A 113,274-nucleotide genomic window follows, 5' to 3' on the forward strand; every position below is an offset into this window, starting at 1 on the left:
TGATAACGATCGATCGTTCTCTCATGGATGCCTCGCAATCGGAAAGGAAACCGACACGAAGCTCCAGGCAAACAATCCGCCGCCCACGCTTCTCTTTCTTCTCAATCTTCAGTTTTCAAAGAGCACGACACCGAACAAACGATGGCGGCGGGCCGGTCGGGACTTCCATCCCCTGGACCCTGTCGAAGACCAGCCGTTTCCGGCGAACTCTTCTGGATGTCTGCGGCGGGGCCAAAACCAGAGCGAACCGAAGGGCTCGCCGGCGGCGCCCTCGCCGTCGATGAGTGGCTTATAGGCCCTCCCCGCTTTCGAAGTCAACACGGCTTTCTGGAAAAAACGACGGAAGCGAACTTTTTCCGAAACAGGCCGGATCGCCTGCCCCACAGGCTTCCCCGGCGTCATCGCGGATTCACAAAGCGTCCCGGCGCGTGGAAGCCCACAGCGCACCGGGATCGCCCTATGGGGCCCTGCAGGAGCCATCCCCTTGGTGCCGTCGTCAGCTTCGACGCAGGAGGGAGGCGACACCCGGCGCGGCCGCACGGCTGTCGGCTTCTGCCTGACCCTGGCCCGGCGTGCGAGATTTTCCTTTCGCGCCGTTTGGTATTAGGCCGGAACGACAGGCCTGCAGAGGCGCGACGGGGATGGCACGGGGACAGGCAGATGGGCGACAGGACCGAGGCGAACCCGCCGGGCCGTTACGAACGCATCCTGCGTGACGCCGGTGTCCGCATCACCCGGCCGCGGCGGATCATCCTGACGATTCTCGCCGATGGCGGCGACCATCCCGACGCGCTGGAGATCTTCCGGCGCACCGCGGCAATCGATCCCTCGATCTCGCTCTCCACCGTCTACCGCACCATGAAGCTCCTGGAGGAGAAGGGCGCGATCCAGCGCCATGTCTTCGAGGGCGGCCCGTCGCGATTCGAGCGCGCCGACGGCGATCACCACGACCATCTCATCGATATCGAATCGGGCGAGGTCGTCGAGTTCCGCTCCGATCGCATCGAGAAGCTGCAGGAAGAGATCGCCCGCGAGCTCGGCTACGAGATCGTCTCGCACCGGCTCGAACTCTACGGCCGCAAGCGCCGGCCGGACTGACCGCCCCTCACGCGGGGAGACGCCCGACGCGAATCGGCCCGCGTCCTCTCGAGCACGGGCCGATTCGTTCCAGTGTTCGTCGCGACGCGGGCCGGCTCAGACCAGCCTGGCGTCGAGCGTCACGCTGATCGCGCCGAGGGCCTTGGACACCGGGCAGCCTTCCTTGGCGGTGTTGGCGAGTTCGTCGAACTTGCCCTGCTCGATCCCCAGGACCGTCGCTTCCAGGACGATGGCGCTGGACTTGATCTCGAAGCCGGCCTCGACCTGCTCGACATTCACCGTGGCGGTGGCCTTCAGCTCCTGCGCCGGCGTGCCGTTTTCGGCGAGGAAATGCGACAGCTGCATCGCGAAGCAGCCGGCATGGGCTGCGGCCAGCAACTCCTCCGGATTGGTGCCCGACTTGCCGCTCTCGTCCTCGAAGCGCGCCTTGAAGGAATAGCCATGTTCGGACAGCGCGCCCGACTGCGTGGTGATCGCGCCGGTTCCGTCCCCGAGTGCGCCCTTCCAGATTGCCGTTGCATGCCGTTTCATGAGAATCTCCTTGATCTGGCGCCGACCGGGCCGCTGCGTTTGTGGCAGCGGCCGAATGGGAGGTCGGCCCGCCTTGCCGCAACAACCGTCGGCGCCCGCAACAGTTCCGGCGAACACGATGCGTTCACCAAGGCGGCGATAGGCTGGCCGGGCCCGCGCGCACGCCGCGGGACCGGCGGCAGCAGGAGACACCGCGTTGACGCAGACGACGCTCATCCACGCGACCCGGCCGCTTCTCGACGAGAAGGCGGCCTGGCTGACGATCCTTGCCGACGAGCGGCGCAGCAGCCCCCACACGATCGAGGCCTATGAGCGCGATCTGCGCCAGTTCCTGGTCTTCCTCACCGACTATCATGCCCGCCCGGCGCAGCTTGCCGATCTCGCCGATCTGAAGACGGCCGATCTGCGCGGCTTCCTCGCCGCGCGGCGCCGTGACGGGGCGGGCGCCAAGACCATGGGCCGGGGGCTTGCCGGCGTCAGGTCCTTCATCCGCCATCTGGAGCGCAAGGGCCTTGCCTCCTCGGCCGGGGCCAAGGCGATGCGGGCGCCCAAACAGCCGAAATCGCTGCCGCGCCCCCTGACCGTCGGCGACGCGATGGCGGTGACGGAAGAGGCCGGCGCCTTTGCCGCCGAGGCCTGGATCGCGGCCCGCGACGTCGCTATCCTCACCCTGCTCTATGGCTGCGGCCTGCGCATTTCCGAAGCCCTGTCGCTGCCCGGCGATGCGCTATGCGACGCAACGGCCCGTTCGATGCCGGTCGCCGGCAAGGGCGGCAAGACCCGGCTGGTGCCGCTGCTCCCGGCCGTGCTGCAGGCGGTCGCCGAATATCGCCGTCTCTGCCCCTATCCGCTCAACGCCCACAACGCGCTGTTTCGCGGCGCGCGCGGCGGACCGTTGCAGCCGCAGATCGTTCAGCGCGCCATGGCGCGGCTGCGCGGCGTTCTCGGCCTGCCCGAGAGCGCGACGCCCCATGCTCTGCGCCATTCCTTCGCGACGCATCTCCTGGCCGGTGGCGGCGACCTGCGCACCATCCAGGATCTCCTCGGCCATGCCAGCCTGTCGACCACCCAGAACTATACGGCGGTGGATCAGGCCCGGCTGATGTCGATTTACGAGGACGCCCATCCCCGCGCCCGGCGCCGGCGCGCCGGCTGATTCGCCCCCCGGTGCTTAGGTCTTTGGTCGCAATTGCCGCCTAGGCTCGCGCCATGCTGCACCTGATTTCCGCCGTCGCCGCCCCCGATCGCCTGCCCCCGTCCCACACGGCCCTGCGCCGTCTCGAACGCCTGTGCCTCATGGTGCCGCTTGCGCTTCTCGCCCTGCTGTTTGCCGGCATCGCCGCGGCGCAGGCGGCCGACGCCGGGACCTGCAAGGCGACCGATCTCCTGGCGACGCTCGAAGCCGATGGCAGGCTTGCCGCGGTCGAGGCGGAAGCGGCCCGGACCGTCAATGGCGAGGGCAAGCTGTTCCGCATCGAGAAGCCGGGTGTGCCGCCCTCCTTTCTTCTCGGCACCATGCATCTCGCCGATGCGCGTGTGCTGGCGCTCGGGGAGACGGCCGAGGCCGCGCTGACCGATGCCCGGCGCCTGGTGATCGAGACCACCGACGTCCTCGAGCCGGCAAAGGCCGCCGCCGCGTTTCTCGCTCATCCCGATCTGATCAATCTGCCCAAGGGCCAGACCCTCGCCGATCTTCTCTCCGACGAGGAGGAGGCGCGAATCAGGGCCGCCCTCGACGCCCGCGGCATGCCGTTCCATGCCGTGCGCACCCTGCAGCCCTGGTTCCTGTCGATCAGCCTGATGCTGCCGGCCTGCGAGATGGCGCATCGCGCCAAAGGCGCGGCGGTGCTCGACGCGGCCCTTGCGCAGCGCGCCATGGCTGCGGGCAAGCCGGTGGAGGGCCTCGAGACGTCGGCCGAGCAGCTGGCGGCCCTCGCCTCCCTGCCGATCGAGCTGCAGCTCGAAGGTCTCGTCGCCACGGTCGATCTGGCAGAGCACCTGCCCGACGTCATGGAGACCATGGTCTCGCTCTATGTCGACGGGCGAATCGCCATGATCATGCCGACGATCGAGGCGGCGATCCCCAATGGCGGTGTGCTGGTCGGCGCCGGCGACGGCTATGCCGAGTTCGAAGAGCGCATCGTGACCGATCGCAACCGCCGCATGGCGGAACGCATGCAGCCGATGCTGACGGCGGGCGCCGCCTTCGTCGCCGTGGGCGCCCTGCATCTGCCGGGCGAAGAGGGCATCGTCGCCCTGCTGCGCGAGGCCGGCTGGACCGTGACCCGGGCCGACTGAGCCTGTGCAGAGAACCGGGGGCAGCCCGGCATTCCCGGACCCGACTGCACCGAAACGTGAAGACGCCCGGCATTTCGCCGCTGGCCGGAGCGGGCGTGGCGACCTTAAGCTTTGCGGATCGCAACAGCCAAGGAGACATGCCGCATGAAATCCTTTCTCGCTGTCACGCTGGGCGCCGGCCTGCTGGCCGCCGCCTCCACCGGAGCGGTCGCCGCCTGCGCGTCGCATGTCACGGCCGACGCGCCGATGACCCCGATCGTCACCGCCGACACGAGCGGCACCGACACCGCACCGGTCGCGACGCCCGACAAGAAGAGCTGATCGCGCGCTCCCAAACGAGAAAAGGCCCGGCTGCTTCTGGCAGCCGGGCCTTTTTCATGGCGCGCAATGATTCACGTGAAACGCCGGCGGGCGATCCCGCCCGGCGCTCCGGTCAGATATGGATCGGCTTGGCGAAGGCCGCGAGGGCCGCCTCGCGCATGGCTTCCGACAGGGTCGGATGGGCATGCGAGGTCCGTGCGAGATCCTCGGACGATCCGCCGAACTCCATCAGCAGCCCCGCCTCGGCAATGAGGTCGCCGGCATCGGCGCCGAGGATGTGGCAGCCCAGCACCCGATCGGTCTCGGCATCCACCAGGAACTTCACGAAGCCGTCGGTCTGCAGCATGGCGCGGGCGCGGCCATTCGCCATGAAAGGGAACTTGCCGACCCGGTAGGCGACGCCCGCCTGCTTCAGCTCTTCCTCGGTCTTGCCGACCGAGGCGACTTCCGGCGAGGTGTAGACCACCGACGGGATCGCGTCGTAATTCACGTGGCCGGCCTGGCCGGCGAGGATCTCGGCCAGCGCGACGCCCTCGTCCTCGGCCTTGTGGGCGAGCATCGCCCCCTTCACCACGTCGCCGATGGCATAGATCCCGTCGACATTTGTCTTGAAATGCGCGTCGATCTCGACCCGGCCGCGATCGTCCAGCGCAACGCCGGCCTCTTCGAGACCGAGACCTGCCGTGAACGGCTTGCGCCCCGTGGCCACGAGCACGACGTCGGCGTCCAGCGTCTCCGCCTCGCCGCCCTTGGCCGGCTCGAAGCTCACGGAGGCGCCCTTGTCCGATTTCGTCACCGCGGTGACCTTGGCGCCGAGCTTGAAGGTGAGGCCCTGCTTGACCATCAGCTTCTGGAAGGCGGTGGAGACCTCGCTGTCCATCGGGCCGAGCACCTTGTCGAGATACTCGACCACGGTGACCTTGGCGCCGAGGCGGGCCCAGACCGAGCCGAGCTCCAGCCCGATCACGCCGCCGCCGACGACGACCATCGTCTCCGGGACCTTCTGCAGGGCGATGGCATCGTCCGAGGACACGATCGTGTCCGTATCGAAGGCGACCTCGACGCCGGGAATGCCGGCGACGTCCGAACCGGTGGCGATGCAGATGTTCTTCGCCGACAGGGTCTCGGTGGTGCCGTCTTCCTTCGCCACCTCCACCTCGGAGGCCGACTTGATGCGGCCCGTGCCGATGACGCCGGTGATCTTGTTCTTCTTGAACAGGAAGGCGATGCCGTCGACATTCGACTTCACCGTCTTGTCCTTGTGGGCCAGCATCTTCGACAGTTCGAGCTTCGGCTCGACGGCGATGCCGAGCTCGCCGAAGCTGTGATTGGCCTCGGCGAACATCTCCGACGCGTAGAGCAGCGCCTTGGACGGAATGCAGCCGACATTCAGGCAGGTGCCGCCATAGGTCTTGCGCTTTTCGACGACGGCGACCTTGAGGCCGAGCTGCGCCGCCTTGATGGCGCAGACATATCCGCCGGGTCCCGATCCGATGACGACGAGGTCGAAGGGTTCAGCCATGTCCAGTCCTGTTCGTGCGGTGCGGGCCGTGGCCCGGTGTCTTGAAGATAAGGTCGGCGGAAGCCAACGTCAGGCGAGGAGATCATAGACCATCAGGATCAGCCCGAAGATCGAGATCACGAAAGCGAGGGTGCGGATGACGGGGATGCCCGCATAATAGATCGGCGCATAGGCGACGCGGGCCCAGAACCAGAGCTGGGCGCCGGTCAGCCCGAGCCCGCCGGTCTGGCCGGACACGATCAGGCCGAGGATCGCCGCGGCGAAGAACGGGTAGGTTTCCATGTAATTGGTGAAGGCGCGCCGGGCGCGGCCGGCCAGTCCGCCGGTCGGCCGCGGGTCACCCTCGCGCGACGAGGCGGCGGTCTTCGGGCCGATGGCGGGGATCGCCGTCACGATGTGGACGGCCAGCATGACAAGCCCCAGGATCACCGACCAGACGAGGAGCGTCAGCTCCATCGGCGTTGCGGCGAACGTCGCGGCGATCTCGGTTTCCATGCTGCGCGTCCTTCTGCCGGCCCGTCCTCTGCGATCGTGGCCATGCGTTGATGGAAGCCGCTACGCTGCGATTACGCGCAGCGCGGATCGTTGGATCACGGCCAGATCGAGCGTGCGCCGGACACGTCGAGGATCGCGCCGGTCGAATAGCTGGCCGCGTCGGAGGCGAGCCACAGGATGGCGCCGGCGACTTCCTGCGCCGTGCCCGCGCGCTTCATCGGCAGGCCGGGCCCGAGCTGGGCCACCCGGTCCGGCTGGCCCCCCGAGGCGTGGATGTCGGTGTCGATGATGCCCGGACGCACCGCGCAGACGCGGATGCCGTCGTCGATCAGCTCCTTGGCGAGACCGACGGTCAACGTGTCGATGGCGCCCTTGGAGGCGGCATAGTCGAGATACTGGCCCGGTCCGCCGAGCTTGGCCGCGACCGACGACAGATTGACGATCGCGCCGCCCTTGCCGCCATGGCTCTTGCCCATGCGCTTTGCCGCTTCGCGGGCGCACAGGATGCTGCCGGTGATGTTGATGCGGAACATGCGCTCCAGCCGCTCGACCGTCATCTCGGCCAGCGTCCCGGCCTCGTCGACAATGCCGGCATTGTTGATCAGCGCGGTCAGCGGGCCGAGCCGGTCGGCCGCCTCGAAGATCGCCAGGATGTCGGCCTCGACACCGACATCGCCCTTGACCGCGACGGCCTTGCCACCGGCGGCCTCGATGTCGGCGACGACGGCGTTGGCGGCGGCTTCGTTGGACGCGTAATTGACCACGACCGCATAGCCGGCCTTGGCACCGGCCTTTGCGGTCGCCGCGCCGATCCCGCGCGAGCCGCCGGTCACGATCATCACTCCGTCAGCCATCAGGCCGTACTCCCTTACTCAAACTCGGGACCGGCCGGGTCCATCCCGGCCAGACGCATGTGTTCTTCGCCAAACGCCTAGAGGTCGAGGACCAGACGCTCGGGATCTTCCAGGCTCTCCTTGACCCGCACGAGGAAGGTTACGGCCTCCTTGCCGTCGACGATCCGGTGGTCGTAGCTGAGCGCCAGATACATCATCGGCCGGATCACCACCTGGCCGCCAATGGCCATCGGCCGCTCCTGGATCTTGTGCATGCCGAGAATGCCCGACTGCGGTGCATTCAGGATCGGCGTCGACATCAGCGAACCGTAGACGCCCCCATTGGAGATGGTGAAGGTGCCGCCCTGCATGTCGGACACGCCGAGCTTGCCGTCGCGGGCCATCAGGCCGAGCCGGCCGATCTCCTTCTCGACCTCGGCAATCGACATCTGGTCGGCATCGCGCACCACCGGCACGACGAGGCCCTTGGCTGTGCCGACGGCGACGCCGATATGGGCGTAGTTCTTGTAGATCAGGTCGGTGCCGTCGATCTCGGCATTGACCGCCGGGACTTCCTTCAGCGCGTGGCAGACCGCCTTGGTGAAGAAGCCCATGAAGCCGAGCTTCACGCCGTGCTTCTTCTCGAACAGGTCCTTGTACTTCTTGCGCATCTCCATGACCGCGGTCATGTCCACCTCGTTGAAGGTGGTCAGCATGGCGGCCGTGTCCTGCGCGTCCTTCAGGCGCCGGGCGATGGTCTGGCGCAGGCGGGTCATCCTGACCCGCTCCTCGCGGCTCTCGTCGTCACCGGCGGACGGCGCACGGGCAGCGGGAACCTGCGGCTTTTCCTGCGGGCTAGACGGCGCGCCGCGGGCGATGGTCTCGAGGACGTCGCCCTTGAGGACCTGGCCGCGCTTGCCGGAGCCGGCGACGTCGCCGTCGGACAGGCCCTTCTCTTCCATCATCTTGCGGGCCGACGGCGCCGCCGGCATCTCGCCGGAACCCTTGCCGGCCTCCTGCGCGGGCGATGCGGCATCACCCTTCGCGCCGCCGCCGTAATCGGCCTTGGTCTCGCCGCCGGCATCCGCCCTGGCTTCCTGGCTCTTCGGCTTCTCCGTCGGCGCCGTGGTGCCGGCATCCGAACCCGAGCCCTCGCCGATCGATCCGATGACCGTGCCGACCGCGACGGTCTCGCCTTCCGGTACGGCGATGTCCTGGAGCACGCCGGCGGCGGGAGCCGGCACCTCGACCGTCACCTTGTCGGTTTCCAGCTCGGCCAGCGTCTCGTCCATCTCGACCCGGTCGCCGGGCTTCTTGAACCACTGGCCGATGGTGGCCTCGGTAACGGATTCACCCAGCGTCGGGACTTTGATTTCGGTGCTCATCGCTCTTCAGATCTCTTCTGGTCGGGTTCGGTCGGGACGACCTTGTTTCAGCGCGGCGTCTGGGTGGCTCAGCCGAGGGCGTCTTCGAGGAAGGCCGCCAGCTGCGCCTGATGCGTCGACATGGTGCCGGCCGCCGGCGAGGCGGCGGGGTTGCGACCGGTATAGCGGACGCGACGCTTCTCGGCACCGATATGTTCCAGCACCCATTCCAGATAGGGGTCAACGAAGGACCAGGCACCCATGTTCTTGGGCTCTTCCTGGCACCAGACCATCTCGGCCTGCTTGAAGCGGGCGAGCTCGTGGATCAGCGCCTTGGCCGGGAACGGGTAGAGCTGCTCGAGACGCAGCAGGTACACGTCGTTGGTGCCGCGCTTCTCGCGCTCTTCCAGAAGGTCGTAATAGACCTTGCCGGTGCACATCACGACGCGCCGGATCTTGTCGTCCTTGACCAGCTTGATCGGCGAATTCTTGCGCATCTCGGCATCGTCCCAGAGCAGGCGATGGAACGAGGTGTCGCCGGACATTTCCGACAGGTCGGACACCGCCCGCTTGTGGCGCAGCAGCGACTTCGGCGTCATCAGGATCAGCGGCTTGCGGAAGTCGCGCTTCAGCTGCCGGCGCAGGATGTGGAAATAGTTTGCCGGCGTCGTGACGTTGGCGACCTGCATGTTGTCCTCGGCGCACATCTGCAGGAAGCGCTCCAGCCGGGCCGAGGAATGCTCCGGCCCCTGCCCCTCGTAGCCATGCGGCAGCAGGCAGACGAGGCCCGACATGCGCAGCCATTTGCGCTCGCCCGACGAGATGAACTGGTCGAAGACCACCTGCGCGCCATTGGCGAAGTCGCCGAACTGGGCCTCCCAGAGGGTCAGGGCATTCGGTTCGGAGAGCGAATAGCCGTATTCGTAGCCCAGCACCGCCTCTTCCGAGAGCATCGAGTTGATGACCTCGTAGATCGCCTGCCCCTTGGCCAGATGGGCGAGCGGCACGTAGCGGGTCTCGTCCTCCTGGTCGTAGAGCACCGAATGGCGCTGCGAGAAGGTGCCGCGCTCCGAATCCTGGCCCGACAGGCGGACCGGATGGCCTTCCGTCACCAGCGTGCCGAAGGCCAGGGCCTCGCCGGTCGCCCAGTCGATGCCCTCGCCGCTCTCGATCATCTTGGAGCGGTTGTCGAGGAAGCGCTTGACGGTGCGGTGGACGTTGAAGCCCTTCGGCACGGCCGACAGCTTGGCGCCGATCTCCTTCAGCGTCTTCAGCGGCACGCCGGTCACGCCGCGGCGCGGCTCGTCGACTTCCTCGGCCTTGCGCAGGCCGGCCCAGGCGCCGTCCAGCCAGTCGGCCTTGTTGGGCAGATAGGACTGGCCGGCCTCGAACTCGGCCTCCAGCGTCTTGCGCCACTCGGCCTTGCGCTCCTCAACATCCGCCTCGGAGACGACACCCTCGGCGATCAGCTTCTTGGTGTAGATCTCCAGCGTCGTGGGATGCTGGCGGATCGCCTTGTACATGATCGGCTGGGTGAACGCCGGCTCGTCGCCCTCGTTGTGGCCGTAGCGGCGGTAGCAGAACATGTCGATGACGACCGGCTTGTGGAACTTCATCCGGTATTCGGTCGCCACCTTCACCGCGTAGACCACGGCTTCCGGATCATCGCCATTGACGTGGAAGATCGGCGCTTCGACCATCTTCGCCACGTCGGACGGATAGGGCGAGGAGCGCGACAGCCGCGGATTGGTGGTGAAGCCGATCTGGTTGTTGATGATGAAGTGCAGCGAGCCGGCGACCCGGTGGCCGCGCAGGCTGGACAGGCCGAAGCACTCGGCGACGACGCCTTGGCCGGCGAAGGCCGCGTCGCCGTGAATCAGCAGCGGCATGATCTTGGAGCGGGTGTCGAGCGGCACGAGCTCGGTGCGCGTGCGCCCGGCAATGGCGTCCTGCTTGGCGCGCGCCTTGCCCATCACGACGGGATCGACGATCTCCAGATGCGACGGGTTGGCGGTCAGCGACAGATGCACCTTGTTCTGGTCGAACTCGCGATCCGACGAGGCACCCAGATGGTACTTCACGTCGCCCGAGCCCTCCACGTCCTCGGGCTTGTAGGAGCCGCCCTTGAACTCGTGGAAGATCGCCCGGTGCGGCTTGGCCATGACCTGGCTGAGAACGTTCAGGCGGCCGCGATGGGCCATGCCGAAGACGATCTCCTTGAGGCCGAGCTGGCCGCCGCGCTTGATGATCTGCTCGAGCGCCGGGATCAGCGATTCGCCGCCGTCGAGGCCGAAGCGCTTGGTGCCCTTGTACTTGACGTCGAGGAACTTCTCGAAGCCCTCGGCCTCGATCAGCTTGTTGAGAATCGCCTTCTTGCCCTGCTCGGTGAAGGCGATGCCCTTGTCCGGGCCCTCGATCCGCTCCTGCAGCCAGCCCTTCTCCTCCGGATTGGAGATGTGGGTGAACTCGACGCCGAGCGTCGTGCAATAGGTCCGCTCGAGGATGTCGACCATCTCGCGGATCGACGCGAACTCGAGGCCGAGCACCTTGTCGATGAAGATCTTGCGGTCGAAATCGGCCTCGGTGAAGCCGTAGGCCTGGGGCGACAATTCGTTGTAGTCGTCGTCCGCCGGCTTGGCGATGCCGAGCGGGTCGAGCTTGGCGTGCAGATGGCCGCGCACGCGGTAGGCCCGGATCAGCATGATCGCGCGGACCGAATCCTGCGCAGCCTGCTGGACGGCCGCGCTGGACAGGTCGACGCCCGATTCCTGCGCCTTCTGCTTGACCTTGGCCTCGATCTTCTGGGCCGTCGGGCCCCAGTCGCCGTCGAGCGCCGAGACCAGATCGCCATTGGCGGCGATCGGCCAGTTGGCCCGCTCCCAGGAGGGACCTTCCGCGCTCTTGATGACGTCGTCGCGATCGTCCTTCAGCTCCTTGAAGAAGTCGCTCCATTCGGCCGGGACCGAGGATGGATCGGTCTCGTAGCGAGCGTGAAGATCCTCGATATAGTCGGCGTTGCCGCCGTACAGGAACGAGGTGAGCGCGAAGGTTTCGTTCGCCTGATTGCGTGCCATCGTATCGTTGCGACCACCGTTCGGGGGCCGTCTCCTATCAGCGATTCATCGATGATGCCGGACGCGCGAATCGCGGCCGGCACCCGTGTTTCGATCCTTCTTCCCCGCGTTTCGGGCATTGCCGTGACGCGGGAACCCGTTCCTGTCGCGGGGCATCGCCTGGACGCCCCGCCTGTCCGACATGAGCCGGACGATCAGCCCTTGAGCAGCTCGACCAGCGTCTTGCCGAGCTGTGCCGGCGACGGCGACACGCGGATGCCGGCCGATTCCATCGCCGCGATCTTGTCCTCGGCACCGCCCTTGCCGCCGGAGACGACCGCGCCGGCATGGCCCATGGTGCGGCCCTTGGGCGCCGTGCGGCCGGCGATGAAGCCGACGGTCGGCTTGGAGCGGCCCTTCTTGGCCTCGTCCTTGAGGAACTGCGCGGCTTCCTCTTCGGCCGAACCGCCGATCTCGCCGATCATGATCATCGACTTGGTTTCGTCGTCGGCTAGGAACATCTCCAGCATGTCGATGAACTCGGTGCCCTTGACCGGGTCGCCGCCGATGCCGACAGCCGTGGTCTGGCCGAGCCCTTCATTGGTGGTCTGGAAGACCGCCTCGTAGGTCAACGTGCCCGAGCGCGAGACGATCCCGACATTGCCGGTCTTGAAGATGTTGCCCGGCATGATGCCGATCTTGCACTGCTCCGGCGTCAGCACGCCCGGGCAGTTGGGGCCGAGCAGGCGCGACTTCGACTTGTCGAGCTTGGCCTTCACCCGGACCATGTCGGACACCGGAATGCCCTCGGTGATGCAGACGATCAGGCCGATCTCGGCGTCGATCGCCTCCTCGATGGCGGCGGCTGCGCCGGCCGGCGGCACGTAGATGACCGAAGCGGTGGCGCCGGTCTTGTCGCGGGCTTCGACGACGGACGAGAAGATCGGCAGCTGGACGGTGCGTCCGTCGGACTGCCCCTCCCACATCTCGCCGCCCTTCTTGGGATGGGTGCCGCCGACCATCTGCGTGCCGTAATAGGCCAGCGCCTGCTCGGTGTGGAAGGAACCGGTCTTGCCGGTCAGGCCCTGGACGATGACCTTGGTGTTCTTGTCGACGAGAATGGACATGGGTTCTGGGGAACTCCGTAGAGGGTCAGTCAGCAGTCGGGATGGCGGCCGCGCCGATCGGGCGGCCGGATCGCATCAGCCGACCGCCGCAACGATTTTCTTGGCTGCGTCGTCGAGATCGTCGGCCGCGGTGATGGCGAGGCCGCTGTCGTTGAGGATCGCCTTGCCCTTGTCGACATTGGTGCCTTCCAGGCGCACGACCAGCGGCACCTTCAGCCCGACTTCCTTGACGGCTGCGACCACGCCCTCGGCGATGACGTCGCATTTCATGATGCCGCCGAAGATGTTGACGAGGATGCCCTTCACGGCCGGATCGGCGGTGATGATCTTGAACGCCGCCGTCACCTTCGCCTTGTCGGCGCCGCCGCCCACGTCGAGAAAGTTCGCCGGCTCCTTGCCGTAGAGCTTGATGATGTCCATCGTCGCCATGGCGAGGCCGGCGCCGTTGACCATGCAGCCGATGTCGCCGTCGAGGGCGACATAGGCGAGGTCGTATTTCGACGCCTCGATTTCCTTGGCGTCTTCCTCGCTCTCGTCGCGCAGCGCCTTGATGTCGTCGTGGCGGAACAGCGCGTTGCCGTCGAAGGAGACCTTGGCGTCGAGGACGCGCAGCCGGCCGTCGGTCATGACGATCAGCGGGTTGATCTCCAGAAGGCTCATGTCCTTCTCGGTGAACGCCTTGTAGAGGATCGGGAACAGCGACATGCCGTCCTGGCGAGCCTGGCCGTTGAGCTCCAGCGCATCGCAGAGCTTGCCGGCATCCGCCTCGGTCACGCCCTCGAGCGGGTCGATGGCGACGGTGATGATCTTCTCCGGCGTCTCGTGGGCGACGGTCTCGATGTCCATGCCGCCCTCGGTGGAGGCGACGAAGGCCACCCGGCCGACCGCGCGGTCGACGAGGATCGAGAGATAGAGCTCACGGTCGATATCCGCGCCGTCCTCGATATAGAGGCGGTTCACCTGCTTGCCGGCATCGCCCGTCTGGGCGGTGACCAGCGTGTTGCCGAGCATCTCGGTGGCATGCTGGACGACTTCCTCGACCGACTTGGCGAGGCGCACGCCGCCCTTGGCGTCCGGGCCGAGTTCCTTGAACTTGCCCTTGCCGCGGCCGCCGGCGTGGATCTGGCTCTTCACGACATAGAGGGGACCGGGCAGCTGCCGGGCGGCGGCCTCCGCCTCGGAGACCTGCGTGATCGGCACACCGCTGGCGACCGGCGCGCCGAAGCCCTTGAGGACTTCCTTGGCTTGATACTCGTGGATGTTCATGAAGTGCCTTCCTTTTGAGAAGCCTGCCGGCGGGAACGATCCGGCATGATGGGAGAAACGGTCATTGCAGACCGCCGAAGGATGAGGCGGGACCGCCGGCCGTGCCGATGAGCACCGGCCGGTCGCGTCCGCATTGGAAGATGGTGCTGAGATCGGCGGCGCCGCGCGCCATGCCGTTCGCCTGTTCGTTGCCAGCATCGAGCACGGCTACCGCACAGCCGGGTGTCTCGCCGTTGCCGACGCGCGAGACGAGGAGCACGTCGCTCGTCTCGCCGACCTCGGCGCCGTCGAGATGATAGCGCACGATCGCCGCATAGGGCGCGCCGCGCTCGTCCACCCGCCACTCGATCGTCGATCCGAGCGAATTGAACGGGGCGAAGCTCTGGAATTCCGGCACCGCGCCGAAGCCGATCGAGACGCGCAGATCGCCCTCGGAGACGAAGACCGCACGGCCCTCGATGCCGGGACAGATCCACTCGCCCGAGCCGCCGTCTTCGGCGGCGATGGCGACGGTCTCGCAGACGTCGAGATCCAGATCCGTGTAGACGCTCTCGCCCGCCAGTGCCGCGACCGGCACCGTCAGGGCGGCGAGGACGCCGCCCATCAGCGAGAGAGAGGAGGACACGGATCCGGTCACTGGCTTACTTGAGATTGGGCGCGATGCCCTGACAGGCTTCCATGAGCCCCTGCACCGAGGCAACCGACTTTTCGAACTGGCCCTTCTCGTCGGAATCCAGCTCGATCTCGATCACCCGCTCGACGCCGTCGGCGCCGATGACGCAGGGCACGCCCACATACATGTCCTTCAGGCCGTACTCGCCCTTGAGGGCGGCGGCGCAGGGCAGGACGCGCTTCTTGTCCTTCAGGAAGCTCTCGGCCATCTGGATCGCCGAGGAGGCCGGCGCGTAATAGGCCGAGCCGGTCTTCAGCAGGCCGACGATCTCGGCGCCGCCGTCGCGGGTGCGCTGGACGATCTCCTCGAGCCGCTCGGCCGAGCACCAGCCCATCTTGACCAGATCCGGCAGCGGGATGCCGGCCACGGTGGAATAGCGGGTCAGCGGCACCATCGTGTCGCCATGGCCGCCCAGAACGAAGGCGGTGACGTCCTCGACCGAAACCTTGAACTCGTCGGCGAGGAAGGTGCGGAAGCGCGAGGAATCCAGAACGCCGGCCATGCCGACGACCTTGGACTTCGGCAGGCCCGAGAACTTCTGCAGCGCCCAGACCATCGCGTCGAGCGGGTTGGTGATGCAGATGACGAAGGCGTCGGGCGCGTATTTCGCGATGCCGGCGCCGACCTGCTCCATGACCTTGAGGTTGATGCCGAGAAGATCGTCGCGGCTCATGCCCGGCTTGCGCGGCACGCCGGCGGTGACGATGCAGACATCGGCGCCCTCGATGGCCGCATAGTCGTTGGCGCCCGACAGATGGCCGTCGAAGCCCTCGACCGGGCCGGACTGGGCGATGTCGAGGGCCTTGCCCTGCGGCGTCCCCTCGGAGATGTCGAAAAGGACGACATCGCCGAGGTCCTTCAGGCTGGCGAGATGCGCCAGCGTGCCGCCGATCATGCCGGAACCGATGAGTGCGATCTTCTTGCGTGCCACGGGCTGATCCTTCTGCTGCAGGCCGGGCCGCAACGGCACCGGCAACCGCCTGGATGGTCTTCGAACACAGCAAAAGGGAGAGTGTCGCCCGTCTCGCCGAATCCGACCTTGTCCGGGACAGCCGCAGCGAGTTCTTCCGCGCGCGCGAGCGAGTGGACGAAAGACATCGCAACGGTGCCCCCGTTGCGGCATGGCAATAGACCGCACCGGTAGCTTATGCAACCGGCGAAAACGGGCCTCAAGGAATTCAAACGGTTAGATGCATTGGGGGTTACGTAAACGTAAAAGCAATTGGCAAGCCCGATCAAGGCGGAAGCGCCAGAGCGCAAGAAGTCCGTGTCGGCGCAGAAACATTCGTCCGCAGGGCCAATTGCAGGCCTCGCAGGGCCTCATGGGCCACCGAACCGCCGAAACGGGCGACGGTCAAGCCGGGGCCAGGACCCCCGATCCAGCCGCAACCGGATGCACAAACCGGCCGCAGCCCTGCAATCGCCGGCTGGCCTAGGCGCCCGGAACCGCGTTGCGTTCGAGATATTCCGCGCTGCGCATTTCGTGCAGCCGCGAGATGGTACGGTCGAACTCGAACTTCTCGGTGCCCGAGCGGGCGCGGTAGAGCTGGTCGGCCGGCGCCTCGGCCGAGATCACCAGGCGGCGGCCGCCGTCATAAAGCGCGTCGACCAGGGTGATGAACCGCTTGGCCTCGTTCCGCTCGGCTTCGGCCATGACCGGAACCCGGTCGAGAACCAGCGTGTGGTAGCGCCGTGCCAGAGCCAAAAAGTCCTGCGCGCCGAGCGCGCGGGTCAGGAGGTCCTCGAAGGCGAAACGCGCGGCGCCGTTGCCGGCCCGCGGCACCGCGATGGTGCGGCCCTTCACCGAGAGCGAGGCCGACGCCTCCTTCGTGCCGTCGAGGAGCCGGGTCCAGATCGTGTCGAGTTGTGCATCGGCGGCCTCGCCGAGGGGCGTCACATAGAGATCGTCCCGTCCCAGCACCGCGAGACGGTAATCGTCGGCCCCGTCGAGCTCGAAGATCTCGACATGCTCTTTCAGCGTATCGACGAAGGGCAGGAACAGGCCGCGGTTCAGCCCGTCGCGATACAGATCGTCCGGCGCGACGTTGGAGGTGGCGACGAGGACGATGCCGTTGTCGAACAGCGCCTTGAACAGCCGCGACAGTATCATCGCGTCGGCGATGTCGGTGACGGTGAACTCGTCGAAGCACAGAAGCCGCGCTTCGTCGGCGATCTGCCGCGCCACGGGCGGGATCGGGTCGTCGCCCTTGGCGGTGCCCGCCTTGACCGCCGCCCGGTGCGCGCCGATCCGTTCGTGCACGTCGGCCATGAAGGCGTGGAAATGCACCCGGCGCTTGGCCGCGACCGAGGCGCTGCGGAAGAACATGTCCATGATCATGGTCTTGCCGCGGCCGACATCGCCGTAGATGTAGAGCCCGCGGATGGGATCGGCTTCGCGCTTCTTGCCGAACAGCCAGCCGAGCGCGCTCTTCTTGGAGGCGACCATGTCGGCCGACAGGACCTGGTCGAGATGGTCGAGCTTGTCGGCCAGCCTGCGCTGGATCGAATCCGCCTCGATCTCGCCCGAGACGATCAGGCGTTCCAGCGCCGACCGGACCGGCCCGCGCGACTTTTCCCTGGCATTCACGGCCACTGACACGCCTTCACGACTCAACGACTGGAAAACGGCCGATACGGCGACGCCGGCCGCGTCACGCTGGCCGGCGTCGATCGTCTCTAGGTCGTTCTAGCGGTACAGCTCGACCGGCACGCCCGTGGTGGTCTGGCCGGTGAAGCGGTTCTTGCCCGACGAGGTCAGGGTGGCGATCACGTTCGCCGACGTATCCTTGAGCTGCAGCTGGTTGCCGGTGGTGGACCAGCGGCGCACATCCGCCAGCCGGCCCGGGCAGCCCATCGAGGCGGCGTTGTAGTTCTCGTCATACTGGGTCAGCGTCAGGCCGACCCGGCAGTTCCCGCCGCTGGCCGAGACCTGGTAAAAACCGGTCATGCTGGTGCGCGACAGCGGCTCGGAGCTGGTCGAGGCGACCTGGGTGTTCCCACCGGCATCGGCCGTCGCGTCGCCGTCGTTCCCGGCCGAAGCGTTGAAGTCGGCCGAGGCGTTGGTGCTGGCGCCGGGCGGCGGCGGCGGGGGTGGCGGCAGCTGGTCGGCCGACACGCGGCCCGCAGGTGCCGGCGGCAGCGGAGCCGGCCCGGTGTCGCGTCCCATCTCCGGCATCGACCGCGAGCAGCCCGCCACGAGGAGCAGTGCCACGACGGCCGCTCCGGCTTTCATCTTATGCGTCATTGAAGACTTTCCCCGGCATGTCTGTCCCTCGCCAATCCGACCTGCCGGCCGGTCCGTCGCATCCATAGATCGAACCCTGCGATCATTTCGCAAGATGCCATTGTGCCAAAACGTAACGCAAGCACGTGATTGTGGCCATTGTCACACGCAAATCGCCCGGTGCGGCGCAGCAAACGACCTGATCACTCGCCGGCCAGCGGTCGCTGGAAATCGCCGGTATCCGGGTCCATCGCCCAGAGCTCGCCCGAGGCGATGTCCACCCAGGCGCCGTGCAGCGACAGCTTGCCTTCCTTCACCAGCGCCTCGACCGTCGGGAAGGTGCGCAGATTGGCGATCGAATAGCGGATGGCGATGCGCTCCAGCGCCGCCTGGCGCTCGCGCGCCGTCATGTGGTCGTTGGCGCCGACGGCCTTCGACACGGGATCGAGCAGGCTCATCCACTTGCCGATGAAATCGCCCGGCGACAGCGGCTCTGCCGAGGGCGACAGCGCGGCGTGGATGCCGCCGCAGCCGCCATGGCCGAGGACCACGACATGCTCGACCTTCAGGGCGTGCAGCGCGAATTCCAGCGCTGCCGAGGTCGCGTGATACTCGCCGTCCGGCTCGTAGGGCGGCACCAGATTGGCGACGTTGCGCACCACGAAAATCTCGCCCGGTGCGGCGTCGAACAGGGTTTCCGGCGCGGCGCGGGAGTCGCAGCAGGCGATCACCATGGTCTTGGGATGCTGGCCCTGCTCGGCCAGGTCGCGCAGGCGGTCGCGCTCCTGCGGCAGGCGGTTCGCCAGGAAGGCGCGATAGCCGTTGAGGAGATGGTCGGGAAGATACTTCGTCATGATCAGATCACTACCGGCTTGCCCCGGCGCAATCAATCAGGCCGGGCCCGCCCCGCTGTCGTCGCGGGGACGCGTTCCTCGAACTAGATACAGGCAGCGCCGACGGCAAGCGATGTTTCACGTGAAATCCACGCGGCCACGCAGTTCAGGCGCGCCGGCCGCCGCCCGGATAGGCCAGACGGCGCATCTGCACCATCGCCATCGGATGCTTGAGGCTGTCCGTATCGGTCTCCAGCGTCAGCTCGTCGGCCCCCCGCTTGGTCGTCCGCGCCAGGATCTCGACCACCGTCGCCGTTGCGCTCTGCAGCGCCTTCTCGCCCTTGGCGCCCGACAGGGTGCGGGCAAGGAACACCGCCGCCGTCAGGTCGCCGAGCCCGTGGGGCGCATTCTCCACCACCCGGTGTTCGGCGAGAATGGCCTGGAAGTCACGCACCAGAAGATTGCCGATCCCGCCGCGCAGCATCGGGAAGGCCGAGGTCACCACGACGGCCTCGGGCCCGAGCGTCGCCGCCGCCTCGATCAGATGGGAATTGTCGGTGAATTCCAGCCCGGTGAGGAATTCCAGCTCGAAGCGGTTCGGCGTCGCGATGTCGGCCAGCGGGATCAACCGGTCGCGGATCGCGTCGACCGTCGCCTGCGACTGGTACATGCGCCCGCGATCGCCGAGCACCGGGTCGCAGATATAGGTGGCGCCGGGATTGGCGCGCTTGACCGCCTCCACCAGCCGCGCCGTCGGCTCGACCTGTTCGCCATCGCCGAAATAGCCGGTCAGCACGGCCCCGACCTCGCCGAGCCAGGGCGATCCGGCCAAATCATCCATCAGCGCGGCGAAATCGCCGGCCGGCGGCACGATCCGCGTCGCCGGCCCATGCCCCGGATGCCAGGGCAGCGTCACGGTGGGCACCGACCACACCGGGAACCCCAGCGATTCCAGCGCGAAGACGGCGGCCCGGTTGCCCACCGTGCCGCGCGCCACATGGCTGGAGACGCAGATGACCGCCGGACGGTCGTGATGGGCGGAAGACGCGGCTATCGACATGTCGGATGTTCAGGAACGCATGAGGAAATCGGCGAGCATAAGCCCGAACACGATGAAGCCGACAATGCCCGCCAGCCGGCCGATCCGCGTGCCGATGACCTCGATGCGGTCGTTCGGGTCGGCATCGGTCGCCATGAAATGGTCGCGGGTGCGGAACAGGAGCGAGAAGGTATGGGCACCGATCTGCGGCTCCGTTTCCTGCCGGATGCGTTCCAGGATCGCCTTGGCTTCGCGTTGCTGCGCGTCGTCGTCGTGAGGCCGGGTCATGGGAAAGCTCTGTCGCAAAACCCCCGCGAGGGCAACAGCCCGGACGCAACGATTGTCTTCTGCGCTACGGCCGGATGCGCTAGACATGCCGGACAAGCCCTTTTGACCGGAGACCGTTGATGCTGTCCGCTGCCAAGATCCTTCCGCCGCTCCGGCTCCGCCCGTATCTGACCGCCCTCGTCGTGGCGCTCATGGCGCCGATGCTGTCGGCCTGCGGGATCAACGCCATTCCCACCTATCAGGAGCAGGCGCGCGCGGCGTGGTCGCAGGTCGAGAACCAGTATCAGCGCCGGGCCGATCTGATCCCCAACCTGATCGAGACCGTGAAGGGCTTTGCCGCCCAGGAGCGCGAAGTTCTGACGGCGGTGGTCGAGGCACGGGCCAAGGCGACCCAGATCACCGTCGACGCCGACCAGCTCAGCGACCCGGCCATGGTGCAGAAATTCCAGGCGGCGCAGGACCAGCTCGGCGGCGCCCTGTCGCGGCTGCTGGCGACCGTCGAAGCCTATCCGGACCTCAAGTCCAACCAGAACTTCCTTGCCCTGCAGAGCCAGCTCGAGGGCACCGAGAACCGGATATCCGTTGCCCGCCGCGACTATATCGAGGCGGTGCGGGTCTATAACACCGAGCTGCGGACGATCCCCGGCCGCTGGATCGCCTCCTTCTTCTATCCGGAGGCCCAGCCGATGGAGCCCTTCACCGCGACCGCCGGCTCGGCGACGCCGCCGAAGGTGGATTTCGGCCAGTGAGCCGGCTGGCAGCCAACTGACCGAAAGGCCCGCGCCCATGGATCGGATCCGGCAAATGTCGATGGCAGGTGGACGCGGCGCGCTCGCCGCGCTGGGCCGCCTTCTGGTGCTGGCGGCCGTCCTTGCGCTGGTCGCGCCTGCCGCCGCGCAGGAGTTCCCGCCCCTCACCGGACGGGTGGTCGACACGGCGGATCTTCTCGATCCGGCGACCGAGACCGCACTGACCGAGAAGCTGGCGGCCTTCGAGGCACAGGGCAGCGACCAGGTCGTCGTCGTCACCGTTCCGGACCTGCAGGGCGCCGAGATTGCCGACTACGCCAACCGGCTCGGCCGCGAATGGGGCATCGGCCAGGCGGAGGAAAACAACGGCGTCGTCCTCCTGGTCAGCCGCGACGACCGCGAGGTGCGCATCGAGGTTGGCTACGGGCTCGAAGGCACCCTCACCGACGCCCTCTCCTCGCTGATCATCCAGAACGACATCCTGCCGGCGTTTCGCAGCGGCGATTATCCCGGCGGCATCAGCCGCGGCGTCGACGGCATCATCCAGGTGCTCTCCGGCGACGCGGCCGAGCTTCAGGCCCGGGCCGAACGCAACCAGGACTGGAGCGGCGAGGATTTTGCCGGCATCGCCTTCACCCTGATGTTCGCCGGGGTCTGGATTCTCGTTCTCGGCGCCTTTGCGATGACGGGCCTTGCCCGCCGCTTCGGCAAGAAGATCGGTCGCAACCGCTATCGCTGGCTCGGGATCGTCTGGACGCTCGGCCAGGCGAGCCGCATGTCGGGATCGCGCAGCGGCTTCGGGGGTGGCTTCGGCGGCGGTGGCGGCTTTTCGGGGGGCGGTGGCTTTTCCGGCGGCGGAGGATCGTTTGGCGGCGGCGGATCGTCGGGGAGCTGGTGACCATGGCAAGACTGACCTTCACCGAAGCCGATCATGCCCGCATTGCCTCGGCGATCCGCGAGGCCGAGATCGCTACGACCGGCGAGATATACGCGGTCTTCGCCCGGGCGAGCGACGGCTATCATTTCGTCTCCGCCACGGCCGCCCTCGCCATCGCGCTGCTGGTGGCCGGCGTCACCCTGCTGCTGGCGCCGCTCTTCGGCGTCACGGTCTCGGCCGCGGCGCTCTTGGGCGGGCAGATCGTCATCGTCCTCGCCATGCTGGCGGCCTTCGCCCTGTCCCGGACCCTGCGCATGGCCTTCGTGCCCCGCGCCATTGCCGAACGCCGGGCGCACCGGTCGGCCCTGCAGCAGTTCTTCGCCCATAACCTCCACACCACGGCGGGGCGCACCGGCATCCTGATCTTCGTCTCCGAAGCCGAGCGCTTTGCCGAGATCGTCGCCGACGACGCCATCGCCGCCAAGGTCCCGCAGGAGAGCTGGGACGCCATCGTCGCAGACCTCGTCACCGCCGCCGCCGAGGATCGCCTGGCCGACGGCTACGTCGCCGCCGCCCACGCCGCAGGCGCCATCCTCACCGCGCACTTCCCCGGCGACCACCGCAATACCAACGAGATCCCCGACCGGCTCGTGGAGATCTGAGGGGCGGCGGGGCGCATCCGGCAGCGGAGCGGATGGCCGGCAGCGGGTGGATGGTCGCCAGCGGAGCGGATGGCCGAACCGGCGAGGCATGGGTCCTCGGGTCAAGCCCGAGGATGACGCCGAGGTTGGATGTTGCGGCTCGCCGTCACCCTCATGCTGAGCCGGACCGGGCCGGGCCGGACTGAAGCACCGCGCCGTCTCAGGATGATCATTCCCCATCACCGCGCGTCATCCTCGGGCTTGACCCGAGGACCCACGCCAAACCGTTGCCGCCGCCGCTGCCCACAACGGACATCCCCCCAACCGTCGCCGCCCGGAAATCGGGTGGGCGCCCCCGACGGCCCCCACTAACGTCCTCAGCCGAGGAGCAGACCGTGCGCGCCATCCAGACACACCCCGCCAATCGCAGCATGACGTCGGCCGAATGGGCGATGCTGCTGGCGCTGTCCGTCCTGTGGGGCGGGTCCTTCTTCTTCACCGGCGTTGCGGTGCGCGAACTGCCGCCCTTCACCATCGTCGTCCTGCGCGTCGGACTGGCGGCGATGATCCTGTGGGCGGTCATGCGCGTCCTCGGCCACGCCATGCCGCGTGACCGGCGGATCTGGGCCGCCTTCGTCGGCATGGGCTTCCTCAACAATCTCGTCCCGTTCAGCCTGATCGTTTGGGGTCAGACGCAGATCGGCTCGGGCCTCGCCTCGATCCTCAATGCGACGACGCCGCTCTTCGGGGTGGTGGTCGCCCATATCCTGACGCGCGACGAGAAGGTGACCGGCCACCGGCTGGCCGGGGTGGTGCTCGGCTTCGCAGGAGTCGTGGTGATGCTCGGGCCCGGGGCCCTCCGCACCGTCGGCAGCGACATCGCCGCCCAGCTTGCTTGCCTCGCCGCGGCCTTCTCCTATGCACTGGCCGGTGTCTTCGGACGCCGCTTCCGGCGCATGGGCGTGGCGCCCATGGCGACGGCGACGGGCCAGGTAACCGCCTCGACCGCGATGCTTCTCCCCCTCGCCCTTCTGGTGGACCGCCCCTGGACCATCGCCATGCCGGGCCCGGCGACATGGGGCGCCATCCTCGGCATCGCCGCCCTGTCCACCGCGCTGGCCTATGTCCTCTATTTCCGCATCCTGGCGACGGCCGGCGCCACCAACATCCTGCTCGTGACGATCCTCGTCCCGGTCAGCGCCATCATTCTCGGCTCGCTGGTCCTCGGCGAAGTCCTGGAACTGCAGCACCTCGCCGGCATGGCCCTGATCGGCACCGGCCTCGCCGCCATCGACGGGCGACTGGCCGGGATGGCGAAGCGCCGGTTCGCGGAGCACACCGGCGGCTAGCGGGCGTGATGCGGGTGGGTGGTGGGTGGCGAGGGCCGACTGTCGTTGCCCGGACCATCTCGACGTGCGGTCCGCTTGTGCGGGTCTTCTGCAGCAGAGAGGATGCCGGCACGGTCGAGGCATGGGTCCTCGGGTCAAGCCCGAGGATAGCGCGCGGGGGATGGGTGGGCGCTCGTCTCGGAGGACAAAGTGGCGCCCATAGTCGTACCGATCGCGGCACGGTGCAGCGGATGACGGGGAGTTGCCTCACCCAAGACGTGCGTCATGATCCGCGCCGTGCGGCTTCTGCACCGCAGAGGATGCCGGCACGGTCGAGGCATGGGTCCTCGGGTCAAGCCCGAGGATGACGCGCGGTGGGGTAGGAGCGTTTGCCGGCGCACGAAGCAACGCCTGCGTTTTTCGACCGATCGCCCTCGACACGGCGATGGACGGGGAACCGCATCACCCAACTCAGGTGTCATCCTCGGGCTTGACCCGAGGCCCCATGCCAAACCGCCGCCACTGCACAAACGGTCGCGGCCCGAGCCAACAATCTAGCGGCCCGGACCGCTGCCACCGCGTGTGCCTCGCCGCACCGGCACCTTCGCAGCACCCAGCGCCATCGCACCTCACGAACGCCGGCGCCCCCATCACCCCGCGCTACCGCGCCATGGCGTGATAGTCGTCATTGGGGCGCATGTCGGTGGCCGAGGCGACGCGGTTGGACATGGCGAAAAACGCCGCCACCGCGGCGATGTCGAAGATGCCCCGGTTCGTATAACCCGCGTCGCGCAGCGCCTGCCGGTCCGCCTCGACGATGGTGTCCGGCCGCTCGGTCAGCTGGACGACGAAATCCAGCATCGCGGCGCGCTGGTCGTCGAGCCCGGCGGCGCGCCAGTTCTGGGCGATCGCCTCGCCGAAGCCGGGGTCGCCGGAAAGCTGGCGCACGGCGGCACCATGGGCGGTCAGGCAATAATGGCAGTGATTGATCGAGGAGACGACGACGGCGATGATCTCGCGGTCGAGCTTCGACAGCTCGCTCTCCCCCAGCATCAGATCGTTGTAGAAGGTGGAGAAAGCCTCCAGCTTGCGCTCGTCGAAGGCGTAGGCGAGGAGGACGTTCGGCACGAGGCCGAGCTTTTCCTGGCATTTGGCGAAGAACGCCCGGGTGCGCTCCGACAGGGGCTCGGCCATCGCCAGGCCGAGTGCTGTCACGGGCCTGTCCTGTTGCTGCGTCATGCTTCCTCCCACGTTCCAGCGACGCCCGGGACACCACTTGCCCTCGAAGGTCGTGGCGGGATTCCTATGATAGGGTGTCGGACACGACAAGCAGTCGCATCGGAGGGCACCCCATGGACCATCCCGCAACGACCAAGACGGAGATCCTGTCTGTGATCGAGGCGGCCATCGGGGAGGATGGCGCCGAAGCCACCCTCGCCCCGCTGCTCTTTGCCCGCCCGCCGGCCGAGGATCTGGCCGAGTTCACGCCCGAGGCGCTGGCGCTGGCGGCCCGCGCCGGCTTCGAGGCGCTGTGCGATCACCGCCGGGGCGCGCATCTGGTGCGCATCGAACAGCCGGACGGATTCGTCCTGCGCGACGGGCGCAAGCTGGAACTGATCACCGTCGTCAGCGACGACATGCCGTTCCTGTTCGACTCGGTGACCGCCGAGATCGCCGATTCCGCCGTCGGCATCCGCTACATCTCCCATCCGATCCTCGACGTGCTGCGCGGCGCGGCCGGCGAGGTCACCAGCTTCTCGGCCTCCCATCCCCGCGACATGGTGCTGGGCGAAGCCGACCGGACCAGCCTGATCCAGTTCGCCGTCGATCCCCTGGGCGACGGTGACGCGAACACGGCGCTCAAGTCCCGGCTCGAGGCGATCCTCGGCCAGGTCGCCAACGCCAATGCCGATTTCGATGCCATGCGCAACCGCGCCAGCGAATCCGTCGAGGCGCTGCACCGCCAGGCCTCGCGCCTCGACGACGCCGATCTGAAGACCACCTTCGAGGAAGCCGCCCGGCTGCTCGAATGGCTGCGCGACGACAATTTCATCTTCCTCGGCTGCCGCGAATACGACTATCTGCCCGGCAGCGAGGGCGAGGCGCTGGAACGGCGCGACGATGCCGGGCTCGGCATCCTGGCCGATCCCGACGTGCGCATTCTCGGTCGGCCCGGCCGCCGCATGACGACGACGCCGGAGATCCGCGCCTTTCTGGAAGCGCCGACCCCGCTGATCGTCACCAAGGCCAATGCCCGCTCACTGGTCCATCGCCGCGCCTATATGGACTATGTCGGGGTCAAGCAGTTCGACGCCGACGGCAATTTCGTCGGCGAGCTGCGCATTGTCGGCCTGTTCACCTCCAGCGCCTACACGCGCTCGATCCTGACCATTCCCTATCTGCGGCTGAAGGCCGAAACGGTGATCAGCCGCTCGGGCCTGCGCCCCGGTTCGCACTCGGCCAAGGCGCTGCTCAACGCGCTGGAATCCTATTCCCGCGACGAGGTCTTCCAGATCGACGTGGCGCTGCTGGAGCGCTACGCCTCGACCATCGTGGAGCTCGGCGAACGCCCGCGGGTAAAAATCCTGTCGCGCGTCGACCGCTTCCACCGTTTCGTCTCCATCCTCGTCTTCGTGCCGCGCGAGCGCTACGATTCTCGCCTGCGCGAACGGATCGGCCTGATGCTTGCCGAGGCCTATGACGGTCATGTCTCGGCCTATTACCCAGCCTTCCCCGAAGGGCCGCTCGCCCGCGTCCACTTCATCATCGGACGCGCCGGCGGCACCACGCCCGAGGTCGACACGGCGCAGCTGGAAGCGCGCGTCGTCGAGATGGCCAAGAACTGGGAGGACGAGTTCACCGCCGCCCTGTCGGCCGCCGGCCATGCCGGCGAATACGGTCGCCTCGCGCCGGGCCTGCCGGAAAGCTATCGCGACGTCGTCTCCCCGACCGAGGCCGTGGACGACGCAGGGATCATCATGGCGCTCTCAGAAGGCGAGGAGGTACGCGTCACCTTCCATCGCCGCGAGAACGATGCGCCCGACCTCCTGCGGCTGAAGATCTATCATCTGGGCGCGGCCCTCGCGCTCTCGACCCGCGTGCCGATCCTCGAGAACATGGGCTTCTCCGCCGTCTCCGAACGCACCTACCGGATCGTGCGGCCCGACGGCGAGACGGTGCATATCCACGACATGGACCTGAAGCGCAGCCGCGGCGGCGACATCGCGCTCGACGACGACGGCGCCGCGCTGGAAGCGACCTTCGCCAATGTCTGGGCCGGCCGCATCGAAAATGACGGGTTCAACGCGCTAGTGCTGGAGGCCGGGCTGGACCTGCGCCAGGCCAATGTGCTGCGCGCCTATTCGCGCTATCTGCGCCAGACGGGCCTCGCCTATTCGCCCGACTATCTCGGCGCCGCCCTGATGCGCCAGCCACAGATCGCCCGCCTGCTGTGGGATCTCTTCGCGGCAAGCTTCGATCCCGAGCACCCGGCCCCGGCCGAAACCGATGCGGCATCCGAAGACGGCGAGAGCGAGCCGGATGCGCGGCAGGCCCGCCGCGCAAAGGCGCGGGGCGCCGGCGAGATCCATGCGGCGATCTGCGAAGCCCTGGAAGACGTCGATTCCATCGACGACGACCGCATCGTGCGCCGCTTCATGGGCGCCATCCTCGCCACGCTGCGGACCAATTACTACGCCGTCGACGGCATCTCCGCCGAGCCGGTTTCCGAACCCGGCGCGGTCGCCCCGGCGCTCGCCTTCAAGTTCGAATCCGCCGCCGTCGAGGGCCTGCCGGCCCCGGTCCCCTATCGCGAGATCTTCGTCTTCGACGCCCGCGTCGAGGGCGTCCATCTGCGCTTCGGCCCGGTCGCCCGCGGCGGCCTGCGCTGGTCGGACCGCGCCCAGGACTACCGCACCGAGGTGCTGGGTCTAGTCAAGGCGCAGCAGGTCAAGAACGCGGTGATCGTGCCGGTCGGCGCCAAGGGCGGCTTCTACCCCAAGCGCCTGCCCGACCCGTCCGACCGCGACGCCTGGTTTGCCGCCGGCCGCTCGGCCTATGTCGTCTTCATCGCTTCCCTCCTGTCGATCACCGACAACATCGTCGGCGAGGATGTGGTCACACCACCCAACGTCACCCGCTATGACGGCGACGATCCCTATTTCGTCGTCGCCGCCGACAAGGGCACGGCGACCTTCTCCGACACCGCCAACGCCATCGCCCAGTCGAACGAGTTCTGGCTCGACGACGCCTTCGCCAGCGGCGGCTCGGCCGGCTACGACCACAAGGCCATGGGCATCACCGCACGCGGCGCCTGGGAGGCGGTCAAGCGCCACTTCCGCGAGATGGACCGCGACATCCAGTCGGAGCCCTTCACCGTCGTCGGTTGCGGCGACATGTCGGGCGACGTCTTCGGCAACGGCATGCTCCTGTCGAAGACGACGCGGCTGATCGCGGCCTTCGACCACCGCGACATCTTCATCGACCCCGATCCCGATCCGGCGACCTCCTTTGCCGAGCGCCAGCGTCTGTTCGAGACGCCGCGCTCGTCCTGGAACGACTACGACCGCGCCACGATCTCGCAGGGCGGCGGGGTGTTCTCGCGGCGCGACAAGATGGTGCATCTGTCGCAGGAAGCCGCCGACGCGATCGGCTGGGACAAGCGCTCGGGCACGCCCGCCGAGATCATCAGCGCGATCCTCAAGGCGCCGGCCGACCTGCTCTGGTTCGGCGGCATCGGCACCTATGTGCGCGCCGGCAACGAATCCAACGCCGATGTCGGTGACCGCGCCAACGATCCGGTGCGCGTTGCCGCCGCCGAAGTCAGGGCCCGGGTCGTCGGCGAGGGCGCCAATCTCGGCGTCACCCAGCGCGGGCGCATCGAGTTCGCGGCCGCCGGCGGACGGATCAATTCCGACGCCATCGACAATTCGGCCGGCGTGAACACCTCCGACGTCGAGGTGAACATCAAGATCGCCCTGAAGAGCGCGATGGAATCCGGCCGCCTCACCCGCGAGGAGCGCAACGCGCTTTTGGCCGACATGACCGACGAGGTCGCCGAGCTCGTCCTCGCCAACAATTACGAACAGACGCTCGCCCTGTCGCTGGAAGAGCGGGCCGGGGCCTCGGCGCTTGCCCTGCAGGCGCGGTTCATGAGCGTTCTGGAAGATGCCGGCGAGCTCGACCGGGCGGTGGAGACGCTGCCGTCGGAAGCCGCCATCGCCGATCTGCGGGCGACCGGTCGGGGCCTCACCCGGCCCGAGATCGCGGTGCTGATCGCCTATGCCAAGATCACCCTGTTCGACCAGCTCGTCGCCAGCGACCTGCCCGACGACCCGTATCTGGAAGACCGCCTGAACGACTATTTTCCGGTGCCGATGCAGCGGGACTTCGCGCGGGACATCGAGGGCCATCGCCTCGGCCGCGAGATCATCTCTACGGTGCTGGCCAACGAGGTGGTCAACCGCACCGGCCCGACCTTCGTCACGGTGCTGCGTGAATCCTCCGGTGCCTCGCCGGCCCAGATCGTGCAGGCCTTCATTGCGGCGCGCGACGGCCTCGACGTGCGCTCGCTCTACGAACGGGTGGACGCGCTGGACGGCACGCTGCATGGCGAGACCCAGAACGCGCTCTATGCGGAGATCGGCCGGTTCCTGATCCGCACGACCCGCTGGTATGTCCAGAACGAAAGCTTCGAGGGCGGCCTGACCGGCGCGGTCGTCGCCAGCCGCGACGCGCTGGACAAGCTCAAACCGCAGCTCGTCGAGCTGGCCACCGAGGCCGGCCGGGCCGAGGCCCAGTCGCGCGCCGAGGCTTTCGTCGAGAAGGGCGTGCCGGAGGATGTGGCCGAAGCGATCGCACTGCTGCCGCTCCTCTCGCTGGTGCCGGATATCGCCTCTGTCTCACGTGAAACATCGACGGGGCTCGAAGCGACCATCGGCTGCTATTTCGGCATCACCCGGCAGTTCGAGATTGGCCGGCTCGAAGCCGCGCTCTTCGCGTTGCAGACGGACGATTACTACGAGACGCTGGCCCTGGAGCGGGCCGGCAGCCAGATCGCCGGTGCCCGGCGCAAGCTGACGGCGACGGCCCTGCGAGACTTCGGCGCGGAGAAAGACCCGGCCGCGGCCTGGGCGGAAAGCCGACGGACGGCGGTCGAGCGGATCGGGGGGCAGATCGGCGCCCTCGCCGGATCGGGCGGCACCTCGGTGGCGCGGCTGACGGTCGCCGCGGGCCTGTTGTCGGATCTGGCCGGCTAGACGCCGGCAGAGGGGGAAATGGAAGTGCCGCGCGAGGGCGGCTGGTGGCCGGCCAGCAAGGCTGGCCGGCGCATGAGGGACCGGGCCGGGCCTCAGCCCTTCTTGGCGTCGGGCCGGGCCGCCGCGAACTTGCCGGGCACCGTCACTGGCACCGCTGCCTTCGTCTTGTCCGCCTTCGGCTTTCGGACTTCCTTGTTGCCGCGCACCTGACCCTTGGCCATGATCGTATCCTTTGTGGAATCCTGATTGATCCGCTGACAGAATAGCACGTGGGGGACGTCGTGGGGGATGGCATCTTTCGGATGTCACGCCCAGCGAATAAGGGGGAGTGATGGAACTCGGATCCATCCACATCCATCCGGTGAAAGCCGGACGGTCGATCGAACGCGACGAAAATGCACTGGAGGTGTGGGGCCTCGAGGGCGACCGCCGCTGGATGCTGGTCGACGAGACGGGCCGGTTCCTCTCCCAGCGCGAGCATCCGCCGCTGGCGCTGCTCGACGCCCAGCCGGATGTCGACGGGCTTATCCTGTCCTACGAGGAAATCGGCGAGCGCTTCGTTCCCGTACCGGAGGGCGACGACCGGCTGACCGTCACCATCTGGGGCGACGCGGTCGATGCCGCCCTCGCCGACGACGCCACCAACGCGGCGCTGTCGCAATGGCTGCAGCGGCCAGTCCGGCTCGTCCATCTCGACCGGACGGATGCCCGCCATATCGATCCGGTCTGGGCGCCAGAGAGCACCGACGGTGTTCCGCCCGTCGCCTTTGCCGATGGCTTCCCGCTGCTGATCGCCAATCCGGCCTCGCTGCGCGCGCTCAACGGCGACATCGTCCGCCAGGACGGGGACGCCGTGCCGATGAGCCGCTTCCGGCCGAACCTGGTCATCGACGGCGCCGAGGCCTGGGCCGAGGACGACTGGGCCACCATCCGCGTTGGCGAGGCGGTGATCGATCTGGTCAAACCCTGCGCCCGCTGCATCGTCACGACCGTGGACCAGACGACCGGCATGATCGCCGGCACCCAGCCGATGGACGCCATGCGCCGCATCCGGTTCTCGGCAACGCCGCGCGTGCCCGGCCTGCTGTTCGGCTGGAACGCGGTGCCGCGCGGTCCGGCCGTGATCCGCCCCGGCGACCCGGTGGAGGTCGTCGCCCGGCGCGGTGGCGCACCCGCCGTGCGCGACGCATCGGGCCGCGGCGCCGATCGATGACCGAACTCGCACCGACCGTCGCCGGGCTGCCCTACCGGGTCCCGCTGCGCCAGCGCGCCGTCTGGGGCTGGATGACCTTCGACTTCGCCGCCCAGCCCTTCTTCACCGTCGTCATCACCTTCGTCTTCGGGCCCTATTTCGTCTCCCAGCTCGCCTCCGATCCGGCCACCGGCCAGGCCTGGTGGAGTGGCGCGGTGACCCTCGTCGGCATCTGCGTGGCGATCCTGTCGCCCTTTCTCGGCTCGATCGCCGACCGGGCCGGGCCCCGCAAGCCGTGGATCGCCAGCTTCGCCGTCGTGAAGATCCTCGCGCTGCTGCTCCTGTGGTTCGCCGCGCCCGGCACGCCGCTGATCTTCGCTGCCGCGCTCATCGTCTTCGCCATGGTGGCAGCGGAATTCTCCATCGTCTTCAACGACGCCATGATCCCCCGCCTCGTCCATCGCGATTCCATCGGGCGGGTGTCCAACCTCGCCTGGGGTCTCGGCTATGTCGGCGGGATCGTCTTCCTGTTCGTCACCCTCGCCTTCCTGGCGGGATCGCCAGAGAGCGGCCTGACCCTGCTTGGCCTCGAGCCCTGGTTCGGCCTCGACCCGGCCGAGGGCGAAGGCGCACGGGCGACCGGCCCGCTCTCGGCCCTCTGGTACCTGGTCTTCGTCCTGCCGATGTTCCTGCTGACGCCCGATCGCAAGAAGGCCGAGCCGATCCGCGTCGCCGCACGGGACGGGCTGAAGGACCTGAAGGCGACCTATCGCGAGATCCGGGTGCGCGGCACGCTGTTCCGCTTTCTGATCGCGCGGATGATCTACCAGGACGGCGTCAATGCGCTGCTCGTCCTCGGCGGCGCCTTCGCCGCCGGCATGTTCGGCTGGTCGATCACCGAGAGCGGCCTGTTCGGCGTCATTCTCAACGTCACGGCCATTCTCGGCTGCGTCGGCGCCAGCGTTCTCGACGCGCGGCTGGGCTCCAAGGCGGTCATCGTCGCCTCGATCCTCTGCCTGATGACGGCGACGATCGGGATCATCTCGACGGCGCCGGACTCCACCCTGTTCGGGCTTTTGACCTTCGCGCCGTCCGAGGCGACGGGCCTCTTCGCCACGCCGGCGGAGAAGAGCTACATCGTCTTCGGCCTGCTGATCGGGCTGGCCTTCGGCCCGGTCCAGGCCTCGTCGCGCTCTTGGCTGGCGCAATCGGTCACCGCCGACGAGGCCGGCCGCTATTTCGGCTTCTACGCCCTCACCGGCCGCGCGACGTCCTTCCTCGGCACGGCGGCCGTCGCGGCCTTCACCGCGGTCGCTGCCGGCCTGACGGACCCGGCGACCGCGTCGCGCATCGGCATGTCGGCGCTGATCCTGTTCTTCGTCGTCGGGCTGGCGATCCTTCTGGGAACGCCGGGCCCCCGCGCGGTCGGCAGGGGCCAGGATGCCGGCGGAGAGCGCCAGCCGGCCGCATAGGCCGGCCGGCACTGGCCTAGTGCCGGAAGTGGCGCATGCCGGTCATCACCATGGCGATGTCGTTGTCGTCGGCGGCCTTGATGACCTCGTCGTCGCGCATGGAACCGCCCGGCTGGATCACCGCGGTGGCGCCCGCCGCGACGGCCGACAGCAGGCCGTCGGCGAAGGGGAAAAAGGCGTCGGACGCAACCACCGCGCCGCGCGTCAGCGGCTCGCCATGGCCGGCAGCAGCCGCCGCGTCTTCGGCCTTGCGCGCCGCGATGCGGGCCGAATCCACCCGGCTCATCTGACCGGCCCCGACGCCGACCGTGGCGAGGTCACGGGCATAGACGATGGCGTTGGACTTGACGTGCTTGGCGACCCGGAAGGCGAATTTCAGGTCGGCCAGCTCGGTCTCGCTGGGCGCACGCCGGGTGACCACCTTCAGGTCGAGATCGTCGACCACGCCCGCATCGCGCGACTGGACGAGCAGGCCGCCGGCAACCGACTTGACCGTGCGCCCGGCGGCGCGCGGATCGGGAAGGCCGCCGGTCAAAAGCAGGCGCAGATTCTTCTTGCCGGCGACGATCGCGATGGCGTCCTCGTCGGCCTCCGGCGCGATGATCACTTCGGTGAAGACCTGCACGATCGCTTCCGCCGCCGCCCGGTCGAGCTTGCGGTTGAGCGCGACGATGCCGCCGAAAGCCGAGACCGGATCGCAGGCCAGCGCCTTCCGATAGGCGTCGAGAAGGTCGGAGCCTTCCGCCACGCCGCAGGGGTTGGCATGCTTGATGATGGCAACCGCGGCGGTGCGGGCCGGATCGAACTCGCCGACCAGCTCGAAGGCCGCGTCGGTGTCGTTGATGTTGTTGTAGGAGAGCGCCTTGCCCTGCAGCTGCCGCGCCGTGGCGACACCGGCGCGGCTCTCGCCGGTCCGGTAGAAGCCGGCGCTCTGATGCGGGTTCTCGCCGTAGCGCAGCGCTTCCGACAACGTGCCCGACACGCTGACGCGCTGGGGCATTGCATCACCCACTACGCCGGCAAACCATGTCGACACCGCCGCGTCATAGGCCGCGGTGCGGGCAAAGGCCGCCGCGGCCAGACGCTGGCGCAGGGCGAAGTCGGTCTCGCCATTCGCGGACTTCAGCGCCTGAAGCACCGTGTCGTATTCGGCCGGATCGACCACCACGGTGACATAGCCATGGTTCTTGGCGCCGGCGCGGATCATCGCCGGTCCCCCGATGTCGATATTCTCGACGATCGTCGCGGTGTCGGCGCCGCCGGCCAGCGTCTCCTCGAAGGGGTAGAGGTTGGAGACCAGCATATCGATGCCGGCAATGCCGTGGGTCTCCATGGCCTTGGCATGCTCGGCATCGTCGCGAATGCCCAGCAGGCCGCCATGGACGCCCGGATGCAGGGTCTTCACCCGCCCGTCCATGATCTCGGGAAAGCCGGTCAGCTCGGAGACGTCGTGAACGGCAAGGCCCGCCTCGCTCAGCGCCCGGTAGGTGCCGCCGGTGGAGACCAGCTCGACATCGAGCGCCGCCAGTTCACGGGCGAAATCGACGAGGCCGGCCTTGTCGAAGACCGACAGCAGCGCGCGGCGAACCCGCACGCGATCGGGGGCCTGCGTGGCATTGGCTTTGAGAGACATCGGCTTTTCCTGCGTGGCACGGATGGGAGGGGTCCGCCCCTGATAGTCAGCCGCGCCGCTTCCCACAATGGTGGTCGGCGGTCAGAGCCGCTATCGCACTGGCGCAGGCGTCGCCGCGGTGCCGGAATTGACCATGTCGTCGGGGGCGTCGCGCGCCGCGGCCGAGCGCGCCTCCAGATCGTCCAGCGTGTTCGGCAGGACGCCGACGGCGCGGTTCATGCCGCCACAACCGGCAAGAAGCGCAAGGCAGAGCGAGAAAAGTGCGATCCGGGTCATGACCGGGAGATGGGGAGCGGAGCGGCGCAATCCAGCCCAGTCATGCGCGGCGTGACGGCCTGCCCGGTCTCACCCTCATCCAATCCTCGGTGGGAAACGGGCTGCGCCCGTTCCCGTCAGGCTTCGCGCTCGAAGCGCCAGGCGATGCCGGCCGGATCGTAGGCGTCGAAGGGCACGGCCAGTTGCAGCGTACGCCGCGCGCCGCCGGCATCGGCGAAGAAGATCGAATCCTCGATCTCGACCCGGGCATCGGCCCGGAACAGCCAGCGCTGCCCGCGCACCGCCAGCCTGACGCCGTCGCCGATCACCTCGACGCTGACCGAAGGATGCAGGTGGAAGCGGGCCGTCGCCTTGCCGGCGTCGCTGCCGGTGCGAACCGTGGCGCTGCGCTGGAAGCTGTCGTGGCCGTCCACCGTCCAGCCGTCTTCGGCCAGGCTCACCTGACGGCGATGCAGCAGGCCGGACTGGCGCTCATAGCCATTGTGGGTCGCCTCGAAGCCGCGCACCGGATCGCCGAGTTCGCCCGACAGGACCTCCGTCGGCCCCGGCACCAGCGGCGTGCCGAGAAACCGGTCGAGGCTTTCGGACCGGGCGAAATGCGACGACGAGCGATCGTCGAGCGTCACCGTCGAATGGGCGGCGGTCGAGCGCGACAGGCGGCGCCATTCGGCGTCGGCGGTCAGCGGGCGGCCGCAATTGACCACGATGCGGTTCGCCTCGCAGGAGAGCTCGAAGCCCAGCGTGCCGGCATGGGCATTGCGCGAGACCAGCGCCGGCGGCGGGCAGCCGGTATCGGCGACGATGACGCTCGAGCCGGCGGCCAGCCGGTGGTAGCCGGACTGCCGTGCATGGGTGATCGGCTCGCCCAGCGTCTCGTCGTAGCGCAGGAGCACCGTCATTAGATGGATGTCGGAGGCGCCGGAGCCGTTGAACAGCGCCAGCGAGCCGTCGGAATGGCGGAAGAAGCGCACCGCCGGCAGCATCCGGTCGATCGCCGAATAGAGCCCCCGCGGCAGCGCCTGGCCCTGGCGCAGATAGGTCTGCCGCAGCGGGATCAGATCGGCGAGGATCGCCACCGGCGCGGCCGGATCGCGCGAGATGTGGCCGCCATCGGGAAACACCTGGCGGTCGAGTTCCTCGGCCAGATGCCGCGCCGCGATCTTGATGCGACCGCTGGCGGCCGGCAGGCAGAGCGAGACGAAGGCGAGCGCCGTGCGCACCTGCAGGCGGGGCGTGCCCTCGGGCGCCTCCTGGGCGACGGAGCGCAGATAGCGGGCCTGCGACGACAGGCTGCGCAGAAAGCGCTTGTGGAAGCCGGCATCGGCCTCGGCCAGCAGCATGTCGGCATGGCTCAGCCAGGCGATCATCCGGCGCGCGGCCACCGCGGGCTCGAAGGCGGGATCGGCCAGCGTGCCGCCCTTCTGGCGGATCCAGTCGTCGACGAGGGTGCGGGCGTTCTGCACGGCCAGGGCGTCACCGGCCTCGGCATGGTGGCGCAGCCAGTCGAAACCGTGGAGTTCGGCCGCATAGGCTTCCGACGGCAGCGTCGCCTGAAAGATCGAGGTGCGGCCGGGTTCGAGCAATTGTCCGGCGAAGAAGAAACGGCCGGCATAGATCGCCTCGGCGATCATCGGGTCGCCATGGCGCAACGAGGGCGGCACGACCAGGAGCTTGCCGGCGCGGCCACCGGCAAAACGCCAGCGGTGCAGCGGACCGGTCCGCAGCCGCCGCCGCGCCCGGCGCCACACTTCACGTAGCGTCAGGACAGCGAGGAGCGGTTGACCTGCCAAGCTCGTCGTCACTCCCGGACCCCACTGCGGGCAACGCGCCCGTTCGACTGGTTGATATCCTTCGCGAAACCCGTCTCCGACCCCATTGGGGCAGGATCAGCGGGTCAGCGCAACAGCCATCACTTTCTCCGAATGTGGTAAAAACTTCGCTAAGACTTGCGGCGAAAGCGGGACCGCGCCCTTTTGGCCGGGCGCGGCCCGCTCAGATCCGCTTCAGCCGCGCGGCGTAGAAGCCGTCGAGTCCGCCGGTCGCGGCTGCATCCGCGGCACCGCCCATCATGTCCGGCGTGGTGCGCAGATCGCCCTCCGGGGTGAGCGCGAACTCCATGCCCGGCAGCTCGTCCGGCTGCACGGGATCGCGCACGATGTCCGAACGGTCGGCGAGGAGGGCCGCGACGATCGCCTCGCCCTCGGCCGGGTCCAGCGAGCAATTGGAGAAGACCAGCCGGCCGCCCGGCGCCAGAAGCCGCACCGCCTCGCCGAGCAGGCGCGCCTGCACACCGGCCAGCTTGGCGATTTCCTCCGCGTCCTTGGTGTAGGGCACGTCCGGATGCCGGCGGATCGTGCCGGTGGACGAGCACGGCGCGTCGAGGAGTATGGCGTCGAAGGGTTCGGCCGGCTCGAAGGCGGCGATGTCGCCCACCACGGTCTCGGCCTCCAGCGACAGGCGCGCCAGATTGGCCTTCAGCCGCTTCATCCGGTTGGCGTTGATGTCGAGGGCGGTTACGGCGCCGCCGGCGGCGATCAGCTGCGCCGTCTTGCCACCCGGCGCGGCGCAGAGATCGGCGACGCGCTTGCCCGTCAGATCACCGAACAATTGCGCCGGCAGCGCCGCGGCGGCGTCCTGCACCCACCATTCGCCCTCGGCAAAGCCCTCGAGCGCCGTCACCGGTCCGTCGAAGCTGCCGAGCCGCACGGTGCCGTTCGGCAGGGCGACGCCGCCCAGCTTCGCGGCCCAGCCCGCAGGGTCGCTCTTGACGGTGAGGTCGAGCGGGGCCGGCGTCAGATGCGCCCGCGCGATCGCCTCGGTGCGCTCGGGCCCGTAGGCCGCCACCATGCGCGCGGCCAGCCAGTCCGGCATGTTCTCCGTTGCCGTGGCGACCTCGCGCAAGGCCTCCTTCTCCCGCGACAGGCGGCGCAGCACGGCATTGATCATGCCGGCGAAACGACGGCTGCGCGAATCCACATTCGCCGCCGCGACGGCAAGGTCGACAGCGGCCGAATCCGGCACGTCGAGGAACAGGATCTGCGTCGCGCCGACATGCAGGATGTGCTTCAGCGCCGCTGCGTTGGGCGGCAACGGCCGGTCGAGACAGGCGTCGAGGGCACGGCCGATGGTGCCGCGGAACCTGAGCGCGGAAAGGATGATCGCCTTGACCAGCCCCTGGTCGCGGCCTTCCAGCGCACGGAAGCCGGGATGCCCGCCGGCCGCATCGAGAAGACCATCCGCCGAGGTGCGGGCATCGACGATCGCCGACAGGAGCTTCGTCGCCACCAGCCGGGCGCCAAGGCCGGGGCGGTCGTTCGCCGAGTAGCCGTCGGGCACGAAACCGTCGGCGCCGTCGGAAATTCGCGGGCCGTTGCCGGCGCCGTCATCGCGCCGGGGCGCCTTGCCCGGCAAGGGCCGCTTGCGCGGCGCAGAGCGGGAGGCATCGAAATTGCCGCCGCGGCGGGTCTTGCGGCCGTCCGATCCAGCGCTCAACCCCACGGTCCCCGCTTGCGGCCGCCGGCGGAGGGGCGATCGCCCCTGCCCCACGGGCCCGAACGGGTCCGGTCGATCCCGGCCTGCGGCGCGGCAGCAACGAAGCCGCCGTCGCCACCGTCCATCTCCAGCGCCATCTGTTTCAGTGCCGCGATCCGGTTGGCGGTGTCCGGATGGGTGGAGAAGAGATTGTCCATGCGCTGGCCGGACAGGGGATTGATGATGAACATGTGGGCCGTCGCCGGATTGCGCTCGGCGTCCTGGTTCACCGTACGCCCGGCTGCGCTGGCGATCTTGCCGAGCGCCGAGGCGAGCCAGCCCGGATTACCACAGATTTCCGCGCCCCGCCGGTCGGCGGCATATTCGCGCGTCCGGCTGATCGCCATCTGCACGATCATCGCGGCCAGAGGCGCGACGATGATCGCCGCGATCACGCCGATGAAGCCGAGGGGATTGTTGTTGTCGCGGTTGCCGCCGAAGAAGAAGGCGAAATTGCCCAGCATCGAGATCGCACCGGCCAGCGTCGCGGTGATCGTCATGATCAGCGTGTCGCGATTCTGCACATGGGCGAGCTCATGCGCCATGACGGCGGCGACCTCTTCGGGCGTCAGGCGCTCCAGGAGCCCAGTCGTCGCGGCCACGGCCGCATTCTCGGGATTGCGCCCGGTGGCGAAGGCGTTCGGCTGGGCATTGTTGATGACATAGACCTTCGGCATCGGCAGGCCGGCCCGTCCGGCCAGACCTTCCACGATGCGGTAGTATTCCGGCGCGCTGCGCGCGTCGACCTCCTGCGCATGGTGCATCTTCAGCACCATCTTGTCGGAGTTCCAGTAGGAAAACAGGTTCATGCCGGCCGCGAAGACGAAGGCGATCATCATGCCGGCGCGGCCGCCGATCATGAAGCCGAGCCCCATGAAGAGGGCGGTCATGAAGGCGATGAGCATCGCCGTCTTGATCATGTTCATCGCAGGTTCCACCACCAAGGAGTTTGCGCGGTCCACCCGCGCCAATCGCCCGGGAAAATGGGGATTGCGGGGTTCCGCTTCAATATTGCCGGGAAACCACCGCGGCTGCAGCGGCCCGGGCAGGCTGCGACACCGGCAAGGGTTTCAAGCCTTCGTCCCTGCCCTTATCTGATGGTGACGAACCGCAACATGGCACCGGCCGCAGCAAGGGGCAGACGAGCAATGAGCGACAGCGAGGCAAGGGATCCGGCACTGGCAGCGCCGGGCGATGGCGCGCCGGCCGAGCGCGAACTGCCGGCCGCCGCCCGCCGTGCCCTCGCCGAAGCCGAGGAACGCCGCCGTCAGGCGGACGCGGAGGCCTCAGCATCCCAGGCCAGGGAGATCAACGGACCCAAGGGGCCCGAACCGATCCGCTATGGCGACTGGGAGAAGAACGGCCTGATCTCGGACTTCTGAAGCCAGTTCCCGTTGCAGCCTGTCATTCTGCCCGTGCCTGAGGCGCGCAACGGCTTCCCGCGATGATTGTGGGCCCATCGTCCTAGACACCCGCACCGCGAGCCCGCGTCAATCTTCCGCTGCGTCAGGAATGCGCAATATTGCGGGCTCCCAGGTCGCCGCTTGATCTCTCACCTGCATAGGAATATTGTCCGGAGACCGTCTCCGATTCGTTGGCCGTTGTCGTGACGCATTCCCGTCGAACCATCTGCAGTTGTATGCTCGCGCTGTTGCTCGCCATCCCGGCCGGCGCCGCGCACGCGGATGACGACGACTACCCGCGGGCAATCTCCGGCCCGGTCGAGGCGCGCGTCCTGAAGGTCCGCGACGGCGACACGATCGAGGTCGAGGCCTTCGTCTGGCCGATGCAGGCGGTTCAGGTCGCGGTCCGACTGAAGGGGATCGACGCACCGGAGAAACGCGGACGCTGCGAAGCCGAGAAAGCCGCCGCGGAGATCGCGAGAGACCGGCTGGTCGCCCTGATCGGATCGGGCAACGTCACCCTCACCGGCATCTCCGGCGACAAATATTTCGGGCGCGTGCTGGCGACACTGTCAGTGCCCGGCCAGCCCGATCTCGGCCGCGTCCTTCTGCGCGAGGGCCTCGTGGTCCGCTACGAAGGCGGCAAGCGCCGCGACTGGTGCGACGGCACCCTCCCCGCCGATCTGAGCGCCGTGGACACCGGCGGCCGGCGTAAGGGCTGACCCGCGCGCAGACGCCGACGGCGGCATCTTCCAATGCCCCTTGCCCATCGCAGACCTGGCGTCCGATACTCCTGAACCAGACACCCGGCCGTAGCGTGCCGTACAGCCGACGATACCGTTTCACGTGAAACAGGATGCTCCATGACAGCCGGGGAAGCGCGACTCGAGGCTATCGTCCGTCAGGCGATCGCCGCGTTCCAGCCAAAGATCGCCGTGCGGCTGTGGACGGGTGAACGCATTGGCCCCGCCGACGGTCCGGTCCTGGCGCTGAACGATCCGGCGGCGATCGCCCGGCTGGCCCTCAGCCCGCGAATCGTGACGGCAGTCGAACTGTGGATGTCCAAGGCGATCGATGTCGAGGACGGCACGATCTTCGACGTGGCGACGGCGCGCTCCGACATCCGGACGCGGGACGCGATGAAGAAGATCGACCGGCTGGCCATCGCCACCGCCCTGCCCGCCCTCTATACGCTGGCACGGCGCGGCCGGAAGGCGGCCCGGTCGGCGCCCCAGAGCGGCACGGGCGCCGGCGCCAGCGGCTCGTCCAAGGCCGCAATCCAGTTCCACTACGACATCTCGAACGATTTCTACCGCCTCTTCCTCGATGAGCGCATGCTGTATTCCTGCGCCTATTTCGATGGCTGGCACGACGACATCGACAAGGCGCAGCACGACAAGCTGGACATGATCTGCCGCAAGCTGCGCCTCAAGCAGGGCGAGCGCTTTCTCGACATCGGCTGCGGCTGGGGTGCCTTGCTGATCCATGCGGCCGAGCATTATGGCGTCACCGGCCACGGCGTGACCCTGAGCCAGGCCCAATACGACCTCGCCCGCGAGCGGATCGTCGCCAAGGGGCTCGAAGACCGCGTGACGATCGAACTGAAGCCTTTCGAGGAGCTCGACGGGCGCTTCGACAAGATCGCCTCGATCGGCATGTTCGAGCATGTCGGCTGGGACAACCACGCGACCTACCTGACCGCGGTACGCAAGCTGCTGCGCCCGAACGGGCTCTATCTGCACCATGCGATCACCCGGCCGGCCAAGACCAGCGATGCCAAGTTTCGCAAGGGGACGCGGGAATATGCGGCGATCATCCGCTACATCTTCCCGGGCGCCGAACTCGACCATGTCGGCCATTCGGCCCAGCTTCTGGAGGCGCACCGCTTCGAGGTCCACGACGTGGAGAACTGGCGCGAGCACTATGGCCGCACCTGCCGGCTGTGGCACGACCGCCTGCTCGCCGCGATGCCGGAGGCCAGCCGCATCGCTGGCGAACCCCGCGCCCGGCTGTGGCTTCTGTATCTCGCCGGCGTATCCCTCGGCTTCCAGCGCGGCGGTCTTCTGATCTACCAGACACTGGCCTCCAGACGGGCCAAGGGTCCGGCCGAGCTGCCGCCCACCCGTCGCGACCTCTACGACTAGCCCGGCACCCGCAGCGCTTGCTTCCGCAAAGCTCTGCCTTCCGGCCGAGAGGTTGCGCCTTCCGCGGGGTTTCCATTGCTCCGGCCGGATCTCCACTGCGCGGCACGACCCATGGGTTCCGTCTAATGGGCGCCCTACCCAGACAGAAACACACCGGCGAAAATCCCTTCGCCACCGCCACACTCCCCCCTTCGCTGTCACCCCGCAACGCTACTCCCCGAGGCGTCCTTATGGTCCGTAAGGTTCAGGGATCAATGGGTTAGCTGCAAGCAGACGCCTCATGCCCACTTGCATGCGGTGCAGCAAACACCCTGCCGTTACCGCTTGCAACAGCCCGTGAGCTTTTCGCCACAGAAAAGCCGCAAGTCTAAAAAGTGCGGTTATTTGCGTCTTTCGCGGAACCACCTGTCGGAGCCGGTCATTGTGCGGCTATCTGTAATCGGGAGTAAGCACGATGAAAAAGTCCTTCTATACCGCCCTTCTCGCCGGCGCCGTCATGCCCTTCGCGGCTTTCGCGCAGGACGCCCAGCCCGCGGCTCCGACGGACACCCCGCCGGCCGCCACCGACAGCGCCATGCCGTCGGACAGCTCCGACGCCGCGGCACCGAGCAGCACGATGGACCCGGCTGCTCCGACCGGCGACGCCTCGGCTGAGACCGACACCGCACCGTCGGCCACCGACGCGCCGACCGACACTGCGGAGAGCCCGGCCGGCACCACCGAGGAACCTGCCGACATGGCCGCCGAGGAGCCGGCTGAAAATGGCGACATGGCCACTGCCAGCGCGGGTGCCGATGGCCCCTTCGTGACCGTCCCGCCGTCCGGCGCCTGGCGCGTGACCGATCTCGACGGCAAGGACGTCTATGACACGGCCGGCGAGAGCATCGGCTCGATCACCGACGTGCTGGTCTCCGAGGAAGGCGACGTGATGGCCGTTCTGGTCGGCGTCGGCGGCTTCCTGGGCATCGGCGAAAAGGATGTCGCCGTCTCGATGAGCGCGCTGGAATTCGGCCCGGGCAAGACCGAAGGTCTGCCGACCGAGGAAGAGGCCAACGCCCAGGCGAGCGCCGCGGCGCCGGCCACGGGTGGCACCGGCATGGCGGCCGATCCGGCTGCCGGCGGCACGGGCATGGGTACGGGCGACGCCAACATGTCGACCGCCAGCACGGACGCGTCGGCCGAACCGGTGACCCCGGTCGTCGGCGAGGACAATCTGCCGGACCGTATCGTCCTCAATGTCTCGCGTGAGCAGCTCGAGCAGGCTCCGGCCTACAACGAGCCGGAAGAGGCCGATGACGGCATGGCGGAAGCCGATGGCGGCGCTGCCGATGGCACGATGGCGCCGGCCGGCGACGCTCCGGCGGCCCAGTAATCCGCCAGGATAAAGCTGTACCGGGCCGTCCAGCATAGCCGCAGATAGACAGAAGGCCCGTACCGATTGGTGCGGGCCTTTTGCGTTGCGACGTCGGGTTTCAAAGCCGGAATGGCACCGCCCCTCGCCGCAACCGGACAGCAGACAATCAAAAGGCCGCTCCCTTTCGGAAGCGGCCCCGTGATGAACGTCAGCCGGCGGTCGTCGAAGACCGCTTTACGGCATCCGCAATTCTCAGGCGAAGCGAGGAGGCTGCTCCGTCGAACCACCGAGAATCATAGACCCAACCGGCTTCAGATTATCACTCGACATTGGATCACCTCCTTCCACTTCGTTGAACACAGGAGGGAGTATGGGAACCCAACGCCTTGGGCGCAAGAGGGTTTTTCGCCCCCGCCTCCCCCCGGCATGGTTCGCGCAAGCCTGAGGTCAGCCGACCGGGTTCACGTCTCCCACGAAGTTCAGAAGATCCACCATCGTGAACTCGCCCGGATTGGCCGATGGCAGCTCCGGCTTCCAGTTCGACCGCAGCCACATGAAGGATTCGTGGTCGCCATGGACGAGGCCGAGGAAGGTCTCGGCGATGATCGTGCTGCCGACGGGGCCGAGGCGACGCCCGTCATGCATGACGCTCGCCTCCTTTAGGATGTAGTACCAGAGCGGCGATGCCTTGTGCATGCCGTGCGCGGCGGCGGCCGCACCATCGTCCCCGCTGTTCGCGATGTCGGACGGAGACAGCAGGTCCGCCCCCATCGCGCGGGCGATGTCCTGACCGCTCGGCAGCAGCACCTGCACCCCGCGCTTGAGGTTGCGGAACGCCAGTTGCGCATGCCGGCCTTGCTCCCCCGGCAGGGAATGCAGGGCCGGAACGATGAACGGGTCGAGCCTGCGGGTCTGGTTGACCTTGAAGTTCGGCTCGGGCGGCGTCCCGAAGTCGTAGAACCGCCGCCAGTCGATGACCCAGTTGGACGGCAGATGGGCCTGTGCACCGCCCGGCGCGTTGGGAAAATCGGCCGGATCGGCCTGGGCGGCGAGATCGCCGATGATCGCGCCGGATTTGCCGGTGAAGGTGAACAGCAATCCGAGGCTTCCCGGCGCCACGCCACCGTCGCGGAAGACGCGATTGTGGTCGTAGGTCTCGCGCACCATCGAGTGCCCGAGACGATAGGCGGCGGCTCCGAACTCGGCCGGGATGTAGGGCCGTGTCTTGAAGCGGTAGAAGCGCCGCCCCCGCTCGCGGATCTTGTCGATCAGTCCCTTCTCGGTAAGGCGCTCCACCAGATCGTAGAGAACGATCCACTGGTAGTGCCATTGCGCCAGACGCCGCGCCTCCTCGAAGGTCTCGCCGCCATCGAGACCCGGCCGTGTCTGCCCGAGCCAGTCGACGATCGCATTGTGGAATTTCAGGAAAGCCAGATGGGTCTGGGCGACCAGCAGGTTCTCGTCGTTGCGTTCGTCGCCGATCAGCGCCCGACCGACCGTGTTTCGGGGCAGGTCGTTCGGCAGCTCCCCTATGTTGCCGCCATCGGGGTCGAAGGACTCCGTTGCCTTGCCGATCAGCAGTTTCGGCGTCTGCCGGCCACGCAGGTCGCGCTGATACATGAAGGGCGCGAGCGCCGGTCCCGGCCCGTAGAGAGAATCGAGATCGAGCGCCGGCGTGCGGAAATTCTGGGTGGCCAGCGGATCCGCAGTCTGCTGGTCCAGCGGCGTCAGATCGAGGGTGATGTCGTGATCGACGAATTGCCCGAGATAGGTGAAGCCGCCGGGAATGTCGGGATTGTCGCCGGCGACGTCGGTCGGCGCCGCGTCCTTCATGGTCGTTGCGAGCTCGAACAGCGGATCGTCGTCGATGATCAGCGGCTCGAGCTTGGGAAACATCCGGCCGAACTTGCCGGGATCGGCATGCCCGTCCAGCGCCTGGAGCGAACGGGCGCTCATCTCGCGCGTCCCGCGACCATGCAACATCTTGATGATATGGGTCATGTCCGTCGTCTCCGAGCAAATGGCCTCGGATCAGAAGGTCAACGGATCGATTGCGCGGAACGCCGATGATGCCGATATCTGTGGCTGCCAGACAAAACAATCACTGAATAAGTGTTCGGCCGCGACGAATTCATTGAATACGCGATCGATGCAGTCAGTTCTTCTGTCCTGACGAAACATACCACGCGCTTACGCTAAGTCAAAACACCGAATGGCGCGTCGGCCGGCATCGCTGCCGGCCGACCTGGCAGTCACCCCTTGCGGTTCTGGCGGTGCTCGACAAGGTCGTCGACGACGCCGGGATCGGCGAGGGTCGAGGTATCGCCCAGAGCGCCGAAATCGTCCTCGGCGATCTTGCGCAGGATGCGGCGCATGATCTTGCCGGAACGGGTCTTCGGCAGGCCCGGTGCGAACTGGATCTTGTCCGGCGAGGCGATCGGGCCGATCTCGTTGCGCACATGGGCGACGAGCTCCTTCTGCAGCGCCTCGGACGGCTCCTCGCCTTCCATCAGCGTGACATAGCAGTAGATGCCCTGCCCCTTGATGTCGTGCGGATAGCCGACGACGGCGGCTTCCGAGACCTTGGCGTGGGAGACCAGCGCCGATTCCACTTCGGCCGTGCCCATGCGGTGGCCGGAGACATTGATCACGTCGTCCACGCGGCCGGTGATCCACCAATAGCCGTCGGCGTCGCGCCGCGCCCCGTCACCGGTGAAGTACTTGTTCGGATAGGTCGAGAAATAGGTCTGCTCGAAGCGCTCGTGGTCGCCATAGACCGTGCGCATCTGGCCGGGCCAGGAATCGGTGATGCACAGATTGCCGTCATTGGCGCCGTCCAGCACCGTGCCGACATTGTCGACGAGCTGCGGCTGGACGCCGAAGAACGGCCGCGTCGCCGAGCCGGGCTTCAGGTCCGTGGCGCCGGGCAGCGGCGTGATCAGGATGCCGCCGGTCTCGGTCTGCCACCAGGTATCGACCACCGGCGAGCGCTCGTCGCCCACAACCCGGTAGTACCAGCTCCAGACCTCCGGATTGATCGGCTCGCCGACCGTGCCCAGCACCTTCAGGCTGGCGCGCGAGGTCTTGGTGACCATCTCGTCGCCGGCCCCCATCAGCGAGCGGATCGCCGTCGGCGCGGTGTAGAAGATGTTGACCTTGTGCTTGTCGATCACCTGCCAGAAGCGCGAGGCGTCCGGGTAGTTGGGCACGCCCTCGAACATCAGCGTCGTCGCGCCGTTGGCGAGCGGCCCGTAGACGATGTAGCTGTGGCCGGTCACCCAGCCGACATCCGCCGTGCACCAGTAGACGTCGCCGTCATGGTAGTCGAAGACGTATTCGTGGGTCATCGAGGCGTAGACGAGATAGCCGCCCGACGTGTGCAACACGCCCTTCGGCTTGCCGGTCGAGCCTGACGTGTAGAGGATGAACAGCGGGTCCTCGGCCTGCATCTCGGCCGGCGGGCAATCGGCGGAGACCGTCTCGCGCGCCTGGTGCCACCACACGTCGCGCCCGTCCTGCCAGGCCACCTCGCCGCCGGTGCGCTGGATCACCAGCATGGTCTTCACCGTCTGGCCGGCCTTCTCGGCAATCTCGCAGGCCCGGTCGGCATTCTTCTTCAGCGGCACCTTGCGGCCGCCGCGCAGACCCTCGTCGGCGGTGATCAGCACATCCGATTGCGCGCCCTCGATCCGGCCGCCCAGCGCGTCCGGCGAGAACCCGCCGAACACCACCGAATGGATCGCCCCGATCCGGGCACAGGCCAGCATGGCATAGGCCGCCTCGGGCACCATCGGCATGTAGATGGTGACCCGGTCGCCTTTCTTGACGCCGCGATCCTTCAGGACATTGGCCATGCGCGACACCTCCTCGTGGAGCCGCCGGTAGGTGATCGCCTTGGAATCGGCCGGGTCGTCCCCCTCCCAGAGGATGGCCGTCTGGTCGCCGCGGGTTTCCAGATGCCGGTCAATGCAATTGGCGGCGACGTTGAGCGTGCCGTCCACGAACCAGCGGATGTCGATATTGCCGGGTGCGAAAGAGGTGTTCTTCACCCGCTCATAGGGCTTGATCCAGTCGAGGCGCTTGCCGTGCTCGCCCCAGAAGCCGTCCGGGTCCTCGACGCTGCGACGGTACCAGTCCTGGTACTGATCGTCCGTCAGCTTCGCCCGCGCCTTCCACTCGTCCTTGACGTGGATCGTGCTCATGCTTTCGCCTCCCGCAGTATCGCCGAAACAGGTCCGGCATTTGGAGGCAATCTAGGGTGAAAGCGCCGGAAGGGTCCAGTTCGCCGCTGTCATACTTTCGCGGGGCAAGGGCACGCGGCGCACCGCCCTAGCCGAACAGGCCGATGGTCACGCTCATGATGATCAGGACGCCGAGCCAGTGACCGGCATTCAGATAGGTTAGCCGGCGCGGACGCGCTTCGTAGGAGTGATTAACGACCATCGCGGTGAGAACGAAACCGGCCCAGGCGAGGATGCCGGTGATCAGCGCGTTGCCGACGGTGACCGGACCGATATGACCAACCAGCCCCGCCAAGACGCCGGCCATCACCAGTTCGGCGATGAAGACGATCGCCAGCGGACCGGGTTTCAGCGCCGGCCGGCCCTCATAGCCGCTGGCCGTCATCCAGGATTTTTCGAGAGCACGGTGCCAGCCGAAACCGAAGGCAAACGCGAGGAGGGCGGCGATCAGCACGCCGAGCGGGCTGAAGTTGGAAAATCCCATGGCGTGATCCTTCGCTGGCCTTGGCAATCCTGCCCGTAACGAGCGAAGCCGCCGGCGGTTTCATGCGGCGGCTACGACAACGCCGCTCGCCGGTTCGCGTGGCGGACCCAAGCCGGCGAAGACAGGGCGCCCCGAACCTCAGCCATAATCGCGGGCGCCAAAGATCGCCGAGCCGACGCGCACGGAGGTGGCGCCGAAGCCGATGGCGATCTCGTAGTCGCCCGACATGCCCATCGACCGCTTCTCCACCCCGGCCTCGGCCGCGATCTTTTCCAGCAGCGCGAAATGCGGCCCCGGCTTCTCCTCGGCCGGCGGAATGCACATCAGCCCTTCGATCGTCAGGCCATGCTCGCTGCGACAGCGCTCGACGAAGGCGACCGCCTCCCTCGGCGCGATCCCGGCCTTCTGGTCTTCCTCGCCGGTGTTGACCTGCACATAGAGGCGGGGATGGCGGTCCTGCTTGGCCATCTCCTTGGCGAGTTCTTTCGCGATCTTTTCGCGGTCGACGCTCTCGATCACGTCGAACAGCGCCACCGCGTCGCCGGCCTTGTTCGACTGCAGCGGCCCGATCAGCCGCAATTCGATGTCGGGGAAGCGTTCGCGCAGCGCCGGCCATTTGGCCTTGGCCTCCTGCACCTTGTTCTCGCCGAAGATCCGCTGGCCGGCTTCCAGCACCGGCAGGATCGTCTCGGCGTCATGGGTCTTGGACACCGCCACGAGGGCCACCGCATCATCCGCGCGCCCCGCCTCCCGCGACGCCTGCGCAATCGCCTGCCGCACCGTCTCCAGCCGCTCCAGCAGCGCTTCGTTCATGTCGTCTCCTTCCTGTGGGGCCGTCAGCGCCGCACCTGCATCACTATCGCCGCAATCGGCGGAATTTCCGCCCCGTCATGTTGAACGCAGGCGTGACAACAGAGTAAGTCAAGCCGCATCCCCCATTCGCCTGCCGGTCGAGATCCGGCGGGACCAGCATCCCGATCGGCCGCATGACCACAGAACGCTACAATCCCCGCGCATCCGAACCTCGCTGGCAGACCGCCTGGAACGAGGCGAAGCTGTTCGAGACCCAGACCGACGCGCCGGGCGAAAAGTACTACGTCCTCGAGATGTTTCCCTATCCCTCGGGCCGCATCCATATGGGCCATGTGCGCAATTATGCCATGGGCGACGTGGTCGCGCGCTACCGCCGGGCCAAGGGGTTCAACGTGCTGCATCCGATGGGCTGGGACGCCTTCGGCATGCCGGCCGAGAACGCCGCGATGCAGAACAAGGTGCATCCGCGCGAATGGACCTACCAGAACATCGCGACCATGCGCGGCCAGCTGAAGTCGATGGGCCTGTCGCTGGACTGGTCGCGTGAATTCGCGACCTGCGACGTCGAATACTACCACCGCCAGCAGATGCTGTTCCTCGACTTCCTGGCCAAGGGCCTGGCCTATCGCAAGAAGTCCAAGGTCAACTGGGATCCGGTCGACATGACCGTGCTCGCCAACGAGCAGGTGATCGACGGCAAGGGCTGGCGTTCGGGCGCCGATGTCGAGCAGCGCGAACTGACCCAGTGGTTCTTCCGCATCACCGATTTTGCCGACGACCTGCTGTCGGCCCTCGACCATCTGCCGGGCTGGCCGGAGAAGGTCCGGCTGATGCAGAAGAACTGGATCGGCAAGTCCGAGGGCCTGCTGGTGCGCTGGGCGCTGGACGCCGCAACGAAGCCCGAGGGCTTCGACGACGTCACCGTGTTCACGACGCGGCCCGACACGCTGTTCGGCGCCTCCTTCGTGGCCGTCGCCGCCGACCATCCGCTGGCCGCCAGGGCCGCCGAGACCGATCCCGAACTGCAGGGCTTCATCGCCGAATGCCGGCGTCAGGGCACCTCCGCCGCGGCGCTGGAGACGGCCGAGAAGAAGGGCATGCCGACGGGGATCTCCGCCACCCATCCCTTCGACCCGGAATGGAAGCTGCCGGTCTATGTCGCCAATTTCGTGCTGATGGATTACGGCACCGGCGCGGTCTTCGGCTGCCCGGCCCATGACCAGCGCGACCTCGACTTTGCCCGCAAATACGATTTGCCGGTGCGCGCCGTCGTCTTGCCGCAGGGCGCCGATGCGGAGACCTTCGACGTCGGAACCGAGGCCTATGTCGGCGACGGCACGATCTGCCGCTCGGATTTCCTCGACGGCCTGTCGCCGGATGCCGCCTTCGACGCCGTCGCCGAGCGGCTGGAAGCCACCACGCTGAACGGCCGGCCCCAGGCCGAGCGTCAGGTCAATTTCCGCCTGCGCGACTGGGGCATTTCGCGCCAGCGCTACTGGGGCTGCCCGATCCCGGTCCTGCATTGCGAGGCCTGCGGCGTCGTGCCGGAGGCTCGCGAGAACCTGCCGGTGAAGCTGCCGGACGACATCGATTTCGAAAAGCCCGGCAATCCGCTGGACCGTCATCCGACCTGGCGCGACGCCACCTGCCCGCAATGCGGCGGCACGGCGAAGCGCGAGACCGACACGATGGACACCTTCGTCGATTCCTCGTGGTATTTCGCCCGTTTCACGGCGCCGCAGGCGCATGAGCCGACCGATCCACAGGCCGCCAATGCCTGGCTGCCGGTCGACCAGTATATCGGCGGCATCGAGCACGCGATCCTGCACCTGCTCTATTCGCGCTTCTTCGTGCGGGCGATGCGCGAATGCGGCCATGTCGCCCTCGACGAGCCCTTCAAGGGCCTGTTCACGCAGGGCATGGTGGTCCACGAGACCTATCGCGACGGCCGCGAATGGGTCGCTCCGGTGGACGTGGCGATCGCCGAAGGCGAGGGGACCCGCACCGCGACGCGCCTGTCGACCGGCAGCCCGATCGAGATCGGCGGCATCGAGAAGATGTCGAAGTCGAAGAAGAACGTCGTCGATCCGGACGACATCATCGCCTCCTACGGCGCCGACACGGCCCGCTGGTTCATGCTGTCGGATTCGCCGCCGGACCGCGACGTGATCTGGACCGAGGCCGGCGTCGAGGGCGCCCACCGCTTCGTCCAGCGCCTGTGGCGCCTCGTCTCCGAGACCGCGCCGCGCATCGCCGGTGCCGACGCCAGCCCGCAGAGCGAGGACGAGGCGGTGCTGACCATCCGCCGTGCCGCCCACCGCGCCGCGGCCGGCGTCGCCGACGACATCGAGCGCCTCGGCTTCAACAAGGCCGTCGCCCGCATCTACGAACTGGTCAACACGCTGGCGGCGTCGGTCGCTGGTGTCTCGGCCGACAGCGACCCGGCCCTGAAGGCCGCAGCTCGCGAAGCGCTGACCATCCTGGTGCGTCTGATCGCGCCGATGATGCCGCATCTGGCCGAGGAATGCTGGACGACCCTGGGCATGGACGGCCTTGCCGCAGCGGCCCCCTGGCCGGACGTCGACTCGGCGCTCCTGAAGGACGACAGCATCACCATGCCGGTCCAGATCAACGGCAAGAAGCGCGGCGACTTGACCGTACCGGCTTCGGCCGGCAAACCTGATATCGAACAGGCGGCGCTGGCGCTCGACGTCGTGCAGGCAGCGTTGGCCGGCAATTCGCCGAAGCGCGTCGTGGTCGTCCCCGGGAGAATCGTCAATGTCGTTCTTTGATGCGGGCCGGCCTCGCGCTCTCGCGGCGCTCTGTCTCCTTGCCGGCGGCCTTGCCCTGTCGGGCTGCACCGGACGGCCGCTCTATGCCGGCGGCCTGACCACCGATGTCATGGCGCCGGACGGGCAGCTCGTCTCCCTGCGCGGCCGGATCGCCGTCTCAGAAGCCGGCAATCGCACCATCCAGATCGTCCGCAACGCGCTGTTGTTCCGGTTGAACCAGGGCACGCGGGTGAGTGAGCCGCTCTATACCGTCGCCCTCAGTGGCAGCGGCAGCGAGATCGGCATCGCGGTCGAGCCGGGCGGGCAGGCCGCGGCGTCGCTCTACTACATGAGCGCCAGCTACACCCTGACCCGGAACTCCGACGGCACCGTGCTGGCGACCGGCACGCGTACCGAGACGGTGCCCTTCGACCGGACCGGCCAGCTCTACCAGAGCCAGCGGGCAGTGATCGACGCGCGCGACCGGGCCGGCAAGGCCGTCGCCGGACAGATCGAGCTGGAAATCGCCCGTGCGCTAACCAAGGCCGGCGTGTAGACACGTCCCCAGGCGAAACGCCGGCAGGGTAGGCGGTCCAGGCGGCCCCTTGCCGGCGCAACAGGGACCTTTTCATGGCGCAGAAGAAACCTGGCGAGGTCGAGGCGTTCCTGTCGCGGCCCGACTTCTCCTATCCGGTCATCCTCCTCTACGGCCCCGATCCCGGCCTCGTCTCCGAGCGTTCCGAGAAGGTCGCCGAGCTCTCCGGCGTCGACCGCAGCGATCCCTTCGCCGCCGTAACGCTGGCCGCCGACGAGCTGGAGAAGGACATTGGCCGCCTCTACGACGAGGCGCAGACCGTCTCGATGTTCGGCGGCACCCGCCTCATCCGCGTGCGCGGCGCGGGCAACGGCAAGTCCCTGGCCGAAGCCGTGGCTGAGCTCTCCGCAAAGAAGCTCGACGGTGCCATCGTCATTCTGGAAGCCGGCGACCTGAAGAAGAGCTCGGCCCTGCGCACCAATGCCGAGCGCGGCAAGTTCGCCATCGCCTTGCCCTGCTACCAGGACGAGGGGCGGGCGATCGACAGGATGATCGACGAGGAGATGCGCGAGAGCGGCCTGACCATCGGCCGCGCGGCGCGGGACGAATTGCGCGCGCGCCTCGGCGCCAACCGCATCGCCTCACGCGGCGAGATCCGCAAGCTCTGCCTCTACGCGCTGGGAACGTCGTCAGTAACGGAAGAAGACGTGCGCGCCATCGTCGGCGACGTCTCGGCCGACACGCTGGAAGAGACCATCGATGCCGCGGCCAGCGGCGAGGTGCGGCGATTGCCGCATCTGATCGACCGGCTGGTCTCGGCGGGCACCGCCACCTTCCAGCTCCACCAGCAGCTCTTGCGCTATTTCCAGCAATTGCAGACCATGCGGGAGATGGTCGAGAAGGGGGGCGAGCCCGTCGGCCGGGTGGTGGAGCGACGTCGCCCGCACTTCCGGCGCAAGCACGCCATGGAGGTTGCGCTCTCGGCCTGGCCGCTCGACGCGATCACCATGATCCTGCAGCGGATCGATGCCGATATCCTGGCCAGCCGCAAGGAAGGCGGGCTGGCCCTGACCATCACCCGGCAAACCCTGCTCGACGTCGCCGTCGAAGCCGCCCGTCTGCGCACGCGCCACTGATTCACGGATCATCGTGGCGAAATAGCCAGCTGCGACAGCGGCTTATTCGCGTACGCAGCAGCTATACGCGGAATGTTTCACGTGAAACGGAGCGCTCGCGCCCTGTCAGAGATCGCGCGTCCGCGCCGTCTCGGAGACGCGCTGGACCCGCGTCTGGAGCAGGCCGCAGATCTCGTCGAGCTGCTCCAGATCGGCATATTCGATCCGGATCGATCCGCCTTCGCCCTTGACGTCGATCTCGACCGGCATGCCCAGAAGCTCCGCCAGCAGCCGCTCCAGAGCCAGCGCGTCGGAATCCTTCTCGAGGGCCAGTGCGGCCTTCGGCCGGCTCTTGCCGCCGGACGCCTTCTTCGGCTTCGCGGCCTCGCCCGCTGCGGGCTGGCGCGCCAGCTCCTCGGCCTCGCGCACGCTGAGGCCGCGCGAGACGATCTGCTTGGCCACGGACACCGGGTCCTCGGCCGTGACGACCGTGCGCGCCGCGCCCGGCGACAGCGTCCCGCTGGCCACCATTGTGCGGACTTCCTCGGGAAGCTTCAGAAGCCGCAGCGTATTCGCCACATGGCTGCGGCTTTTGCCCAGCACATCGGCGAGATCGGCCTGGGTATAGCCATGCTCGTTGATCAGCATCTCGTAGCCCAGCGCTTCCTCAACCGCATTGAGGTCGGCGCGCTGGACGTTCTCGATGATGGCGATTTCCAGCGACTGGCGGTCGCCGATCTCGCGCATGACCACCGGCACTTCGGTGAGGCCCGCCGCGCGCGCGGCCCGCCAGCGGCGCTCGCCGGCGACGATCTCGAAACCGTCCGGCACGCCAGGGCGCGGCCGCACCAGCAACGGCTGCACGACGCCATGATTGCGCACCGACGCGGTCAGATCGTCGAGATCGGCCTCGTGGAAGGTGCGCCGCGGATTGTTCGGATTTGGCGAAATCGCGTCGATCGGAATATGCCGCTCGGCCGGGATGGCCGGCGGTGCCGGCTGCTCGGCCTGGGCGCCGAAACCCTGGCCGGGACGGGCAGGGGCCGATCCACCGGCCCCGATCAGCGAGGCGAGTCCACGCCCGAGACGCTGGCGCGACTTGTCTTCGTTCATCTTGGTCTCCCCATTCCTCGGCGCGCCCGCGCCATCCCCGTCCGTTGCATCGGGGTCTTCGCCCGCCCTTCCGTGATCGCCATATCGGTTGTTCATGCTGCCTGCAGCCCGCGTTCGCGCTGGATGATTTCCGAGGCCAGCCGGATATAGGCCTGGCTGCCCGGACATTTCATGTCGTAGAGGATCGCCGGCTTGCCGAAGGACGGCGCTTCGGAAACCCGCACATTGCGCGGGATGATCGTCTCGTAGACATGGTCGCCCATATAGGACCGCACGTCCCGCACCACCTGAGCCGCCAGATTGTTGCGACCGTCATACATGGTCAGCACGATGCCATGCAGGTCGAGCGTCGGGTTCAGCGAATCCCGCACCTGCTCGACCGTCTGCAGGAGCTGGCTGAGGCCTTCGAGTGCGAAGAACTCGCACTGCAGCGGCACCAGGATGGAATCGGCCGCGGCCATGGCGTTGATGGTCAGGAGGTTCAGCGACGGCGGGCAGTCAATCAGCACGAAGTCGAATTGCGGCGTCTCGACCTGGTGGAAATGCAGCGCGTCGCGCAGCCGGTAGGCGCGGCCGGTCGCGCCTGCGATCTCCATCTCGAGGCCGAGAAGGTCCAGCGTCGAAGGGATCAGGCTGAGATTGGGCACGGCCGTCGGCATGGCGGCCTCGGTGATCGAGGAGGCTTCGGTCAGCACGTCGTAGGACGACACTTCGCGATTGTCGCGATCGACGCCCAGCCCGGTCGAGGCATTGCCCTGGGGATCGAGGTCGATCAGCAGCGCACGCTTGCCGATCGCGGCCAGTGCCGTCGCAAGGTTGATGGCGGTCGTCGTCTTGCCGACCCCGCCCTTCTGATTTGCAATCGTGATGATCCGCATCGGCTGTCCGCTCATCGCATCCATCGATCCGCTCCCGCTCCGCCATCGAGCGGTGTCGGCTGCCGACCGGAGAGGACCGGTCCCGTCTCCGCCTGGGCTGCCGCCGCTCAGCGCGGCGCGATCTCGTCGATCTCGAGGACGACAGATCCGTCATCGAGGCTCGATTCATGCTTTATCATGCTGAATCGCCAATGGGCAGTCGCCGCGTTAATTTCCTGTTCATGGTTGCGCCCCTTCTGGAAGAAGCAGCGCGTATCGGCCCGGATATGCGGCGCCACGAGGGCGAAGAGCTCCGTCAGCGACGCCAGCGCCCGGGCGGTCACGATATCCGCCTTGGCGAGCACGCTTCCGCAATCCTCGATCCGCGCCGCATGGGCCGTTCCGGTGAGGCCCAGATCGCGCTGGACCGCCCGAAGGAAGGCGATCTTCTTGCTGTTCGCCTCGACGAGATCGACGCTGAGGCCGGGGCGCGCGGCGGCGATTACCAGTCCGGGCAGGCCCGCGCCCGACCCCAGATCCGCGCAGAGCGTAGCTTCAGGAAGAAGCCGCTCGAGCGCCAGCGAATCAGCGATGTGCCGTGACCAGACATCGCCGATCGTCGCCGGCGCGACGAGGTTCATCCGGGTCTGCCATTCGGTCAGCAATGCAACGTAGCGGTCTAGTCGCTCGAGCGTTTCACGTGAAACATTATGTGTGGACAGGAACTCCGCCCGTCCGCGCTCCTGCGCCGCCGCCACTTCTGCCGGACGCGGCTTCGGGGCCGAACGCGTCTTGGTTACCGGGCGAACGTAAGGCCTCGCCGGCTTTTCCGAATCGCGATCACGCCGCATGGGAGATCTCCACCCGGCGCAACGCGACCAGAATGATCGCCAGGGCGGCGGGGGTCATCCCGTCGATGGCTTCGGCCTCGGCAATCGACGCCGGGCGCCGGTCCATCAGCTTCTGGCGCAGCTCGTTGGAAAGGCCGACCATCGCCATATAGTTCAGATCGGCCGGAAGTGCCCGCTTCTCGTCCCGGCGCAGCCGCTCCTGATCCTTGCGCTGACGGTCGAGATAGACGTCGTAGGCTGCCTCGATCTCGATCCGTTCCCGGATCGGACCGGAAAATTCGGCAAGCTCGGGCCAGACAATGGCGAGCCGATCGAGATCGACATCGGTCTGGGACAGGAGTTGCCAGGCCGACCGCCGACGCCCGTCGAGATTGACCGGCAGCCCATGGCGCTGGGCTTCCGACGGCGTCAGGGTCGATGCTTCCAACTTTGTGCGCGCTGCTTCCAGCGCGGCTTCGCTCGCCTCGAAGACCGTGCGGCGCTCGGCGTCGATGATGCCCAGCGACAGCCCAAGCGGGGTCAGCCGCCGGTCGGCATTGTCGGCGCGCAGCGACAGCCGGAACTCGGCCCGCGACGTGAACATGCGATAGGGCTCGGAGACACCGGTGCGGGTGAGATCGTCGATCATCACGCCGATATAGGCGTCGGCCCGGCCGATGGTGACGGCCTCGCTGCCAGCGGCCAGCAGGGCGGCGTTCAGGCCGGCGATCAGGCCCTGTGCGGCAGCTTCCTCATAGCCGGTCGTGCCGTTGATCTGGCCGGCCAGGAACAGCCCCTCGGCACGGCGCACGGCCAGGCGGCGGTCAAGTTCGCGCGGATCGACATGGTCGTATTCGATGGCATAGCCGGGCTTGCGCAGCTCGACCCGCTCAAGGCCGGGGATCGACCGCAGGAAGAGTGTCTGAACGTCCTCCGGCAACGAGGTCGACAGGCCATTGGGATAGATGGTGTCGTCGTCCAGACCCTCTGGCTCCAGGAAGATCTGATGACCGTCGCGATCGCCGAACTTGACGATCTTGTCCTCGATCGACGGGCAGTAGCGCGGACCGTTGCCAGAGATCTGTCCGGAGTACAGCGCCGAACGTCCGAGATTGTCGCGGATGATAGCGTGGGTTTCCGGCGTCGTCCGCGTGATCCCGCAGTCGATCTGGCGGTTGGCGATGGTCCTCGTCAGATAGGAGAAGGGCACGGGCACATCGTCCGGCGCCTGGCGGTCGAGACCGGCCCAGTCGATGGTGCGGCCATCGAGCCGCGCCGGCGTGCCGGTCTTCAAACGGCCGAGCGTCAGCCCCAGACGGGCGAGCGTTCCCGACAGGCCGGACGAGGGATCTTCGCCCATCCGACCGGCGGGTATCTTTTGGTCGCCGATATGGATCAGCCCCGAGAGAAAGGTCCCGGTGGTCAGGACAACGGCGCGGCAGGTCATGGTCCGGCCGTCGCCGAGAACGATCCCGGTGACACGGTTCGTATAGTCGAGGGTGAGATCGGCGACATCGCCCTCGATCACCTCGAGGCCCGACTGGGCGCGAATGGCGGCCTGCATCGCCTCGCGATAGAGGCGGCGATCGGCCTGGGTGCGGGGGCCGCGCACGGCCGGTCCCTTGCGGCGGTTGAGCAAGCGGAACTGGATGCCGGCAGCATCGGCGACCTGACCCATCAATCCGCCAAGCGCATCGATCTCGCGGACGAGATGGCCCTTGCCGATCCCGCCAATGGCGGGATTGCAACTCATCGCCCCGATCGTATCGAAGCGGTGGGTGACGAGAGCAGTGCGGGCACCGGCGCGCGCGGCCGCGCTGGCCGCTTCGCAGCCCGCATGACCGCCGCCAATGACGACGACATCGAAAGAGTGTTCCATGGCGATGGGTAAAGACCGCGCCGTGCGGATCTGTCAATCCGGGCGACGTTGCCACGTAACGAAACCGGGTTCAGTGCGACCTGTGGACACTGACCCGGTGTTCCACGTGAATCATTTGCCGATGCAGAACTCGGAAAAGATCACCTCGAGCAGATCCTCGACGCCGACCTGACCGGTGAGCGCGCCAAGCCGATGGCTCGTCCGGCGCAGGGTCTCGGCGCGGACTTCCGCCGGCATATCGGGCGCCGCCTGGAACTCGGTCAGAAGCCGCAACGCATCGTTGATCAGTTCCCGGTGGCGCGTGCGGGCGGGGACGACATCGTCGGGATCGCCCACGGCTATCGCGGCGATATTCGCGATCCGGTCGACCAGGTCAGCGAGCCCTTCACCGGTGCGAGTGGAGATCGCGAGATCGCAGCCGGGGTCGTGGGGAGGAGCGCCGCCGGTCAATTCGTCCTGATCGATCTTGGTGCGGATGGTGAGGATCGGCCGGGTGGATGCGGGCTGATCTTCGGGCGTCTCGTCCGGTGCTGGTTCCTGTCCGGCGAGCATCAGCGGGTGTTTCACGTGAGTCAGCAGTCCGCTCAGCCATTCCAGCGTCGTCGCGCCGGCATGCGGGTCCACCAGCGCCAGGACGAGATCGGCCTCATCCATCACCGCGCGCGCCCGCTCGATGCCCATCGCCTCGATCCGGTCGGCCGTCTCGCGGATGCCTGCCGTGTCCGAGAAGCGCACGGGGATGCCGCCGAGGTCCAAGGTTGCCTCGATGACGTCTCGCGTGGTGCCGGGGATTTCCGTGACGATGGCGACTTCCCGGTCGGCCAGCGCATTCAGAAGGCTGGACTTGCCGGCATTGGGCGCGCCGACGATCGCCACCTTGAAGCCTTCGCGCAGGATCTCGCCGCGGTCGGCCTTGGCGAGATGCGTCCGCATGGCCTCGGCGACCACGGCGACTTGGCGTTCGACGCCGCTGGCGACGTCGTCGTCCACATCGCCTTCGTCGGCAAAGTCGAAGGACGCCTCGATCATCGCCCGGGCATTGGTAAGATCGCGCATCCAGCCTTCGTAGAGGGCCCGCAGGGCACCGCCGGCCTGGGCGACGGCCATACGGCGCTGGGCTTCGGTGCTGGCCGCCAGGAGGTCGGCAAGGCCTTCGGCTTCGGTCAGGTCGATCCGACCATTCTCGAAACCGCGCCGGGTGAACTCGCCTGCCACGGCCAGACGCACGCCGGGGATGGTTGTCGCTGCCTCCAGGAAGGCCGATACGACGGCGCGGCCACCATGCAGGTGGAATTCCGCCAGATCCTCGCCGGTAACGCTGCCCGGGCCCGGGAAGAACAGCGCGATGCCCCGATCGATCGTCCGGTCGGCAGCGTCGCGGAAGCGGCGCAGGCTGGCGCGGCGCTCCGGTGGCACCGATCCCGCCAGGCGCTCCATGACCTCCCGCGCAGCCGGACCGCTGACGCGCACGACGGCGACCCCGGTGGGCAGGGCGCCTGAGGAAAGGGCGGCGATGGTGTCGCTATGGGTCAAGCAGGGCCTCGATAGGCTCGATTCAGATGGCTGCGGGTTCAATGGCGGCCGGGGCTGGACAGAGGCCGTTAGGCTACCCGACAGATCACCGCGCCGGTCGCGCTGCGCAATTGCAGCGGCACGACTTCGAAGACATGTTTCGGCGTACCGGCAGCGGCCCACACAGTCGCATGCTGGAAGAGGTCCTCGTCCATATAGACGGAGAGTTCCGCGGTTGCACCGAGCGGCGAGACGCCGCCGATGGAAAAGCCCGTCGCAGAGCGGACGAAATCAGCGTCGGGGCGCTCGAGGGCCTCGCCGATGGTCTGGACCGCCAGCGCCTCGTCGACGCGATTGGCGCCGGATACCAGCAGCAGATAGGCCTTGCCAGTGTCCTTGCCGCGGAAGACCAACGACTTGACGATCTGGCCTACACTGGCGCCGACCGCCTGGGCCGCCTCCTCGGCCGAGCGCGCGGAGCTGCTTGTCTCGATGACGGAAATCTTCAGTCCCTTGTCGATTGCCGCCGCCTCGACCCGTGCCACGGCTGCCGGTTTCTCGCCCATTCTCATCCTCCCCCCGATGCGTCCTGCCGTTTTCGGGCCGGCGCGGAGCGGAATCAAGAGGCCTCTCGCGTGGCTCCGTGCTGACGCGCGCTCCATACGAAAACGGCGACCGCTAGGGGTCGCCGTTTCACGTGAATCATGCCCCTCGGCGTTCGATCAGGTGTTCATCTGATCGAAGAAATCGGCATTGGTCTTGGTCTGCTTGAGCTTGTCATTGAGGAACTCGATCGCGTCGGTCGTGCCCATCGGCGAGAGGATACGGCGCAGCACGAAGATCTTCTGCAGATCCGCCTTCGGGACCAGGAGGTCCTCCTTGCGGGTGCCGGACTTGAGGATGTCCATGGCCGGGTAGATCCGCTTGTCGGCGACCTTGCGGTCGAGGACGATTTCCGAATTGCCCGTGCCCTTGAACTCTTCGAAGATGACCTCGTCCATGCGGCTGCCTGTATCGATCAGCGCCGTCGCGATGATCGTCAGCGAGCCGCCTTCCTCGATATTGCGCGCCGCGCCGAAGAAGCGCTTCGGCCGCTGCAGGGCGTTGGCGTCGACACCGCCGGTGAGCACCTTGCCGGAGGACGGGACGACCGTGTTGTAGGCGCGGCCGAGACGGGTGATGGAATCGAGGAGAATGACCACGTCGCGGCCGTGCTCGACCAGGCGCTTGGCCTTCTCGATGACCATTTCGGCAACGGCCACGTGGCGCTGCGCCGGTTCGTCGAAGGTCGAAGAGACGACCTCGCCGCGCACCGAGCGCTGCATGTCGGTGACTTCCTCGGGCCGCTCGTCGATCAACAGAACGATGAGGTAGCACTCGGGATGGTTGGCCGTGATCGAATGGGCGATGTTCTGGAGCAGCACCGTCTTGCCGGTGCGCGGCGGCGCGACGATCAGCCCGCGCTGGCCCTTGCCGAGCGGGGCGACCAGATCGATCACCCGGGCCGACATGTCCTTCTTGCCGGTGGGCTCGTCGAGCTCCATCTTGAACCGCTCGTCGGGATAGAGCGGCGTCAGGTTGTCGAAATGGCTCTTGTAGCGGATCTTCTCCGGATTGTCGAAGTTGATCGTGTTGACCTTCAGAAGAGCGAAGTAACGCTCGCCTTCCTTGGGACTACGGATCGGACCTTCGACAGTATCGCCGGTCTTCAACTGAAACTTGCGGATCTGCGACGGCGAGACATAGATGTCGTCGGGGCCGGGAAGATAGTTCGCCTCGGGCGAGCGCAGGAACGCGAAACCGTCCTGCAGGATCTCGACGACGCCTTCGCCGATGATCTCGACTTCCTGCGCCGCAAGCTGCTTGAGAATCGCAAACAGCAATTCCTGCTTGCGCAGCACGGAGGCGTTCTCGACGTCGTTCTCTTCGGCGAACGCGATCAGTTCCGGCGCGCTCTTGTTCTTCAGGTCCTGAAGTTTCATTCGGGAAAGGCTCTTTACGGGGTTCGTCCGGAAAGTTCTTCCAGACAATCAAGGCGGAGATGGGAAAACGCTGGGCCGGAAACGCGAACTGGTCTGCGGCGGGGGATCGACGCGGCGGAAACGTCGCGCATCGCCCAAAGGCGGGATGTAGGCGCTACACATAGACCGACAATCCCGGCAGCGCAAGGCGTTCGGCGACGTGTGGTGGCCGCGGCGAGGGCGTTCGGGCGAGGGGCCTGCCGCAGGCGGTCCGTGTCGGACGCAGCAACGGATCAGCGGCGGCGGCAGCGCGGGCGGATCAGCCTGCCTCTGGAGCCGGCTTCAGCCGCAGCGCCCGCAGCGCCGTTGCCACGACCTCGTCCGCCGGCAGATCCACGGACACCACGATGCCATCCTCGTCGACCTGCAGCGGCTCGAGCGTGTCGAACTGCGATTTCAACAGGGACACCGGCATGAAATGGCCCTGCCGGGTCGCCATGCGCCGGCCGACCAGATCGGGAGTGGCGGTCAGGCAGACGAAGCGCACGCGCGCATCGGCTTCGCGCAGGAGATCGCGATAGCTGCGCTTCAGGGCCGAACAGGTGACGACAGTGGACCGCCCGGCATGGGCCTCAGCGCTGATCCAGTCGCGAATGGACGCCAGCCAGGGTGCCCGGTCGGCGTCGTCGAGCGGTGTGCCGGATTCCATCTTGGCAATATTGGCGGCGGGGTGAAACTCGTCCGCCTCGGCATAGGGCCAGGCCAGCATTTCGGCGAGGCCCGCGGCGGTGGTCGTCTTGCCGACGCCGGCGGGTCCCATCACCACGAGGCACGTTGCCCGGTCCATCTGCGTATCAGTCATCGATCCCTCGGGGCACGGTCGGCGTCGCGGCACGCGATACGATTGCGACGACCCGTTTCGCACGGGTGTTGAGAAGAATGCGTCCTGCGCGGCAGCATAAGACAGGGATCAGAACGGTTTCACTACGACGAGGATGACGATCACGATCAACAGGACGGTCGGCACCTCGTTCATGATCCGCCAATGGCGCGACGGCTTGGTGTTGGCGTCATTGGCAAAGCGGCGCACCGAAGCCGAGAAATAGCCGTGAACGCCGGACATCAGAACGACCAGAGCGATCTTGGCGTGCAGCCAGCCATTGCCGCCGGAAAACCAGCCGCCCCTCACCGCCAGCCAGAGGCCGGCGACCCAGGTGACGATCATCGCCGGGTTGATGATCGCCTTGAGCAGCCGCCGCTCCATGATCTTGAAGGTCTCGGACTGGGGCGTGCCGGTCGCAGCGTCGGCGTGATAGACGAACAGCCGCGGCAGATAGAGCATGCCCGCCATCCAGGCGATCACCGCCAGGATGTGCAGCGTCTTCATCCACAACAGGGCTTCCACCGGCACCAGCCAGAACACGGCGGTGATCACGGCGGCCATGACGGCGAGGGCGATAATGGCCTTCTTCATGCAACGATCCTTCGAGGCTGATGCAGCGCGCCTTCACTGAATGACGCCCGGGACGAGAGACCGGCGGCAGAGCGCCCCGCGACATAACCCGAAGCCGGCAGGCTTCCAAGTCCGGCGCGTGGCGCATGCTCGCACAGCGAAGGGCTTACCCGCGGATGCGCTTCAACAGCGCCTCGACATGGGCGATCGGCGCATCCGGGGTGATGCCGTGGCCGAGATTGAAGATCAGCGGCCCGTCGCCGAGCCCTTCCAGGATCCGGTCGACACCCTCGTCCAGCGCCTTGCCGCCGGCAATCAGCCGCAGCGGATCGAGATTGCCCTGGATCGCGCCTTCGGTCTGCAGCGCGCGCGCCTGGTCCATCGGCACCGTCCAGTCGAGACCGACGGCATTGACGCCGGTCTTCTGGCGATAGCCGTTCAGCAGCGAACCCGCGCCCTTGGCAAAGCCGATGATCTTGGCGTCCGGCACCGCGGCGCGGACCTTTTCGACCATCCGCGCGACGGGCTTGACCGCATAGGCCTCGAAGGACGCCTCATCCAGAACGCCGGCCCAGGAATCGAAGATCTGGACGCAGTCGGCACCGGCCTGGAGCTGCCGGATCAGATAGTCGGCGCCCATCTCGGCGAGGAGATACAGAAGCTGCTCCATCTCGTCGGGATGGCGATAGCCGAACAGCCGTGCCGGCGCCTGGTCGGGCGTGCCGTGGCCGGCGATCATGTAGGTCGCCACCGTCCAGGGTGCGCCGCAGAAGCCGATCAGCGACGTCTCTTCCGGCAGTTCCTTGCGCAGCCGCGCCACCGTCGCGATGACCGGCGCCAGATGCGTGTCGGCACGGCTCGGATCGAGGCGGGCGATCTCGTCGGGGCGGATCGGCGTCAGCTTCGGTCCCTCTCCCTGCACGAAATGCAGACCGCGATCGAGCGCATCCGGGATGACCAGAATGTCGGAGAACAGGATCGCCGCGTCGAATCCGAAGCGTCGGATCGGCTGAAGCGTCACTTCCGTCGCAAAGTCTGGATTGTAGCAGAGCTCGAGGAAGCCCCCGGCCGTCTGACGGGTGGCCCGATATTCCGGGAGATAGCGACCGGCTTGCCGCATCAACCACACCGGAGGGGGGAAGATGCGTTCGCCTTCCAGGACACGGACAAGCTTGCGCGTCTTCATCAGGTCAGGGCTCCCATTAAAAAAGAAAGATTTCTTTCAGATGAGTCTTTTGATTCTATGACTCGGTGGATTGCAGGAATTCACAGGGTCCCGCCTAGATGGAGCCCTTAGCAGGATCGTCCACAGGCCGGAATGCCGCATCGTGTCGTCAGGGGACAATCCCGGGGACGATCGCCGGATCCGATCGGTCTATCAGCAGCTTGCGCCCACGGCGATGGACGCCCCGCCTGGGGATGAGTTTGGGATGGCGGGGGACGAATCGCTTTTGTCCCCAGTCTTCCGCAATCGTCATGCCCAAGCGGATCCTGTTGCCGATTGTGGACAAGAGGGGGGTTTGTCACCGGCCCGACGGATGGCGCCTCAGACCAGTCGACTACTCCCGCACAACCCACAGGCTGCGAAGAATCCCGGGAGGGAATCGGCTTCGCCCTTGTGCCGACGGGGAGAATCGAGTCCGGCGCCCTCCATGGCAATTCTGCCGGTCAGCGGCTATCAGTCGGGCCGTACGTGACGAAACCGGTACAATGGGATTCACATGTCCAAGGGCATCGTACTCGCCTCGAGCAGCGTCCACCGCCGCGAGCTACTGAAGAACGCCGGCATCGATTTCACCGCCGAATCCAGCGATCTCGACGAGCGCGCCATCGAGGCGCCGCTCCTGGAATCCGGTGTCGGGCCTGAGGACGTCGCGGCGATCCTCGCCGAGGCCAAGGCGACGGACGTGTCCGAGCGCCATCCGAACGAGATCGTCATCGGGGCGGACCAGACGCTGTCGCTGGGCGACGAGGTCCTGCACAAGCCGGCCAATATGGAAGAGGCGCGGCGCACGCTTCTGAAACTGTCCGGCCGCACCCACCAGCTCAACAGCGCCGTGGTGCTGGTGGAGGGCGGCAAGGTCACCTGGCGGCACGTCGCCACGGCGACGATCACCCTGCGCGCGCTCGACCCCGGTTTCGTCGGCCGCTATCTCGCCCAGGCCGGCCGCAAGGCGACCACCAGCGTCGGCGCCTACCAGATCGAGAAGGAAGGCATCCAGCTGATGGAGCGGATCGAGGGTGACTATTTCACCATCATCGGGCTGCCGCTGTTGCCCTTGCTGAAGGAATTGCGGGAGCGCGGCGAAATCGATGGCTGATGCGGACTGGACGCCGAAACCCTATGTCAGCGGCGCCGAGCGCCCGCGCGGCGAAGGCTCGATCTTCGATCCGAACGTCACGCCCGCCAGGACCGATGGCCCGCGTGCCTTCGTCACCGGCTGGCCGGTCTGGCATTCCCGCTCTCCGGCCATCCATCGCAGCTGGCTGAAGGAATTCGGCTTGCCCGGTTCCTACGAGCGGGTGGGGGTGTCGCCCGAGGAGATCGGCGAATTCCTCAAGACGCTGCGCCGCCAGGGCTATGTCGGCGGCAACGTCACCATTCCCCACAAGCTGGCGGCGCTGGAAGCCGTGTCCCGCCGCGACGCCGCGGCCGAGGCGATCGGTGCGGTCAACACGATCTGGTTCGAGAAGTCCGGCCGCATGGTCGGCGGCAACACCGATGCCTACGGCTTCGCGGCCAATCTCGACGAAAGGCTGCCGGGCTGGGCCGATGCGGAGGTCGCCACCGTGCTGGGGGCCGGCGGCGCCTCCCGGGCGGTGATCTTCGCGCTTCTGAAGCGTGGCGTGAAACAGGTGCGGGTCGTCAACCGCACCATCGAACGGGCCGAGGAACTCGCCGCCCGCTTCGGCCCGCGCGTCTCCGCCCATGCCGAATCCGAACGCAAGGCGCAGCTCGCCGCCGCCGACCTTCTGGTCAATACGGTGCCGATCCCGGCGCCCGATCCGGACGACGAGACGCCCGACTGGTTCGAGCCGCGGCTGCCGGATTTGTCGGCCCTCCGCGACGGTGCCCTCGTGACCGATATCGTCTATGTGCCTCTGATGACTCCGATTCTCGCCGCCGCGGCGGAGCGGGGGTTGCGCCATTGCGACGGTCTCGGCATGCTGCTGCATCAGGCGGTGCCCGGTTTCGAACGCTGGTTCGGCCAGCGGCCCGAGGTCTCCGAGAGCCTGCGCGCCAGGATCGTCACCGACATCGAAAACGGCGTATGAGCAGAAATTCTGCGATTCATACACATCGACCGACATGCGGTTTAGCGCGCCTGTGGTGCTGCCGATGATCGTGCTCGGCCTTACCGGCTCCATCGGCATGGGCAAGTCCACCACCGCGGCAATGTTCGCGGAACAGGGCGTGCCCGTTCACGATGCCGACGCCGCCGTCCACCGCCTCTATGCCGGACGCGCCGCGCCGCTGATCGAAGCTGCCTTTCCCGGCACCGTCGTCGACGGGGTGGTTGATCGCAAGGCGCTGTCGGCGAGCGTCGTCGACGATCCGGAGGCGATGCGCCGCCTGGAGGCGATCGTCCATCCGCTGGTCGGTGAAGAGGAGCGCGCCTTCCTCGACGGCGCCCGCCAGTCCGGCGCGGCGCTGGCGGTCCTTGATATTCCGCTGCTGTTCGAAACCGGCGCCGACACGCGGTGCGACAAGACATTGGTCGTAACCGCCAGCCCGGAGATCCAGCGTGAGCGCGTGCTTGCCCGGCCGGAGATGAGCGAGGCCAAGTTCGCGGCGCTGATGGCCCGCCAGATGCCCGACGCCGACAAGCGCGAACGCGCCGACTATGTCATCGACACCGGCAACGGCATGGAGGCCGCGCGCCTCGCGGTGACGGCGATCATCATGCGCCACGCCGCCGGCTGACGCCGTTTGCGCTCGCAGCTCCGTCAGGCAGCCGCGACGAGACGGGCCGGCTTTGCGGCCGCGGCATGGACAGACACACGGTTGCGCCCCTCGCGCTTGGCCCGGTAGAGCGCGTCGTCCGCCCGCGCGATGGCATCCTGCGCCGGTTCGGCGCCCTGCAGCATCGCCACCCCGAAGCTTGCGCTCAGAGCGTGCCCGTCGTCGAGCGCGGGATCCCGCCAGGCATGGAAGGCCAGCCGGATCGCCTCGGCCGCGCTAGCCGCGGCGTCGAGGGTCGCGCCGGGCAGCAGCAGCGCGAATTCCTCGCCGCCCAGCCGGCCGGCCGTTCCCTCGGTCCGCGAGAGGATCTCGGCAAATCCCTGGATGACGCGATCGCCGACCGGATGGCCGTAGCGGTCGTTGACCGTCTTGAAGTGATCGATGTCGCAGACGATGATCGCGGCGCCAGCAGGGGCGGCCTGGGTGGCCACGCGCTCGAAGGCGGCCCGGTTGAGGAGATCGGTGAGGTCGTCGCGCTCGCTGCGGATGCGATAGCGCCGGATCACATTGCCGACGATCCGGGCGATGATGAGCAGCACCGCGGCGGGAGCCAGCAGTCCCGAAACCAGCATCAGTGCCCGCTCCAGATCGCTCTGGGCGATGTTCGCGACCGGCGTCGTTCCCTCGAAGAGCAGCGGGAACAGCGGCATCCGCACGATCAAGAGGACAGCCATCCCCGCAAGCGCGACGAGGAGGCCGGTCTCGACGACGCCGCGGCCCTTGAGGCGCCAGAGGCAGAGGATCGCGTCGCCCAGCGCCAGCAGTGCCGCGAACTGGAAGGGCAGGGTTTGAAGGATCGGGGTGGCATTCCCGGCGAGGAGCAAGAGCGACATCGCCGTCAGGCCGGCGGTCGCCATCCACAGGGGCCGGGGCGACAGGCCAAGGCCGAGCGCCCGCCGGACCGATTGGGTGACACAGAGATAGGCGGCCGGGATCAGCATTGTCACCGCCGCCATGGCGGCAAGCGAGCCGCCATCGATCCCCAGGACGACGGTTTCAACGGCGCCGCAGGCGAGGCCAGCAGCGAGCCACACCAGCGCCGACTGGCCGCGCAGGCCCAGATAGATCAGACCGCAGAGGAGCGCGAGCGAGGCGACGACCCCGAAAATGACCGCGTGCAGGCTGACTGCCACATCCAATGCCCGTTCTCCCCTGATTGCATTTCGCAACTGACACTAAGACGCTGCGACTTGCGCGGGTCTTGCGAGGGCCGGTCGACGCGCAGACCGATGCCGAGGATCGCCTCGGCACGTTCGGCATAGACTTCGCCTAGTAAGAACGAAAAGTGAACATACAGCGAAGCTCGGGGATACTTCGAACGGATGCCGGTGAGCTCTTGTCTCGGCTCTTCCAGTCACGGAAAAGGGGCGGTCAGCGGGAGCCTTCATGCGCGAAATCGTCTTCGATACCGAAACCACCGGCCTCGATCCGGATGTCGAGCGGGTCATCGAGATCGGCGGGGTGGAATTGTGGAACCATATTCCGACCGGCAAGAACTACCACGCCTTCATCCGTCCGGCCGGGCGCAAGGTCGATCCGGCCGCCTTCGACGTGCACGGCATTTCCGACGACTTCCTGGCCGACAAGCCGCTGTTCTCCGAGATCGCCGACGAGTTCCTGGAGTTCTTTTCCGGCGCCAAGCTGATCGCCCATAACGCCGCCTTCGACGTGCGTTTCCTCAATGCCGAACTGAAGCGCATCGACCAGCCGCCGATCGACCCGAGCGTCGTGATCGACACCCTGCCCATGGCGCGGCGCAAGTTCCCCATGGCGCCGGCAACGCTGGACGCGCTCTGCTCGCGCTTTTCGGTCGATACCTCGCGCCGCGACAAGCATGGCGCCCTGCTCGATTCCGAGCTTCTGGCGGAAGTCTATATCGAGCTGATCGGCGGCCGGCAGGCGGCACTGGGCCTGGCGGTCGAGGAAGATGCCCACGAGGACGCCGACGGCAATGTCTGGCGGATCGCGCCGCGGCCCGTGCCGCTGCCGCCGCGCCTGTCGCAGGACGAGATCGCCCGGCACCGTGCCTTCGTCTCGACCCTTGGCGACGAGGCGATCTGGTGGAACTATCTGGAACGGCCGGAGGCCGAGGCGTCCGCGGGCTGAGCCCGGCCGCATTCCTTCGAAAGCGCTGCCATGAAAAACGCCGGCAAACCCGATGGGCTGCCGGCGCTGTCTTGCGTTCTGAAACCGCAGCTTAGCTCGGCTGAACCTGCTGGCGGGCGCGCTCTTCGGCCATGCGCTGCTGGAACAGCTGGGCGAAGTCGATCGGGTCGATCATCAGCGGCGGGAAGCCGCCATTGCGGGTGATGTCGGCCATCACCTGGCGCGCGAAGGGGAACAGCAGGCGCGGGCACTCGATGAACAGCACCGGCAGGAGATGCTCCTGCGGGAAGTTCTGCAGCTTGAAGACGCCGCCATATTCCAGCTCGACGGCGAACATCATCTCTTCGCCTTCGCCGGCCTTGGCGTTCAGCGTCAGGCGCACGTCGTAGTCGCCGTCCGAACCCTGGATCGGGTTGGCACCGACATTGACGCCGATATTGATGTTCGGCGCCTTGGTCTGGCCGCGCAGGACGCCCGGTGCATTCGGGCTCTCGAAGGAAAGGTCGCGAATATACTGCGTCAGGATGTTGATGCGGGGCGGGTTGGCGTTCTCGTCGCCGCCGGCGCCATTGCCGCCATTCGTCGCATTCAGATCGTTGGTCTCGGACATGGTCTGCTCCCGTATCGCTGATGACCCGGCAGGGCCGGCGCCTGTTCGCGCGCTCGTGCCGGGTGAAGAGCCGGAGGGGCCGACGGTCCGTCCGGCAGGAAAAACACGGGGGCGAGCGCTATCACGCGGGGGGCATCAGAACAAGACGATCCGCGGCCGGGCGCGAGCGGCCCGGCACCGCGCCACCCGCTCAATGCAGGCGGCGGCCATTGGTCTCGCCGTCGCCATCCTCCGGCTCGTGCCAGGGCGACGCCGGATCGGGCCCGCGGCGAAACTCCTCGCCCGACAGATCGACGACGTCGGGACCCGCCGAGTAAGGCGGTTCGCGGCGCGGCTGCCCGCCCATGCCGGACCGGAAGCTGTTCTGGCCGACGACGACGACGCGGGACTTCAGGAAGTCGAAGATGCGCGAGCGGACGCCCGGCACGAACAGCAGGAAGCCGAGCGCGTCGGTGACGAGGCCCGGGGTCAGCAGAAGGACGCCGGCCATGGCGATCATCACGCCGCTGACAAGATCGCGGCCCGGCACCCGGCCGGCGCCGATTTCCGCCTGGATGCGGGCCAGCGTCGAGATGCCCTGCTGTTTCAAGAGGATCGAGCCGATCACGGCGGTCAGGATGACGAGACCCAGCGTCGGCCACAGCCCGATGGCGTTGCCTACCAGGATGAACACCGCGATCTCCAGGATCGGGATGGCGAGCAGCAGAAAGGGTATCAGGGCGAAGGGCATGGTCCGTCTTCTCCTTGCGCGGCCGTTCGATGGCCGAAACCCGCCTTTGCGGGCCCGTGGCCGGACATGTGCGGTTTGGCCGCCGCCTCGGGACATAGGAACTGTGGAAACAAATTTGAATGCGCCGCCCCTCGTCTCTATATGACGGCGAATGACTTGACCGGCCATTAGGGGTGACGACGCGCAATGAGTTTTGGGACGATCTTCTTTATCATTGTTGCGGCGATCGTCCTGTTTCAGCTGCGAAGCGTTCTGGGCAAGCGTACGGGCAACGAGCGCCCGCCCTTCGACCCCTATTCGCGCCGGGATGCGCCGCGCGACGACGCGGCCCGCAACGACAATGTCGTGACGCTGCCCAACCGCCGCGGCGGCACCGAGATCGAAGGCGAGGCGGCCCCGGCGGCCACGCCCTACGAGTCGATCGACAAGGTCGCCAAGCCGGGCACCCCGGTCAATGCCGAGCTGCGCCGGATCCGCGACGCCGATCCTTCCTTCGATCCGAAGGAATTCCTCGACGGCGCCAAGGTCGCCTATGAAATGATCGTGACCGGCTTTGCCGATGGCGACCGCAAGCTCCTGAAGAACCTGTTGTCGCCGGATGTCTACCAGGGCTTCGAGCAGGCGATCAGCGAGCGCGAGCAGCGCGAAGAGCGCATGCAGTTCTCCTTCGTCGGTATCGACGATGCCACCATCGTCTCCGCCGAGCAGAAGGACCGTGAGGCGATGGTCACCGTGCGCATCGTCGCGCAGATCATCTCGGCCGTCGTCAAGCCCGACGACACCGTTGTCGACGGCGATCCGGAAACGGTGGTCGAGGTCAAGGACGTGTGGACCTTCGCCCGCGACACGCGCTCGCGCGATCCGAACTGGAAGCTGGCCGGGACCGAGTCCGAAGACGCGTGAGCCGGAGCGGCGACGATGACGGCATTCGTTCGCCGGCAATGGTCCGATCTGGAAGGCTGGGACGGCGCTGATCATGCAGCGGCGCTGTCGGCCTTTCGCGCCGGCGCCGCCCGGCTCGAACAGGGCAGCTTTCCCACCGGTTCGCTCGGGATCGACGCCGAGGCCTTTGCCGAGGCCGCCCGCGCCGCGCTGCAGCCGGCCGGTGCGCTCGGCCAGGTCGAGGCCCGCACCTTCTTCGAACGCCATTTCGAGCCGCTGCATATCCGTCCCGACGACGCCGACATGGCGCTGTCCGGCTTCGTCACCGGCTATTACGAGCCTGTCGTCGCCGGCTCGCCGGTGCGCACCGAGCGCTATCGCTTTCCCCTGTATGCGCCGCCGCCGGATCTGGTGAAGATCGACGACGTCTCGCGGCCACCCGGGCTCGATCCCTATTTCCGCTTTGCGCGCCGCAAGCCCTGCGGCCTTCTGGAGGAATATGCCGACCGCGCCGCCATCGAGGCAGGTTCGCTGGATGGGATGGGCCTCGAGATTGCCTGGCTGGCCGATCCGGTCGACGCGTTCTTCATCCATATCCAGGGCTCGGCGCGCCTTGCCTATGATGATGGCCGGCAGGTCCGCGTCGGCTATGCCGCCAAGACCGGGCACCGCTTCACCGCCATCGGCCGCATCCTGGTGGACGAGGGCGAACTGACCCTCGCCGAAGCCGACATGGACGGCATCCGGGCGTGGCTGGCGGCGCATCCGGACCGCGTGCGCAGCCTGTTCGACCGCAACCGCTCCTTCATCTTTTTCCGCGAGACGCCGGTGGAGGACCCGGAGCTCGGTCCCGTCGGCGCCGCCAAGGTGCCGCTGACGCCGCTGGCCTCCATCGCCGTCGACCGCGAACTCGCGACCTTCGGCGTGCCCTATTTCATCGCGGCGCCGGATCTTGTCATGGACGGCGCACCGTTCCGCCGCCTGATGGTGGCGCAGGACACCGGCTCGGCCATTCTTGGCCCGGCCCGCGCCGACATCTTCGTCGGCTCGGGCGACGCGGCCGGCCGGATCGCCGGGCGAATCCGCCATGCTGCCGACTTCACCATTCTCGTGCCGCCGGCGCTGGCGGCACGCCTCGCCCGATGAAGCGCCGTCATCGCACGCTCAGCGTCGAGGACGCGCGCCTGTGGGCGAGCGTCGCCCGCTCGGCGGTGCCGCTGAAGGGCAAGTCGCATCCGCAGATGCCGCCCGAGGACGCGCCACAACCCGCGTCTGCGCCGCCACCGGTCGGTCGCAAGGGGTCGAAGGCGGCGGCGCCCGCCCTGCCGGCGCCGATCCAGCAGCCGGCGCCGCAGTCGCGACTTACGCAGCACCCGATCGAACGTCCGACCCGTCGCAAGATCTCCAAGGGGCGACTGCCCATCGAGGCGCGGATCGACCTGCACGAGATGACCCAGGGCGTCGCCCATGACGCGCTGGTCGGCTTCCTGCGCCAGTCCCAGGCCATGGGCCTGCGCCATGTGCTGGTGATCACCGGGCGAGGCGGATCGGGCGGACATTTCGGCTCCCGCGGCGTCCTGCGCCGGGTCGTGCCCATGTGGTTCGGCAGCCCGGAGTTCCGCCCGCTCGTCTCCGGCTTCGACAGCGCCGAGCGCCATCATGGCGGCGACGGGGCGCTCTATGTGCGCGTCAGGCGGTTCGGATGACCCCGTTCGGCGAAAAGGTCCGGGCATTCCGCAAGGAGCGCGGCGTCACCCAGAGCCAGATGGCGGCGGCGCTGGGGGTCTCCAGCGCCTATCTCTCGGCGCTGGAGCACGGCCGTCGCGGCCGACCGACCTGGGATCTCCTGCAGCGGATCATCGGCTACCTCAACGTCATCTGGGACGATGCGGAGGAGCTGGAGCGTCTCGCCGAACTCTCGCATCCCAAGGTGACCGTCGAGACCGCCGGCCTTGGCCCCGACGCGACAGCGCTTGCCAACCGGCTGGCCGAAACCATCGCCATCCTGCCCGAAGCGGATCTGAAGCGCCTGCGTGCCGAGCTGGAAGAGGCTGCCACCCGGGCCGAAGAAGCCCTGCGGGCCCGTCGCCGCCGTCGCTGAACGCCGGCACGGACGGGAGACTCACGTGAAACAGGGCAGGTGTCGGACTTAAGCCTTTGTTTACCATACTGGCCGGAGACTGCGGGCAAGGGCGCTGCTGCGGCGTCCCATGTCCAGTGGTGTCGCCGTCCGATGTGCCGCCTTCTCGCCTATGCCGGTCCGCCGGTCTTTCTCGATCGCCTGCTGATCGAGCCGCGTGCCTCGCTGATCTCGCAGTCGCTGGCCGCCCGTGAGGCCAAGACCGTCGTCAACGGCGATGGCTGCGGCATCGGCTGGTATGGCGAGCGGCCGGAGCCCGGCGTTTATCGCGCCATCCTGCCGGCCTGGTCGGACGCCAATCTCGTGTCCCTGTGCCGTCAGATCCGCGCGCCGCTCTTCGTCGCCCATGTGCGCTCGGCGACCTATGGCGAGGTCTCGACGGCCAATTGCCATCCCTTCGCCGACGGCCGGCACCTGTTCCTGCACAATGGCCAGGTCGGCGGCTATGCCCGTCTGCGCCGCCAGATCGACGCCCTGATCCCGGACGCGCTCTATCCGCGGCGGCGGGGCACCAGCGATTCCGAGGCGATCTTCCTGTCGGCTCTCGGGCGGGGTCTCGCCGCCGATCCGGTCGGCGCCATTGCCGCGACGCTCGCCGAGATCGAGGCGACAGCCGCACGAACTGGCGAGGCGGCACCAATCCGCTTCGCCGCGATCCACACCGATGGCGAAACACTCTGGGCCTATCGTTGGGCCAGCGACGGCCCGCCGCCCTCGCTTTACTGGCGCAGGGAAGGCGAGGGCGTCGTCATTGCCTCCGAGCCCTGCGACGACGCCGAGCGCTGGACGATGGTCGCCGCGGACACGGTCCTGACCATCCGCCGCGACGGCACGATGCGCAGCCAGGCGTTCTGTCCCCGCCTGCCGGACCGTGCCGCCGCCTGAGGGCAGCGCGCCTCAGAGAATGAAGCGCGACAGGTCGGTGTCGCCGGCAATGCCGTCCAGCGCCTTGTGCACATAGGCGGCATCGACCGTGTAGCTCTCGCCGGACTTGTCCGGCGCCTCGAAGGAGATGTCGTCGAGGACGCGCTCCATCACCGTCTGCAGCCGCCGCGCGCCGATATTCTCGATCGAGCCGTTCAGCGTCACCGCCGTGTCCGCCAGCGCGTCGATCGCATCGTCGGTGATGATCAGATCGACATTCTCGGTCTTCATCAGGGCGATATACTGCTTGATCAGCGAGGCTTCGGTCTCGGTCAGGATGCGGCGGAAATCCTCCCGGGTCAGCGCCCGCAGCTCGACGCGGATCGGCAGCCGGCCCTGCAGCTCCGGCAGGAGGTCCGACGGCTTCGATACGTGGAAGGCGCCCGAGGCGATGAACAGGATGTGGTCGGTCTTCACCGAGCCGTGCTTGGTCGCCACCGTGGTGCCCTCGACCAGCGGCAGCAGGTCGCGCTGCACGCCCTCGCGCGAGACGCCGGCGCCGCTCTGGCCTTCCTTGTTGGCGACCTTGTCGATCTCGTCGAGGAAGACGATGCCGTTGTTCTCGACCGACGAGATCGCCTCGCGCACCAGCTGTTCCTGATCCAGCAGCTTGTCGGATTCCTCGCCGATCAGCAGATCGTAGCTCTCGCGCACCGACGTCCGGCGCTGCTTGGTGCGCTGGCCCATCTTGCCGAACATCTCCGACAGGTTGAGGACGCCGATATTGGCGCCCGGCATGCCGGGAATGTCCATGCCGCCCATCGGGTTGGACGTGTCGGAGACCTCGACGTCGATCTCCTTGTCGTCGAGCTCGCCCGAACGCAGCTTCTTGCGGAAGGAATCGCGGGTGGCCGGCGAGGCGGTCTTGCCGACCAGGGCGTCCAGCACCCGTTCTTCGGCGCCCTGATGGGCCTTGGCCTTCACCTCTTCGCGCTTCTTCTCGCGCACCAGCCCGATGCCGATCTCGACGAGATCGCGGATGATCTGCTCGACGTCGCGGCCGACATAGCCGACCTCGGTGAACTTGGTGGCCTCGACCTTGATGAAGGGTGCGCCGGCGAGCCGCGCCAGGCGGCGCGAGATCTCGGTCTTGCCGACGCCGGTGGGTCCGATCATCAGGATGTTCTTGGGCATCACCTCTTCGCGCAGGCTCCCCTCCAGCTGCTGGCGCCGCCAGCGATTGCGCAGCGCGACGGCAACGGCGCGCTTGGCGTCCTTCTGGCCGATGATGTGGCGGTCGAGCTCGGAGACGATCTCGCGGGGGGAAAAATCTGTCATGGATATCTCTTTCCAGGCCGGCGGGCCGCGCCGACACACGCTGGCATCGATGGGGGTCGGCCGGGCCGGCCACCATGGCAACTCGCCGCTAGATGGGGGTGGCGGCGCCATCCTGCCACCCTTGGCGACGGGTCGCCCGCGGCAGCCGGAAACGCAAACCATCCGATCGTCATGTCAAGACTTCAATCCTCGGCCCGGAGGGGCCAGTATGAGCCTTGTCCGATTCGCGGCGGAGGCGCGCGAGGCGGATCTCAGAGATCGCGAGAGGCTGTGCCATCATGCCATCTTCGAACGGTTCGACGAGCGCCCCCGCGGGCGCCCCGGCCCTGAGCGACAGACTGCCCGGCGCAAGCGGCCAGGCGGATGTCGGCGCGGCCGTGCCGGGCGCCCCCATGAGCGGCGCGCTCGACCGTCTCAACCGGCTCGCACCGCCCTGGGACGAAATCGCGCTGACCCAGCTTCTCGGCGACGTGGCGACGGATTTCGGCTTCTCCCATGCCGCGGTTCTGTCGGTCCCCTCGACGGACGATGGCGGGACGGCGACGCGGCTTCTCCTGTCCAACTGGTCGGAGAGCTTCGGCCAGGCCTATGAACAGCTCGGCCTGCACCGCTCCAAGCTGGTCGTCGGCGCCCTGAAGACCGATCCCATGCCCTTCGTCTGGGACATCGACACGCTCTACGGCGCCGATGAACCCGATCCCTCGCCGGCGGCCCGCATGCTGCTGGAAGCGGAGTACCTCGCCGGCGCCTTCTTCCCGGTGCACGGGCTCACCGCCTTCAACGGTGCCCTGTCCTTCGCCGGACGCAGCTGCGCCCTCCCGGCGGAGGCGATCCGCGAGCTGCATCTCTTCGCCTTCGCCCTGTTCGGCATGCTGGCGGCGGCGCGCTTCGAGGAGAACCGGCGCAACAATCCCCTGTCGGTGCGCGAGCGCGACTGCCTGAAGCTCGCCATGCTCGGCAAGACGTCATCCGAAATCGGCATCATCCTGAGCCTGTCCGAATACACCATCTCGCAATATCTGACGGCCGCCCAGCGCAAGCTCGACGCCTCCAACCGCACCCACGCGGTCGCCCTCGCCGCCCAGCTCGGCTATCTGTCCTGAAGCAGCCTGCAGCACGTCAGCTGTGCTCGTTCAGGGTCCGTTCGAGCGTCGGAGCTGGGAATCTTCGACGCTGCTCTAGATGACCGCCCATGAACGTCCTGCCCAAAGGCGTCCGGCACATTCCGGGCCATCTCTCCCGCGGCGAACAGGTCGCGCTGGTCGATGCGGTGCGCGAGGTGGTGGCCGCCGCGCCGCTGTACCGGCCGGAAATGCCGCGGACCGGAAAGCCCCTGTCGGTGCGCATGACCAATTGCGGCGATCTGGGCTGGGTGACCGACCGGTCCGGCTATCGCTACCAGCCCACGCATCCGGTGACCGGCACGCCCTGGCCGGCGATCCCCCCGGAGCTTCTGGAGATCTGGCAGGACCTCGCCGCCTTCGATCATCCGCCGCAGGCCTGCCTCGTGAATTTCTACGAGGACACCGCCAAGATGGGCCTGCACCAGGACAAGGACGAGACCGATCTGTCGGCACCGGTCGTCTCCGTCTCGCTCGGCGACGACTGCCTGTTCCGTGTCGGCGAGACCACCCGCGGCGGCCGCACGACCTCGATCCGGCTGCATTCGGGCGACGTGGTCGTGCTCGGCGGCGAGGGGCGTCTGGCCTATCACGGCGTCGACCGGATCTACCCCGCGACCTCGACGCTCCTGAAGAAGGGCGGCCGGATCAACCTGACCCTGCGCCGCGTGACGGCCCATGCGGGCACCTGATCATTCCGCCGGCTCGGTCTTCCCGGCTTCGGGCGGCTGCAACTTGGCAAGCAGCTCTGGCGGGAATGTCTGGTTGTAGATCGCCCGGCGGCTGACGGCTTCCCAGAACTCCCCCTGGACCGCCGGGTCGTCCGGCAGCTTGTAGCCGAGCTGCTTTGCCAGCGCCGGCAGATAGCAGTCGAAGCCGGCCCGCACCACACGGCCCCATCCCACGGCCCGATCGATGGCGAGTTCATAGCTTCCCCAGGCGACGCCGAGGCTCACAACCGCCGCCAGAAGCAGCCCGTACTCGCCGGAGTCCAGAAACGGGCGGACCTGCGAAATCCGCAGCGCATAGTCGAAGCTCATGGCGAAGACGACGATCAGGCCGATGGCCAGAAGGCCTGCCAGGAAGACGAAATTCATCGCGCAGTTCACCGCCGTGCGGACATCCTCGACCGCCTCGCGAAAATCATCCGAGAAGACCGTCGAGAGGTGAATCCAGAGCGGGATCGAATCGACCCGGTAGACGGCGCTCGAATAGGTCTCGAAGGCCCGGATGGCGTTGCCGAAGCGGGTCGGCAGGACGGATTCGGGTTTCTCCGGGTACCGGTCCACCCGCTGCCTGATGAGTTCGGTGTAGCGCGCGATATCACTTGCGGGAAAGGCATCGCCCTCGGCGATCCACCGGGCCCGCAGGGCCGCGATCTCGCTGTCGATGGCGTCGAGCTTCCGTTCTTCACGCGCCTTCAGTGGCTTGATCCAGGACACGGGAGGCCAGTAGCCCTCGAGCAGCTTGTAGAGAGGATCGTTGCCGAGCATCAGGAAGATCGCCAGCGTCCAGACGAGCAGGGCATTGTAGAGAACGTCGCCCAGCGTCACGGACTCGGTCAGTGTCGTGTAGAGCGCCGGATTGACCGGTTCGACGATCAGCAGCAGCGCGCAACTGTAGAAGACCAGCGCCGGAAACAGGAAGCCGACAATGAACGATCGATCGGCCAGCTTGGCGAGATTGGCGACCATGCTGCGGCTCCCGGCGGACTAGAAGGTATCGTCGGGCTCGTCGGAGCCGGGCCGCGGCCGGCCCGGCCCGATCGTCGGCTCACCGGGCAGCCCCATCCGCTCCATCTGATCGTGCCCCGGCGGGCCGACCTGCCGCCGCACCCTGCCCGCAACGCCGCGCGCGCGATCCCCCGGCCCCTTATCCGGCTCCGCTTTACGCGTCGGCGGGGCCGGACCCGTGGTCGGCTCGCCGGGAAGGGCGGAACGGTTCATCACGCCGAGAAGCTCCGACATGCGGACAACCAGGAGATCCTGGCCCGATACCTTGCGCTGCCTGCCGGCCGTTGGCGCGAAGAGCACATGGTCCCCCACCGCCATGTTCATCGAAGCGATCCGCCCCTTGCGCCGCCGTCCGGGGCCCACAGCGACGATCTCCCCTTCGGTCGGCTTGTTCGCTGCACTATCCGGCAGGACGCGGCCGGACGATTGCTCGGGTGGCGCCACGGGGCGGACGAGAATGCGATCCTGCAGCCGTCGGAACTTTATCGGCCGGAACTTCATCGGTCCCACCTCGATCGGCGTCCTGCTGAGGACCGGCGAACGGGCCGGCGCAGCGGCACGAGGAAAGAGGCAGGATAACGTAACGGAAGATATGCGCAAGGTTGCGGCCTCCGCGCCCGTCCGACGCGCTACGCGGCCGGCAGTCAGGCCAACCGAATGCCGCGAGCCTGCGCCCGGCTCAGAGCTTGCGCAGCGCGACCTGCTCGATGAGGTGATCCGGCCCCTTGCGCAGGATCAGGTCGGCGCGCGGCCGCGTCGGCAGGATGTTGGCGTGGAGATTGATCTCGTTGATGTTCGACCACAGGCCCTGGGCGATGGTCAGCGCTTCCTCGGGCGAGATCTGCGAGTAGCGGTGGAAGAACGAGCCGGTCTCGCGGAACGCCGTCTCGCGCAGCCGCATGAAGCGCTCGATGTACCAGCGCTTGATGTCGGCCTCGTCGGCATCGATGTAGATCGAATGATCGAAGAAGTCCGACACGAAGGGCACCGCCGTGCCGTCGGCCGGCATGTCGCGCACCTGCAGGACGTTGAGACCCTCGAAGATCAGGATGTCCGGCCGGTCGATGGTGACCCTCTGGCCCGGCACCACGTCATAGTAGAAATGCGAATAGACCGGCGCCTCGACCCGCGGCACGCCGGCCTTGATCTCCGACAGGAAGCGCAGGATCGCGCCGATGTCGTAGCTCTCGGGAAACCCCTTGCGCTGCATCAGCCCCTCGGCCTGCAGCACCGCGTTCGGGTAGAGAAACCCGTCGGTGGTGATCAGGTCCACCTTGGGCGAGGACGGCCAGCGGGCGAGCAGCTCCTTCAGGACGCGCGCCGTGGTCGACTTGCCGACCGCGACCGAGCCGGCGATGCCGATGATGAACGGCGTCTTCTGCCCCGAATCCTCGGCGAGAAAGCTCTGGCGCTGCCCGAACAGCAGCTGCGAGGCCTCGACATGGGCATAGAGCAGGCGCGAGACGGCAAGGTAGATCCGCGCGACTTCGTCGAGATCGACGGGGTCGCCGATCGAGCGGAGCCGGCGAACTTCATCGGCGGTCAGCGTCAGCGGCGCGTCGGCGCGAAACTTCGCCCATTCGGCCGCCGGAAAGATGCGGTAGGGCGAGAAACGCGACGGGGCGAGCTGGTCCATCATCCGGCCGAACTGTCGGGCCGCCCCGCCTTTTCCTGCAGGCCGGTCTGGGCCGTGCGCCTGCCGAGCTCGGCCATCACCGCCGATACCGGCACGTGGCGCAGATGCAGCGTCACGAGCAGGTGGTAGAGAAGGTCGGCGGCCTCGCTGGTCACCCGCGCATCATCCTGGGAGACGGCAGCGATCACCGTCTCCGTCGCTTCCTCGCCGAGCTTCTTGGCGACATGGCCAATTCCCTTGGCCGCGAGCGACGCGGTGTAGGAGCCGGCGTCGTCGGAGGTCGCGCGGGCGGCGACGATGGTCTCCAGGTCGGCAAGCGTGAAATCGGTCATGATGCCCTTTCGTAGGCCGGCGCTCGCTGCGCGGATCCGCCGAGGCTTCGGTCAGTCCGGCGGGTCGAGCCGCATCGGGATGCCGGCGGCGGCCATATGGGCCTTGGCTTCCGCGATCGTATAAGTGCCGAAGTGAAAAATCGAGGCGGCCAGAACCGCCGTCGCATGGCCGTCGCGCACGCCGGCAACGAGATGATCCAGCGTGCCGACGCCGCCCGACGCGATCACCGGCACGTGGACGGCATCGGCGACCGCCCGGGTCAGCTCGATGTCGAACCCGGACTTGGTGCCGTCCTTGTCCATGGAGGTGAGCAGGATCTCGCCTGCGCCCAGCCCCACGACCTGGCGGGCGAAGTCGACGGCGTCGATGCCGGTGGCGGTGCGGCCGCCATGGGTGAAGATCTCCCAGCGCGGCGCGGCGCCCTCCTCGGCCACCCGGCGCGCGTCGATGGCGACGACGATGCACTGGTCGCCGAACTTGTCGGCGGCTTCCGCGACGAATTCCGGCCGCTTCACCGCCGCGGTGTTGATCGACACCTTGTCGGCACCGGCCAGGAGCAGCTTGCGAACGTCGGCGACCGTGCGCACGCCGCCGCCGACGGTCACCGGCATGAAGCACTGCTCGGCGGTGCGCGCGACGACGTCGAAGATCGTGTCGCGGTCGTCCGACGAGGCGGTGATGTCGAGGAAGCAGAGCTCGTCGGCCCCGGCGCTGTCATAGGCCCGCGCCGCCTCCACCGGATCGCCGGCGTCGACCAGACCCTCGAAATTGACGCCCTTGACCACCCGGCCGTCCTTGACGTCGAGGCAGGGAATGATGCGTGCCTTGAGGCTCATGGAAGGGTGGCCTTCTCGTCGGCGGGGCAGGGGATGGGTCGGGAGGGCACGGGCAATGTCCGGATGGGCGGAAACGGCGAATTTTCCGCCTTATGCGATGCCGCGATAGAGGTGGGCAAGAGCCAGCGTGATTCCAAGCCCGTCAAGGGCAACCTCCGCCGCGCTGCCGACCGTCATTTCCGGCCGCTGGAAGGCGCCGTCGTCACCGCGACGCCAGAGCCAGACCCGCGCCTCGTCCTGGGACAGGACGAGATAATGGGCGAGCGAGGGGATGGCCGTGTATTCCTCCGCCTTCTCGCCGAAATCGACCGCCAGCGACGATGGCGAAAGAATCTCCGCCAGGAAGACGGGTTCGCGCGCGGCGAGATCCTGGCCGCTGCCGCCGGCCCGGTCGACGAAGACATCGGGATAGCGGATGCCGCCCGGCGTGCGGATGGCGAAATCCGCCGTGCCGATATCGTAGGCGGTCTCGTCCAGTGCGCCGATGAGAATTGCCGTCAGCCTCGCAGCGAGCTTCGCGTGGTTGCGGGAGACGTTGACCATCATCTCGACGATCCTTCCCCGCACGAATTCACGCTTTCCCTCGCGCCCTTCGTTCCAGCGCAGGAAATCATCGGCCGTCCTGATGGCACCGGCATGGATGTTCATACGCGCATCATAACCCGGACCCGCACGGCGATGAAGACCGCCACGGTGTTTGACGCCTCACGGCAGCCTCTTGGCTCAGCCCTTGCCGGACAGGACGTCCAGCGCTTCCTTCGGGTCGATGCGGCCGTCATAGAGCGCCCGGCCGGAGATCGCGCCTTCGAGGCGTCTGGCGTCGGGCATGGTCAGGCGCACGACATCGGCCAGCGAGGCGAGGCCGCCGGACGCGATCACCGGGATCGAGACCTGTTCGGCCAGATCGATGGTGGCGTCCCAGTTGATGCCGGTCAGGATGCCGTCGCGATCGACATCGGTGTAGATGACCGCCGCCACGCCGGCATCCTCGAACTGGCGGGCGAGATCGACCACGGTCAGCTCGGAGGTCTCGGCCCAGCCCTCGACGGCGACCTTGCCGCCCTTGGCGTCGATGCCAACGGCGATCTGGCCGGGGAACCGCCGGGCCGCCGCGCGGACGAGGTCGGGATCGCGCACGGCGACCGTGCCGAGGATGACCCGGGCCAGGCCCTTGTCCAGCCAGCGCTCGATATCCTCCATGGAGCGGATGCCACCGCCAAGCTGCACCTTCATCTGCGAGCCGACTGCCGCCAGAATGGCGTCGACGGCGGCGTCGTTGATCGCGCGGCCGGCAAAGGCGCCGTTGAGGTCGACCACATGCAGATGGTCGAAGCCGGCGTCACGGAACTCGCGCGCCTGGGCGGCCGGGTCGGCATTGTAGACCGTCGCCTGGTCCATCAGGCCGAGCTTCAGGCGCACGCAGGCGCCGTCCTTGAGGTCGATGGCGGGGAAGAGAATGGGCATGGCGTCCAGGCTTTCAGGTGGCCGCGTGCGGCCGGATCAGGGGTTCCACGACAGGAAATTGGCGATCAGGCCGAGGCCCAGCGTCTGGCTCTTTTCCGGATGGAACTGGGTGCCGGCCTTGTTGCCATTGGCGACGATCGCCGTGACCGGACCGCCGTAATCGGCAGTGGCGACGACGTCGTCCGGGTTACGCGCCACCAGATGGTAGGAATGCACGAAATAGGCGTGCAGCCCGCCTTCCTCGGTGGGGATGCCAGCCAGCAGCGCGTGGTCGTGATTCACGTGAATGGTGTTCCAGCCGATCTGCGGCACCTTCAGCGTCGGGTCCGCCGGCTCGATCCGCACGACGTCGCCCGGGATCCAGCCGAGGCCTTCCGTGACCGCCTTCTCGCGGCCATAGGACGACATCAGCTGCATGCCGACGCAGATGCCGAGAAAGGGCCGGGCCCTGGTCTCGACGGCTTCGCGCAGCGCCTCGGTCATGCCGGGGACGGCATCGAGGCCGGCACGGCAATCGGCATAGGCGCCCACGCCCGGCAGGACGATGCGGTCGGCGGCCAGCACCACCTGCGGATCGTCGGTGAGGACGATCTCGGCATTGGCATTGCTCTCTCGGGCGGCGCGCTCGAAGGCCTTGGTGGCCGAGCGCAGATTGCCCGAACCGTAATCGACGATGGCGACGGTCTGCATGTGTCTATCGTTGCTCCATGGCACCGAAGAACCCGGCGCTGCGGGTCGAGGTTCCGCGTCGGCGCGACATCGGCCCCGGCGCCGGCCACGGCGCGGTGGCGCTCGCGGGATCGGCGGGCCGTCCGGCCGTGGAAAAATAGGTGAGCTCGGCTTCGGCCCGGTCGCTGGCCAGGAAGGCGGCGCTCTCGCGCCATCCCTTGCGGCGATAGCGCCAGGCGCGCAGGCTCGGGCCCTCCAGCGCGACGAGAAGGCCGACGAGAAGCTGCAGAAGCGAGGCCGCGAAGGAATGGCCGCTGGCCTCGCCCCACAGGCTGATGGCGACGAGCACGAGCAGCGTCGCGAGACCTTCCAGCCAGAGCCGGTACCGCCACAGCCACAGGACGGTGAACAGGAACGCCCAGAAGGAGAAGCCGTCGCGCACGAAGACCACGCCGTCGGAGCGCGCCCCGGCGGCGGTCTCGCCGGGCTCGAAGGCGATGAAGCGCTTCAGGCCCATGGCCGTCCCGCCGCCCGCCCGGTCACGCCAGCGTGCCCTTGGTGGAGGGCACGAGGTCGGCCTGGCGCGGATCGATCGCCACGGCGTCGCCCAGCACCCGTGCCACCGCCTTGAAGCAGGTCTCGGCGACATGGTGGGCGTTGCTGCCATAGAGATTGGTCAGATGCAGCGTCACGCCGGCATTCTGCGCCAGCGCCTGGAAGAATTCCTGCACCAGCTCGGTGTCGAAGCTGCCGATCTTGTGGCGCGAGAACTCGGCCTTGAAGACGAGGAACGGCCGGCCCGACACGTCGATCGCAGCGCGGGTCAGGCACTCGTCCATGGCAAGGTCGAGCGAGGCGTAGCGACGGATGCCGCGGCGCTCGCCCAGAGCCTGCCGGATCGCCTGGCCAAGCGCGATGCCGGTGTCCTCGACCGTGTGGTGGTCGTCGATGTGGTGATCGCCCTTGGCCGAGATGTCCATGTCGATCAGCGAATGCCGCGACAGCTGTTCGAGCATGTGGTCGAAGAAGCCGACGCCGGTATCGATGGTCGAACGGCCGCTGCCGTCAAGGTCGACGCGCACGCGGATCGCGGTCTCGTTGGTCTGTCTCTCGACGACGGCATCACGCCGCCCGGCAGTCTGGCCCATCGCTGTCACCTTCGCGGGGAATGTCCCGGCGCTCTTACCACCGCCCCATGGCAGATGTCACCTCGCAGGCCGCTTCCTTGGCAAGGCCGGCCCGAAGGCCCACATGGGGCCCGGATCGGCGGTTCCTGCGGCCTCGAACGGCGCAGCGGCCTGCTGGATGGAAAAGGACAGTGCGATGAGCATGGAAAACCACGACCCCGCCACGATCTACGGCACCACCATCGTCACCGTGCGCAAGGGCGGCAAGGTGGTCATCGCCGGCGACGGGCAGGTGTCGCTCGGCAATACGGTGATGAAGGGCAATGCCCGCAAGGTGCGCCGGATCGGCAAGAAGGGCGATGTCATCGCCGGCTTCGCGGGCGCGACCGCCGACGCCTTCACCCTCTTGGAGCGGCTGGAGGCCAAGCTCGAGCAATATCCCGACCAGCTCATGCGCGCCTGCGTTGAACTCGCCAAGGACTGGCGCACGGACCGCTATCTGCGCCGTCTGGAGGCGATGATGATCGTCGCCGACCGGCAGGTGACGCTGACGCTCACCGGCAATGGCGACGTTCTCGAGCCCGAGCACGGTGTGATCGCCATCGGCTCGGGGGGCAATTACGCGCTGGCCGCGGCGCGGGCGCTTGCGGATACGGATTACGACGCCGAGGAGATCGCCCGCCGCGCCATGAAGATCGCCGGCGAGATCTGCATCTACACCAACGACAATGTCGTCGTCGAAAGCCTCGACGAGACCGCATGACAATTCGGGGGCGTCGCGAGGCGTCCCCCTTTTATACCCGCCAGCCATGATACGCCGGCGACCAGCGCCGGCAAAGCAATCGCGGATCAGTCCGCCGCGCGCTCTCCGATCATCGGGAAATGCGGTGCCGCCTGCCGGTCGAACAGGCCAATGAGGCGCGGATCGTCGGCGACCTCCACCATCTGGCGCACCGGCGTGAAACCCGAGCGCCGGTAGAAGGCCATCGCCTTGGGATGGTCCATCGTGTTGGTGTGCAGCCAGAGCTTGTCGATCGACCGGGCGAAGGCGGCGGCGATGGCGCGGCCCATCATGAAGCGCGCCGCGCGGGTGCCGATCAGCACCTCGGTCACGCCGAAGAACACCAGCTCGCAGGCGCCGTCCTCGCGGAAATCCAGCTCCACCAGCCCCTGCGGCACCCCGTCCACGTCGAGCGTGTGGATCGCCACATCCGGATGCCGGATCGTCGCGGCCAGCTCTTCTGCGGTCAGCGCCAGCCGCGAATACCACAGATGATTGCCGCCGATGCGGCGATACAGCGCCTCGTACCAGGCCGGATCGGGCTCGGTGACGCGCTGGAACTGCCAGTTCGCCTCGCCCGGCAGCGGCTCGAGCCCGGCCGGCGGCGCGGTCATCTCCAGCACCGTGGCGATGGCGGCGATCTTGCCGGGCGGGATGGCGGTGAAGCCGTCGGGAAGCTGCATGGCGGTGCGCTCTGTGTCTGGAGAAGCTGACGAGAAAAGGCCCGCGGAGAGCTCTCGCCGCGGGCCTTTTTGATTCACGTGAAACATTCCGCGCCACCTGAAGCGGCGCGGAATGCGAAGGCCCTAGGGCCTATTCTTCGTCGCCACGACCCTTCAGGGCCGCGCCGAGGATGTCGCCCAGCGACGCGCCGGAGTCGGACGAACCGAACTGTGCGACGGCTTCCTTCTCTTCGGCGATCTGCAGCGCCTTGATCGACACGCCGACGCGGCGCGCCTTCTTGTCGAACTGCGTGACGCGGGCGTCGATCTTCTGGCCGACCGAGTAACGCTCGGGGCGCTGCTCGTCGCGATCGCGGGCGATGTCGGAGCGACGGATGAAGGAGGTCAGATCGGTATCGACGATCTTCACTTCCAGGCCGCCATCCTTCACTTCCGTGACCTCGCAGGTGACCACGGCGCCGCGACGCACGTCACCGGCTTCAGCCGCCTCGACGAACGGATCGCCACCGACCTGCTTCATGCCGAGCGAGATGCGCTCCTTGTCGATGTCGACGTCGAGCACCTGGGCCTTGACGAGGTCGCCCTTGTTGAACTCCTCGATGACCTGCTCGCCCGGACGGTTCCAGTCGAGATCCGACAGGTGGACCATGCCGTCCACGTCGCCGTCCAGACCGATGAACAGGCCGAACTCGGTCTTGTTCTTGACCTCGCCCTCGACGATCGTGCCGATCGGGAACTGGTCGCGGAAGCTCTCCCACGGATTGGCGAGCGTCTGCTTGAGACCCAGCGAGATGCGGCGCTTGTTCGGGTCGACCTCGAGAACGACGACCTCGACCTCCTGGGAGGTGGAGAGGATCTTGCCCGGATGGACGTTCTTCTTCGTCCAGGACATCTCGGAGACGTGGATGAGGCCTTCGATGCCCGGCTCCAGCTCGACGAACGCACCGTAGTCGGTGATGTTCGTGACGCGGCCGGTGACCTTGACGCCCATCGGGTACTTGACGCCGATGCCATCCCAGGGATCGGCCTCGAGCTGCTTCATGCCCAGCGAGATGCGATGCGTCTCCTGGTTGATGCGGATGATCTGGACCTTCACCGTCTGACCGATCTGCAGGATCTCGGTCGGATGGTTGACGCGGCGCCATGCCATGTCGGTCACATGCAGCAGACCGTCGATGCCACCAAGGTCGACGAAGGCGCCGTAATCGGTGATGTTCTTGACGATACCGTCGACGACCTGACCCTCTTCGAGGTTCTGGACGATCTCCGAACGCTGCTCCGCACGGCTCTCTTCGAGCACGGTCCGGCGCGACACGACGATGTTGCCGCGACGCTTGTCCATCTTCAGGATCTGGAACGGCTGCGGCGTGTTCATCAGCGGGCCGACGTCGCGGATCGGACGGATGTCGACCTGCGAGCGCGGCAGGAAGGCCACGGCCCCGTCGAGGTCGACCGTGAAGCCGCCCTTGACCTGGTTGAAGATCTGGCCTTCGACCTTCTCGTTGTTGTTGAACTTCTCCTCGAGGCGAACCCAGCTCTCCTCGCGGCGCGCCTTGTCGCGCGACAGGACGGCTTCGCCGAGGGCGTTCTCGATGCGCTCGACATAGATCTCGACGACGTCGCCGACCTGGAGACCACCGTCTGCGCCCTTGGCGCCGAATTCCTTGAGGGCGACACGACCCTCGACCTTCAGGCCGGCGTCGATGACGGCCATGTCTTTCTCGATCGCGACGACGGTGCCCTTGACGACCATGCCTTCGGCGACGTCCTGCTCATGGAACGAGGCTTCGAGCAGTGAGGCGAAATCTTCGCGCGGGGATACGTTGGACATTCCTACTCCTTGGGGACTCTCTCGGTCTGGTCGAGAGAGCAGCGCGCCGTGGGGCGAGGCCCCGGGTCAGACGTTGCAAACGTCCGGGATCGCGGTCCGGCCCATCCCGGCGTTGACGGCGGGGAGGGGCCCGAAGGACGACCGCCTCTAGGCGGGTCGGCATTCGTGCGGCGCGCGGGACCGCGGCCGGACAGGTGATATCGAAGCTCTGGGCAGGGCCGGCAGATACGCGCAGGCCGATAGCCGAAAAGGACGTGGTCCAGTTCTGAACCCGCCCCGCAAACTCCGTTCCGTCAGGCCAGGGCGCGATCGATGACCGCGCAGGCCGCCTGGAACGCCGCTTCTATACCCAATTCGCTGGTGTCCAGCAAGTGTGCATCGGGCGCCGGCCGCAGCGGCGCGATGGCACGGCCGGCATCGCGGGCGTCCCGCTCGCGCACTTCGGCGAGAATCCGCTCGTAATCCACGTCGCGGCCCTTGGCGGCGAGTTCGTCAGTGCGCCGGCGCGCCCTCACCTCGGCGGAAGCCGTGACGAAGATCTTCACCCGCGCCTGCGGGCAGATCACCGTGCCGATGTCGCGGCCATCCAGCACCGCACCCTCGGCGCGGGCGGCGAAGCTGCGCTGGAATTCGGTGAGCGCCGTGCGGACCGCGCCGTGCACGGCGACGCGCGAGGCGAGTTCACCGGCCTCGCGGCCGCGCAGCGATCCGTCGTCGAGATGGCTGGTGTCGAGCTCCGTGGCGATCGCGCCGGTCGCTTGCGCATCGTCGAGATCGACGCCGCGATCGTCGGCGAGCTTGCCGACGGCGCGGTAGAGCAGCCCGGTGTCGAGATAGGGCAGGCCGTAATGCGCCGCGACGCGCTTGGCCAGCGTGCCCTTGCCGGCCGCCGCAGGGCCGTCGATCGCGATGGTGAGCGCCGTGGTCATGGGGTCAATCCGTATTGGCCGACGCATCCGGTTCGGGCGTCGGAGTGGCAAGGGTGGTGACACCGCGGGCGTCGAGAACCAGCAGCACGGCGGCGATCACCGCGCCGAGGAGATAGGGGATCGCCACCATGAACAGGATCAGCGCCAGTTCGCCGATCTTGCGGGCTGCGCCGATGACGAAGTCGATGACGCCGTTGCCGGTGGCCAGCACCGCGTCGCCCGCGCCGAGCGGCGCATTGGCATGGAGGACGGCCAGGACGACGCAGCCGGCGACGAAGAGCGGCATGGGAAGCAGTGCGGCGAGGCGGCCCTTCAGGGTTCCCGGCGCGGCCCGCAGCTGGCGGGCGCGATAACGCCCGTAGATGAAGGCCAGCGGCGAGAAGAACAGGAGCGCCAGAAACGCCGTCAAATCATGCTCCGTCGGACAGATCGGCGCCGAGGCCGGCCATCATCGCCTGGAACGCCGGGAAGCTGGTCGCGATCATCCGGCCGTCATCGACGGTGACGGCGCGCTCGCAGGCCATGCCCAGCACCAGGAAGCTCATGGCGATGCGGTGGTCGAGATGGGTGGCCACCGTGCCGCCGCCATAGGCGCCGTCCGGGCCGCGGCCGTCCGGATTGCCGGTCACGGTCAGCCAGTCGGCGCCCTCCTCGTGGACGATGCCGTTGACGGCGAGCCCGGCGGCAACGGCGGCGAGGCGGTCGCTCTCCTTGACCCGCAGCTCGTCGAGGCCGCGCATGACCGTGGTGCCCCTGGCGAAGGCGGCGGCCATGGCCAGCACCGGATATTCGTCGATCATCGACGGCGCGCGCTCGGCCGGCACCTCGACCGCCGTCAGCTCCGAATGGCGCACGCGCAAATCGGCGACGTCCTCGCCGCCGGCCACGCGCCGGTTCAGGATCTCGATCGACCCGCCCATCTCGATCAGCGTCTCGACGAGGCCGCTGCGGGTCGGGTTCATCAGGACGTTCTCCACCGTCACGTCGGAGCCCGGCACGATCAGCGCGGCGACGACCGGGAAGCCCGCCGAGGACGGATCGCCCGGCACGGTGAAGTCGGCGACGCCCTTGAGGTCGCCCTGACCCTCGAGCCGGATATGGCGCACGCCCTCGGCGTCGGTCTCCACTTCCAGCGCGGCGCCGAAGCCCTGCAGCATCTTCTCGGTGTGGTCGCGTGTCATCACCGGTTCGACGACGGTGGTGATGCCGGGTGCGTTGAGGCCGGCGAGCAGCACGGCCGATTTGACCTGCGCCGACGCCATCGGCACCCGGTACTCGATCGGCGCGGCGACGCGCGGCCCGTGCAGCGACAGCGGCAGACGGTCGCCCGAACGCGCCACGACCTGGGTGCCCATCAGCCGCAGCGGATCCAGGACCCGGCCCATCGGGCGCTTGGAGAGCGAGGCGTCGCCGACGAAGGTGGCGCCGAAATCATAGGAGCCGACCAGCCCCATGGTCAGGCGCACGCCGGTGCCGGCATTGCCGAAATCGATGATGCCCTCGGGCTCCAGGAGGCAGCCATTGCCGACGCCCTCGACCACCCAGGTCTCGCCCTCCTTGCGGATCTGCGCGCCCATCGCGCGCATGGCATTGCCGGTGGCGATCACGTCCTCGCCTTCCAGAAGCCCGGTGACGCGGGTTGTTCCGGCTGCGATGCCGCCGAACAGGAAGGCGCGATGCGAGATCGACTTGTCGCCGGGAACCGTGACCGTGCCGGTCAGCGCGGCCGAATGGCGAGCGGCGATCGGCCGGGGGTTGGCTGCGCTTCCATGCATGTGACGTTCTTCCCGGTTCTCTCTGGCCCCGCACGGGTGGCCTGGCGTCGTGGCGCGGCGGGCGAAGGGCCCGGTCGGCGGCATCGGGGCCGCGCGGCGGCCACCCTGTCGTCCCGCCTGCCGGGGTGGAAATCGGCGGCCGGGACGGCGGCCCTTTCTGTCGCCCGAATCGGGCTTTGACAAGGGCCGGTCTAGGCCGTATGGGACCAACCGATTTTCAACGGACCGGCACAGCGTCGCGAAAGCGCCAGATACCGGCCGCGTCACGGGCTTGCCGCGGCGGGGCCGGCGGCTTCGTCGCAGCGCTCGGCGGCCCGGTCTGCCTGTTCCGGCCTGGGCCGCGGATCGGCGGACATCGACCGCCGCATGCAACCCGGACCCCGATCAACCAGTTGGACGCGTCAGGCGACCATCCCGATCATCACGAGGCGATAATGGCGAAACCCGAACTTGGTACCAAGCGGACCGATCCCGAGACCGGGAAGAAATTCTACGACCTGAACCGCGATCCGATCGTCTCGCCCTTCACCGGCAAGACCTATCCGCTGTCGTTCTTCGAGACCGTCGAGGTTTCGCGCTCCTCCGCCGCTGCCGCCAAGGCGAAGGCCAAGGCAGCGGCCGCCAAGCAGGCGGCCGACGAGGAAGAGGAGGATGAGGACGATACGGTGGAGATCGAGCAGACCGACAACACCGTGTCGCTCAACGACGTCGAGGAAGAAGAGGGCGCCGGCACCGCCAAGGCCAAGCCGGATGTCGACGAGACCGACGACGAAGACGCCACCGACGACGACGACGACGACGCCGCCTATCTGCCGGACGACGAGGATGACGACGACGACGTCTCCGACATCATCGGCGGCGGTCGCGACGACGACGAGGACTGATCCGGTCTTCAAGGCGCACAACCGTCGGCCGACCGGCCGGCGGGACCGTTGCGAAAACAGGCGGTTCCGGAAAATTTGCCGGCATCGCATCCTGACGAGGGAAAACCACTTGACCCTCGCGGCGGGCTTGATTAAACCCCGCCCACACAACGCGAGCCCGACCACCAGACGGGCTCCGACATTCGCCGGTCAACCGGCGGCGTGGGGCCATAGCTCAGCTGGGAGAGCGCTACAATGGCATTGTAGAGGTCAGCGGTTCGATCCCGCTTGGCTCCACCATTTATTTTTTGCCTTACAAAAACGCATATATTACAGTGGCCTAGCCAGTTTCGAGCTAGAGTGCGTACCTCATCGCGTACCCGCGCGAAATACCCTATGCAGTGCGGCTACGAGTAGGCTGCAGGGCTGTGAGTAGGTGGGTACAACACCGTCGCAAACCTGCTAGCTGCCAGACTGACCCTCCGGCGCCAGCCACTTCGCGTATTCACGAAGATCCAGCATTGGCACTGTCGCCGAGAACTGTAGCCGGGTGATCAGTTCGAAAAGGAACGCGGCGGCTGGACGGCCTTCTTCCTGAACACGGTAGCCGCCGTCCTCCATGCTCTCGAATGTTCCGTGTGCGGCAACACAACCTAGATCGAGCTTTTCGTTCGGGTCGTCTGCCACCAAAGCGTCGGTCAGTGCCCTCCCAAGCGCGGGTTTCCACTCGCTTTCGAACGTGAGGATCCCGGCGAAGATGTAAATTTCTGCACGTGCTGGCGCCACGCCGTTCGCCGTTGGGATCGGCAAGCTGGTCCGGTGTAGCGCACGGACCGTCGCCGCCTTCTTCCTTGCATACGCAATGTTCCGGGCATCAAGGGACTGCTTGGCCTCGAAAACTGCGTAGACACTCTCCGCCGGGATGATCTTGTTACCCTCAGCCTGGAAGGTGATTGGAGTGTACTGCCGATCATAGATCACGATGTCGATCTGATCAGAGAATTGGCCTTTGCTATCGCAGACAAATGCCTTGTCGACGGTGTATCGCCTTGGCAGGTACGTCTGTAGCAACTCGATCCAGATGCCCTCGGTAGCATCTCCTTTCGCCACCGGATGACCAACATTGTTGCGCGCTCTCTCTAAGCGGTCCTGAATTTCTTCGTGAAGGCCGGATAGGAGAGCGTGTAGATTCCAACTCATCTCACGAAGTCGAGCCATTTGCCGTTCGGTCCGAGCAACGCCTCGGCCGTGCGGGCGACGTGGAGTTTTGTTCCTTCATCCACGTCGTCCGAGACAATGTTCGCCCCGTTCGCTGGATCCACTACGCGGGCGGTCTGGAAGCGGGCGCGGACGTGTTCGAGCGTCATCACCACCCGCCGTTCCAAGTTGCTGAACAAGTCGTTCCGCAACGCTTCAATCACCGTCAGTTCGAGAAGAAAACTCGGAACGTCGAAGCCGCGCTGGTCGCGCCACAGCTTCATAAGGCGCATGACGTCTCTGTGGGCGCTTCCTGACACGACGCGTACGTGCTCCCGGACGTTCGTCTTGGTCCAGGTGTCCGCCTTCCTTCGGTAGAGACTGTGATCGTCGCTGAACACGTTCTGCAACTTACCGGGGACCAGATCTACGTCGATGCCCTGCACTGTGACGCCGATCGAAACGTTCTGTCGGCGAGGAGCGTAGCCTTTGACCTGAAACCGGTCGAACAAGCTCTCGTAAACTTCCTTGAGCGTCTCGTTCACATTCGACGCAAGCGAGATGAAGAGGTCGATGTCGGTAGACGACCCGTTTGCCGTGCCTTTGGCAAACGACCCGCTGGGCTCGAAAGAGATTAGGAACTGCCCTGCCCATTCGCCGACGATCGGTTCGATCGCTTCTCTCACGGCCAAGGCCGGCGAGAATGGTCCCGTGTCTACTGCCTCGCGCGTCAGGATGTCCGAAAGGTATTGGTCGATCGACATTTTGGCAGCCTCCACGCATATCTTTAGTTGCTATGCGCCGAGTTGGGTACGCCTCCGTATCAGTTCCACAACATTCTGTGCCTTGCCTTGCGCCGGACAGCCTGGAATGTCTAGCGTTCCAATGGCACTTCGCTGAGCTACCGAAGTCCCTATGCGCACTGGCGCGGACGCGGATCAAACCGAAGCGCGAGCCTTTCAAGATTGAGCACGTGGAACGGCCGGCCAGCTTAGCAGGGTCACGATCGGGAGCCGACCGTGATTCGTTGAAAATGGAACGCGAGGCAACCTCTGACCACCCTTGGTATCGCGAGCTTCCTAGAAGTACCAGAAGACCGATACGCCCCCCGGCGTGCGATCATCAAAGTAGGTGGCGTTTTTCGTCGAATCTCTAAACAGCCTGATCTGTGGCGCGCGTCTTCGAGCCCACCCGTTTGGCAAGCTTTGATAGGGTCGACCGGGAACAGCCCGTCGCCGCGACAATGCTCGACCAAGTTTGCCCGCTCTCCAGCAGACGCACAATGGCCGCGTTGCGCTCAGTGTCTTCCGGCCTTCCCCGATACTTCCCCTCGGTCTTGGCCTTCGCGATGCCCTGTTGCTGCCGCCTGCGACGATCATCGTAGTCCTTGCGAGCTACAGCCGCGAGCATGTCGAGAAGCATGCCATTGATGGCTTCCGCCATGCGTGCTGTGAAACTCTCCGCGTCGGCATCCGCAAGCATCCAAGAGGTCGGAAGGTCCAGAGCGACCACGCGGACCTGACGAGCAGCAATCTCAGCGCGCAGCTTCTGCCAGTCGCCTGAGGTCAAGCGGGATAGCCGGTCGACTTGCTCGACCAGCAGGATGTCCCCCGGACGACTGTCGGCGAGAAGGCGAAACAGCTCAGGACGGGCTAGCTTCGCGCCACTCTCGTTCTCGCGATAGTAGCCCGCGACGGTGAGACCACGGTCGGTCGCGAAGCAATCGAGGTCGGCTTGGGCGCGGCTGGCGTCTTGGTCATGGGTGGAGGCGCGGAGGTAGGCGCGGACAAGCATCGAATCACCATAAGTTCGGTTTGGGTGGTCCGATAAATATCAGTTCGCTTTGAGTGGTCAATTGATATTTCAAGAACCAGCACCGGACCGGTTCTCCGGAGGCATACCTGAACTGAACCGTCGCCAAAGGAGGCTATGGGTGGGAAGCGGTCGATCCGGTTTCAAGACGGATAGTTGATAAGCGGGCGCGAGAATCTGGTATTTTGATCTCGAGAGATGAGCCATATTCTGGGAACGCATCGGGCATGCCTAACAAGTCGCCGTTGGAGCTTGATCTAAGACAGCTATCGAAAGCGCTTATCGATCGACAATGGACTGCGCGCGAGGTTGCCGAGGCATCTATATCGCGTATCGAAGCGCTCGACCGTGATTTACACGCCTTCTGCACTTTGGATGAAACGGCACTCGCTCAAGCCGAGGACATCGATCGCCGCCTTGCTGCTGGATTACCCGTCGGGCCGCTGGCAGGTGTTCCCGTCGCTGTAAAGGACCTAATCTGCACCCGCGGTCTGCGCACGACGTTTGGCTCGCGTTTGTATGACGATTTTGTGCCCGATCAAGATGATATCGTAGTCCAACGCCTCAGAGAGGCGGATGCAATCATCGTCGGCAAAACCAATACGTCCGAGTTTGGGTACGGTGCTGTCGGCCACAACCACCTTTTCCCCACGACGCGGAATCCATGGAACACGGCTCTGACCCCGGGTGGTTCCAGTGCCGGCTCGGCCGCTGCTATTGCCGCTAGGATGGTTCCATTGGCCCTGGGAAGTGACGGCGGCGGCTCAATACGGATCCCCGCGTCGCTATCCGGCGTCTTCGGCATGAAGCCATCCTGGGGACGTGTGCCTCTTTATCCGACGTGTCGCGACGAACGCTATCCTGGCCAGTCCAGTTGGGAGTCCCTGGAGCACATCGGCCCAATGACCCGCAACGCGGCGGATGCCGCTCTGGCCCTATCTGTTATCAGCGGCTCCACCCCGTACGACAGGCATTCTCTCCCATCGGAAGCCAGCGATTGGGCTTTGGACGGCGTGGAAGCGATGAAAGATGTCCGCATCGCATATACGCATGACCTGGGCTTTGCGCCCGTCGATCAGGAAGTGCGCGCGGTCTTCGAAAATGCCGTCCGGCAGTTGGCAAGGATATTCGGGACCATCGACTGCGCTTATCCGGCCGTTGGCAACACAGAAGTCCTGCTCGACACACTCGTTGCGCTTGAGACGGATCGGGCGGGCCTCAAAGCCATGGCCGCCGAGCGCGGGATCGAATTGGACGGCTGGATAGGGAGCATCCTTGAGCGCACGTGGAGCGCGGACCAGTTCACTGCCGCACTTTTGGAGCGGAAGCGGGTTGTCAATATCACCGCCAATTTCATGGCCGACTTTGATTTCCTGCTTATGCCGACAACCGCAACGGCGGCGTTTCCAGTAGATGCATACGGCCCGGCGGAAATAGCGGGGCATTCCCTTCCTCCGTCAGCGTGGGTTCCATTCTCTGCGCTCGCAAACTTTACGGGTCAACCTGCGGCTTCAGTTCCGATCGGCTTCACAAATGACGGCCGCCCGATCGGCTTGCAGATCATGGGCCGTCACCTGCATGACCGGGGAGTTCTTTCCCTGTCTGCTGTAGTCGAAAAACTCTTTCCAAATAATCGCTGGCCTGGTCCGACACTGTGACAATGGATGTGCGGTGTCGGTTGGCATCTCATTGAAAGGAAAGCAACGACAACTATCGCAGCTCGCGATTTCCGGTTTCAAGATTGATGCCGACACTAACGACCGACATGGGTCGAACTCTGTCGGTTTTACTGGTCCGCGCTGCATCAGCCGGGTGGGGTGATGGCGATTGGTTTGGGAGGGGTAAGGGGGGCCGGAAGAGCCGGTTTTCATCGATGCCCACTCAGATTTTTCGGCTCCCAAAACGGCCCTCTAGAACACCCCTAAGGCGTACCCGAGATGCCATCCCCAGTGGGTCCGCGTCTCAGTTTCGTTAAGGCACTTCTGGTGGGCGATGGGATCGCCTGAATGCTCTGTGCACATTCCCGTCTGAACGGCGTAGTGGAAGTTCTCCAAGCGGATCACCGTGGTGGCCAACCAGAGATTAGCGAGCAGGCTGATGGCTAGGATAACCTTCATGCGTTGGGGGCCTTCAGGAGGGGGGCAGAATGAGCGTTCAGGCCCTCCCGTGGATTGGGCAACGGGAACATACAAACACTCTTGTAGGGGCTGCTGTGTGGCACTGAAGGGCGGCGACGCCCAACTGAGCCACGGATAGAAGTGTCCTGGACCCGCTACTCCACCGTCAAATTATACAGGACGTCGGGAACGGAACTTGTCGGCTCCGCCTCGCAACGTGTCTTGATGACCAACATGGTAGTGGCCGTACTCCGGTGAAACCAGTCAACCCTACCTTCCTTCGCCATGTTGATGCCGTTCATGACCCCCATGACGTAAGAGAATGAGTTGGCGAAGCCCATGTCATAGTAGACCCCCTCTCTGGGAGTATTCACTCGTGACCGCGCGGCTTGCTCGTCCGCGTAGGTCTGAAGATAGCGCGCGCAGGTGTGCGAGCCATGAATGTGCACTAGTGCTGCGCCGCTTTCATCGACTGCGATGGCCGATGCAGGTGATGCTGTCACGACGACTGCAAGAAGACCAGCTCGGAGTTTCATCGGAGATATCCCGTCGACGCGAAGGGACCGTCTTAGGTGGTTATTCGTGCCTGACGAGGGGCCGCCGATTTGCTCCTCGTGTGCGAGACCGGTCCTAGGGTCGATACCCATTCATCCTGTTGAAGCTTCGGAGCAAATCGGATTCCCTCGTGCGCAAAGGAGCCAAGGGAGGATCGGATGGCACGACTGTTCTGGCTGAACGACGAGGCGTGGGCCGCTATCGAGCCGCATCTGCCAAAGAACCAGCCAGGGGCGCGTCGCGTAGATGATCGCCGGGTCATCAGCGGCATCCTGCACGTTCTCAAGACCGGCAGCCGTTGGCAGGACTGCCCGAGCGAATACGGACCTGCAACGACGATCTATAACCGCTTCAACCGCTGGTCCCGACGGCGAATCTGGACCAGCATTCTGGAGGCACTGGTCGCAACAGGTGTGCTGAGCCGCTCAGCCTCGATCGACTCCACCTACGTGAAAGCACACCGATCTGCTCATGGAGGAAAAGGGGGGCGAAGGCGCAGGCAATCGGCCCTTCCCGAGGCGGGCAGACAACAAAGATCCATGCCATCACCGACTGCCTCGGCCGCCCGGCGATCCTCCGGCTGACACCCGGCAATATCAGCGACGTGGGTGCTGCAAATGACCTGCTGGATGCTGCGGGACCGGTGCGCTGGTTCACCGCTGACAAGGGCTATGATGCTGATGCCCTGCGGCAGCGGCTTCGCAATGTCGGCGGGAGGCCCGTGATCCCAGGCCGATCAAGCCGGAAGACACCGGTCGTCTACGACAAACGACGCTACCGTGAGCGCTGGCGGATCGAAGCTGCCTTCTGCCGCCTCAAGGACTTTCGACGCGTCGCAACCCGCTACGACAAGCTCGCCGCGAACTTCCTGTCCGCCGTCGCCCTCGCGACCATCATTGCCTTCTGGGTTTGATCGAGTCTCGACCCTAGTGGGCACACCTATAGGTCTACTATAGGTTCCCCTCTCTCTCTTGGTCTAGGTGGGGATGATCGTCTATCCACCATCATCATCGCCATTAGAGAAACAGGGAGAGGGGAGACCTCATCAGGAACTCCCTGATCAAGACCTCTCCTCCCCCTAATACCTCTGGTCGCTCTCCCCGTAAGGGTCGGGTAATCGGCACCGTTAGAGGGTCGGGTAATCAGCTGGTCTCCCTGTCCGGGTGGTCAGAATCTCGGTCGGGTAGCCGCACGGCCTCGACGCAGCGACGTGCCTGTTCCATGAGAGGCCCTGCCGAATACCGTCCAAGGGTCATACCCTGTCTCTTGTGCCCGACAACGGCGGCTATGATGTGCTCAGGCTGATCGGCTCGCTCTGCCTCTGTGATGAACCAACGGCGGAACGAGTGGAAATTCGTCAGCGCTCGGCGCTTCCCCGGAACGGTTGCATCCACATTGACCAATCTACGATAGCTGGTGAAGGCATTGGATGCCTTGAACGACCGCTCCCGCAGCGACCCGTTCTGAGGCGATGGCCACTCGGGGAAGAAATCATCGTCGTCAGCGCGTCCGTTCACGCGCCGCTCGACTATCTCCGTGAGGGCCGAGTGGATCGGCACCGCGCGGGGGGACTTCTCTTTCTTCTGAGGCTTGAACATGAAGACGCCGTCACGGCAGTCTTTCACCTTCAGGTCGACGATGGGGTCGATGCGGGCACCCGTAAGCGCCGCAATCCTCATGAGGTCATGCATTGCCTCAGATGCCGGTCCATTCAGAAGTCGCAGCATCTCGTCTTCGGAGAACGGTCGCTCAAGCTCGTCATGGGGCACGACCGGCTTCGCGTACTTCAGCCCCTGCCAGACGTTGGAGGTGACGTGCTCCCGGTGAAGAAGCCACTTCCAGTAGCATCCAAGGCGATTGAGGTACTTCTGAAGGGTGACGGGGCTCTTGGAGCCAGCGACCGTGTGGAGCCCATCCATGAACCTCACAGCGACCTTACGGCTGATCGACTGAATATCGGGCGGGACACGCTCGCGCTCGCACCAAGTCAGGAGGTAAGCGAGCGCACGCTCATCGTCCGCGCGCGTCCGAGGTTTGACTTGGAGCTGTGCGAGGTAGGCAGAGTGATAGTGATCGAGCGGTGTCATCTCACCCCGCGCCATGCGAACGTAATCACCCGCTAACTTGGCGCGGTCTGGATCGAGCTCGTACAGCGGACCGCCGCTCTCCGGGTCCACTTCAGTTGCAACCGGATCACCTGCGAGTTCGTCCGCGCGCAAGGATATGCCAAGGTCGAGGAGCTCACGTTCCTCATCCGTTTGCGCGCGCTGCAGATAGGCTGCCATTTCCAGCGCCTCGCGCCGCAGCTTGTGGTGATCTGCCGCCCCCGTGGCGTGGTCGATTATCGCCTTCAGGTCAGCAACCGCTTGCCACTTCATCTGATTGGCGACTGCGAGACTGTCCGTCTGAAGGGACCGCTTGAGCCGAGTCCCCAACTTCTTGTGAAGGCTCCGTGGAACGGCGATGGTAACCCGCCACCCGCCGTTTCCCATCCTTTCCAGATAGCGGGTATCGCCGCCAGACGCTCTCGACAAACCAACCCCCTGCGTACCCCACTGCGTACCTCGCTCGCGTACCCTGAAACGCTTGGCCTGTCTAGCCTTTCAGCGTTTACAAGGGGATGGAAACTTCTTTCAGAGCCCCCGCTTGGCTCCACCAAATTCTTCCCTCACCATTCTGAACAGACAGCGAGCCACCGGGCGGTCCGTCCCTGTGCCCTGATGACCGATGGCCTGTCCTGGCTCCTGCCACGACGAGTGCCGATCGCGCGATTGTTTCGCGGCCCTTTGTCGGTCCTGCCGACCGTACTCTCAGCTCTCACTCCGCCGGGCACGGCCAGTCGGCCGGGCGCTGCAGGCCGTCGGGCAGGCGCGTCGCATCGTCGCCGCAGGCAAGGTCGAGCTGCGCCTGTTCCAGGCCCGTCGCCGTCGCAAGATCCAGCCCTTCCAGCCGTGTCAGATACAGATAGGCGCCGGTGAAATCGGGCTGCCCGGTCAGGGTCGCGCCGGTGAACTGGGCGCGGGCGAGATTGGCGTAGCTGAAGCGGGCCCCGGTGAGATCGGCGCCGCGAAACGACGCGCGGCCGAGTTCCGCCTTGTCGAAGCGGCTGCCGGGCAGCTTGGCGGCATCGAAGCTCGCCCGCTGGAATTCGCCGCCCTCGAAGGCCGCGTCCCTGGCCGCCAGATAGGACAGATTGGCGCGGTATCCCTCGACCTTGCGGAAGCTGGCCCCGTCGGCCTTTGCCCCGGCCAGCGACGCGCGCACCAGCGTCGCCTTCTCCAGATTGGCTTCGGCGAGACTCACGTTGCGCAGATCCGTAAGGGTGAAATCGGTGTCGGTCAGGTCGGCGCCTGCGAGGTCGACGCCCGACAGCATGAGATTGCTGCGGTCGCAATGGCTCCAGTCGATGCCCGGCTCGGCCGATGACTTGCAGTCGGCGGCCAGCGCGGACGGCGCGGCGAGACCGAGGGCCAGCCCCAAGGCGCCGCCGAACAGCGTGGCGGCCATCTCCCGCGAATTGCCCGAACCGATCGCTGCCGCGTCGCTCATGGCGCGCTGTCGCCTGATGAATATCACCTGCGTTCCTCCCGCGCCGCCGGGCGCTTCCTTGCGACTATCGCCGTCTCGGCGTTGCGAGACAATCGCGCCATGTGCCTCATGGTGATGAAACGGCGAGCCTTCCCCACCGGTTGCAGCGGCCCGGCGCCGTCACCCATCGTGCGGGACGGCCGCCCCGTCCCATGCTGCGGCGATCGCGGCGCGATCGCGATCGGCTTGCGCTTTTGTGCTGGCCTGATCGGCAAGCGCACGGGCCTGATCCTCCAGGAATCGCCGGATCCCGGCATCGCCGATCATGCCGGTCGCCCGGCGCAGCATGGCAATCAGCCGGATCGCCACCTGCGGATTGGGCGCCGCCGCGTTTCGTAACGCGTCCAGCGGCGTCCGGAACAGGCGGATGAAGGGCTCATCGACCACGAGGACGCGGGCATTGCCGGCCGCGTCGGCCACCCATTGCGGATGCTGGGGGAGCTGGCCCTGCGCGATCACGATCGGGCCGAGCCCGTCGATGCAGGCAAAGGCCGTGTAGAAGTCGTTCACCGCCGGCGACAGGGCCCGGCCGGCGATCTCGACCAGAAGATTCACGTGGAACGGCGCGCCCTGCGCACCGCTGCGGAAGCGCCCGATGCCGAAGGCGCGCGTCAGAGCCGTCGCCTGCCCGTCGTCCAGCGGGTTGCTAGCGAGAAGGGCCAGCGGCTCGCCGCGCATCACATAGTCGCCGACGCTCACGACGAGCTTCAGATGCCCGCCCGCCTCGCCCATCCGGTCGGCCAGCGCCAGCCGGTCGATCGTCTCCACATAGCCGTCGCGGGGTGCGGCGAGCCCGCGGCCGGCGGTCCAGTCGATCGCGGGGGCTGTGGCCGCCAATCTGCGGAGCGGCGTCGCGTCGGCCACCGCATCCCTGCGGAGCGCCGTGATGTCGGTGTCGACATGGATGATGCGGCCGAGATCGTGCAGGGCGAAGGCCAGCCACGAAATGACGAAGAGCGTGACGACGAGCAGGGTGAACAGGGTCAGCCGCGCATAGCCGTCCTCGCCGTCGCCGGCATTGACCGCGGCCAGCGCGATCAGCGCCCAGGCGAGGGAGCCGAGCAGGAGGCCGATGGTGAAGCGGACCCGGCCATGCCCGATCCAGCGGTCGATCAGCCGTACGCCGAGATTACCGGCAGCGAGCGTCAGCACCAAGAGCGTGATCGAGAAATACAGGGAGACGAAGGTGGCGTGGACCGCGGCGAAGGTGTTCGCCAACTCGCGGGCCGTGCCGCCCGACAGGGCGAAGGGGTAGCCGAAGCTGCCGATCCAGGCCGATGCGCCGCCGGCATCGAGCAGCAGAAGGGTGAAGGCGATGCCGATCGCCGCTGCGATCATCAGGACCGGCAGACCCCAGAAACTGTGCCACAGAAGGCTCGCGAACCAGCGCAGTTGCGAGTTCGGGCCGGCCATCAGCGGCGCGGTTGCCGGCTCAACCGAGCGATCCCGTCAGCCGGAAGACGACGCCGGACGGCGGAAAGTCGAGCTGGCCGCCGCCGTCGAAATACGACCCGACGATCCGCTCGATCAGCCGCGAGCCGAAGCCCCGCCGGCTCGGCTCGTTCACATGGGGGCCATCGCGCTCGATCCAGTCGAAGCGGAAATCCTTGTCGGGCCCGACGTCCCAGCTGATCTCCACCTTGCCGGACGGCATCGACAGCGAGCCGTATTTGGCCGCGTTGGTCGCCAGCTCGTGCAGCGCCAAGGACAGGCCGAGCACCTGCTGCGGGCTGAGGACGACGTCGGGACCCGAAATGACGATCCGGCCCTGACCTGCGCGATGGGCGGCCAAGGCCTCGTCCACGACCTGCCGGATCCCGGCGCCGGACCAGCTCGTCTGGGTGAGGATGTCCTGCGCCCGCGCCAGCGCCTGCACCCGGCTGGAGATCGCGTCGCGCCCCGCATCGAGGGATTCGGCGGTGCGCAGGCTCTGGGTAACGATCGACTGCACGGTCGCCAGGACGTTCTTCATCCGGTGCGACAATTCGTGGGTCAGTTCCTTGCGCTGTTCCTCGGCCTGGTACTCGACCGTGCGATCGCGCAGGATCTTCAGATAGCCGATCTGGACCTCGTCCTCGCCCATCAGCGGCATGATCTCGCCCGATGCCCAGAACCGGCTGCCGTCCTTGCGCTGATACCAGCCTTCGCCGATGCCCCGGCCGGTCTCGCGCGCGGTCGCCATCTCGCGAACGGCCAGGTCGGCCTCGCGATCCACGGCCGTGAACACCAGCGCGGCGGGGCGGCCCAGCGTCTCGGTCTCGCTCCAACCGAAGATCTGCTGGGCGCCCGGGCTCCAGGAGGTGATCTTGCCGTCGAGATCGGTGGTGATGATCGCGAAGTCCACGGCGCTGTCGACGATCTGCCGGTATTGCGATTCCAGCCGGCGCACGTTGCCGAGGGCGGCCTTGGTGCGCCGCAGGGAGCGATGCAGCTCGAGCTGGACGGAGACCTGCCGGGCGAGAAGGCGCAGCGTGCGGATCTGGTGTGCGTCGAGCTCGCGCGGCGTGTGGTCGAGGACGCACATGGTGCCCAGCGGCAGGCCTTCGGCCGAGCGCACGAGAACGCCCGCGTAAAAGCGCAGCGGCGGGTCGCCATAGACCAGCGGATTGTTGTCGAAGCGGGAATCCTGCGTCGCGTCGGGCACGATCATCATGTCTTCGGCCAGCAGCGCATGCTTGCAGAAGGAGATGTCCACCGGCGTCTCGCGCACGCCCAGCCCGACCTCGGCCTTGAAGAACTGGCGGGTATCGGAGACGAAATTGACCACCGCGATGGGCGTGCCGCAGACCTCCGACGCGATCCGGGCGAGATCGTCGAACTCCTCCTCGCGGGGGGTGTCGAGGATCTCGTACGCCTCAAGGGCCTCGATCCGTTCGGCTTCGGTGTAGGTGGGGGTAAGGATGGTCAATGCTGATACGGGCCGCTGGCGCATTCTTCGAAGGTCATGGAAGGGAACTAGACGTCTACCCCCTGTCATCGCAAGAGTAAGGGGGTTTTGCCGCCGAACAATGGCTGCGGCACAAATGCCGCCGGATACCTCTCCGGGGCGCGCAGCGTCAGTCGGTCAGCTCGATCCAGACGACATCGTTGGGCTCGTCGGGCGAGGTTCGGGCCGCGATGACCTCGCCGTCGAAACCGCCGGTCACGGTCTGCGGCGTGTCGCCGGGGATCGCGACGGCGGCCCGCCAGACCGAGGGAACCGGCTCGTTTTCCGGGCGGCCGGCGATCGGCAGGGCATCCAGCGTGGCGTTGTCGTCGATGCCGAAATAGCCGCGCGGCCGCATCATCCCGACGATCTCGCCGGGCGCTGACAGGTCCGGCGCCGGATACAGCCGCAGATGGGCGAGCGTCGTGGAGCGGGGGAAGGGCGCGCGGTAGATCCGCGTCAGCGGATAGTTTTCTGCGGCGATCACGAATTCGTAGGCCGCGTCCGGCGTGGCGCGAAACGGCCCGTAGCGCCCATCCTCGCCGACCGTCTGGCTGAACACCGCGTCGCCAAGGCGTTCGCCGGTCCGGGCGTCCACCGCGAAGATGTCGAGCGTGGCGCCGGCGAGGGGACGGTTGGTGGGGGCGCCATTGGCAAAGCCGGAGATTTCCCCGCCGATCTGCGGCCGCTCTTCCGGCGTGATCTCCAGCCTGGCCGGCGGCTTGCCGGTGATCGCCGTGTACATGGCGATGAAGGCCTCGGGCGAGGAGGCCGTCTCGCGATGGTCGGCACCGTCGAGCACCACCGTCGGCGCGCCGTCCAGTTCCGGCGCGTCGTAGGAGATCCCGGTCTCCTGCTCGGGCAGGCCGAGAAACCGGCCGTTGGGCTGGGCGTAGAGATCGAAGCGGTCGGACCGCAGGATCGTCGTCGGGATGCCGTCGGGAATGGCGGGTGGCGTGTTGAGGGCGGTCAGGAACGCGCCGGCGCCGTTATATTCCGATCCGGTCCGCTCCTCCGGGTTCACATAGACGCCGTGATGGACGCAGCCGGCCAGCACCATCGTCACCGTCCTGGCCGCCCCGCCGAAATTCTTCACGTAATTGCGGGCGCTCTGGCAGCCGCGGGAGTGACCGACGATGGCGACCTTGTCGGCGCCGGTCTCGGCGAGCGCCCGGTCGACCGTTGCCGCAACGGCGCGGGCGGCGTCTTCGGTCGAGGAGCGGTTCTCCTGTGCCACCTGGTCGTCGAGCCGCGCCGCCGGGTGGTCGATATCGACGGCGAACAGCCGCTCGGCCGGCACGCCGTTGCTTTCGAAGCGCCAAAGGACCGGCATCCAGAAGGCGGCGGAATCGCTGTCGCCATGCACGAAGACGATGGGCGGCACGGCCCCGCCAGGCGCCGCCGCGGCGACGGTCGGTCCGCCGGCGACGATCCCGCAAAGGGCCGTCGTCAGCGCGGCCAGGCCCATGCCGCGTCCTGTGCGTGTCCAGCGTGTCATGGGGTCCTCTTCCACCATCTGCGTGGTCGAAGAAAGGGCGCCGCCGGACCTTGGCAACCACCCGCACCGCCCGGACGGCGTTCGGGGCCGGCTGCGGCCCGCCATCTTGCACATGAGGGGGAAAGTTGTCTTACTGCCGGCACTTGGCCCGACCGAACTCTCCGCTAGGATTGAGGGTCTGACCGAACAAAAAAGAGGAAGCTCCCAATGAAGAAAACCGGATGGGTCGCAGCCGGGCTTGCAGCCCTTGCCATGTCGACCGGCGCGGCCACCGCGCAGGAAAAATTCATCACCATCGGCACCGGTGGTCAGACCGGCGTGTACTACGTCGTCGGACAGTCGATCTGCCGTCTGGTCAATCGTGAGAGCGAGAAGAACGGTCTGCGCTGCACGGCGCCGTCGACCGGCGCATCGGTCGCCAACATCAACGCGATCAAGGCCGGCGACCAGACCATGGGCGTCGCCCAGTCGGACATGCAGTACAACGCGCTCGAGGGCCAGGACCCCTGGAAGGACGATCCCTTCGCCGGCGAGCGTGCGGTTTTCTCCATCCATCCCGAGCCGATCACGGTGGTTGCCCGTGCCGATTCCGGCATCGAGAGCTTCGACGACCTGAAGGGCAAGCGCGTCAACATCGGCAACCCGGGCTCCGGCTCGCGCGCCACGATGGAAATCATCATGGACCGCAAGGGCTGGTCGATGGACGATTTCTCGCTGGCTTCCGAGCTGAAGGCCGCCGAGCAGTCGCAGGCCCTGTGCGACAACAAGGTCGACGCCATCATCTACACGGTCGGCCATCCGAACGGCTCGATCCAGGAGGCCACCACCTCCTGCGCCTCCAAGCTGGTCCCGGTGACCGGTGAGGAGATCGACAAGCTGGTCGACGAGAACCCGTATTACTCCAAGGCGACCATCCCGGGCGGCCTCTATGAGGGCAATGCCGAGGACACCGAGACCTTCGGCGTGCGCGCTACCATGGTGTCGTCCGACCAGGTCGACGAGGAGACCGTCTACCAGGTGGTCAAGGCCGTGTTCGAGAACTTCGACCGGTTCAAGAAGCTGCATCCGGCCTTCGAGAACCTGACCAAGGAAGAGATGATCTCGGCCGGCAATTCCGCGCCGCTGCATCCGGGCGCCGAGCGCTACTACAAGGAAGCCGGCCTCCTGTAAGGCCCGCCATCCGGCCGGCCGGCGGCAGATGTCCGCCGGCCGGCACTTTTGCGCTCCGCCCATGCGGGGCGTCGGCGACGACGAGAGGCCGGTCATGCGACCCGCCGCCCTTCGCCCCGAAACGTTCCTGTAGTCGCGTATCAGACAGGCGGAGTGACCAGCTGCGATGGCCCGAGACCCACGTCATTCCGACAGCCTCGACGACGAGCGCAACCGCACCATCGATTCCGTCGACGTCGAATCCGCCACCTCCCGGCAGGAGAAGCTCGACGAGCTCGTCGCCTCCTCCGACACCGGCGGACGCAGCCCCGCCAGGCCCGTCGCCTACCTGATCTCCGGCGTCGCGCTAGCCTGGTCGCTGTTCCAGCTCTGGATCGCCTCGCCGATCCCCTTCATGGTCGGCTTCGGCGTCTTCAACGACACCGAGACGCGCTCGATCCATCTCGCCTTCGCGCTGTTCCTGGCGTTTCTCGCCTTCCCGGCCTCGCGCTCGATCCCCCAGCTCGTGCTGGGCGCCGGCGTGCCGCTGCTGCTCGGCTATCTCTTCCTGGAGGGCGCGACCGGCGTCCTGCCGGGCTGGTACATTCCCGTCATCACGGTGACGATGGTCGTTTTCGCGCTGCTGCCGTCGCCGTCGCGGCGCGTCCTGCCCCATGAATGGGTGCTGGCGATCGCCGGCGCGGTGACCGCCTCCTACCTGTTCTTCGCCTATACCTCGATTTCGGGCCGCGTCGGCGCGCCCAACATGACCGACTTCATGGTCGGCACGGTCGGCCTGATGGTGCTGCTGGAAGGCACGCGCCGGGCGCTTGGACCGGCGCTGATGGTCGTGGCGACCGTCTTCCTCGTCTACACCTTCCTCGGCCCCTACATGCCGTCGATCATCGCCCACAAGGGCAACTCGCTGTCGGAGGTGGTCAACCACCAGTGGATCACCACCGAAGGCGTCTTCGGCATCGCGCTCGGCGTGTCGACCTCCTTCGTCTTCCTCTTCGTGCTGTTCGGCTCGCTGCTCGACAAGGCCGGGGCCGGCAGCTACTTCATCAACGTCGCCTTCTCGCTGATGGGCCACATGCGCGGCGGACCGGCCAAGGCCGCCGTCGTCTCCTCGGCCATGACCGGCCTGATCTCCGGCTCATCCATCGCCAATGTGGTGACCACCGGCACCTTCACCATTCCGCTGATGAAGCGGGTCGGCTTCTCGGCCGAAAAGGCCGGCGCCGTCGAGACGGCATCTTCCGTCAACGGCCAGATCATGCCGCCGGTGATGGGCGCGGCGGCCTTCCTGATGGTCGAATATGTCGGCATCCCGTATTTCGACGTGGTCAAGCACGCCTTCCTGCCGGCGATCATCTCCTACATCGCGCTGGTCTACATCGTGCATCTGGAGGCGATGAAGGCCGGCATGCAGGGCCTGCCGCGCTCCTACGAGCCCAAGCCGTGGCTGCAATGGCTGGTCGGCGTCGTCTTCGGCATTCTCGTCCTGTGCGCCCTGTCCTTCGGCGTCTATTACGGCATGGGCTGGATCCGCCCGGCCTTCGGCGACAATGCCGGCTGGGTGGTCTTCGCGCTGCTCGTGGCGGTCTATGTCGGCCTTCTCTGGTACGGGGCGAAATATCCGGCGCCGAAGATGGACGATCCGGACAAGCCGATCACCGAACTGCCGCGTCCCGGCCCGACGGTGAAATCCGGCCTGCACTTCATCCTGCCGGTCGTCGTCCTCGTCTGGGCGCTGATGGTGGATCGCCTGTCGCCCGGCCTGTCGGCCTTCTGGGCGGCCGCCTTCATGATCTTCATCCTGATCACCCAGCACCCGATCACCGCCTTCTTCCGCGGCACCGGCGATTACGGGTTCCAGACCACCCGCGGCTTCCTCGACCTGATCGACGGCCTGATCACCGGTGCCCGCAACATGATCGGCATCGGCATCGCCACCGCCACGGCCGGCGTCATCGTCGGCGCCGTGTCCCAGACCGGCGTCGGCTCGGCGCTGGCGGAAGTGGTGGAGGTCCTGTCCGGCGGCAATCTGATGGCGATCCTGCTTCTGACCGCCGTCCTGTCGCTGATCCTCGGCATGGGCCTGCCGACGACCGCCAACTACATCGTCGTCTCGGCGCTGCTCGCCCCGGTCATCGTCACGCTGGGCGAGGCCAACGGCCTGATCGTGCCGCTCATCGCGGTGCATCTCTTCGTCTTCTATTTCGGCATCATGGCCGACGTGACGCCGCCGGTGGGGCTGGCCTCCTTCGCGGCGGCGGCCGTTTCGGGCGGCGATCCGATCAAGACCGGCGCCATCGCCTTCTTCTACTCGCTGCGCACCGCCGCGCTGCCCTTCCTGTTCATCTTCAACACCGACCTCCTGCTGATCAATGTCGACATCCCGCACGGCATCTTCATCGCCATCGTCGCGACGATCGCCATGCTTTTGTTCGCGGCGGCGACGCAGGGCTGGTTCCTCACCCGCAACCGCGCTTATGAATCCGTCGCGCTGCTGCTGATCGCCTTCACCCTGTTCCGGCCGGGCTTCTGGATGGACATGGTGGTCGCGCCCTATTCCGAGCGGCCGGGCAGCGAGGTCGTCGAGGCGGCGGCCGAGACGCCGCAGAACGAGCCGCTGCGCCTGCGCATCGATTATCTCGATGCCTTCGGCGAGCCGTCCCAGCGTTCGGTCGAGCTACCGCTTCCGGCCGGCGCGACCGGCGAGGAACGGCTGCAGAATGCCGGCCTGGAACTGATCGACCGCGACGGCAAGACGATCATCGACAATGTCGCCTTCGGTTCGGCCGCCGAGAAGGCCGGGCTCGACTGGGACCAGGAGATCACCCTGGTGCGCACGCCCACCGATCAGCCGTCGAAATACTGGATGTTCATTCCCGCGCTCGCGGTGCTCGGCCTGATCGTCTGGGCCCAGCGCCGCCGACGTCCGGCGGACGAGACGCATCAGGGCCAGACCGCCGTCGCGGCCTGAGGCGCATTCGCACTGTCGCGGGAAGCCGGCCGACCCTTTTCGGGTGGGCCGTCATCGAAGCAGGCCCCTCAAACGAAAGAAGCGCGGCGAACCGGGTTCGCCGCGCTTCTTGTGTCTGCGCCGACTGGAATGTCGGTCGCCTGTCGCCCATCCGGCCGGCTGTTCTCAGCGCGACGCCGGGGGCGGAAATTAGCCGACGAGCTTCAGCAACGCGACAGTCGCAAGCAGCGCGACGGTAAGCATGCCGGAGACGGCGAGGGACTGCATCAGAGGGCTGCGGGTCATGGTGTGCGCCTTTCGTCGAGCGCGTTGCTGATGCCGCGCATATGCGTTGGACGAAGGGGCCGATCCAGTCTGTTTTGCGACACGCGATGCCGCGCCAAAGACATTCTTTCAGGCGGCTTCAGTTTCGTGCAAGCAACGCTGCCCGCACCCTGCTGGAGAGGGCCGGGAACGTCTTGTCCGCGGCCCTTTCCGGGCGGTTTTGAACGCGTCAGGCCGAGTGGGAGAAGATGTCCTCGTCGTCCCAGCCGGCGAGGTCGAGCTTGGCCCGGGTCGGCAGGAAGGTGAAGCAGGCCTTGGCCAGCTCCATGCGGTCCTCGCGCTCCAGCCGCTTGTAGAGACCGCCCATGATGTCGTGCAGATAGAGGACGTCGGAGGCGGCGTATTCGACCTGCGCCTGCGACAGGGTCTCGGCGGCCCAGTCCGACGATTGCTGCTGCTTGGAGATGTCGACGCCGACCATCTCGCGGGCCAGATCCTTCAGACCGTGCCGGTCGGTGTAGGTGCGGGTCAGGCGCGAGGCGATCTTGGTGCAGAAGATGCCGTCGGTCATCACGCCGAAGGCATGGTAGAGCGCCGCGACGTCGAAGCGGGCATAGTGGAAGATCTTGGTCTTGGCCGGGTCCTTGAGAAGCGCCGTGATGTTCGGCGCCTCACGCTGGCCCTTGGCGATCTGGACGACGTCGGCGGTGCCGTCGCCCGGCGACAGCTGGACGACGCAGAGGCGGTCGCGGCGGGTGTCGAGGCCGAGGGTCTCGGTGTCGATCGCCACCGGGCCGGTGTAGCGGGAGATGTCGGGAAGATCGCCTTTGTGGACGCGGATGGTCATGGATCGCCTTCGCTCAGGGAAAATGTCTGCTTGGCTCTACCGGATTTCGCCGGCGAGGCCAAAGGTCTTCGGCGATCGGAACGGCGCGGTGGCCTCGGCGTACCGCCGTCAGGCGTTGCCGTCGTTGGAAACCCGGCTGCGCGGCGGCGTGCTCCAGCCGGTGCGCGGATCGAAGAAGCCACCATCCAGATGGGCATGCCCCCAGGCCATGACGCCGAGAAGCGCATCTTCCAGCGAGCGGCCGCGCGCCGTCAGGTGATATTCGTGCCGCGGCGGACGGTCGGCATAGGGGCGCCGCTCGACCAGGCCCCAGGTCTCCAGCCGGCGCAGACGGTCGCTGAGGATGTTGGTCGGAATGCGCTCGGCGCTTTCGTGCAGGGCACCGAATGTGTGCTTGCCGTGCCAGAGCAGGTCGCGGACGATCAGCAGCGTCCACTTGTCCCCGAAGATGTCCAGCGTGCGGGCGATCGAGCAGCGCGAGCGAAAATGCCCTCGCGTTGTGTCACGGTCATCCTGCCCCATCCGCTGCTCCTCTTCCGTCCCCTCGCAAGTTACTTGACGGAAAAACAACTTGCAAAACGAAAGTGACGCTTCGTCTGTCGCATCCGAGCATCGGGTGATAGCGCAGCCTCGTTCCGCGCCCGGTTTCGGCGCGGCTGGCAGGTGCGAACCCTGCCGGCAGCCATGGGTCCTCAAGACCATCGCGGGCCGCCGGAGCGACGCGGGACAACCGGTTCGCGATCGTCGCCCCCCGCCAGATGTGCACTGCCGCATTCGCTGCCGTCGCACCGCTTCACAAGCCGTGCCAACTCGGTCAGTCTGCGGCCAGAAGATCCCCTTCCCGAAAGTCGCGCCATGAACGTCACCCCTCCCTATCTCATGTTCCTCGGCGACGTGCCGGACGCACTGGCCGCCAAGACCGCACAGGGCGTCGTCGACTGGCGTCGGGACTGGTGCCTGGCGCAGTTGCGGCTGCCGGGCTGCGGCGCCGATCTCGGCCTCGACGAGATGACGGTGCCCGAGGCGGTCGCGGCCGGCGCGAAGACCATGGTCGTCGGCGTCGTCAATGCCGGCGGGGTCCTGCCCGAGCACTGGATCGACACCATCGTGGCGGCGCTCGAAGCCGGGCTGGATGTCGCCAGCGGCCTGCATGTGCGGCTCGGCTCGATTGAGCGCATTGCGGCAGCGGCCGAGGCGAACGGCCGCAAGCTGACCGATCTGCGCCAGCCCGATCGCAGCTACGCCACCGGCAAGGGCCACAAGCGCAGCGGCAAGCGCCTGCTGGCGGTCGGCACCGATTGTTCGGTCGGCAAGAAATACGCCGCCCTGTGCCTGGAGCGTGACATGCAGGCGGCCGGCTTCGACGCCGAGTTCCGCGCCACCGGCCAGACCGGCGTCCTGATCGCCGGGCGCGGCGTGCCCCTGGATGCCGTCGTTGCCGACTTCATCGCCGGCGCGGCCGAATGGCTGACGCCCGATGCCGCGGAGGACCACTGGGACGTGGTCGAGGGGCAGGGCTCGCTGTTCCACCCGTCCTTTGCCGGCGTGACCCTCGGTCTGCTGCACGGTTCGCAGCCCGATGCCTTCGTCGTCTGCCACGAGCCGACCCGCACCACGATGCGCGGCGTGGCGACGCCGCTGCCGACCATCGCGGCGGTCATCGAGGCGACCATCGCCATGGGCCGGCTGACCAATCCGGACATTCGCTGCGTCGGCCTCTGCGTCAACACCGCGAAGCTCGAGGAGGATGCGGCGCGGGCGCTGCTGGCCGAACTGGCCGAGGAACATGGCCTGCCGGCCACCGATCCGGTGCGCTTCGGATCGGCGCCGGTGGTGGACGAGATCGCCCGGATCTACGGCAGGCCTTGACGGGGGAGGCCATCGTGCCGGAAAGGGCGGTCGCCTTTCGGGGGCGATGATGTAAGGTCCGGCCGTGACAGGCCTCTGGGAGGAGCCGTAGATGAGTCAGGGTACGCCGGGAGAACTGGAGAAGCATCACGAGCTGGCGCCGGACGGCGAGCCCGTGAGCCACCACGATCCCTTGTCCTCGGGCTTCCCGCTCGGCACGGAAGGGCGGATCCTGTTCTGGATCGCCTTCACCTTCTCGATCTTCCAGCTCGCCACCGCAGCGCATCTGTGGGACCTGCCGAGCCAGATCGTGCGGGCCGTCCATGTCGGCTTCCTGTGCCTGCTCGGCCTGCCGCTGGTCGCCGCCATCAAGGGCGAGAATGCCGGGCTGAGGGCACTGTTCTGGCTGCTCGGCCTCGCCGGCATGGGCGTCGCCGTCTATCAATGGTGGGAATACGAGGCGCTGATCTTCCGCGCCGGCATGCCGTCGCTGGCCGACACGATCGTCGGCGTCGCGGCGCTGGCCGTGCTCTTTGTCGCCACTTGGCGGATCATGGGGCCGGCCCTGCCGATCATCGCCGGCCTGTTCCTGGCCTATTGCCTGTTCGGGCGCTTCCTGCCGTCGCCCTTCGTCATCCGCTACTACCCGTTCAGCCAGATCGTCGATCACATGGCCTTCGGCACCGAGGGCATCTACGGCATCCCGACCTACGTCTCGTCCTCCTACATCTTCCTGTTCATCCTGTTCGGCTCGTTCCTCGAGCGGGCCGGCATGATCAAGCTGTTCACCGACATCTCGCTCGGCCTCGTCGGCGGGGCCAAGGGCGGCGCCGCCAAGGTCGCGGTCATCTCCTCCGGCCTGATGGGAACGATCTCCGGCTCGGGCGTCGCCAATGTGGTGACCACCGGCCAGTTCACCATTCCCCTGATGAAGCGCTTCGGCTATCGCGCCGCCTTTGCCGGCGGCGTCGAATCCACCGCCTCCATGGGCGGCCAGATCATGCCGCCGGTGATGGGCGCCGTCGCCTTCATCATGGCCGAGACGCTGAACGTGCCCTATGCCGCCGTCGTCCAGGCCGCGGTCATTCCGGCGGTGCTGTATTTCGGCTCGGTGTTCTGGATGGTGCATCTGGAGGCCGGCAAGCGCGGCCTGATCGGCCTGGAGAAGGGCGAGCTGCCCTCGGCGCTGAACGCGCTGAAGAAGGGCTGGTACCTGCTCCTGCCGCTCGGCGTCCTCGTCTATCTGCTGTTCACCGGCTACACGCCGCTCTATGCCGGCACGATCGGCCTGGCGCTGACCGCGCTGCTGATCCTCGGCGCGCCGCTGGCGGGCCGGATCTCGGTGCAGGGGCTGCGCTACGTCTTCTGGATCGGCCTCGGCCTCTCGGCCGCCGCCTTCTTCGAATACGGCATCCTGCCGGTGGTCATCGCGCTGGCCGTGCTGATCGCTCTCTGCGCCCTGTTCCGGGGTGGCCGCGAGACGCTGCTCCTGACCCGCGACGCGCTCGCCGAGGGCGCCAAGACGGCCCTGCCGGTGGGTATCGCCTGCGCCATCGTCGGCATCATCGTCGGCACGATGACGCTGACCGGCGTCGCCAACACCTTCGGCCAGTTCATCGTGGCGGTCGGCGACACCTCGCTGTTCCTGTCGCTGGTGCTGACCATGATCACCTGCCTGATCCTG

General features: G+C 67.0%; 103 protein-coding genes, 1 tRNA gene and 1 pseudogene (1 of these 105 only partly in view). 39 read left to right on the forward strand and 66 right to left on the reverse strand.

The features are described from left to right. On the forward strand, positions 1-295 hold a 295-nt coding region (locus J3367_RS05205), incomplete at its 5' end, for a hypothetical protein (protein WP_421460340.1). Between the two features lie 365 nt (positions 296-660). Continuing rightward, positions 661-1,098: a Fur family transcriptional regulator gene (locus J3367_RS05210; protein WP_024352168.1), complete on the forward strand. Its 438-nt coding sequence runs from the start codon at positions 661-663 to the stop codon at positions 1,096-1,098. Between the two features lie 96 nt (positions 1,099-1,194). On the opposite strand, the gene J3367_RS05215 is transcribed toward J3367_RS05210, so the two are convergent. Continuing rightward, positions 1,195-1,629 carry an OsmC family protein gene (locus tag J3367_RS05215; protein WP_029703776.1) on the reverse strand — a complete coding sequence of 145 codons (435 nt, stop codon included), beginning with the start codon at positions 1,627-1,629 and terminating at the stop codon, positions 1,195-1,197. Positions 1,630-1,825: 196 nt separating this feature from the next. Between J3367_RS05215 and J3367_RS05220 the strand changes: the two genes are divergently transcribed. The 3 genes from J3367_RS05220 to J3367_RS05230 all read left to right on the forward strand — a co-directional run bounded on the left by J3367_RS05220 (position 1,826) and on the right by J3367_RS05230 (position 4,248). After that, entirely contained in the window at positions 1,826-2,785 is a 960-nt protein-coding gene (locus J3367_RS05220; RefSeq protein ID WP_024352170.1) for a tyrosine recombinase XerC, read from the forward strand. Between the two features lie 53 nt (positions 2,786-2,838). After that, the gene (locus J3367_RS05225) at positions 2,839-3,927 is read left to right on the forward strand and encodes a TraB/GumN family protein (RefSeq protein ID WP_024352171.1); all 1,089 of its coding nucleotides are present in this window, start codon (positions 2,839-2,841) and stop codon (positions 3,925-3,927) included. Between the two features lie 144 nt (positions 3,928-4,071). Then, positions 4,072-4,248, forward strand: coding sequence for a hypothetical protein (locus J3367_RS05230; protein ID WP_155898573.1), 177 nt, complete (start codon positions 4,072-4,074; stop codon positions 4,246-4,248). Between the two features lie 112 nt (positions 4,249-4,360). On the opposite strand, the gene lpdA is transcribed toward J3367_RS05230, so the two are convergent. The 14 genes from lpdA to J3367_RS05300 form a co-directional block, all read right to left on the reverse strand. Continuing rightward, the gene (gene lpdA / locus J3367_RS05235) at positions 4,361-5,770 is read right to left on the reverse strand and encodes a dihydrolipoyl dehydrogenase (protein ID WP_421460344.1); all 1,410 of its coding nucleotides are present in this window, start codon (positions 5,768-5,770) and stop codon (positions 4,361-4,363) included. 69 nt (positions 5,771-5,839) lie between these two features. After that, positions 5,840-6,265 (reverse strand): MAPEG family protein, encoded by a 426-nt coding sequence (locus J3367_RS05240; RefSeq protein ID WP_051141666.1) that lies wholly within the window; start codon positions 6,263-6,265, stop codon positions 5,840-5,842. Between the two features lie 95 nt (positions 6,266-6,360). Next, entirely contained in the window at positions 6,361-7,119 is a 759-nt protein-coding gene (locus J3367_RS05245; protein ID WP_421460346.1) for an SDR family oxidoreductase, read from the reverse strand. Positions 7,120-7,196: 77 nt separating this feature from the next. Then, complete coding sequence (gene odhB, locus J3367_RS05250; RefSeq protein WP_024352175.1) at positions 7,197-8,483, reverse strand: 2-oxoglutarate dehydrogenase complex dihydrolipoyllysine-residue succinyltransferase; 1,287 nt, start codon at positions 8,481-8,483, stop codon at positions 7,197-7,199. Between the two features lie 68 nt (positions 8,484-8,551). Next, the gene (locus J3367_RS05255; RefSeq protein ID WP_421460349.1) at positions 8,552-11,536 is read right to left on the reverse strand and encodes a 2-oxoglutarate dehydrogenase E1 component; all 2,985 of its coding nucleotides are present in this window, start codon (positions 11,534-11,536) and stop codon (positions 8,552-8,554) included. A gap of 194 nt (positions 11,537-11,730) precedes the next feature. Continuing rightward, the gene (gene sucD / locus J3367_RS05260; RefSeq protein ID WP_024352177.1) at positions 11,731-12,642 is read right to left on the reverse strand and encodes a succinate--CoA ligase subunit alpha; all 912 of its coding nucleotides are present in this window, start codon (positions 12,640-12,642) and stop codon (positions 11,731-11,733) included. A 75-nt stretch (positions 12,643-12,717) separates the two neighbouring features. Further along, positions 12,718-13,908: an ADP-forming succinate--CoA ligase subunit beta gene (gene sucC / locus J3367_RS05265; protein WP_024352178.1), complete on the reverse strand. Its 1,191-nt coding sequence runs from the start codon at positions 13,906-13,908 to the stop codon at positions 12,718-12,720. 61 nt (positions 13,909-13,969) lie between these two features. Then, on the reverse strand, positions 13,970-14,533 hold the full coding sequence (locus J3367_RS05270; RefSeq protein WP_155898574.1) for a hypothetical protein: 564 nt from the start codon (positions 14,531-14,533) through the stop codon (positions 13,970-13,972). Between the two features lie 16 nt (positions 14,534-14,549). Then, the gene (mdh, locus tag J3367_RS05275; protein ID WP_024352180.1) at positions 14,550-15,512 is read right to left on the reverse strand and encodes a malate dehydrogenase; all 963 of its coding nucleotides are present in this window, start codon (positions 15,510-15,512) and stop codon (positions 14,550-14,552) included. Between the two features lie 501 nt (positions 15,513-16,013). Then, the gene (gene zapE / locus J3367_RS05280) at positions 16,014-17,174 is read right to left on the reverse strand and encodes a cell division protein ZapE (protein WP_024352181.1); all 1,161 of its coding nucleotides are present in this window, start codon (positions 17,172-17,174) and stop codon (positions 16,014-16,016) included. A 93-nt stretch (positions 17,175-17,267) separates the two neighbouring features. After that, positions 17,268-17,825 (reverse strand): AprI/Inh family metalloprotease inhibitor, encoded by a 558-nt coding sequence (locus J3367_RS05285; RefSeq protein WP_421460353.1) that lies wholly within the window; start codon positions 17,823-17,825, stop codon positions 17,268-17,270. A 182-nt stretch (positions 17,826-18,007) separates the two neighbouring features. Beyond that, a complete protein-coding gene (locus J3367_RS05290) occupies positions 18,008-18,658 on the reverse strand; it encodes a carbonic anhydrase (protein ID WP_024352183.1) in 651 nt (216 codons plus the stop codon). A gap of 145 nt (positions 18,659-18,803) precedes the next feature. Beyond that, positions 18,804-19,697 carry a pyridoxal kinase PdxY gene (gene pdxY / locus J3367_RS05295; RefSeq protein WP_024352184.1) on the reverse strand — a complete coding sequence of 298 codons (894 nt, stop codon included), beginning with the start codon at positions 19,695-19,697 and terminating at the stop codon, positions 18,804-18,806. 9 nt (positions 19,698-19,706) lie between these two features. Further along, positions 19,707-19,964 carry a hypothetical protein gene (locus tag J3367_RS05300; RefSeq protein ID WP_024352185.1) on the reverse strand — a complete coding sequence of 86 codons (258 nt, stop codon included), beginning with the start codon at positions 19,962-19,964 and terminating at the stop codon, positions 19,707-19,709. A gap of 119 nt (positions 19,965-20,083) precedes the next feature. Here J3367_RS05300 and J3367_RS05305 point away from each other — a divergent pair, with 119 nt between their 5' ends. From J3367_RS05305 to J3367_RS05320, 4 genes are all read left to right on the forward strand, one after another. Then, entirely contained in the window at positions 20,084-20,713 is a 630-nt protein-coding gene (locus J3367_RS05305) for a LemA family protein (protein WP_024352186.1), read from the forward strand. Between the two features lie 55 nt (positions 20,714-20,768). Next, positions 20,769-21,611, forward strand: coding sequence for a TPM domain-containing protein (locus J3367_RS05310; RefSeq protein WP_035695280.1), 843 nt, complete (start codon positions 20,769-20,771; stop codon positions 21,609-21,611). A gap of 2 nt (positions 21,612-21,613) precedes the next feature. Then, positions 21,614-22,252 (forward strand): TPM domain-containing protein, encoded by a 639-nt coding sequence (locus J3367_RS05315; protein WP_024352188.1) that lies wholly within the window; start codon positions 21,614-21,616, stop codon positions 22,250-22,252. Positions 22,253-22,662: 410 nt separating this feature from the next. Continuing rightward, positions 22,663-23,580 carry a DMT family transporter gene (locus J3367_RS05320; RefSeq protein ID WP_035695281.1) on the forward strand — a complete coding sequence of 306 codons (918 nt, stop codon included), beginning with the start codon at positions 22,663-22,665 and terminating at the stop codon, positions 23,578-23,580. 639 nt (positions 23,581-24,219) lie between these two features. Here the strand turns inward: J3367_RS05320 and J3367_RS05325 are convergent. Next, positions 24,220-24,798 (reverse strand): peroxidase-related enzyme, encoded by a 579-nt coding sequence (locus tag J3367_RS05325; RefSeq protein ID WP_029703786.1) that lies wholly within the window; start codon positions 24,796-24,798, stop codon positions 24,220-24,222. Positions 24,799-24,911: 113 nt separating this feature from the next. On the opposite strand from J3367_RS05325, the gene J3367_RS05330 reads away from it, so the two are divergent. Next, positions 24,912-29,816, forward strand: a complete 4,905-nt coding sequence (locus J3367_RS05330) for an NAD-glutamate dehydrogenase (RefSeq protein WP_421460358.1) — start codon at positions 24,912-24,914, stop codon at positions 29,814-29,816. A gap of 92 nt (positions 29,817-29,908) precedes the next feature. On the opposite strand, the gene J3367_RS05335 is transcribed toward J3367_RS05330, so the two are convergent. Next, entirely contained in the window at positions 29,909-30,037 is a 129-nt protein-coding gene (locus J3367_RS05335) for a hypothetical protein (protein ID WP_266102198.1), read from the reverse strand. A 110-nt stretch (positions 30,038-30,147) separates the two neighbouring features. On the opposite strand from J3367_RS05335, the gene J3367_RS05340 reads away from it, so the two are divergent. Further along, entirely contained in the window at positions 30,148-31,029 is an 882-nt protein-coding gene (locus J3367_RS05340; protein ID WP_024352192.1) for an MOSC domain-containing protein, read from the forward strand. Next, on the forward strand, positions 31,026-32,480 hold the full coding sequence (locus J3367_RS05345) for an MFS transporter (protein WP_024352193.1): 1,455 nt from the start codon (positions 31,026-31,028) through the stop codon (positions 32,478-32,480). The genes J3367_RS05340 and J3367_RS05345 overlap by 4 nt, the downstream gene beginning before the upstream one ends. A 16-nt stretch (positions 32,481-32,496) precedes the next feature. Here J3367_RS05345 and purH read toward each other — a convergent pair whose 3' ends face one another. From purH to htpX, 5 genes are all read right to left on the reverse strand, one after another. Next, positions 32,497-34,113, reverse strand: a complete 1,617-nt coding sequence (gene purH, locus J3367_RS05350) for a bifunctional phosphoribosylaminoimidazolecarboxamide formyltransferase/IMP cyclohydrolase (RefSeq protein WP_024352194.1) — start codon at positions 34,111-34,113, stop codon at positions 32,497-32,499. A 90-nt stretch (positions 34,114-34,203) separates the two neighbouring features. Continuing rightward, positions 34,204-34,332, reverse strand: coding sequence for a hypothetical protein (locus J3367_RS05355; protein WP_280137483.1), 129 nt, complete (start codon positions 34,330-34,332; stop codon positions 34,204-34,206). A 173-nt stretch (positions 34,333-34,505) separates the two neighbouring features. After that, complete coding sequence (locus J3367_RS05360; RefSeq protein ID WP_155898575.1) at positions 34,506-36,179, reverse strand: heparinase II/III family protein; 1,674 nt, start codon at positions 36,177-36,179, stop codon at positions 34,506-34,508. A 202-nt stretch (positions 36,180-36,381) separates the two neighbouring features. Further along, positions 36,382-37,800: an RsmB/NOP family class I SAM-dependent RNA methyltransferase gene (locus tag J3367_RS05365; RefSeq protein WP_029703790.1), complete on the reverse strand. Its 1,419-nt coding sequence runs from the start codon at positions 37,798-37,800 to the stop codon at positions 36,382-36,384. 77 nt (positions 37,801-37,877) lie between these two features. Beyond that, the gene (gene htpX, locus J3367_RS05370) at positions 37,878-38,846 is read right to left on the reverse strand and encodes a zinc metalloprotease HtpX (protein ID WP_024352198.1); all 969 of its coding nucleotides are present in this window, start codon (positions 38,844-38,846) and stop codon (positions 37,878-37,880) included. A gap of 222 nt (positions 38,847-39,068) precedes the next feature. Here htpX and J3367_RS05375 point away from each other — a divergent pair, with 222 nt between their 5' ends. The 4 genes from J3367_RS05375 (at position 39,069) to J3367_RS05390 (ending at position 42,839) form a co-directional block, all read left to right on the forward strand. Further along, positions 39,069-39,302: a DUF1674 domain-containing protein gene (locus J3367_RS05375; RefSeq protein WP_024352199.1), complete on the forward strand. Its 234-nt coding sequence runs from the start codon at positions 39,069-39,071 to the stop codon at positions 39,300-39,302. 257 nt (positions 39,303-39,559) lie between these two features. Next, positions 39,560-40,045: a thermonuclease family protein gene (locus tag J3367_RS05380; protein ID WP_024352200.1), complete on the forward strand. Its 486-nt coding sequence runs from the start codon at positions 39,560-39,562 to the stop codon at positions 40,043-40,045. A gap of 141 nt (positions 40,046-40,186) precedes the next feature. After that, entirely contained in the window at positions 40,187-41,467 is a 1,281-nt protein-coding gene (locus J3367_RS05385; RefSeq protein WP_024352201.1) for an SAM-dependent methyltransferase, read from the forward strand. A 454-nt stretch (positions 41,468-41,921) separates the two neighbouring features. Further along, positions 41,922-42,839, forward strand: a complete 918-nt coding sequence (locus tag J3367_RS05390; RefSeq protein WP_024352202.1) for a PRC-barrel domain-containing protein — start codon at positions 41,922-41,924, stop codon at positions 42,837-42,839. 429 nt (positions 42,840-43,268) lie between these two features. Here the strand turns inward: J3367_RS05390 and J3367_RS05395 are convergent, their stop codons facing one another. From J3367_RS05395 to J3367_RS05410, 4 genes are all read right to left on the reverse strand, one after another. Next, on the reverse strand, positions 43,269-44,822 hold the full coding sequence (locus J3367_RS05395; RefSeq protein ID WP_024352203.1) for a peroxidase family protein: 1,554 nt from the start codon (positions 44,820-44,822) through the stop codon (positions 43,269-43,271). Between the two features lie 251 nt (positions 44,823-45,073). Then, positions 45,074-47,023, reverse strand: coding sequence for an acetate--CoA ligase (gene acs / locus J3367_RS05400; protein ID WP_024352204.1), 1,950 nt, complete (start codon positions 47,021-47,023; stop codon positions 45,074-45,076). Between the two features lie 127 nt (positions 47,024-47,150). After that, positions 47,151-47,546, reverse strand: a complete 396-nt coding sequence (locus tag J3367_RS05405) for a DUF1761 domain-containing protein (RefSeq protein ID WP_024352205.1) — start codon at positions 47,544-47,546, stop codon at positions 47,151-47,153. Positions 47,547-47,684: 138 nt separating this feature from the next. Next, positions 47,685-48,359 (reverse strand): YggS family pyridoxal phosphate-dependent enzyme, encoded by a 675-nt coding sequence (locus J3367_RS05410; RefSeq protein ID WP_024352206.1) that lies wholly within the window; start codon positions 48,357-48,359, stop codon positions 47,685-47,687. Between the two features lie 173 nt (positions 48,360-48,532). Here J3367_RS05410 and leuS point away from each other — a divergent pair, with 173 nt between their 5' ends. The 3 genes from leuS to holA all read left to right on the forward strand — a co-directional run bounded on the left by leuS (position 48,533) and on the right by holA (position 52,801). Beyond that, on the forward strand, positions 48,533-51,151 hold the full coding sequence (gene leuS, locus J3367_RS05415) for a leucine--tRNA ligase (RefSeq protein ID WP_024352207.1): 2,619 nt from the start codon (positions 48,533-48,535) through the stop codon (positions 51,149-51,151). After that, complete coding sequence (locus J3367_RS05420) at positions 51,138-51,686, forward strand: hypothetical protein (RefSeq protein WP_024352208.1); 549 nt, start codon at positions 51,138-51,140, stop codon at positions 51,684-51,686. Before leuS ends, J3367_RS05420 begins: the two co-directional genes overlap by 14 nt. Positions 51,687-51,760: 74 nt before the next feature. Continuing rightward, positions 51,761-52,801 (forward strand): DNA polymerase III subunit delta, encoded by a 1,041-nt coding sequence (gene holA / locus J3367_RS05425; RefSeq protein ID WP_024352209.1) that lies wholly within the window; start codon positions 51,761-51,763, stop codon positions 52,799-52,801. A gap of 105 nt (positions 52,802-52,906) precedes the next feature. Here the strand turns inward: holA and J3367_RS05430 are convergent, their stop codons facing one another. The 10 genes from J3367_RS05430 to hemE form a co-directional block, all read right to left on the reverse strand. Next, the gene (locus J3367_RS05430; protein ID WP_024352210.1) at positions 52,907-53,893 is read right to left on the reverse strand and encodes a ParB/RepB/Spo0J family partition protein; all 987 of its coding nucleotides are present in this window, start codon (positions 53,891-53,893) and stop codon (positions 52,907-52,909) included. A gap of 92 nt (positions 53,894-53,985) precedes the next feature. Further along, positions 53,986-54,771, reverse strand: a complete 786-nt coding sequence (locus tag J3367_RS05435; protein WP_373279299.1) for a ParA family protein — start codon at positions 54,769-54,771, stop codon at positions 53,986-53,988. A gap of 107 nt (positions 54,772-54,878) precedes the next feature. Continuing rightward, positions 54,879-55,601: a 16S rRNA (guanine(527)-N(7))-methyltransferase RsmG gene (rsmG, locus tag J3367_RS05440; protein ID WP_024352212.1), complete on the reverse strand. Its 723-nt coding sequence runs from the start codon at positions 55,599-55,601 to the stop codon at positions 54,879-54,881. Beyond that, positions 55,591-57,459 (reverse strand): tRNA uridine-5-carboxymethylaminomethyl(34) synthesis enzyme MnmG, encoded by a 1,869-nt coding sequence (gene mnmG / locus J3367_RS05445; RefSeq protein ID WP_024352213.1) that lies wholly within the window; start codon positions 57,457-57,459, stop codon positions 55,591-55,593. The genes rsmG and mnmG overlap by 11 nt, the downstream gene beginning before the upstream one ends. A gap of 111 nt (positions 57,460-57,570) precedes the next feature. Next, positions 57,571-58,992, reverse strand: coding sequence for a tRNA uridine-5-carboxymethylaminomethyl(34) synthesis GTPase MnmE (gene mnmE, locus J3367_RS05450; protein ID WP_024352214.1), 1,422 nt, complete (start codon positions 58,990-58,992; stop codon positions 57,571-57,573). A 68-nt stretch (positions 58,993-59,060) separates the two neighbouring features. Beyond that, positions 59,061-59,537 carry a YbaK/EbsC family protein gene (locus J3367_RS05455; RefSeq protein WP_024352215.1) on the reverse strand — a complete coding sequence of 159 codons (477 nt, stop codon included), beginning with the start codon at positions 59,535-59,537 and terminating at the stop codon, positions 59,061-59,063. 156 nt (positions 59,538-59,693) lie between these two features. Next, on the reverse strand, positions 59,694-60,953 hold the full coding sequence (rho, locus tag J3367_RS05460) for a transcription termination factor Rho (RefSeq protein WP_024352216.1): 1,260 nt from the start codon (positions 60,951-60,953) through the stop codon (positions 59,694-59,696). Positions 60,954-61,251: 298 nt separating this feature from the next. After that, on the reverse strand, positions 61,252-61,794 hold the full coding sequence (locus tag J3367_RS05465) for a gluconokinase (protein WP_024352217.1): 543 nt from the start codon (positions 61,792-61,794) through the stop codon (positions 61,252-61,254). A gap of 108 nt (positions 61,795-61,902) precedes the next feature. Continuing rightward, entirely contained in the window at positions 61,903-62,406 is a 504-nt protein-coding gene (gene hemJ / locus J3367_RS05470; protein ID WP_024352218.1) for a protoporphyrinogen oxidase HemJ, read from the reverse strand. Between the two features lie 145 nt (positions 62,407-62,551). After that, positions 62,552-63,571, reverse strand: a complete 1,020-nt coding sequence (gene hemE / locus J3367_RS05475) for a uroporphyrinogen decarboxylase (RefSeq protein WP_024352219.1) — start codon at positions 63,569-63,571, stop codon at positions 62,552-62,554. A 535-nt stretch (positions 63,572-64,106) separates the two neighbouring features. On the opposite strand from hemE, the gene J3367_RS05480 reads away from it, so the two are divergent. From J3367_RS05480 to coaE, 3 genes are all read left to right on the forward strand, one after another. Beyond that, positions 64,107-64,706: a Maf-like protein gene (locus tag J3367_RS05480; protein WP_009211377.1), complete on the forward strand. Its 600-nt coding sequence runs from the start codon at positions 64,107-64,109 to the stop codon at positions 64,704-64,706. Continuing rightward, entirely contained in the window at positions 64,699-65,661 is a 963-nt protein-coding gene (locus tag J3367_RS05485) for a shikimate dehydrogenase (protein WP_024352220.1), read from the forward strand. The genes J3367_RS05480 and J3367_RS05485 overlap by 8 nt, the downstream gene beginning before the upstream one ends. Before the next feature lie 64 nt (positions 65,662-65,725). Further along, the gene (gene coaE, locus J3367_RS05490; protein ID WP_024352221.1) at positions 65,726-66,310 is read left to right on the forward strand and encodes a dephospho-CoA kinase; all 585 of its coding nucleotides are present in this window, start codon (positions 65,726-65,728) and stop codon (positions 66,308-66,310) included. Positions 66,311-66,333: 23 nt separating this feature from the next. Here coaE and J3367_RS05495 read toward each other — a convergent pair whose 3' ends face one another. Then, positions 66,334-67,482 (reverse strand): GGDEF domain-containing protein, encoded by a 1,149-nt coding sequence (locus J3367_RS05495; RefSeq protein WP_244495486.1) that lies wholly within the window; start codon positions 67,480-67,482, stop codon positions 66,334-66,336. A 253-nt stretch (positions 67,483-67,735) separates the two neighbouring features. On the opposite strand from J3367_RS05495, the gene dnaQ reads away from it, so the two are divergent. Next, positions 67,736-68,455 carry a DNA polymerase III subunit epsilon gene (gene dnaQ, locus J3367_RS05500; protein ID WP_024352223.1) on the forward strand — a complete coding sequence of 240 codons (720 nt, stop codon included), beginning with the start codon at positions 67,736-67,738 and terminating at the stop codon, positions 68,453-68,455. Positions 68,456-68,546: 91 nt separating this feature from the next. Here dnaQ and secB read toward each other — a convergent pair whose 3' ends face one another. Both secB and J3367_RS05510 read right to left on the reverse strand, forming a co-directional pair. Then, the gene (gene secB / locus J3367_RS05505; RefSeq protein WP_024352224.1) at positions 68,547-69,065 is read right to left on the reverse strand and encodes a protein-export chaperone SecB; all 519 of its coding nucleotides are present in this window, start codon (positions 69,063-69,065) and stop codon (positions 68,547-68,549) included. 190 nt (positions 69,066-69,255) lie between these two features. After that, positions 69,256-69,795: an FxsA family protein gene (locus J3367_RS05510; protein ID WP_024352225.1), complete on the reverse strand. Its 540-nt coding sequence runs from the start codon at positions 69,793-69,795 to the stop codon at positions 69,256-69,258. A 186-nt stretch (positions 69,796-69,981) separates the two neighbouring features. On the opposite strand from J3367_RS05510, the gene J3367_RS05515 reads away from it, so the two are divergent. The 5 genes from J3367_RS05515 to J3367_RS05535 all read left to right on the forward strand — a co-directional run bounded on the left by J3367_RS05515 (position 69,982) and on the right by J3367_RS05535 (position 73,702). Further along, positions 69,982-70,698, forward strand: a complete 717-nt coding sequence (locus J3367_RS05515; protein ID WP_024352226.1) for a Tim44/TimA family putative adaptor protein — start codon at positions 69,982-69,984, stop codon at positions 70,696-70,698. A gap of 15 nt (positions 70,699-70,713) precedes the next feature. Beyond that, positions 70,714-71,823 (forward strand): murein transglycosylase A, encoded by a 1,110-nt coding sequence (locus tag J3367_RS05520; protein WP_024352227.1) that lies wholly within the window; start codon positions 70,714-70,716, stop codon positions 71,821-71,823. Then, positions 71,820-72,383 (forward strand): Smr/MutS family protein, encoded by a 564-nt coding sequence (locus tag J3367_RS05525; protein WP_024352228.1) that lies wholly within the window; start codon positions 71,820-71,822, stop codon positions 72,381-72,383. Before J3367_RS05520 ends, J3367_RS05525 begins: the two co-directional genes overlap by 4 nt. Beyond that, positions 72,380-72,778: a helix-turn-helix domain-containing protein gene (locus tag J3367_RS05530; RefSeq protein ID WP_024352229.1), complete on the forward strand. Its 399-nt coding sequence runs from the start codon at positions 72,380-72,382 to the stop codon at positions 72,776-72,778. The genes J3367_RS05525 and J3367_RS05530 overlap by 4 nt, the downstream gene beginning before the upstream one ends. 132 nt (positions 72,779-72,910) lie before the next feature. Then, on the forward strand, positions 72,911-73,702 hold the full coding sequence (locus J3367_RS05535) for a class II glutamine amidotransferase (RefSeq protein WP_024352230.1): 792 nt from the start codon (positions 72,911-72,913) through the stop codon (positions 73,700-73,702). 12 nt (positions 73,703-73,714) lie between these two features. On the opposite strand, the gene hslU is transcribed toward J3367_RS05535, so the two are convergent. Beyond that, complete coding sequence (hslU, locus tag J3367_RS05540) at positions 73,715-75,019, reverse strand: ATP-dependent protease ATPase subunit HslU (protein WP_024352231.1); 1,305 nt, start codon at positions 75,017-75,019, stop codon at positions 73,715-73,717. 278 nt (positions 75,020-75,297) lie between these two features. Here hslU and J3367_RS05545 point away from each other — a divergent pair, with 278 nt between their 5' ends. Together J3367_RS05545 and J3367_RS05550 are read left to right on the forward strand one after the other, a co-directional pair. Further along, positions 75,298-76,122 carry a helix-turn-helix transcriptional regulator gene (locus J3367_RS05545; RefSeq protein ID WP_244495485.1) on the forward strand — a complete coding sequence of 275 codons (825 nt, stop codon included), beginning with the start codon at positions 75,298-75,300 and terminating at the stop codon, positions 76,120-76,122. 89 nt (positions 76,123-76,211) lie between these two features. Then, entirely contained in the window at positions 76,212-76,832 is a 621-nt protein-coding gene (locus tag J3367_RS05550; protein WP_024352234.1) for an alpha-ketoglutarate-dependent dioxygenase AlkB family protein, read from the forward strand. Here the strand turns inward: J3367_RS05550 and J3367_RS05555 are convergent, their stop codons facing one another. The 10 genes from J3367_RS05555 to hisB all read right to left on the reverse strand — a co-directional run bounded on the left by J3367_RS05555 (position 76,833) and on the right by hisB (position 83,959). Continuing rightward, a complete protein-coding gene (locus J3367_RS05555) occupies positions 76,833-77,834 on the reverse strand; it encodes a hypothetical protein (protein WP_024352235.1) in 1,002 nt (333 codons plus the stop codon). Between the two features lie 18 nt (positions 77,835-77,852). After that, positions 77,853-78,374: a co-chaperone GroES gene (locus J3367_RS05560; RefSeq protein ID WP_202814828.1), complete on the reverse strand. Its 522-nt coding sequence runs from the start codon at positions 78,372-78,374 to the stop codon at positions 77,853-77,855. Between the two features lie 178 nt (positions 78,375-78,552). After that, complete coding sequence (coaA, locus tag J3367_RS05565; protein ID WP_024352237.1) at positions 78,553-79,509, reverse strand: type I pantothenate kinase; 957 nt, start codon at positions 79,507-79,509, stop codon at positions 78,553-78,555. After that, positions 79,509-79,841, reverse strand: a complete 333-nt coding sequence (locus tag J3367_RS05570; protein ID WP_024352238.1) for a phosphoribosyl-ATP diphosphatase — start codon at positions 79,839-79,841, stop codon at positions 79,509-79,511. Before J3367_RS05570 ends, coaA begins: the two co-directional genes overlap by 1 nt. Positions 79,842-79,892: 51 nt before the next feature. After that, a complete protein-coding gene (gene hisF, locus J3367_RS05575; protein WP_024352239.1) occupies positions 79,893-80,678 on the reverse strand; it encodes an imidazole glycerol phosphate synthase subunit HisF in 786 nt (261 codons plus the stop codon). A gap of 90 nt (positions 80,679-80,768) precedes the next feature. Next, positions 80,769-81,326, reverse strand: a complete 558-nt coding sequence (locus tag J3367_RS05580) for a Uma2 family endonuclease (protein ID WP_024352240.1) — start codon at positions 81,324-81,326, stop codon at positions 80,769-80,771. Positions 81,327-81,401: 75 nt separating this feature from the next. Continuing rightward, positions 81,402-82,142: a 1-(5-phosphoribosyl)-5-[(5-phosphoribosylamino)methylideneamino]imidazole-4-carboxamide isomerase gene (gene hisA / locus J3367_RS05585; protein ID WP_024352241.1), complete on the reverse strand. Its 741-nt coding sequence runs from the start codon at positions 82,140-82,142 to the stop codon at positions 81,402-81,404. A 36-nt stretch (positions 82,143-82,178) separates the two neighbouring features. After that, positions 82,179-82,832: an imidazole glycerol phosphate synthase subunit HisH gene (gene hisH, locus J3367_RS05590; protein ID WP_024352242.1), complete on the reverse strand. Its 654-nt coding sequence runs from the start codon at positions 82,830-82,832 to the stop codon at positions 82,179-82,181. A 4-nt stretch (positions 82,833-82,836) separates the two neighbouring features. Continuing rightward, positions 82,837-83,328: a DUF2628 domain-containing protein gene (locus tag J3367_RS05595; protein ID WP_024352243.1), complete on the reverse strand. Its 492-nt coding sequence runs from the start codon at positions 83,326-83,328 to the stop codon at positions 82,837-82,839. Positions 83,329-83,350: 22 nt separating this feature from the next. Beyond that, entirely contained in the window at positions 83,351-83,959 is a 609-nt protein-coding gene (gene hisB, locus J3367_RS05600) for an imidazoleglycerol-phosphate dehydratase HisB (RefSeq protein WP_024352244.1), read from the reverse strand. 181 nt (positions 83,960-84,140) lie between these two features. Between hisB and hslV the strand changes: the two genes are divergently transcribed. Then, on the forward strand, positions 84,141-84,701 hold the full coding sequence (gene hslV / locus J3367_RS05605) for an ATP-dependent protease subunit HslV (RefSeq protein WP_024352245.1): 561 nt from the start codon (positions 84,141-84,143) through the stop codon (positions 84,699-84,701). An 86-nt stretch (positions 84,702-84,787) separates the two neighbouring features. On the opposite strand, the gene J3367_RS05610 is transcribed toward hslV, so the two are convergent. From J3367_RS05610 to aroA, 5 genes are all read right to left on the reverse strand, one after another. Next, entirely contained in the window at positions 84,788-85,402 is a 615-nt protein-coding gene (locus J3367_RS05610; protein WP_024352246.1) for a GNAT family N-acetyltransferase, read from the reverse strand. A gap of 130 nt (positions 85,403-85,532) precedes the next feature. Continuing rightward, positions 85,533-87,233, reverse strand: coding sequence for a 30S ribosomal protein S1 (rpsA, locus tag J3367_RS05615; RefSeq protein WP_024352247.1), 1,701 nt, complete (start codon positions 87,231-87,233; stop codon positions 85,533-85,535). A gap of 293 nt (positions 87,234-87,526) precedes the next feature. Next, entirely contained in the window at positions 87,527-88,162 is a 636-nt protein-coding gene (cmk, locus tag J3367_RS05620) for a (d)CMP kinase (protein WP_024352248.1), read from the reverse strand. A gap of 4 nt (positions 88,163-88,166) precedes the next feature. Beyond that, positions 88,167-88,571: a hypothetical protein gene (locus J3367_RS05625; RefSeq protein ID WP_024352249.1), complete on the reverse strand. Its 405-nt coding sequence runs from the start codon at positions 88,569-88,571 to the stop codon at positions 88,167-88,169. Position 88,572: 1 nt separating this feature from the next. Then, positions 88,573-89,937, reverse strand: coding sequence for a 3-phosphoshikimate 1-carboxyvinyltransferase (aroA, locus tag J3367_RS05630; RefSeq protein WP_024352250.1), 1,365 nt, complete (start codon positions 89,935-89,937; stop codon positions 88,573-88,575). 434 nt (positions 89,938-90,371) lie between these two features. On the opposite strand from aroA, the gene J3367_RS05635 reads away from it, so the two are divergent. Both J3367_RS05635 and J3367_RS05640 read left to right on the forward strand, forming a co-directional pair. Beyond that, entirely contained in the window at positions 90,372-90,821 is a 450-nt protein-coding gene (locus J3367_RS05635) for a TIGR02300 family protein (protein ID WP_024352251.1), read from the forward strand. Positions 90,822-91,024: 203 nt separating this feature from the next. Further along, positions 91,025-91,100: transfer RNA gene (locus J3367_RS05640), tRNA-Ala, on the forward strand. Positions 91,101-91,262: 162 nt separating this feature from the next. Here the strand turns inward: J3367_RS05640 and J3367_RS05645 are convergent. The 3 genes from J3367_RS05645 to J3367_RS05655 form a co-directional block, all read right to left on the reverse strand. Beyond that, positions 91,263-92,018 carry a DUF6602 domain-containing protein gene (locus J3367_RS05645; RefSeq protein ID WP_421460384.1) on the reverse strand — a complete coding sequence of 252 codons (756 nt, stop codon included), beginning with the start codon at positions 92,016-92,018 and terminating at the stop codon, positions 91,263-91,265. Next, complete coding sequence (locus J3367_RS05650) at positions 91,997-92,761, reverse strand: nucleotidyltransferase (RefSeq protein ID WP_421460386.1); 765 nt, start codon at positions 92,759-92,761, stop codon at positions 91,997-91,999. Before J3367_RS05650 ends, J3367_RS05645 begins: the two co-directional genes overlap by 22 nt. A 388-nt stretch (positions 92,762-93,149) precedes the next feature. Continuing rightward, positions 93,150-93,791 carry a recombinase family protein gene (locus tag J3367_RS05655; protein WP_421460389.1) on the reverse strand — a complete coding sequence of 214 codons (642 nt, stop codon included), beginning with the start codon at positions 93,789-93,791 and terminating at the stop codon, positions 93,150-93,152. Positions 93,792-94,036: 245 nt separating this feature from the next. On the opposite strand from J3367_RS05655, the gene J3367_RS05660 reads away from it, so the two are divergent. Then, complete coding sequence (locus J3367_RS05660; protein WP_421460392.1) at positions 94,037-95,467, forward strand: amidase; 1,431 nt, start codon at positions 94,037-94,039, stop codon at positions 95,465-95,467. Between the two features lie 614 nt (positions 95,468-96,081). On the opposite strand, the gene J3367_RS05665 is transcribed toward J3367_RS05660, so the two are convergent. Continuing rightward, a complete protein-coding gene (locus J3367_RS05665) occupies positions 96,082-96,462 on the reverse strand; it encodes a hypothetical protein (RefSeq protein WP_421460394.1) in 381 nt (126 codons plus the stop codon). Between the two features lie 177 nt (positions 96,463-96,639). Between J3367_RS05665 and J3367_RS05670 the strand changes: the two are divergent. Then, positions 96,640-97,394, forward strand: a pseudogene (locus J3367_RS05670) (IS5 family transposase). A 229-nt stretch (positions 97,395-97,623) separates the two neighbouring features. Here the strand turns inward: J3367_RS05670 and J3367_RS05675 are convergent. The 5 genes from J3367_RS05675 to J3367_RS05695 form a co-directional block, all read right to left on the reverse strand. After that, positions 97,624-98,859 carry a tyrosine-type recombinase/integrase gene (locus J3367_RS05675; RefSeq protein WP_421460397.1) on the reverse strand — a complete coding sequence of 412 codons (1,236 nt, stop codon included), beginning with the start codon at positions 98,857-98,859 and terminating at the stop codon, positions 97,624-97,626. Between the two features lie 439 nt (positions 98,860-99,298). After that, positions 99,299-100,030 (reverse strand): pentapeptide repeat-containing protein, encoded by a 732-nt coding sequence (locus J3367_RS05680; RefSeq protein ID WP_155898479.1) that lies wholly within the window; start codon positions 100,028-100,030, stop codon positions 99,299-99,301. Between the two features lie 159 nt (positions 100,031-100,189). Then, on the reverse strand, positions 100,190-101,482 hold the full coding sequence (locus J3367_RS05685; protein WP_421460400.1) for a DUF2254 family protein: 1,293 nt from the start codon (positions 101,480-101,482) through the stop codon (positions 100,190-100,192). A 19-nt stretch (positions 101,483-101,501) separates the two neighbouring features. Beyond that, complete coding sequence (locus tag J3367_RS05690; RefSeq protein ID WP_024350964.1) at positions 101,502-102,977, reverse strand: sensor histidine kinase; 1,476 nt, start codon at positions 102,975-102,977, stop codon at positions 101,502-101,504. A 148-nt stretch (positions 102,978-103,125) separates the two neighbouring features. Beyond that, the gene (locus J3367_RS05695) at positions 103,126-104,493 is read right to left on the reverse strand and encodes a hypothetical protein (protein WP_024350963.1); all 1,368 of its coding nucleotides are present in this window, start codon (positions 104,491-104,493) and stop codon (positions 103,126-103,128) included. 207 nt (positions 104,494-104,700) lie between these two features. Between J3367_RS05695 and J3367_RS05700 the strand changes: the two genes are divergently transcribed. Continuing rightward, the gene (locus J3367_RS05700; RefSeq protein ID WP_024350962.1) at positions 104,701-105,663 is read left to right on the forward strand and encodes a TAXI family TRAP transporter solute-binding subunit; all 963 of its coding nucleotides are present in this window, start codon (positions 104,701-104,703) and stop codon (positions 105,661-105,663) included. 166 nt (positions 105,664-105,829) lie between these two features. Beyond that, the gene (locus tag J3367_RS05705; RefSeq protein WP_421460404.1) at positions 105,830-108,631 is read left to right on the forward strand and encodes a TRAP transporter permease; all 2,802 of its coding nucleotides are present in this window, start codon (positions 105,830-105,832) and stop codon (positions 108,629-108,631) included. Positions 108,632-109,124: 493 nt separating this feature from the next. Here the strand turns inward: J3367_RS05705 and J3367_RS05710 are convergent, their stop codons facing one another. Further along, on the reverse strand, positions 109,125-109,742 hold the full coding sequence (locus J3367_RS05710; protein WP_024350960.1) for a ribonuclease D: 618 nt from the start codon (positions 109,740-109,742) through the stop codon (positions 109,125-109,127). Between the two features lie 108 nt (positions 109,743-109,850). Beyond that, positions 109,851-110,264, reverse strand: coding sequence for a winged helix-turn-helix transcriptional regulator (locus tag J3367_RS05715; RefSeq protein ID WP_024350959.1), 414 nt, complete (start codon positions 110,262-110,264; stop codon positions 109,851-109,853). A gap of 333 nt (positions 110,265-110,597) precedes the next feature. Between J3367_RS05715 and dgcN the strand changes: the two genes are divergently transcribed. Then, positions 110,598-111,611, forward strand: a complete 1,014-nt coding sequence (gene dgcN, locus J3367_RS05720; protein ID WP_024350958.1) for an N-acetyltransferase DgcN — start codon at positions 110,598-110,600, stop codon at positions 111,609-111,611. A 91-nt stretch (positions 111,612-111,702) separates the two neighbouring features. Then, positions 111,703-113,274, forward strand: the 5' portion of a protein-coding gene (locus J3367_RS05725) for a TRAP transporter permease (protein ID WP_024350957.1). 630 nt of this gene lie beyond the right edge of the window; 1,572 of the gene's 2,202 nt are visible here — the first part of the coding sequence; it begins with the start codon at positions 111,703-111,705; its stop codon lies beyond the right edge, outside the window.

This window comes from Aurantimonas sp. NFXS3, assembly GCF_049132005.1.
Taxonomy (GTDB): domain Bacteria; phylum Pseudomonadota; class Alphaproteobacteria; order Rhizobiales; family Rhizobiaceae; genus Aurantimonas; species Aurantimonas coralicida.

What these genes read in the sequence shown, in the direction of transcription:
- J3367_RS05210 (WP_024352168.1), top strand. Translation starts at nt 661, where the DNA reads ATGGGCGACAGGACCGAGGCGAACCCGCCGGGCCGTTACGAACGCATC.
- J3367_RS05215 (WP_029703776.1), bottom strand. Translation starts at nt 1,629, where the DNA reads ATGAAACGGCATGCAACGGCAATCTGGAAGGGCGCACTCGGGGACGGA.
- J3367_RS05225 (WP_024352171.1), top strand. Translation starts at nt 2,839, where the DNA reads ATGCTGCACCTGATTTCCGCCGTCGCCGCCCCCGATCGCCTGCCCCCG.
- J3367_RS05230 (WP_155898573.1), top strand. Translation starts at nt 4,072, where the DNA reads ATGAAATCCTTTCTCGCTGTCACGCTGGGCGCCGGCCTGCTGGCCGCC.
- lpdA (WP_421460344.1), bottom strand. Translation starts at nt 5,770, where the DNA reads ATGGCTGAACCCTTCGACCTCGTCGTCATCGGATCGGGACCCGGCGGA.
- J3367_RS05240 (WP_051141666.1), bottom strand. Translation starts at nt 6,265, where the DNA reads ATGGAAACCGAGATCGCCGCGACGTTCGCCGCAACGCCGATGGAGCTG.
- J3367_RS05245 (WP_421460346.1), bottom strand. Translation starts at nt 7,119, where the DNA reads ATGGCTGACGGAGTGATGATCGTGACCGGCGGCTCGCGCGGGATCGGC.
- odhB (WP_024352175.1), bottom strand. Translation starts at nt 8,483, where the DNA reads ATGAGCACCGAAATCAAAGTCCCGACGCTGGGTGAATCCGTTACCGAG.
- J3367_RS05255 (WP_421460349.1), bottom strand. Translation starts at nt 11,536, where the DNA reads ATGGCACGCAATCAGGCGAACGAAACCTTCGCGCTCACCTCGTTCCTG.
- sucD (WP_024352177.1), bottom strand. Translation starts at nt 12,642, where the DNA reads ATGTCCATTCTCGTCGACAAGAACACCAAGGTCATCGTCCAGGGCCTG.
- sucC (WP_024352178.1), bottom strand. Translation starts at nt 13,908, where the DNA reads ATGAACATCCACGAGTATCAAGCCAAGGAAGTCCTCAAGGGCTTCGGC.
- J3367_RS05285 (WP_421460353.1), bottom strand. Translation starts at nt 17,825, where the DNA reads ATGACGCATAAGATGAAAGCCGGAGCGGCCGTCGTGGCACTGCTCCTC.
- J3367_RS05290 (WP_024352183.1), bottom strand. Translation starts at nt 18,658, where the DNA reads ATGACGAAGTATCTTCCCGACCATCTCCTCAACGGCTATCGCGCCTTC.
- pdxY (WP_024352184.1), bottom strand. Translation starts at nt 19,697, where the DNA reads ATGTCGATAGCCGCGTCTTCCGCCCATCACGACCGTCCGGCGGTCATC.
- J3367_RS05300 (WP_024352185.1), bottom strand. Translation starts at nt 19,964, where the DNA reads ATGACCCGGCCTCACGACGACGACGCGCAGCAACGCGAAGCCAAGGCG.
- J3367_RS05305 (WP_024352186.1), top strand. Translation starts at nt 20,084, where the DNA reads ATGCTGTCCGCTGCCAAGATCCTTCCGCCGCTCCGGCTCCGCCCGTAT.
- J3367_RS05310 (WP_035695280.1), top strand. Translation starts at nt 20,769, where the DNA reads ATGTCGATGGCAGGTGGACGCGGCGCGCTCGCCGCGCTGGGCCGCCTT.
- J3367_RS05315 (WP_024352188.1), top strand. Translation starts at nt 21,614, where the DNA reads ATGGCAAGACTGACCTTCACCGAAGCCGATCATGCCCGCATTGCCTCG.
- J3367_RS05320 (WP_035695281.1), top strand. Translation starts at nt 22,663, where the DNA reads ATGACGTCGGCCGAATGGGCGATGCTGCTGGCGCTGTCCGTCCTGTGG.
- J3367_RS05325 (WP_029703786.1), bottom strand. Translation starts at nt 24,798, where the DNA reads ATGACGCAGCAACAGGACAGGCCCGTGACAGCACTCGGCCTGGCGATG.
- J3367_RS05330 (WP_421460358.1), top strand. Translation starts at nt 24,912, where the DNA reads ATGGACCATCCCGCAACGACCAAGACGGAGATCCTGTCTGTGATCGAG.
- J3367_RS05335 (WP_266102198.1), bottom strand. Translation starts at nt 30,037, where the DNA reads ATGGCCAAGGGTCAGGTGCGCGGCAACAAGGAAGTCCGAAAGCCGAAG.
- J3367_RS05340 (WP_024352192.1), top strand. Translation starts at nt 30,148, where the DNA reads ATGGAACTCGGATCCATCCACATCCATCCGGTGAAAGCCGGACGGTCG.
- J3367_RS05345 (WP_024352193.1), top strand. Translation starts at nt 31,026, where the DNA reads ATGACCGAACTCGCACCGACCGTCGCCGGGCTGCCCTACCGGGTCCCG.
- purH (WP_024352194.1), bottom strand. Translation starts at nt 34,113, where the DNA reads ATGTCTCTCAAAGCCAATGCCACGCAGGCCCCCGATCGCGTGCGGGTT.
- J3367_RS05355 (WP_280137483.1), bottom strand. Translation starts at nt 34,332, where the DNA reads ATGAACCGCGCCGTCGGCGTCCTGCCGAACACGCTGGACGATCTGGAG.
- htpX (WP_024352198.1), bottom strand. Translation starts at nt 38,846, where the DNA reads ATGAACATGATCAAGACGGCGATGCTCATCGCCTTCATGACCGCCCTC.
- J3367_RS05375 (WP_024352199.1), top strand. Translation starts at nt 39,069, where the DNA reads ATGAGCGACAGCGAGGCAAGGGATCCGGCACTGGCAGCGCCGGGCGAT.
- J3367_RS05380 (WP_024352200.1), top strand. Translation starts at nt 39,560, where the DNA reads ATGCTCGCGCTGTTGCTCGCCATCCCGGCCGGCGCCGCGCACGCGGAT.
- J3367_RS05385 (WP_024352201.1), top strand. Translation starts at nt 40,187, where the DNA reads ATGACAGCCGGGGAAGCGCGACTCGAGGCTATCGTCCGTCAGGCGATC.
- J3367_RS05390 (WP_024352202.1), top strand. Translation starts at nt 41,922, where the DNA reads ATGAAAAAGTCCTTCTATACCGCCCTTCTCGCCGGCGCCGTCATGCCC.
- J3367_RS05395 (WP_024352203.1), bottom strand. Translation starts at nt 44,822, where the DNA reads ATGACCCATATCATCAAGATGTTGCATGGTCGCGGGACGCGCGAGATG.
- acs (WP_024352204.1), bottom strand. Translation starts at nt 47,023, where the DNA reads ATGAGCACGATCCACGTCAAGGACGAGTGGAAGGCGCGGGCGAAGCTG.
- J3367_RS05405 (WP_024352205.1), bottom strand. Translation starts at nt 47,546, where the DNA reads ATGGGATTTTCCAACTTCAGCCCGCTCGGCGTGCTGATCGCCGCCCTC.
- J3367_RS05410 (WP_024352206.1), bottom strand. Translation starts at nt 48,359, where the DNA reads ATGAACGAAGCGCTGCTGGAGCGGCTGGAGACGGTGCGGCAGGCGATT.
- leuS (WP_024352207.1), top strand. Translation starts at nt 48,533, where the DNA reads ATGACCACAGAACGCTACAATCCCCGCGCATCCGAACCTCGCTGGCAG.
- J3367_RS05420 (WP_024352208.1), top strand. Translation starts at nt 51,138, where the DNA reads ATGTCGTTCTTTGATGCGGGCCGGCCTCGCGCTCTCGCGGCGCTCTGT.
- holA (WP_024352209.1), top strand. Translation starts at nt 51,761, where the DNA reads ATGGCGCAGAAGAAACCTGGCGAGGTCGAGGCGTTCCTGTCGCGGCCC.
- J3367_RS05430 (WP_024352210.1), bottom strand. Translation starts at nt 53,893, where the DNA reads ATGAACGAAGACAAGTCGCGCCAGCGTCTCGGGCGTGGACTCGCCTCG.
- J3367_RS05435 (WP_373279299.1), bottom strand. Translation starts at nt 54,771, where the DNA reads ATGCGGATCATCACGATTGCAAATCAGAAGGGCGGGGTCGGCAAGACG.
- rsmG (WP_024352212.1), bottom strand. Translation starts at nt 55,601, where the DNA reads ATGCGGCGTGATCGCGATTCGGAAAAGCCGGCGAGGCCTTACGTTCGC.
- mnmG (WP_024352213.1), bottom strand. Translation starts at nt 57,459, where the DNA reads ATGGAACACTCTTTCGATGTCGTCGTCATTGGCGGCGGTCATGCGGGC.
- J3367_RS05455 (WP_024352215.1), bottom strand. Translation starts at nt 59,537, where the DNA reads ATGGGCGAGAAACCGGCAGCCGTGGCACGGGTCGAGGCGGCGGCAATC.
- rho (WP_024352216.1), bottom strand. Translation starts at nt 60,953, where the DNA reads ATGAAACTTCAGGACCTGAAGAACAAGAGCGCGCCGGAACTGATCGCG.
- J3367_RS05465 (WP_024352217.1), bottom strand. Translation starts at nt 61,794, where the DNA reads ATGACTGATACGCAGATGGACCGGGCAACGTGCCTCGTGGTGATGGGA.
- hemJ (WP_024352218.1), bottom strand. Translation starts at nt 62,406, where the DNA reads ATGAAGAAGGCCATTATCGCCCTCGCCGTCATGGCCGCCGTGATCACC.
- hemE (WP_024352219.1), bottom strand. Translation starts at nt 63,571, where the DNA reads ATGAAGACGCGCAAGCTTGTCCGTGTCCTGGAAGGCGAACGCATCTTC.
- J3367_RS05480 (WP_009211377.1), top strand. Translation starts at nt 64,107, where the DNA reads ATGTCCAAGGGCATCGTACTCGCCTCGAGCAGCGTCCACCGCCGCGAG.
- J3367_RS05485 (WP_024352220.1), top strand. Translation starts at nt 64,699, where the DNA reads ATGGCTGATGCGGACTGGACGCCGAAACCCTATGTCAGCGGCGCCGAG.
- coaE (WP_024352221.1), top strand. Translation starts at nt 65,726, where the DNA reads ATGATCGTGCTCGGCCTTACCGGCTCCATCGGCATGGGCAAGTCCACC.
- dnaQ (WP_024352223.1), top strand. Translation starts at nt 67,736, where the DNA reads ATGCGCGAAATCGTCTTCGATACCGAAACCACCGGCCTCGATCCGGAT.
- secB (WP_024352224.1), bottom strand. Translation starts at nt 69,065, where the DNA reads ATGTCCGAGACCAACGATCTGAATGCGACGAATGGCGGCAATGGCGCC.
- J3367_RS05510 (WP_024352225.1), bottom strand. Translation starts at nt 69,795, where the DNA reads ATGCCCTTCGCCCTGATACCCTTTCTGCTGCTCGCCATCCCGATCCTG.
- J3367_RS05515 (WP_024352226.1), top strand. Translation starts at nt 69,982, where the DNA reads ATGAGTTTTGGGACGATCTTCTTTATCATTGTTGCGGCGATCGTCCTG.
- J3367_RS05520 (WP_024352227.1), top strand. Translation starts at nt 70,714, where the DNA reads ATGACGGCATTCGTTCGCCGGCAATGGTCCGATCTGGAAGGCTGGGAC.
- J3367_RS05525 (WP_024352228.1), top strand. Translation starts at nt 71,820, where the DNA reads ATGAAGCGCCGTCATCGCACGCTCAGCGTCGAGGACGCGCGCCTGTGG.
- J3367_RS05530 (WP_024352229.1), top strand. Translation starts at nt 72,380, where the DNA reads ATGACCCCGTTCGGCGAAAAGGTCCGGGCATTCCGCAAGGAGCGCGGC.
- J3367_RS05535 (WP_024352230.1), top strand. Translation starts at nt 72,911, where the DNA reads ATGTGCCGCCTTCTCGCCTATGCCGGTCCGCCGGTCTTTCTCGATCGC.
- hslU (WP_024352231.1), bottom strand. Translation starts at nt 75,019, where the DNA reads ATGACAGATTTTTCCCCCCGCGAGATCGTCTCCGAGCTCGACCGCCAC.
- J3367_RS05545 (WP_244495485.1), top strand. Translation starts at nt 75,298, where the DNA reads ATGCCATCTTCGAACGGTTCGACGAGCGCCCCCGCGGGCGCCCCGGCC.
- J3367_RS05550 (WP_024352234.1), top strand. Translation starts at nt 76,212, where the DNA reads ATGAACGTCCTGCCCAAAGGCGTCCGGCACATTCCGGGCCATCTCTCC.
- J3367_RS05555 (WP_024352235.1), bottom strand. Translation starts at nt 77,834, where the DNA reads ATGGTCGCCAATCTCGCCAAGCTGGCCGATCGATCGTTCATTGTCGGC.
- J3367_RS05560 (WP_202814828.1), bottom strand. Translation starts at nt 78,374, where the DNA reads ATGAAGTTCCGGCCGATAAAGTTCCGACGGCTGCAGGATCGCATTCTC.
- coaA (WP_024352237.1), bottom strand. Translation starts at nt 79,509, where the DNA reads ATGGACCAGCTCGCCCCGTCGCGTTTCTCGCCCTACCGCATCTTTCCG.
- J3367_RS05570 (WP_024352238.1), bottom strand. Translation starts at nt 79,841, where the DNA reads ATGACCGATTTCACGCTTGCCGACCTGGAGACCATCGTCGCCGCCCGC.
- hisF (WP_024352239.1), bottom strand. Translation starts at nt 80,678, where the DNA reads ATGAGCCTCAAGGCACGCATCATTCCCTGCCTCGACGTCAAGGACGGC.
- J3367_RS05580 (WP_024352240.1), bottom strand. Translation starts at nt 81,326, where the DNA reads ATGAACATCCATGCCGGTGCCATCAGGACGGCCGATGATTTCCTGCGC.
- hisA (WP_024352241.1), bottom strand. Translation starts at nt 82,142, where the DNA reads ATGCCCATTCTCTTCCCCGCCATCGACCTCAAGGACGGCGCCTGCGTG.
- hisH (WP_024352242.1), bottom strand. Translation starts at nt 82,832, where the DNA reads ATGCAGACCGTCGCCATCGTCGATTACGGTTCGGGCAATCTGCGCTCG.
- J3367_RS05595 (WP_024352243.1), bottom strand. Translation starts at nt 83,328, where the DNA reads ATGGGCCTGAAGCGCTTCATCGCCTTCGAGCCCGGCGAGACCGCCGCC.
- hisB (WP_024352244.1), bottom strand. Translation starts at nt 83,959, where the DNA reads ATGGGCCAGACTGCCGGGCGGCGTGATGCCGTCGTCGAGAGACAGACC.
- hslV (WP_024352245.1), top strand. Translation starts at nt 84,141, where the DNA reads ATGGAAAACCACGACCCCGCCACGATCTACGGCACCACCATCGTCACC.
- J3367_RS05610 (WP_024352246.1), bottom strand. Translation starts at nt 85,402, where the DNA reads ATGCAGCTTCCCGACGGCTTCACCGCCATCCCGCCCGGCAAGATCGCC.
- rpsA (WP_024352247.1), bottom strand. Translation starts at nt 87,233, where the DNA reads ATGTCCAACGTATCCCCGCGCGAAGATTTCGCCTCACTGCTCGAAGCC.
- cmk (WP_024352248.1), bottom strand. Translation starts at nt 88,162, where the DNA reads ATGACCACGGCGCTCACCATCGCGATCGACGGCCCTGCGGCGGCCGGC.
- aroA (WP_024352250.1), bottom strand. Translation starts at nt 89,937, where the DNA reads ATGCATGGAAGCGCAGCCAACCCCCGGCCGATCGCCGCTCGCCATTCG.
- J3367_RS05635 (WP_024352251.1), top strand. Translation starts at nt 90,372, where the DNA reads ATGGCGAAACCCGAACTTGGTACCAAGCGGACCGATCCCGAGACCGGG.
- J3367_RS05645 (WP_421460384.1), bottom strand. Translation starts at nt 92,018, where the DNA reads ATGGCTCGACTTCGTGAGATGAGTTGGAATCTACACGCTCTCCTATCC.
- J3367_RS05650 (WP_421460386.1), bottom strand. Translation starts at nt 92,761, where the DNA reads ATGTCGATCGACCAATACCTTTCGGACATCCTGACGCGCGAGGCAGTA.
- J3367_RS05655 (WP_421460389.1), bottom strand. Translation starts at nt 93,791, where the DNA reads ATGCTTGTCCGCGCCTACCTCCGCGCCTCCACCCATGACCAAGACGCC.
- J3367_RS05660 (WP_421460392.1), top strand. Translation starts at nt 94,037, where the DNA reads ATGCCTAACAAGTCGCCGTTGGAGCTTGATCTAAGACAGCTATCGAAA.
- J3367_RS05665 (WP_421460394.1), bottom strand. Translation starts at nt 96,462, where the DNA reads ATGAAACTCCGAGCTGGTCTTCTTGCAGTCGTCGTGACAGCATCACCT.
- J3367_RS05675 (WP_421460397.1), bottom strand. Translation starts at nt 98,859, where the DNA reads ATGAAGTGGCAAGCGGTTGCTGACCTGAAGGCGATAATCGACCACGCC.
- J3367_RS05680 (WP_155898479.1), bottom strand. Translation starts at nt 100,030, where the DNA reads ATGAGCGACGCGGCAGCGATCGGTTCGGGCAATTCGCGGGAGATGGCC.
- J3367_RS05685 (WP_421460400.1), bottom strand. Translation starts at nt 101,482, where the DNA reads ATGGCCGGCCCGAACTCGCAACTGCGCTGGTTCGCGAGCCTTCTGTGG.
- J3367_RS05695 (WP_024350963.1), bottom strand. Translation starts at nt 104,493, where the DNA reads ATGACACGCTGGACACGCACAGGACGCGGCATGGGCCTGGCCGCGCTG.
- J3367_RS05700 (WP_024350962.1), top strand. Translation starts at nt 104,701, where the DNA reads ATGAAGAAAACCGGATGGGTCGCAGCCGGGCTTGCAGCCCTTGCCATG.
- J3367_RS05705 (WP_421460404.1), top strand. Translation starts at nt 105,830, where the DNA reads ATGGCCCGAGACCCACGTCATTCCGACAGCCTCGACGACGAGCGCAAC.
- J3367_RS05710 (WP_024350960.1), bottom strand. Translation starts at nt 109,742, where the DNA reads ATGACCATCCGCGTCCACAAAGGCGATCTTCCCGACATCTCCCGCTAC.
- J3367_RS05715 (WP_024350959.1), bottom strand. Translation starts at nt 110,264, where the DNA reads ATGGGGCAGGATGACCGTGACACAACGCGAGGGCATTTTCGCTCGCGC.
- dgcN (WP_024350958.1), top strand. Translation starts at nt 110,598, where the DNA reads ATGAACGTCACCCCTCCCTATCTCATGTTCCTCGGCGACGTGCCGGAC.